97 protein-coding genes, 1 tRNA gene and 3 riboswitches (1 of these 101 running past the window's edge) are annotated in these 115,343 nt (G+C 68.2%); of the genes, 58 read left to right on the forward strand and 40 right to left on the reverse strand.

Annotated elements, in window-relative coordinates; translation table 11 throughout:
* Positions 1–354: 354 nt before the first annotated feature.
* From WS95_RS27130 to WS95_RS27140, 3 genes are all read left to right on the forward strand, one after another.
* Positions 355–2,616 carry a primosomal protein N' gene (locus tag WS95_RS27130; RefSeq protein ID WP_059827110.1) on the forward strand — a complete coding sequence of 754 codons (2,262 nt, stop codon included), beginning with the start codon at positions 355–357 and terminating at the stop codon, positions 2,614–2,616.
* A gap of 384 nt (positions 2,617–3,000) precedes the next feature.
* Entirely contained in the window at positions 3,001–6,933 is a 3,933-nt protein-coding gene (gene putA / locus WS95_RS27135) for a trifunctional transcriptional regulator/proline dehydrogenase/L-glutamate gamma-semialdehyde dehydrogenase (RefSeq protein ID WP_059827112.1), read from the forward strand.
* Positions 6,934–7,017: 84 nt separating this feature from the next.
* Positions 7,018–8,157, forward strand: coding sequence for a branched-chain amino acid ABC transporter substrate-binding protein (locus tag WS95_RS27140; protein ID WP_050015844.1), 1,140 nt, complete (start codon positions 7,018–7,020; stop codon positions 8,155–8,157).
* A gap of 125 nt (positions 8,158–8,282) precedes the next feature.
* On the opposite strand, the gene WS95_RS27145 is transcribed toward WS95_RS27140, so the two are convergent.
* Positions 8,283–9,791: a class I adenylate-forming enzyme family protein gene (locus WS95_RS27145; protein ID WP_059827114.1), complete on the reverse strand. Its 1,509-nt coding sequence runs from the start codon at positions 9,789–9,791 to the stop codon at positions 8,283–8,285.
* A 51-nt stretch (positions 9,792–9,842) separates the two neighbouring features.
* Positions 9,843–11,495, reverse strand: coding sequence for an acyl-CoA dehydrogenase family protein (locus WS95_RS27150; RefSeq protein WP_059827116.1), 1,653 nt, complete (start codon positions 11,493–11,495; stop codon positions 9,843–9,845).
* A 120-nt stretch (positions 11,496–11,615) separates the two neighbouring features.
* Between WS95_RS27150 and WS95_RS27155 the strand changes: the two genes are divergently transcribed.
* The 4 genes from WS95_RS27155 to WS95_RS27170 all read left to right on the forward strand — a co-directional run bounded on the left by WS95_RS27155 (position 11,616) and on the right by WS95_RS27170 (position 15,929).
* The gene (locus tag WS95_RS27155) at positions 11,616–12,284 is read left to right on the forward strand and encodes a TetR/AcrR family transcriptional regulator (RefSeq protein ID WP_034209636.1); all 669 of its coding nucleotides are present in this window, start codon (positions 11,616–11,618) and stop codon (positions 12,282–12,284) included.
* Between the two features lie 208 nt (positions 12,285–12,492).
* Positions 12,493–13,647 carry a pyridoxal phosphate-dependent aminotransferase gene (locus WS95_RS27160; protein WP_059827118.1) on the forward strand — a complete coding sequence of 385 codons (1,155 nt, stop codon included), beginning with the start codon at positions 12,493–12,495 and terminating at the stop codon, positions 13,645–13,647.
* A 46-nt stretch (positions 13,648–13,693) separates the two neighbouring features.
* Positions 13,694–14,482 carry an ABC transporter substrate-binding protein gene (locus WS95_RS27165; RefSeq protein WP_034209634.1) on the forward strand — a complete coding sequence of 263 codons (789 nt, stop codon included), beginning with the start codon at positions 13,694–13,696 and terminating at the stop codon, positions 14,480–14,482.
* A gap of 16 nt (positions 14,483–14,498) precedes the next feature.
* Complete coding sequence (locus WS95_RS27170; protein ID WP_059827120.1) at positions 14,499–15,929, forward strand: FAD-binding oxidoreductase; 1,431 nt, start codon at positions 14,499–14,501, stop codon at positions 15,927–15,929.
* Between the two features lie 45 nt (positions 15,930–15,974).
* Here WS95_RS27170 and WS95_RS27175 read toward each other — a convergent pair whose 3' ends face one another.
* From WS95_RS27175 to WS95_RS35920, 3 genes are all read right to left on the reverse strand, one after another.
* Positions 15,975–16,547: a PadR family transcriptional regulator gene (locus WS95_RS27175; RefSeq protein ID WP_034209632.1), complete on the reverse strand. Its 573-nt coding sequence runs from the start codon at positions 16,545–16,547 to the stop codon at positions 15,975–15,977.
* Positions 16,548–16,615: 68 nt separating this feature from the next.
* On the reverse strand, positions 16,616–17,047 hold the full coding sequence (gene cadR / locus WS95_RS27180) for a Cd(II)/Pb(II)-responsive transcriptional regulator (protein ID WP_059780409.1): 432 nt from the start codon (positions 17,045–17,047) through the stop codon (positions 16,616–16,618).
* Between the two features lie 51 nt (positions 17,048–17,098).
* Positions 17,099–17,359: a hypothetical protein gene (locus tag WS95_RS35920; protein ID WP_257139954.1), complete on the reverse strand. Its 261-nt coding sequence runs from the start codon at positions 17,357–17,359 to the stop codon at positions 17,099–17,101.
* Here WS95_RS35920 and WS95_RS27185 point away from each other — a divergent pair, their 5' ends adjacent.
* Both WS95_RS27185 and WS95_RS34250 read left to right on the forward strand, forming a co-directional pair.
* Entirely contained in the window at positions 17,360–19,648 is a 2,289-nt protein-coding gene (locus tag WS95_RS27185; protein ID WP_257139955.1) for a heavy metal translocating P-type ATPase, read from the forward strand.
* A gap of 10 nt (positions 19,649–19,658) precedes the next feature.
* Entirely contained in the window at positions 19,659–20,048 is a 390-nt protein-coding gene (locus WS95_RS34250) for a zinc ribbon domain-containing protein (protein ID WP_082747017.1), read from the forward strand.
* Between the two features lie 81 nt (positions 20,049–20,129).
* Here WS95_RS34250 and WS95_RS27195 read toward each other — a convergent pair whose 3' ends face one another.
* Positions 20,130–21,011: an AraC family transcriptional regulator gene (locus tag WS95_RS27195; RefSeq protein ID WP_059827126.1), complete on the reverse strand. Its 882-nt coding sequence runs from the start codon at positions 21,009–21,011 to the stop codon at positions 20,130–20,132.
* Positions 21,012–21,287: 276 nt separating this feature from the next.
* On the opposite strand from WS95_RS27195, the gene WS95_RS27200 reads away from it, so the two are divergent.
* From WS95_RS27200 to eutC, 4 genes are all read left to right on the forward strand, one after another.
* Positions 21,288–22,751: a mechanosensitive ion channel gene (locus tag WS95_RS27200; RefSeq protein WP_034209627.1), complete on the forward strand. Its 1,464-nt coding sequence runs from the start codon at positions 21,288–21,290 to the stop codon at positions 22,749–22,751.
* Positions 22,752–22,938: 187 nt separating this feature from the next.
* Complete coding sequence (gene eat, locus WS95_RS27205; RefSeq protein ID WP_059827128.1) at positions 22,939–24,351, forward strand: ethanolamine permease; 1,413 nt, start codon at positions 22,939–22,941, stop codon at positions 24,349–24,351.
* A 110-nt stretch (positions 24,352–24,461) separates the two neighbouring features.
* On the forward strand, positions 24,462–25,859 hold the full coding sequence (locus WS95_RS27210) for an ethanolamine ammonia-lyase subunit EutB (RefSeq protein ID WP_034209625.1): 1,398 nt from the start codon (positions 24,462–24,464) through the stop codon (positions 25,857–25,859).
* The gene (gene eutC / locus WS95_RS27215; RefSeq protein ID WP_059780406.1) at positions 25,856–26,653 is read left to right on the forward strand and encodes an ethanolamine ammonia-lyase subunit EutC; all 798 of its coding nucleotides are present in this window, start codon (positions 25,856–25,858) and stop codon (positions 26,651–26,653) included. The genes WS95_RS27210 and eutC overlap by 4 nt, the downstream gene beginning before the upstream one ends.
* On the opposite strand, the gene WS95_RS27220 is transcribed toward eutC, so the two are convergent.
* The gene (locus tag WS95_RS27220; protein ID WP_059827130.1) at positions 26,646–27,530 is read right to left on the reverse strand and encodes a LysR family transcriptional regulator; all 885 of its coding nucleotides are present in this window, start codon (positions 27,528–27,530) and stop codon (positions 26,646–26,648) included. The two genes, eutC and WS95_RS27220, sit on opposite strands and share 8 nt — an antisense overlap.
* 164 nt (positions 27,531–27,694) lie before the next feature.
* On the opposite strand from WS95_RS27220, the gene WS95_RS27225 reads away from it, so the two are divergent.
* Complete coding sequence (locus WS95_RS27225; RefSeq protein WP_059827132.1) at positions 27,695–29,329, forward strand: MFS transporter; 1,635 nt, start codon at positions 27,695–27,697, stop codon at positions 29,327–29,329.
* Positions 29,330–29,507: 178 nt separating this feature from the next.
* Here the strand turns inward: WS95_RS27225 and WS95_RS27230 are convergent, their stop codons facing one another.
* A complete protein-coding gene (locus tag WS95_RS27230; RefSeq protein ID WP_034209621.1) occupies positions 29,508–29,936 on the reverse strand; it encodes a pyridoxamine 5'-phosphate oxidase family protein in 429 nt (142 codons plus the stop codon).
* A 319-nt stretch (positions 29,937–30,255) separates the two neighbouring features.
* On the opposite strand from WS95_RS27230, the gene exaC reads away from it, so the two are divergent.
* The 3 genes from exaC to WS95_RS27245 all read left to right on the forward strand — a co-directional run bounded on the left by exaC (position 30,256) and on the right by WS95_RS27245 (position 33,767).
* The gene (gene exaC / locus WS95_RS27235) at positions 30,256–31,782 is read left to right on the forward strand and encodes an acetaldehyde dehydrogenase ExaC (RefSeq protein WP_034209620.1); all 1,527 of its coding nucleotides are present in this window, start codon (positions 30,256–30,258) and stop codon (positions 31,780–31,782) included.
* A 174-nt stretch (positions 31,783–31,956) separates the two neighbouring features.
* Positions 31,957–32,505, forward strand: a complete 549-nt coding sequence (locus WS95_RS27240) for a hypothetical protein (protein WP_059780402.1) — start codon at positions 31,957–31,959, stop codon at positions 32,503–32,505.
* A 245-nt stretch (positions 32,506–32,750) separates the two neighbouring features.
* The gene (locus WS95_RS27245) at positions 32,751–33,767 is read left to right on the forward strand and encodes a helix-turn-helix domain-containing protein (protein WP_027783194.1); all 1,017 of its coding nucleotides are present in this window, start codon (positions 32,751–32,753) and stop codon (positions 33,765–33,767) included.
* 111 nt (positions 33,768–33,878) lie between these two features.
* Here the strand turns inward: WS95_RS27245 and WS95_RS27250 are convergent, their stop codons facing one another.
* The gene (locus WS95_RS27250; protein ID WP_059780401.1) at positions 33,879–34,973 is read right to left on the reverse strand and encodes a hypothetical protein; all 1,095 of its coding nucleotides are present in this window, start codon (positions 34,971–34,973) and stop codon (positions 33,879–33,881) included.
* Positions 34,970–36,673: a thiamine pyrophosphate-binding protein gene (locus WS95_RS27255; RefSeq protein WP_034209616.1), complete on the reverse strand. Its 1,704-nt coding sequence runs from the start codon at positions 36,671–36,673 to the stop codon at positions 34,970–34,972. The genes WS95_RS27250 and WS95_RS27255 overlap by 4 nt, the downstream gene beginning before the upstream one ends.
* A gap of 341 nt (positions 36,674–37,014) precedes the next feature.
* Between WS95_RS27255 and vapB the strand changes: the two genes are divergently transcribed.
* Together vapB and WS95_RS27265 are read left to right on the forward strand one after the other, a co-directional pair.
* A complete protein-coding gene (gene vapB, locus WS95_RS27260; RefSeq protein ID WP_059827199.1) occupies positions 37,015–37,251 on the forward strand; it encodes a type II toxin-antitoxin system VapB family antitoxin in 237 nt (78 codons plus the stop codon).
* A complete protein-coding gene (locus tag WS95_RS27265) occupies positions 37,251–37,652 on the forward strand; it encodes a type II toxin-antitoxin system VapC family toxin (protein WP_034209615.1) in 402 nt (133 codons plus the stop codon). Before vapB ends, WS95_RS27265 begins: the two co-directional genes overlap by 1 nt.
* Positions 37,653–37,718: 66 nt before the next feature.
* On the opposite strand, the gene WS95_RS27270 is transcribed toward WS95_RS27265, so the two are convergent.
* From WS95_RS27270 to WS95_RS27300, 7 genes are all read right to left on the reverse strand, one after another.
* Complete coding sequence (locus tag WS95_RS27270; protein ID WP_059827134.1) at positions 37,719–39,107, reverse strand: L-serine ammonia-lyase; 1,389 nt, start codon at positions 39,105–39,107, stop codon at positions 37,719–37,721.
* A 30-nt stretch (positions 39,108–39,137) separates the two neighbouring features.
* The gene (locus WS95_RS27275; RefSeq protein WP_059827201.1) at positions 39,138–40,280 is read right to left on the reverse strand and encodes an alginate lyase family protein; all 1,143 of its coding nucleotides are present in this window, start codon (positions 40,278–40,280) and stop codon (positions 39,138–39,140) included.
* A 150-nt stretch (positions 40,281–40,430) separates the two neighbouring features.
* A complete protein-coding gene (gene gcvP, locus WS95_RS27280; protein ID WP_059827135.1) occupies positions 40,431–43,358 on the reverse strand; it encodes an aminomethyl-transferring glycine dehydrogenase in 2,928 nt (975 codons plus the stop codon).
* 61 nt (positions 43,359–43,419) lie between these two features.
* Entirely contained in the window at positions 43,420–43,800 is a 381-nt protein-coding gene (gene gcvH, locus WS95_RS27285) for a glycine cleavage system protein GcvH (protein ID WP_059780398.1), read from the reverse strand.
* A 124-nt stretch (positions 43,801–43,924) separates the two neighbouring features.
* Positions 43,925–45,043: a glycine cleavage system aminomethyltransferase GcvT gene (gcvT, locus tag WS95_RS27290; RefSeq protein ID WP_034209610.1), complete on the reverse strand. Its 1,119-nt coding sequence runs from the start codon at positions 45,041–45,043 to the stop codon at positions 43,925–43,927.
* Positions 45,044–45,126: 83 nt separating this feature from the next.
* A riboswitch (glycine riboswitch) is annotated at positions 45,127–45,259 on the reverse strand.
* A 34-nt stretch (positions 45,260–45,293) separates the two neighbouring features.
* Positions 45,294–45,395, reverse strand: a riboswitch (glycine riboswitch).
* A 113-nt stretch (positions 45,396–45,508) separates the two neighbouring features.
* Positions 45,509–45,871, reverse strand: coding sequence for a hypothetical protein (locus tag WS95_RS27295; protein WP_034209609.1), 363 nt, complete (start codon positions 45,869–45,871; stop codon positions 45,509–45,511).
* Between the two features lie 466 nt (positions 45,872–46,337).
* Positions 46,338–47,390, reverse strand: coding sequence for an oxidoreductase (locus tag WS95_RS27300; protein ID WP_034209607.1), 1,053 nt, complete (start codon positions 47,388–47,390; stop codon positions 46,338–46,340).
* A gap of 645 nt (positions 47,391–48,035) precedes the next feature.
* On the opposite strand from WS95_RS27300, the gene WS95_RS27305 reads away from it, so the two are divergent.
* Positions 48,036–50,123, forward strand: coding sequence for a UvrD-helicase domain-containing protein (locus WS95_RS27305; protein WP_059827137.1), 2,088 nt, complete (start codon positions 48,036–48,038; stop codon positions 50,121–50,123).
* Positions 50,124–50,235: 112 nt separating this feature from the next.
* On the opposite strand, the gene WS95_RS27310 is transcribed toward WS95_RS27305, so the two are convergent.
* Positions 50,236–51,123 (reverse strand): c-type cytochrome, encoded by an 888-nt coding sequence (locus WS95_RS27310; protein ID WP_034209605.1) that lies wholly within the window; start codon positions 51,121–51,123, stop codon positions 50,236–50,238.
* Between the two features lie 251 nt (positions 51,124–51,374).
* On the opposite strand from WS95_RS27310, the gene WS95_RS27315 reads away from it, so the two are divergent.
* The 4 genes from WS95_RS27315 to WS95_RS27330 all read left to right on the forward strand — a co-directional run bounded on the left by WS95_RS27315 (position 51,375) and on the right by WS95_RS27330 (position 56,460).
* A tRNA-Arg gene (locus WS95_RS27315) sits at positions 51,375–51,450 on the forward strand.
* Positions 51,451–51,649: 199 nt separating this feature from the next.
* Complete coding sequence (locus tag WS95_RS27320) at positions 51,650–53,248, forward strand: TIGR04222 domain-containing membrane protein (RefSeq protein WP_059827139.1); 1,599 nt, start codon at positions 51,650–51,652, stop codon at positions 53,246–53,248.
* 265 nt (positions 53,249–53,513) lie between these two features.
* Positions 53,514–54,254 carry an acetyltransferase gene (locus WS95_RS27325; RefSeq protein WP_059827141.1) on the forward strand — a complete coding sequence of 247 codons (741 nt, stop codon included), beginning with the start codon at positions 53,514–53,516 and terminating at the stop codon, positions 54,252–54,254.
* A 262-nt stretch (positions 54,255–54,516) separates the two neighbouring features.
* A complete protein-coding gene (locus WS95_RS27330; protein ID WP_059827203.1) occupies positions 54,517–56,460 on the forward strand; it encodes a tetratricopeptide repeat protein in 1,944 nt (647 codons plus the stop codon).
* Between the two features lie 210 nt (positions 56,461–56,670).
* On the opposite strand, the gene WS95_RS27335 is transcribed toward WS95_RS27330, so the two are convergent.
* From WS95_RS27335 to WS95_RS27390, 11 genes are all read right to left on the reverse strand, one after another.
* Entirely contained in the window at positions 56,671–57,072 is a 402-nt protein-coding gene (locus WS95_RS27335) for a hypothetical protein (RefSeq protein ID WP_034209601.1), read from the reverse strand.
* Between the two features lie 1,065 nt (positions 57,073–58,137).
* Entirely contained in the window at positions 58,138–58,842 is a 705-nt protein-coding gene (locus WS95_RS27345) for a phytanoyl-CoA dioxygenase family protein (protein ID WP_034209600.1), read from the reverse strand.
* A complete protein-coding gene (locus tag WS95_RS27350; protein ID WP_059827145.1) occupies positions 58,833–59,810 on the reverse strand; it encodes a hypothetical protein in 978 nt (325 codons plus the stop codon). Before WS95_RS27350 ends, WS95_RS27345 begins: the two co-directional genes overlap by 10 nt.
* An 8-nt stretch (positions 59,811–59,818) precedes the next feature.
* Positions 59,819–60,478, reverse strand: a complete 660-nt coding sequence (locus tag WS95_RS27355; protein WP_059827147.1) for an acetyltransferase — start codon at positions 60,476–60,478, stop codon at positions 59,819–59,821.
* Complete coding sequence (locus WS95_RS27360) at positions 60,478–61,113, reverse strand: class I SAM-dependent methyltransferase (RefSeq protein ID WP_034209597.1); 636 nt, start codon at positions 61,111–61,113, stop codon at positions 60,478–60,480. The genes WS95_RS27355 and WS95_RS27360 overlap by 1 nt, the downstream gene beginning before the upstream one ends.
* Positions 61,110–61,820, reverse strand: a complete 711-nt coding sequence (locus tag WS95_RS27365; protein ID WP_059827149.1) for a WbqC family protein — start codon at positions 61,818–61,820, stop codon at positions 61,110–61,112. The genes WS95_RS27360 and WS95_RS27365 overlap by 4 nt, the downstream gene beginning before the upstream one ends.
* Positions 61,810–62,940: a DegT/DnrJ/EryC1/StrS family aminotransferase gene (locus tag WS95_RS27370; protein WP_059827151.1), complete on the reverse strand. Its 1,131-nt coding sequence runs from the start codon at positions 62,938–62,940 to the stop codon at positions 61,810–61,812. The genes WS95_RS27365 and WS95_RS27370 overlap by 11 nt, the downstream gene beginning before the upstream one ends.
* Positions 62,941–63,121: 181 nt before the next feature.
* Positions 63,122–65,476 carry an O-linked N-acetylglucosamine transferase family protein gene (locus WS95_RS27375; protein ID WP_059827153.1) on the reverse strand — a complete coding sequence of 785 codons (2,355 nt, stop codon included), beginning with the start codon at positions 65,474–65,476 and terminating at the stop codon, positions 63,122–63,124.
* A 255-nt stretch (positions 65,477–65,731) separates the two neighbouring features.
* The gene (locus WS95_RS27380) at positions 65,732–66,031 is read right to left on the reverse strand and encodes a flagellar protein FliT (protein WP_034209594.1); all 300 of its coding nucleotides are present in this window, start codon (positions 66,029–66,031) and stop codon (positions 65,732–65,734) included.
* Positions 66,032–66,056: 25 nt separating this feature from the next.
* Positions 66,057–67,565, reverse strand: coding sequence for a flagellar filament capping protein FliD (fliD, locus tag WS95_RS27385; RefSeq protein ID WP_059827155.1), 1,509 nt, complete (start codon positions 67,563–67,565; stop codon positions 66,057–66,059).
* Positions 67,566–67,697: 132 nt separating this feature from the next.
* The gene (locus WS95_RS27390; RefSeq protein ID WP_034209592.1) at positions 67,698–68,852 is read right to left on the reverse strand and encodes a flagellin; all 1,155 of its coding nucleotides are present in this window, start codon (positions 68,850–68,852) and stop codon (positions 67,698–67,700) included.
* Between the two features lie 519 nt (positions 68,853–69,371).
* Between WS95_RS27390 and rpsU the strand changes: the two genes are divergently transcribed.
* Positions 69,372–69,584 (forward strand): 30S ribosomal protein S21, encoded by a 213-nt coding sequence (rpsU, locus tag WS95_RS27395; protein WP_006401410.1) that lies wholly within the window; start codon positions 69,372–69,374, stop codon positions 69,582–69,584.
* 166 nt (positions 69,585–69,750) lie between these two features.
* On the opposite strand, the gene WS95_RS27400 is transcribed toward rpsU, so the two are convergent.
* Entirely contained in the window at positions 69,751–71,874 is a 2,124-nt protein-coding gene (locus WS95_RS27400; protein ID WP_059827157.1) for a TonB-dependent siderophore receptor, read from the reverse strand.
* A 229-nt stretch (positions 71,875–72,103) separates the two neighbouring features.
* On the opposite strand from WS95_RS27400, the gene WS95_RS27405 reads away from it, so the two are divergent.
* A complete protein-coding gene (locus tag WS95_RS27405) occupies positions 72,104–73,348 on the forward strand; it encodes a PepSY-associated TM helix domain-containing protein (protein WP_059827205.1) in 1,245 nt (414 codons plus the stop codon).
* 105 nt (positions 73,349–73,453) lie between these two features.
* Here the strand turns inward: WS95_RS27405 and WS95_RS27410 are convergent, their stop codons facing one another.
* Entirely contained in the window at positions 73,454–74,056 is a 603-nt protein-coding gene (locus WS95_RS27410) for a DNA-3-methyladenine glycosylase I (protein WP_059827159.1), read from the reverse strand.
* Between the two features lie 142 nt (positions 74,057–74,198).
* Here WS95_RS27410 and WS95_RS27415 point away from each other — a divergent pair, with 142 nt between their 5' ends.
* Positions 74,199–75,080, forward strand: a complete 882-nt coding sequence (locus WS95_RS27415) for a BadF/BadG/BcrA/BcrD ATPase family protein (RefSeq protein WP_059827161.1) — start codon at positions 74,199–74,201, stop codon at positions 75,078–75,080.
* Between the two features lie 210 nt (positions 75,081–75,290).
* A complete protein-coding gene (locus WS95_RS27420; protein ID WP_034209588.1) occupies positions 75,291–76,115 on the forward strand; it encodes a Cof-type HAD-IIB family hydrolase in 825 nt (274 codons plus the stop codon).
* Positions 76,116–76,246: 131 nt separating this feature from the next.
* Here WS95_RS27420 and aqpZ read toward each other — a convergent pair whose 3' ends face one another.
* Positions 76,247–76,987, reverse strand: a complete 741-nt coding sequence (gene aqpZ, locus WS95_RS27425; RefSeq protein ID WP_059827163.1) for an aquaporin Z — start codon at positions 76,985–76,987, stop codon at positions 76,247–76,249.
* A 299-nt stretch (positions 76,988–77,286) separates the two neighbouring features.
* On the opposite strand from aqpZ, the gene WS95_RS27430 reads away from it, so the two are divergent.
* Positions 77,287–77,583 carry an H-NS histone family protein gene (locus tag WS95_RS27430; protein ID WP_034183894.1) on the forward strand — a complete coding sequence of 99 codons (297 nt, stop codon included), beginning with the start codon at positions 77,287–77,289 and terminating at the stop codon, positions 77,581–77,583.
* A gap of 104 nt (positions 77,584–77,687) precedes the next feature.
* Here WS95_RS27430 and WS95_RS27435 read toward each other — a convergent pair whose 3' ends face one another.
* Together WS95_RS27435 and WS95_RS35415 are read right to left on the reverse strand one after the other, a co-directional pair.
* The gene (locus WS95_RS27435; RefSeq protein ID WP_059780386.1) at positions 77,688–78,749 is read right to left on the reverse strand and encodes a glycosyltransferase family 4 protein; all 1,062 of its coding nucleotides are present in this window, start codon (positions 78,747–78,749) and stop codon (positions 77,688–77,690) included.
* A gap of 227 nt (positions 78,750–78,976) precedes the next feature.
* Positions 78,977–79,414: a hypothetical protein gene (locus tag WS95_RS35415; RefSeq protein WP_179950234.1), complete on the reverse strand. Its 438-nt coding sequence runs from the start codon at positions 79,412–79,414 to the stop codon at positions 78,977–78,979.
* Here WS95_RS35415 and flhD point away from each other — a divergent pair.
* The 24 genes from flhD to metF all read left to right on the forward strand — a co-directional run bounded on the left by flhD (position 79,413) and on the right by metF (position 104,486).
* Complete coding sequence (gene flhD / locus WS95_RS27440; protein WP_034209585.1) at positions 79,413–79,733, forward strand: flagellar transcriptional regulator FlhD; 321 nt, start codon at positions 79,413–79,415, stop codon at positions 79,731–79,733. The two genes, WS95_RS35415 and flhD, sit on opposite strands and share 2 nt — an antisense overlap.
* Before the next feature lie 93 nt (positions 79,734–79,826).
* A complete protein-coding gene (gene flhC / locus WS95_RS27445; protein ID WP_034209584.1) occupies positions 79,827–80,381 on the forward strand; it encodes a flagellar transcriptional regulator FlhC in 555 nt (184 codons plus the stop codon).
* Positions 80,382–80,574: 193 nt separating this feature from the next.
* Positions 80,575–81,435 carry a flagellar motor stator protein MotA gene (gene motA / locus WS95_RS27450; protein ID WP_034209583.1) on the forward strand — a complete coding sequence of 287 codons (861 nt, stop codon included), beginning with the start codon at positions 80,575–80,577 and terminating at the stop codon, positions 81,433–81,435.
* A 13-nt stretch (positions 81,436–81,448) separates the two neighbouring features.
* Positions 81,449–82,468, forward strand: a complete 1,020-nt coding sequence (motB, locus tag WS95_RS27455; protein WP_059503271.1) for a flagellar motor protein MotB — start codon at positions 81,449–81,451, stop codon at positions 82,466–82,468.
* A 16-nt stretch (positions 82,469–82,484) separates the two neighbouring features.
* Entirely contained in the window at positions 82,485–82,862 is a 378-nt protein-coding gene (locus tag WS95_RS27460) for a response regulator (RefSeq protein ID WP_034209581.1), read from the forward strand.
* A 33-nt stretch (positions 82,863–82,895) separates the two neighbouring features.
* Positions 82,896–85,154 (forward strand): chemotaxis protein CheA, encoded by a 2,259-nt coding sequence (gene cheA / locus WS95_RS27465; protein ID WP_059827165.1) that lies wholly within the window; start codon positions 82,896–82,898, stop codon positions 85,152–85,154.
* 47 nt (positions 85,155–85,201) lie between these two features.
* Positions 85,202–85,717 (forward strand): chemotaxis protein CheW, encoded by a 516-nt coding sequence (cheW, locus tag WS95_RS27470; protein ID WP_034209579.1) that lies wholly within the window; start codon positions 85,202–85,204, stop codon positions 85,715–85,717.
* 37 nt (positions 85,718–85,754) lie between these two features.
* On the forward strand, positions 85,755–87,713 hold the full coding sequence (locus tag WS95_RS27475) for a methyl-accepting chemotaxis protein (protein ID WP_059827167.1): 1,959 nt from the start codon (positions 85,755–85,757) through the stop codon (positions 87,711–87,713).
* Positions 87,714–87,716: 3 nt separating this feature from the next.
* Complete coding sequence (locus tag WS95_RS27480; protein ID WP_059827169.1) at positions 87,717–88,703, forward strand: CheR family methyltransferase; 987 nt, start codon at positions 87,717–87,719, stop codon at positions 88,701–88,703.
* Positions 88,700–89,473 carry a chemoreceptor glutamine deamidase CheD gene (cheD, locus tag WS95_RS27485; RefSeq protein ID WP_059827171.1) on the forward strand — a complete coding sequence of 258 codons (774 nt, stop codon included), beginning with the start codon at positions 88,700–88,702 and terminating at the stop codon, positions 89,471–89,473. Before WS95_RS27480 ends, cheD begins: the two co-directional genes overlap by 4 nt.
* Positions 89,470–90,561 carry a protein-glutamate methylesterase/protein-glutamine glutaminase gene (locus WS95_RS27490; RefSeq protein ID WP_034209575.1) on the forward strand — a complete coding sequence of 364 codons (1,092 nt, stop codon included), beginning with the start codon at positions 89,470–89,472 and terminating at the stop codon, positions 90,559–90,561. Before cheD ends, WS95_RS27490 begins: the two co-directional genes overlap by 4 nt.
* Before the next feature lie 67 nt (positions 90,562–90,628).
* Positions 90,629–91,024: a chemotaxis response regulator CheY gene (cheY, locus tag WS95_RS27495; protein WP_006754880.1), complete on the forward strand. Its 396-nt coding sequence runs from the start codon at positions 90,629–90,631 to the stop codon at positions 91,022–91,024.
* A gap of 1 nt (position 91,025) precedes the next feature.
* Positions 91,026–91,757: a protein phosphatase CheZ gene (cheZ, locus tag WS95_RS27500; RefSeq protein ID WP_059780380.1), complete on the forward strand. Its 732-nt coding sequence runs from the start codon at positions 91,026–91,028 to the stop codon at positions 91,755–91,757.
* A gap of 258 nt (positions 91,758–92,015) precedes the next feature.
* Positions 92,016–92,519, forward strand: a complete 504-nt coding sequence (locus WS95_RS27505) for a DUF2844 domain-containing protein (RefSeq protein ID WP_034209573.1) — start codon at positions 92,016–92,018, stop codon at positions 92,517–92,519.
* 16 nt (positions 92,520–92,535) lie between these two features.
* The gene (locus WS95_RS27510; protein WP_059827173.1) at positions 92,536–93,771 is read left to right on the forward strand and encodes a DUF3443 family protein; all 1,236 of its coding nucleotides are present in this window, start codon (positions 92,536–92,538) and stop codon (positions 93,769–93,771) included.
* Between the two features lie 150 nt (positions 93,772–93,921).
* On the forward strand, positions 93,922–94,428 hold the full coding sequence (locus WS95_RS27515) for a VOC family protein (protein ID WP_059827174.1): 507 nt from the start codon (positions 93,922–93,924) through the stop codon (positions 94,426–94,428).
* A 518-nt stretch (positions 94,429–94,946) separates the two neighbouring features.
* Complete coding sequence (flhB, locus tag WS95_RS27520; protein ID WP_059827176.1) at positions 94,947–96,146, forward strand: flagellar biosynthesis protein FlhB; 1,200 nt, start codon at positions 94,947–94,949, stop codon at positions 96,144–96,146.
* A complete protein-coding gene (flhA, locus tag WS95_RS27525; protein ID WP_059827178.1) occupies positions 96,143–98,245 on the forward strand; it encodes a flagellar biosynthesis protein FlhA in 2,103 nt (700 codons plus the stop codon). Before flhB ends, flhA begins: the two co-directional genes overlap by 4 nt.
* A complete protein-coding gene (gene flhF, locus WS95_RS27530; RefSeq protein ID WP_059827179.1) occupies positions 98,242–99,942 on the forward strand; it encodes a flagellar biosynthesis protein FlhF in 1,701 nt (566 codons plus the stop codon). Before flhA ends, flhF begins: the two co-directional genes overlap by 4 nt.
* On the forward strand, positions 99,935–100,753 hold the full coding sequence (locus WS95_RS27535) for a MinD/ParA family ATP-binding protein (protein WP_059827181.1): 819 nt from the start codon (positions 99,935–99,937) through the stop codon (positions 100,751–100,753). The genes flhF and WS95_RS27535 overlap by 8 nt, the downstream gene beginning before the upstream one ends.
* Positions 100,754–100,775: 22 nt before the next feature.
* Entirely contained in the window at positions 100,776–101,510 is a 735-nt protein-coding gene (locus tag WS95_RS27540; RefSeq protein WP_059503301.1) for an RNA polymerase sigma factor FliA, read from the forward strand.
* Positions 101,511–101,607: 97 nt separating this feature from the next.
* Positions 101,608–101,726: riboswitch (S-adenosyl-L-homocysteine riboswitch) on the forward strand.
* 32 nt (positions 101,727–101,758) lie between these two features.
* Entirely contained in the window at positions 101,759–103,177 is a 1,419-nt protein-coding gene (ahcY, locus tag WS95_RS27545) for an adenosylhomocysteinase (RefSeq protein ID WP_034209567.1), read from the forward strand.
* A gap of 93 nt (positions 103,178–103,270) precedes the next feature.
* Positions 103,271–103,624: a phage holin family protein gene (locus WS95_RS27550; RefSeq protein ID WP_006477367.1), complete on the forward strand. Its 354-nt coding sequence runs from the start codon at positions 103,271–103,273 to the stop codon at positions 103,622–103,624.
* A gap of 31 nt (positions 103,625–103,655) precedes the next feature.
* Positions 103,656–104,486, forward strand: coding sequence for a methylenetetrahydrofolate reductase [NAD(P)H] (metF, locus tag WS95_RS27555; protein ID WP_034209566.1), 831 nt, complete (start codon positions 103,656–103,658; stop codon positions 104,484–104,486).
* A 91-nt stretch (positions 104,487–104,577) separates the two neighbouring features.
* Here the strand turns inward: metF and WS95_RS27560 are convergent, their stop codons facing one another.
* Positions 104,578–106,056, reverse strand: a complete 1,479-nt coding sequence (locus tag WS95_RS27560; RefSeq protein WP_059827182.1) for an amidase — start codon at positions 106,054–106,056, stop codon at positions 104,578–104,580.
* Positions 106,057–106,136: 80 nt separating this feature from the next.
* Positions 106,137–106,829, reverse strand: coding sequence for a dienelactone hydrolase family protein (locus WS95_RS27565; protein ID WP_059827184.1), 693 nt, complete (start codon positions 106,827–106,829; stop codon positions 106,137–106,139).
* A gap of 224 nt (positions 106,830–107,053) precedes the next feature.
* On the opposite strand from WS95_RS27565, the gene WS95_RS27570 reads away from it, so the two are divergent.
* Together WS95_RS27570 and WS95_RS27575 are read left to right on the forward strand one after the other, a co-directional pair.
* Positions 107,054–108,136, forward strand: coding sequence for an NAD(P)H-dependent flavin oxidoreductase (locus WS95_RS27570; protein WP_059827207.1), 1,083 nt, complete (start codon positions 107,054–107,056; stop codon positions 108,134–108,136).
* A gap of 438 nt (positions 108,137–108,574) precedes the next feature.
* A complete protein-coding gene (locus WS95_RS27575; protein WP_034209563.1) occupies positions 108,575–109,717 on the forward strand; it encodes a branched-chain amino acid ABC transporter substrate-binding protein in 1,143 nt (380 codons plus the stop codon).
* 89 nt (positions 109,718–109,806) lie between these two features.
* On the opposite strand, the gene WS95_RS27580 is transcribed toward WS95_RS27575, so the two are convergent.
* On the reverse strand, positions 109,807–111,024 hold the full coding sequence (locus WS95_RS27580; protein ID WP_059780473.1) for an MFS transporter: 1,218 nt from the start codon (positions 111,022–111,024) through the stop codon (positions 109,807–109,809).
* 252 nt (positions 111,025–111,276) lie between these two features.
* On the opposite strand from WS95_RS27580, the gene WS95_RS27585 reads away from it, so the two are divergent.
* The 3 genes from WS95_RS27585 (at position 111,277) to WS95_RS27595 (ending at position 113,993) form a co-directional block, all read left to right on the forward strand.
* A complete protein-coding gene (locus WS95_RS27585; RefSeq protein WP_059827186.1) occupies positions 111,277–111,936 on the forward strand; it encodes a HugZ family pyridoxamine 5'-phosphate oxidase in 660 nt (219 codons plus the stop codon).
* 360 nt (positions 111,937–112,296) lie between these two features.
* Positions 112,297–112,590, forward strand: a complete 294-nt coding sequence (locus tag WS95_RS27590) for an H-NS histone family protein (RefSeq protein ID WP_034209561.1) — start codon at positions 112,297–112,299, stop codon at positions 112,588–112,590.
* A 245-nt stretch (positions 112,591–112,835) separates the two neighbouring features.
* Complete coding sequence (locus WS95_RS27595; protein WP_034209560.1) at positions 112,836–113,993, forward strand: cation diffusion facilitator family transporter; 1,158 nt, start codon at positions 112,836–112,838, stop codon at positions 113,991–113,993.
* 52 nt (positions 113,994–114,045) lie between these two features.
* On the opposite strand, the gene WS95_RS27600 is transcribed toward WS95_RS27595, so the two are convergent.
* The 3 genes from WS95_RS27600 to WS95_RS27610 form a co-directional block, all read right to left on the reverse strand.
* Complete coding sequence (locus WS95_RS27600) at positions 114,046–114,516, reverse strand: Lrp/AsnC family transcriptional regulator (protein WP_006477376.1); 471 nt, start codon at positions 114,514–114,516, stop codon at positions 114,046–114,048.
* Positions 114,517–114,595: 79 nt separating this feature from the next.
* A complete protein-coding gene (locus tag WS95_RS27605) occupies positions 114,596–115,255 on the reverse strand; it encodes an exonuclease (RefSeq protein WP_034209559.1) in 660 nt (219 codons plus the stop codon).
* Positions 115,252–115,343: the end of an MBL fold metallo-hydrolase gene (locus tag WS95_RS27610; protein ID WP_059827188.1), read on the reverse strand. The gene runs 553 nt beyond the window's last position; the window shows 92 of its 645 coding nt (coding positions 554–645); its start codon lies beyond the right edge, outside the window; the stop codon is at positions 115,252–115,254. The genes WS95_RS27605 and WS95_RS27610 overlap by 4 nt, the downstream gene beginning before the upstream one ends.

Consider the following 115,343-nt stretch of genomic DNA (forward strand, 5'->3'; position numbering starts at 1 on the left):
CAAGACTTGACTTATACACATTTTCCACGTTGCAGCGCGGTAGAGCCCCGTATCCGTCAATTTGTCTCGCTATTGTTCGGTCATTTGAATAGCAGCCTTATGGAATAAGGCTTCGCGGGGGCCGGCGACAAACGGTGAAAAACAGCGGAAAGCACGGCCCCGCGCGCGTTGCGGCCGTTGAGCGGCGAGTTCTCAACAAAGTTATCCACAGGCTGGGCAGGGTATACGGCGATTCCTAATGCGAATCCAAAACTTAGCGCCGAATCTGAAGTTTTACTTTAAGTTCGCCGTCGCCATGCGGGCGCGGGTGCAAGCCGTCCGTGCGCTGCGTGCCGCCGCTGCCGGAGCGTGTCGATGAGCGGCGTCTACCTGCGCGTGGCGCTCGACCATCCGCTCGCGACCCTGTTCGACTACCGCTGCGACGTGCAGCCGCCGCCCGTGCCCGGCACGCTCGTGCAGGTGCCGTTCGGCAAGCGGCAGGCGGTCGGGCTCGTCTGCGAAGTCACCACTCACACCGATGTGCCGCCGTCGCGGCTGCGCGCGGTCGAGGCGATCTGTACCGACCTGCCGCCGTTGTCGGCGGACTGGCTCGCGCTCGTGTCGTTCGCCGCCGACTACTATCAGCGCGGGCGCGGCGAAGTCGCGTTGCCGGCGCTGCCGCAGGCGCTGCGCGACGCGGGGCGCTGGGGGCGGCTGCTCGCGCCGGAGGTGCGCTACCGACCGACCGAAGCCGGCCGCGCGGCGCTGCCCGACGCGTTGCCGGCGCGCGGCGCCGCGCTGCGCCGGCTCGCGCAGGCGTTGGTCGATACCGGCTCGCTGACGCTGCCCGATGCGCGCGTGCTGCATCCGAAGGCGGTCGCGACGCTCGACGACTGGGCGGCGCGCGGCTGGGTGGCCGTCGAGGAGATCGGTTGGGCCGATGCGCCTGTGATCAACCCTGTGGATAACCTGTCGACAAGCGGTGGACGCGCTGTGCCGCCGGCGTTGACGGACCAGCAGGCGGAGGCGTTCGACACGATCCGCGCCGCGCAGGGCTTCGCGCCGTTCCTGCTGCACGGCGTGACGGGCAGCGGCAAGACCGAGGTCTATCTGCACGCGCTCGCGTCGCTGCTCGATGCGCGCCCGGACGCACAGGCGCTCGTCCTCGTGCCCGAAATCAACCTGACGCCGCAGTTCGAGGCCGCGTTTCGCGCGCGCTTCGCGGGCGCGCTCGCCGACGACGCGATCGTCACGCTGCACAGCGGGCTCGCCGAAGGCGAGCGGGCGCGCAACTGGCTCGCCGCCCACACGGGCCGCGCGCGGATCGTGCTCGGCACGCGCCTCGCGGTGCTCGCGTCGATGCCGACGCTCGCGCTGATCGTCGTCGACGAGGAGCACGAGCCCGCATACAAGCAGCAGGAAGGGCTGCGCTATTCGGCGCGCGATCTGGCCGTGTGGCGCGCGAAACAGCTCGGCATCACGGTCGTGCTCGGCTCGGCCACGCCGTCGCTCGAAAGCTGGTGGCTGGCCGAGCAGGGGCGCTACACGCGGCTCACGCTGTCGCGTCGCGCGGTGGCCGACGCGACGCTGCCGACCGTGCGGCTGATCGATCTCGAAGAAGAGCGGCGGCGCGGGCGCGCGTCGATGGGCGGGCTGTCGGGGCCGCTCGTCGCGGCGCTGAAGGCGCGGCTCGAACGCGGCGAACAGAGCCTCGTGTTCCTGAACCGGCGCGGTTACGCGCCGCAGCTCGCGTGCGACGCATGCGGCTGGGTGGCCGGCTGCCCGCGCTGCAGCGCGTACGTCGTGCTGCACAAGCCCGAGCACGCGCTGCGCTGCCATCACTGCGGCTGGGAAGCGCGGATTCCGCGGTCGTGCCCCGAGTGCGGGAACGTCGACATCGCGCCGCTCGGTCGCGGCACGCAGCGCATCGAGGAGGCGCTTGCCGAGGCCGTGCCGGGCGCGCGGATTCTGCGCATCGACGCGGACAGCACACGCCGCAAGGGCAGCGCGCAGGCGCTTTTTTCCGACGTGCACGCGGGCGAGGTCGATATCCTGGTCGGCACGCAGATGATCGCGAAGGGGCACGATTTCCGGCGCGTGTCGCTCGTCGGCGTGCTCAATGCCGATACCGCGCTGTTTTCGCACGACTTCCGCGCGAGCGAGCGGCTGTTCGCGCAGCTGATGCAGGTGAGCGGCCGCGCGGGGCGCGCCGGGCTGCCGGGCGAGGTGCTGGTGCAGACGCGCTATCCGCGTCACGCGCTGTACCACGCGCTCGGGCGGCAGGACTACGTGGGCTTCGCGAATTCGACGCTGGGCGAGCGTCGCGACGCGCACCTGCCGCCGTTCGTCTACCAGGCGCTGCTGCGCGCCGAAGGGCGCACGCTCGACGCGGCGCTCGCGTTCCTGCTGCAGGCCGCGGCTGCGTTGCCGGGGTTGCCGGGCGCCGATCGCGTGACCGTGTACGACGCGGTGCCGATGACGATCGTGAAGGTCGCGAACGTCCACCGCGCGCAGTTGCTGCTCGAAAGCGCGTCGCGGGCGGCGCTGCAGCATGCGCTGCGCGCGTGGCAGCCGGAACTGCGCGCGCTGAAGGGCGTGCTGCGGTGGAGCGTCGAGGTCGATCCGCTCGATATCTGAGCGGCCTCCGCGCGGCCGTCGCGCGGGCCGCCGCCGAATGCCGGTAACCCGTGCCGCCGGGCGCCCCGAATCGTCGTTTCCCGTCGCTTGCCCCGATGCCGGGTCGGCACCGCATCCTGTCACCCCAGTGCAACCCGTTTTCGGCCGCGCTCGCGCAGGCCGACGGTTGCACACGCTCGCCGAACCGGCCCGATCAGGGAAAATACCGATCCCGGGACCACGGGCAACCCCTAGGTTGCAACCGCATAAGTGTCTGATTATATTGACTAACTTGCGGGTGCAACCTATCTCTCAATTTGGTTGCACCTTTTTATTGCGTGCCGTAGGATTTCGCGCATCCTCTTACACCACACAGCCGGCCTCGCACCGGCGCACGAACCCACCATGGCAAGCACGACTCTCGGCGTCAAAGTCGACGATCTTCTCCGCTCGCGCCTGAAGGACGCCGCCGCGCGTCTCGAGCGCACTCCCCACTGGCTGATCAAGCAGGCGATCTTCGCGTATCTCGAGCGGATCGAGCACGGCCAGTTGCCGCCCGAGCTGTCGGGCCACAGCGGCGTGACGGAGCTCGCCGACGGGCAGGCCGCGGACGGCGACGACGACAACTCGCCGCATCCGTTCCTCGAGTTCGCGCAGAACGTGCAGCCGCAATCGGTGCTGCGCGCGGCGATCACGGCCGCGTACCGCCGTCCGGAACCGGAATGCGTGCCGTTCCTGCTCGGCCAGGCGCGTCTGCCCGCGAACCTGCAGGCGGACGTGCAGGCGCTCGCGACGAAGCTGGTCGAGGCGCTGCGCGAGAAGAGCTCGGGCGGCGGCGTCGAAGGGCTGATCCACGAGTTCTCGCTGTCGAGCCAGGAAGGCGTCGCGCTGATGTGCCTCGCCGAAGCGCTGCTGCGCATTCCCGATCGCGCGACGCGCGATGCGCTGATCCGCGACAAGATCAGCAAGGGCGACTGGCGTTCGCACGTCGGCCACGCGCCGTCGCTGTTCGTGAACGCGGCGACCTGGGGGCTGATGATCACCGGCAAGCTCGTGACGACCAACAGCGAAGCGGGCCTGTCGTCGGCGCTCACGCGCCTGATCGGCCGCGGCGGCGAGCCGCTGATCCGCAAGGGCGTCGACATGGCGATGCGTCTGATGGGCGAGCAGTTCGTCACCGGCGAAACGATTTCCGAGGCGCTCGCGAACAGCCGCAAGTACGAAGCGCGCGGCTTCCGCTATTCGTACGACATGCTCGGCGAAGCGGCGACGACCGAAGAGGATGCGCAGCGCTACTACGCGTCGTACGAACAGGCGATCCACGCGATCGGCAAGGCGGCCGGCGGGCGCGGCATCTACGAAGGCCCGGGCATCTCGATCAAGCTGTCGGCGCTGCACGCGCGCTACTCGCGCTCGCAGCAGGACCGCACGATGAGCGAGCTGCTGCCGCGCGTGCGCGCGCTCGCGCTGCTCGCGCGCCGCTACGACATCGGCCTGAACATCGACGCGGAAGAGGCCGACCGCCTCGAACTGTCGCTCGACCTGCTCGAGGCGCTGTGCTTCGATCCGGACCTCGCGGGCTGGAACGGCATCGGCTTCGTCGTGCAGGGCTACCAGAAGCGCTGCCCGTTCGTGATCGACTACCTGATCGATCTCGCGCGCCGCAGCCGTCACCGCCTGATGATCCGCCTCGTGAAGGGTGCGTACTGGGATACCGAAATCAAGCGGGCGCAGGTCGACGGCCTCGAAGGCTATCCGGTCTACACGCGCAAGATCTACACCGACGTGTCGTACCTCGCGTGCGCGAAGAAGCTGCTCGCGGCGCCCGACGCCGTGTACCCGCAGTTCGCGACGCACAACGCGTACACGCTCGCCGCGATCTATCACCTCGCCGGCCACAACTACTACCCGGGCCAGTACGAGTTCCAGTGCCTGCACGGGATGGGCGAGCCGCTGTACGAGGAAGTCACGGGCCGCGACAAGCTGAACCGTCCGTGCCGCGTGTATGCGCCGGTCGGCACGCACGAGACGCTGCTCGCGTATCTCGTGCGCCGTCTGCTGGAAAACGGCGCGAACACGTCGTTCGTGAACCGCATCGCCGACAAGACGGTATCGGTGAAGGAACTGGTCGCCGATCCGGTCGACGAGGCATCGAAGGTCGTGCCGCTCGGCGCGCCGCACGCGAAGATCCCGCTGCCGCGCAACCTGTATGGCGACGAGCGTCCCAACTCGATGGGCCTCGACCTGTCGAACGAACACCGTCTCGCGTCGCTGTCGTCCGCGCTGCTCGCGAGCGCGCACCATCCGTGGCGCGCGGCGCCGATGCTCGCCGACGACGCGCTCGCCGACGCACCGGCGCGCGACGTGCGCAACCCGGCCGACCTGCGCGACGTGGTCGGCACGGTCAGCGAAGCGACGGCCGAACACGTGAGCGCGGCGCTCGCGCACGCGGTGACCGCCGCGCCGATCTGGCAGGCGACGCCGGTCGACGCGCGCGCCGATTGCCTGGTGCGCGCGGCCGATCTGCTCGAAGCGCAGATGCACACGCTGATGGGCCTGATCGTGCGCGAAGCCGGCAAGTCGCTGCCGAACGCGATCGCCGAGATCCGCGAAGCGGTCGACTTCCTGCGCTACTACGCGGCGCAGATCCGCGGCGAATTCTCGAACGACACGCACCGTCCGCTCGGCCCCGTGGTCTGCATCAGCCCGTGGAACTTCCCGCTGGCGATCTTCATGGGCCAGGTGGCCGCGGCGCTCGCCGCCGGCAATACGGTGCTCGCGAAGCCGGCCGAGCAGACGCCGCTGATCGCCGCGCAAGCCGTGCGGCTGCTGCGCGAGGCCGGCGTGCCGGCCGGCGCGGTGCAACTGCTGCCGGGCACGGGCGAAACCGTCGGCGCGGCGCTGGTCGCCGACCCGCGCACGCGTGCGGTGATGTTCACGGGTTCGACCGAAGTCGCGCGCCTGATCAACAAGACGCTCGCCGCGCGCCTCGATCCGGACGGCAAGCCGATCCCGCTGATCGCGGAAACGGGCGGCCAGAACGCGATGATCGTCGATTCGTCGGCGCTCGCGGAGCAGGTCGTCGCGGACGTGATGCAGTCGTCGTTCGACTCGGCCGGTCAACGGTGTTCGGCGCTGCGCGTTCTGTGTCTGCAGGACGACGTCGCGGACCGCACGCTGACGATGCTCAAGGGCGCGATGCACGAGCTGGCGCTCGGCAACCCCGACCGGCTGTCGACCGACGTCGGCCCGGTGATCGACGCCGAAGCGAAGCAGACGATCGACGCACACGTCGCGGCGATGAAGGACAAGGGGCACGCGGTCACGCAACTGCCGATGCCCGATGCCTGCGCGCACGGCACGTTCGTGCCGCCGACGCTGATCGAGATCGGCAGCATCGACGAGTTGAAGCGTGAAGTGTTCGGCCCCGTGCTGCACGTGGTGCGCTACCGCCGCAACCAGCTCGACAAGCTGCTCGAGCAGATCCGCGCGACCGGCTACGGGCTCACGCTCGGTATCCACACGCGGATCGACGAGACGATCGCGCACGTGATCTCGAATGCGCACGTGGGCAACATCTACGTGAACCGCAACGTGATCGGCGCGGTGGTCGGCGTGCAGCCGTTCGGCGGCGAGGGGCTGTCGGGCACGGGCCCGAAGGCCGGCGGCGCGCTGTACCTGCAGCGCTTGCTCGCGACGCGTCCGTCGGGCCTGCCGCGCGCGCTCGCGCAGTCGCTGGTGGCGGACGGCGCGACCGAAAGCGATGCGCGCGGCAATCCGGCGGCGGCGCTCACGACGCTGCGCGACTGGCTGATCGAGCAGCGCGAGCCGGCGCTGGCCGCGCGTTGCGACGGCTATCTCGCGCAGGTGCCGGCCGGCGCGACCGCCGTGCTGACCGGCCCGACGGGCGAGCGAAACACGTATACACTCGGCCCGCGCGGCACGGTGCTGTGTGTCGCGGCCACGCCGGGCGGCGCGCGTGCGCAGTTCGCGGCGGTGCTGGCGACGGGCAACCGTGCGCTGTTCGCCGGCGCGGCGGGCGAGGCGCTGGTCGCCGCGCTGCCGGCGTCGCTGAAGGCGCACGCGGCCGTGCGCAAGCAGGCCGACGCGCCGTTCGACGCGGTGCTGTTCGAAGGCGACAGCGACGAGCTGCAGACGCTCGTGAAGGACGTCGCGCAGCGGCCGGGCCCGATCGTGTCGGTGCAGGGCGTGTCGGTGGGCGCGTTCGAGAACGGCGACGCGGAGGACTACGCGCTCGAACGGCTCCTGACGGAGCGTTCGGTGAGCGTGAACACGGCCGCGGCGGGCGGCAATGCGAATTTGATGACGATCGGCTGATCATCCTTGCCGTTCGGATCAAACAAAGGAAGCGGCAAGGCGATCCCGAAGCCGCTCCATTTACCCTGGTACCAAGGAGATGCTATGCAACACACGATGAAAAAGGTGGCAGGCGCGACGTTCGTCGCGGTCATGTCGCTGGCGGGGACGGCCCATGCGGATGACGTGAAGATCGGTTACGCAGGGCCGATGACGGGCGCGCAGGCGCACTACGGCAAGGATATGCAGAACGGGATCGTGCTCGCGCTGGAAGACTTCAACGCGACGAACCCGAAGATCGGCGGCAAGGCCGTGAAGTTCGTGCTCGACACGCAGGACGACCAGGCCGACCCGCGTACGGGTACGACGGTCGCCCAGAAGCTGGTCGACGACGGCATCAAGGGCATGCTCGGCCACTTCAACTCGGGCACGACGATTCCCGCGTCGCGCATCTACGCGAACGCGGGCATTCCGGAAATCGCGATGGCGACGGCGCCGGAATACACGCAGCAGGGCTACAAGACGACCTTCCGCATGATGACGTCCGACACGCAGCAGGGCTCGGTGGCCGGCACGTTCGCGTCGAAGGATCTCGGCATGAAGAAGATCGCGATCGTCGACGACCGCACGGCCTACGGCCAGGGTCTCGCCGACCAGTTCGAGAAGGCCGCGAAGGCCGGCGGCGCGACGATCGTCGACCGTGAATTCACGAACGACAAGGCAGTCGACTTCAAGGCGATTCTGACGAAGCTGAAGGCGGCGAAGCCGGACCTCGTCTACTACGGCGGCGCGGATTCGCAGGCGGCGCCGATGGTCAAGCAGATGAAGGCGCTCGGCATCACCGCACCGCTGATGAGCGGCGAAATGGTGAAGACGCCGACGTTCCTGAAGATCGCGGGCAACGCGGCCGAAGGCACGATCGCGTCGCTGGCCGGCCTGCCGCTGGAAGAAATGCCGGGCGGCAAGGCTTACGCCGACAAGTACAAGAAGCGCTTCGGCGAAGACGTGCAGACGTACTCGCCGTACGCGTACGACGGCGCGATGGCGATGCTGAACGCGATGAAGAAGGCCGATTCGACCGATCCGGCGAAGTACCTGCCGGTGCTCGCGAAGACCGACATGGCCGGCGTCACGTCGACGCACGTCGCGTATGACGCGAAGGGCGACCTGAAGAACGGCGGCATCACGATGTACAAGGTCGAGAAGGGCGACTGGAAGCCGCTGAAGAGCATCGGCGGGAAGTAAGCAGCCTGTCGCGATGTTCCGACGTGCGGGCGGCGGCGAAGGTCGCTGCCCGGCCGCTCGGGCATGTGAATAAGCCGCCGGGTCGTTGCGCGATCCGGCGGCTTTTTTTATCGGCGCGAGCGCGGCTACTCGCCGCGCACGCGGAGCAGGAACTTCTGCAGCTTGCCGGTCGGCGTGCGCGGCAGCGCCTGCACGAACGTGAACTCGCGCGGGACCTTGTACGCGGCGAGCCGCTCGCCGCAGAACGTGCGCAGCGCATCCGCATCGGGCGCCGCGTTCGCCCGCATCACGACGTGCGCGACGACCGTCTCGCCCCAGTCCGGATGCGGGACACCGACGACGGCCGCCTCGGCGATGTCCGGGTGCGCGCCGAGCACGTCCTCCACTTCCTTCGAATAGACGTTCTCGCCGCCGGTGACGATCATGTCCTTCAGCCGGTCGACGATGAACAGATAGCCATCCTGATCGATCCGTGCGATGTCGCCGGTGCGATACCAGCCGTCCGGCGTGAACGCGGCGCGCGTCGCGGCCGCGTCGTCGAGATAGCCGAGCATCGTGCTGGCGGCCTTGAGCCAGATCTCGCCGGTTTCGCCCGGCCGCGCATCGACGCCGTCCATCCGCACGACCCGCAGGTCGACGCCCGGGCCGCCCTCGCGGCCGATCGAGCCGGCCTTCGCGATCTGCTCGTCCGGATACAGCGTCGTGCCGGCCGGCCCGGTTTCCGTCATCCCGTACACGTGGAAGAACGCGTGGCTGCGGTACGCATGGGCGAGCCGTTCGGCCTGCGCGGCGCCGATCGGGCCGCCGCCGTACAGCCACGCGCGCACGCTCGACAGGTCGAATGCCGCGAAGCCGTCGATCGTGTCGAGCGGCAGCGTATACGACACCGGCGCGCCGAAATACAGCGTCACGCGCTCGCGCTCGACGGTCTGCAGGAAGCGCAGCGGATGGTATTCGCGCAGCAGCACGACGGTGCCGCCCGCGTACAGCGTGCCGCCGAACCAGTTGTTCAGCGGCGACGAATGCCAGATCGGCATCGCCATCAGCGTGCGCTCGTGACGGCCGATGCCGGTCGCGAGCGCCGCCTGCATCGCCGCCAGCGTCACCGTGCGATGACTGTGCACGCACCCCTTCGGGCGGCCGGTCGTGCCGGACGTGTAGAGGATCTGCGCGATGTCGTCGTCGGCCGGCTCGATGCCCGCGAGGCCGTCCATCGTCGCGCACATCGTGTCGAAGTTCGGCACGCCGTCGAGTTCGCCCTCGGTCACGAGGCGCCGCGCCGGATGCACGATGCGCTCGACCACCGGCGCGAGCGCCACGTCGAACAGCAGGGCCTTGCTGCCGCTGTGTTCGAGCACGTAGTCGACTTCCGGCGCCTGCAGCTTGTGGTTGATCGGCACGAATGCCGCGCCGAGGCGCCATGCGCCGAACATCAGGTCGACGAAGGCCGGCGTGTTGAAGCACATCGCGGCGACGCGATCGCCGGCCGCGACGCCGAGCGCGCTCAGCACGGCCGCCGCGCGGTGCGAACGCTCGCGTGCGGCCGCATACGTGATCGTCGCGGATTCGTTGACGAGGAAGGGCTTGTCGGGCGTCGCGCGGGCGGCGCGGTCGAGGGCGGCGACGAGGTTCATCGAGGCTCCGGGGCGGACGAACGACTGCGGATTCGGGGGAGCGGGCCGGCGTCAGGCCGGGTACGCGCGTTGCAGCAGCGCGGCGACGTCGATCGCGTGCGGGTCGAAGCCGCCGGCGATGCGGCCCCAGTCGGGGGCGGCGAGCCGCGTCGCGACGAACGCGTCGGCGACGGCCGCCGGCGCATCGCGGCGCAGCAGGCACGCCTGCGCGACGGTCGCGAGCCGCTGCGCGAACACGCGGCCCGACGCTTCGAGCGTGTCGGCCGGGGCGGCGAGCATCGCGCGCAACGCGTCGAGCGCCGCGCGAATGCGCGGTTCGCCCGCGCCGAGGCCGGCGAGTTCGTCGAACAGCGCGGCGGCCGCGTCGGGCTCGCGCGACACCGCGCGCAGCACGTCGAGGCACATCACGTTGCCCGAGCCTTCCCAGATCGAGTTGACGGGCGCCTCGCGGAAGAGGCGCGCGATCGGGCCGTCGTCGACGTAGCCGTTGCCGCCGAACACTTCCATCACCTCGCCGGTCAGCTCGACCGCGCGCTTGCAGACCCAGAATTTCGCGGCGGGCGTGACGATCCGCTTCCACGCGTGTTCGCGCGGCGAGTCGTCGCGTTCGAACGCGTCGGCGAGGCGCATCGCGAGCGACAGCGCCGCTTCGCTCTCCAGCGCGAGATCGGCGAGCACGGTACGCATCAGCGGCTGCTCGGCGAGCGCGCGGCCGAATGCATGGCGCTGGCGCGTGTACGCAATCGCCTGCACGACGCCCTGGCGCAGCATCGCCGCGCTGCCGAGCACGCAGTTCAGCCGCGTGTAGGTGGCCATCTCGATGATGGTCGGAATGCCGCGGCCTTCGTCGCCGAGCATGATTCCCCACGCGTCGTTCAGCTCGATCTCGCTGCTCGAGTTGCTGCGGTTGCCGACCTTGTTCTTCAGCCGCTGGATCTCGACCGCGTTCTTCGTGCCGTCCGGCCGCCAGCGCGGCACGTAGAAGCACGACGGGCCGCCGGCTTCGGTGCGCGCGACGACGAGGTGCGCGTCGCACATCGGCGCGGAGAAGAACCACTTGTGGCCGCGCAGCCGGTATTCGCCGCCGCGCCCGCCCGCGCCGATCGGCGTGGCGAGCGTCGTGTTCGCGCGCACGTCGGAGCCGCCCTGTTTCTCGGTCATGCCCATGCCGAACCAGATCGCGCGCTTGTCGGCGACCGGCACGTCGCGCGGATCGTAGTCGTCGCTGTAGAGCTTGTCGCGCAGCAGGTCCCACAGCGCCGGCTCCTTCTGCAGCACGGGGATCGCGGCCTGCGTCATCGTCGCGGGGCACAGCGTGCCGGCCTCGATCTGGCCGTGCAGGTAGAAGCCCGCGGCGGTCGCGGCCCAGCGGCCGCGGCGCGCGTCGCGGAATGCGAGCGACACGAAGCCTTCGCGACGATACCGGCCGAGCAGCGCGTGCCATGCGGGATGGAAATCGACGCGGTCGATGCGCCGGCCGCGCCGGTCGAACGCGTTCAGTTCCGGTGCATGGCGGTTCGCTTCGTCGGCGAGCCGCGCGGTGTCGGCGCTGCCGAGCCACGCGCCGTACGCGTCGAGCTGCGGCACGGCCCAGTCGGCGCCCGCCCGGGCGAGCGCGTCGCGCAGCGCGAGATCCGTCGCGAAGAGGTTATAGTCGACGAGTTCGTCGAACTGGTTCGTGACGGCGTGAGTCGAGTCGGTCATCGCGATGGTCTCCGGTCTCATGCTTCGCGGTCGGCCGGCGTCGCGCCGCACGGAGGGCGCGTCGGCGCGGGTTCCGGCTTCCGGTGAAACGTCTTCCCTGCTGAATTCAGAGTAGCAAATATGCCGCCGCGACATGTTCAGGTTCCGGCGCCGCCCGGCTCGCCGGCGGCGCAACCCGCGCCCGCGTTGCGCCGCCGGCCGCGCCAGTCGCGCGCGCAGGCGAGCTCCGACGCGCTGCAACAGGCGTTCGTTCAGCTTTTGCTCGAACGCGGCTACGCGAAGGCGACGATCCGCGAGATCGCGGCCGTCGCGGGCGTCAGCATCGGCACCTTCTACGAGTATTTCGGCGACAAGCAGAGCCTCGCGGCGCTCTGCATCCACCGCCGCGTGCTGGCGCTGGCCGACCGGCTGCGCGACACGGTGCAGCGGTTGCGCGGCGCGCCGCGGGCCGAGCTCGCCGCCGCGCTCGTCGACCTTCAGGTCGATACGATCGCCGCCGACGCGGCGCTGTGGAGCGCGCTGTTCGTGCTGGAGCGGCAGGTGTCGCCGCTGGCCGCCTATCGCCGGCATTACGACGCCTATGTCGCGCTGTGGCGCGACGCGCTCGCCCACGCGGCCGACCCGCCGCCGGCCGAACGGCTCGACGGGCTCGCGCGGATGGCCCATACGATCTGCTACGGCGGGCTGTCGCAGGCGTTGCTGACGCTCGGGCCGGCGCTCGATTTCGCCGCGCAACGCCGCGAACTGCGGGCCGTGCTGCTCGCTTACCTCGCGGCGGCGCACGCGTAGCGTTTCCTAGGGGAAATGCCCGATTCGCATATCGGGCGTCCGGGCGGGCCTTGCCGCCGAGGGCTTATCGCCGCGGGCCATGAGAAAAACGCATGGCCGCCATGACGAACTTTCGATTGTCCATCGATATTGGCTGGGGCTAAATCATGCGGCGGATGTCGGGCCGCACATGGCGCGGCCCGCCCGAAGGACATCAGGAGGAGGAGTCATGCGAAGCGCGACCGCGCCCCGTTCGAAACTGCCCGACGTCGGGACGACGATCTTCACGGTGATCGGCCAACTGGCTGCTCGACACGACGCGTTGAACCTGTCGCAGGGCGCCCCCAATTTCGCGCCCGATCCGGCGCTCGTCGAAGGCGTCGCGCTCGCGATGCGCGACGGGCACAACCAGTACGCGCCGATGGCCGGCGTGATCGCGCTGCGCGAGCGGCTCGCCGAGAAGACCGAGGCGCTGTACGGCGCGCGCTACGACCCGGCCACCGAGATCACGGTGATCGCGAGCGCGAGCGAAGGGCTTTATGCGGCGATCAGCGCGCTCGTGCATCCCGGCGACGAGGTCATTTATTTCGAGCCGTCGTTCGACAGCTATGCGCCCATTGTGCGGTTGCAGGGGGCGACGCCGGTCGCGATCAAGCTGTCGCCCGCGCATTTTCGCGTGAACTGGGACGAGGTGGCCGCGGCCGTCACGCCGCGCACGCGGATGATCATCGTCAACACGCCGCACAACCCGACCGCGACGGTGTTCTCCGCCGACGATCTCGAGCGGCTCGCGCAGATCACGCGCGACACGGGCATCGTGGTGCTGTCCGACGAAGTCTACGAGCACGTCGTGTTCGACGGCGCGCGGCACCAGAGCGTCGCGCGGCACCGCGAGCTGGCCGAGCGCAGCGTGATCGTGTCGTCGTTCGGCAAGTCGTTCCACGTGACCGGCTGGCGCGTCGGCCATTGCCTCGCGCCGGCCGAGCTGATGGACGAGATCCGCAAGGTGCACCAGTTCATGGTGTTCTCGGCCGACACGCCGATGCAGGTCGCGTTCGCGGAGATCCTCGCGCGGCCGGACAGCTATCTCGGCCTGTCGGCGTTCTACCAGGCCAAGCGCGACCTGCTCGCGCGCGAGCTGGCCGATTCGCGTTTCGAGCTGCTGCCGAGCGAAGGCTCGTTCTTCATGCTCGCGCGCTTTCGCCACTTCTCGGATGAAAGCGACAGCGATTTCGTGCTGCGCCTGATCCGCGACGCGCGTGTCGCGACGATTCCGCTGTCGGCGTTCTATACCGACGGCACCGACGCCGGCGTGATCCGGCTCAGTTTTTCGAAGGACGACGCGACGCTGGTCGAAGGCGCGCGGCGGCTGCGTTCGCTGTAAAGAGTGGCGACGGGCACCTCGCCTCGACCAGACACAGGAGATCACGATGAAGCACACGACCACCCTGAAACTCGCATTCGCACTCGCGTGCGCAATCGGCTCCGGCGCGGCGCTCGCCGATGCGCCGACGTTGCGTTTCGGCCTCGAAGCGCAATACCCGCCGTTCGAATCGAAGGCGCCGAACGGCGACCTGCAGGGCTTCGACATCGACGTCGGCAATGCCGTCTGCCAGACGGCGAAGCTGTCGTGCAAATGGGTCGAGACCTCGTTCGACGGGCTGATCCCGGCGCTGAAGGGCCGCAAGTTCGACGCGATCAACTCGGCGATGAACGCCACCGAGCAACGGCGCCAGGCGATCGACTTCACGACGATCATCTATCGCGTGCCGACCCAGCTGATCGCGCGCACCGGCAGCGGCCTGCTGCCGACGCCGGAGTCGCTGAAGGGCAAGCGCGTGGGCGTGCTGCAGGCGTCGATCCAGGAAACCTTCGCGAAGGCGCACTGGGAGCCGGCCGGCGTCGCGGTCGTCGCGTACCAGGACCAGAACCAGGCGTATGCGGATCTGGTCGCGGGCCGCCTCGACGCGACGCTCGTGCTCGCGCCGTCCGGCCAGCGCGGCTTCCTGTCGCGCCCGGACGGCAAGGGCTTCTCGTTCGTCGGGCAGCCGGTGCACGACGACAAGATTCTCGGCAGCGGCATCGCGTTCGGCCTGCGCAAGGGCGACGATGCGCTGAAGGCGAAGCTCGACGCGGCGATCGACAAGCTGAAGGCGGACGGCACGGTGAAGTCGCTGGGCCTGAAGTATTTCGGCGATATCGACATTTCGACGAAGTAATCGGGGGCCGCGCACGATGCCGACCCCGAACCCGAGCGCCGCGGGCCGCGAACCGGACGGCATGCCGCGGCCGGACGATGCCGTCGATGCCGTGCTCGCCGCCGAACTGGGCGACGCGCTCGTCACGCGCGCAGCCGATATCGATCCGCGTTACTTCACCGCGTACAACGAGCCGCCCGGCGTGCGGCCGCGTGCGCTGGTGCGCCCGCGCAGCGTCGACGACGTGTCGCGCACGCTCGCGGCGTGCACGCGGCTCGGCCAGCCGGTCGTGCCGCAAGGCGGGCTGACGGGGCTCGCGCGCGGCGCGGTCCCGCTGGGCGGCGAGGTCGTGCTGTCGATGGAGCGCTTCGCCGGCATCGAAGCGCTCGACGCGGCGGCCGGCACGATCACCGTGCGCGCGGGCACGCCGCTGCAGACGGTGCAGGACGCCGCGCAAGCGGCGGGCTTCACGTTCGGCGTCGATCTCGGCGCGCGCGGCTCGTGCCAGATCGGCGGCATGCTCGCGACCAATGCGGGCGGCACGCGCGCGATCCGCTACGGGACGATGCGCGAGCAGGTGCTCGGGCTCGAGGTCGTGCTCGCGGACGGCACGGTCGTGTCGTCGATGAACCGGATGCTGAAGAACAACGCGGGCTACGACCTGAAGCAGCTGTTCGTCGGCAGCGAAGGGACGCTCGGCGTCGTCACGCGCGCGGTGCTGCGGCTGCACCCGTTGCTCGCGGCGCCGGCCACGGCGCTCTGCCGTGTGCGCGACTACGATGCGGTGGTCGGGCTGTGGAACCGCGTGCGCGCGCTGCCGGAGGTCGTCAGTTTCGAGGCGATGTGGCCGTCGTTCTACGACTACGTCGCGCGTCATACGCCGGGCGTGTCGGCGCCGTTCGTCGGCGACGGCGGATTCGCAGTGCTGATCGAATGCGCGACGAGCGCGCCGGGCGGCGATGCGCGCCATGCGCTCGAAACGGCGCTGGCCGAGGGGTTCGATGCCGCGCTCGTCGACGATGCGGTACTTGCGAGCTCCGAGCGGCAGGCGCGCGATCTGTGGACGCTGCGCGAAGGCCTGGCGATCGATGCGCTGCCCCATCTCGTCAACTTCGACGTGAGTCTGCCGACCGGCGAACTCGGCGCGTTCGCCGAACGCTGCGAGGCGGCGTTGCGGGCGCGCTGGCCCGCGCTCACGTGCCTGTTCTTCGGTCATGTCGGCGACGGCAACGTGCATATCGGCGTGTCGCCGGCCGGGATGACCGACGCGCACGCCGATGCGATCGACGACTGCGTGTATGCGGTGGTGCGCGACATGGGCGGCTCGGTGTCGGCCGAGCACGGGATCGGCGTGCTCAAGCGGCCTTATCTCGCGCACACGCGCAGCGACGCGGAAATCGGGCTGATGCGGCGCCTGAAGGCCGCGCTGGACCCGCGCGGGATCCTGAATCCCGGCAAGGTGCTTTGACGGGGGCGATTCCCGTTGCCGACGGGAAGCGGCCGGCGCGACGCGTCAGCCGTCCACCCAGCGCAGCGCGCCGATCTTCAGGTGTTCGACCACGCTGCGCGCCCAGTCGAGCTCCGCATTGAGCAGCACGAGCGCATGCTCGTTTTGCAGCAGGAACAGGCGCGGCACCTGGTCGGCCTGCGCGGTGGCGCGCAGCGCTTCCAGCCGCTCGCGCTCGGCGTCGAGCCGTGCAATTCGCAGTTCGAGCTGATGGCGCGCATCTTCCGCGTCGAGCAGCGGCAGGAACGCGAGGCCGGCGCCGAACGCCGGGAATTCACGCGCGGGCTCCGCGAGCAGCGCATGCAACCACGCCTGCCCGGCCGTGTGCCCGGCTTCGGTCAGCGCATACAGCGTGCGCTCCGGAAACGCGCCGTCGCGCTCGGTGTCGTGCACGGCGATCAGCCCGTCGCGCAGCAGCCGGTCGATCGTCTGGTACAGGCTCGTACGCTGCCGCACGTTGACGACTTCGTCGTATCCGCGGGCCTTCAGTTGCTGCAGCATCCCGTACGGATGCATCGGCGTTTCGGTGAGCGTCGCAAGGATGGCCAGCGCGAGCGGGGACGGGCGACTCGTAGACATGAATAGTCAAAATATATCTAGTAAGAATATAACTATTCTCGACTGGACTATCTTGTTTGGCAAGGGTTTCAGCCGAGGTGCGAGCGCTTCGCGGCGGGCGCGACGGTTTCCATCGTCGCGAGGCCGTGCACGATTCCGCAATCCTCGACCGAATGCTCGCCGACGCAACGGCGGCGCAATTCGGTGAGCTGCTCGCGCAGATGCGTCAATTCCGCGAGGCGCGCATCGACGTGCCCGATGTGATCGTCGAGCAGCGAATTGATCGAATCGCAGCGATCGGCCGGCGTGTCGGTGAGTTGCAGCAGTGCACGGATTTCGTCGTGCGCCATGTCGAGCGCGCGACAGTTGCGGATGAAGCGCAGCCGTTCGACGTGCACGTCGGTGTAGTTGCGGTAGTTCGAATCGGTGCGCTCCGCGTCCGGCATCAGCCCCTCTTTCTCGTAGAAACGGATCGTCTCGGGGGTGCAGCGGGCCGCTTTGGCCAGTTCGCCAATCTTCATGCCTTTCTCCCGTGTAAGGGTTGACCTTGTAGTGGCTTCAGGGTGTTAACTCTACACCGTCAAGCCACGAAGGAGGTTGTCATGACCGACGCCCAGCGTCCCCACGACCCACGACACCGTCAGGCCGACGGCGCCGATGCCTGCTGCGCAGAATCGTGCGACACGCAGACGGCGACCGTTGCCGACCCGGCGCCGGCGGCCGGCGAGCGCGCGCACGGCCATGACCACGATCGCGTCCACGGGCACGCTCACGTGGCACATGGCGAGGCGGGTGACGACCATGGTCCCGGCCACGCCGGCGACGACGAGCACGTGCACGGCGCCACGTGCTCGCACGGCCACGCCGCGCACGACCACGACCACGACCACGACCACGACCACGACCACGCGGCCGGCGCATGCTGCGCGCCGGCCGCGCTGACGCTCGCGCCGCTGCCGGTCGCGCAGGCGACTGCGTCGGGCCACGTGCGCTCAGCATTCCGGATCATGCAGATGGACTGCCCGACCGAGGAAACGCTGATCCGCAAGAAGCTCGGCGGGATGCCCGAAGTGTCGGCGCTCGAATTCAACCTGATGCAGCGGATGCTGACCGTCGAGCACGTGCCCGGCGCGCAGCCGGCGATCGAAAGCGCGATCCGCACGCTCGGCATGACGCCGGAGGCCGCCACGGCCGGCGCGCCGGCGGCGCGCGCCGCCGCCGCGCCCGCGAAGCCGTGGTGGCCGCTGGCGCTCGCCGGCGTCGCCGCGCTCGCGTCCGAAGGCGCGACCTGGGCCGGGCTGCCGGTGTGGCTGTCGGCGGCGCTCGCGCTCGCCGCGGTGCTCGCGTGCGGGCTCACCACGTACAAGAAGGGCTGGATCGCGATCCGCAACGGCAACCTGAACATCAACGCGCTGATGAGCATCGCGGTGACGGGCGCGATGGCGATCGGCCAGTGGCCGGAAGCCGCGATGGTGATGGTGCTGTTCACGATCGCCGAGCTGATCGAGGCGAAGTCGCTCGACCGTGCGCGCAATGCGATCCAGGGCTTGATGCGGCTCGCGCCGGATACCGCGACCGTGCGGCAGGCCGACGGCGCGTGGCGCACGGTCGAGGCCGCGCAGGTCGCGCTCGGCGCGGTCGTGCGCGTGAAGCCGGGCGAGCGGATCGGACTGGACGGCGAAGTCGTCGCGGGCCGCTCGACCGTCAACCAGGCGCCGATCACCGGCGAGAGCCTGCCCGTCGAAAAGACGACCGGCGACGCGGTGTACGCGGGCACGATCAACGAATCGGGTTCGTTCGAATACCGCGTGACGGCCGTCGCGGCCAACTCGACGCTCGCGCGGATCATCCATGCGGTCGAGGAAGCGCAGGGCGCGAAGGCGCCGACGCAGCGCTTCGTCGACCAGTTCGCACGCGTCTACACGCCGATCGTGTTCGCGGTCGCGCTGCTGGTCGCGGTGGTGCCGCCGCTCGCGATGGGCGGCGCGTGGCACGACTGGGTCTACCGCGCGCTCGTGCTGCTCGTGATCGCGTGCCCGTGCGCGCTGGTGATCTCGACGCCGGTGACGATCGTGTCGGGCCTCGCGGCGGCCGCGCGGCGCGGGATTCTCGTGAAGGGCGGCGTCTATCTGGAAGAAGGGCGCAAGCTCGCGTGGCTCGCGCTCGACAAGACCGGTACGATCACGCACGGCAAGCCGGTGCAGACCGACTTCGACGTGCATGCGGACGGCGCCGATGCGGCGCGCGTGCGGCACCTCGGCGCGAGCCTCGCCGCGCGCTCCGATCACCCGGTGTCGCAGGCGCTCGCCGCCGCGGCCCGCGACGCCGGCACGACGGCATTCGCCGACGTGCAGGACTTCGAAGCGATCGTCGGGCGCGGCGTGCGCGGCACGATCGACGGCACGCGCTACTGGCTCGGCAATCACCGGCTCGTCGAGGAGCTCGGGCGCTGCTCGGCGGCGCTGGAGGCGAAGCTCGACGCGCTGGAGCGGCAGGGCAAGAGCGTCGTCGTGCTGGTCGACGACACGCGCGTGCTCGGCATCTTCGCGGTGGCCGACACGATCAAGGACACGAGCCGCGACGCGATCGCCGATCTGCATGCGCTCGGCATCCGCACCGCGATGCTGACGGGCGACAACCCGCATACCGCGCAGGCGATCGCGCGGCAGGCCGGCATCGACGACGCGCGCGGCAACCAGTTGCCGGAAGACAAGCTCGCGGCGGTCGAGGAACTGTCGGCGGGCGGCGCGGGCGCGGTCGGGATGGTCGGCGACGGGATCAACGATGCGCCGGCGCTCGCACGCGCCGACATCGGCTTCGCGATGGGCGCGATGGGCACCGACACGGCGATCGAGACGGCCGACGTCGCGCTGATGGACGACGACCTGCGCAAGATTCCCGCGTTCGTGCGGCTGTCGCGCGCGACGCACCGCGTGCTGGTGCAGAACATCGGCTTCGCGCTCGGCGTGAAGGTCGTGTTCCTCGGCCTGACGGTCGCGGGGCTCGGCACGATGTGGATGGCGGTCTTCGCCGACGCGGGCGCGAGCCTGCTCGTCGTGGCCAACGGCTTGCGGCTGCTGTCGTCCTCCGGGGCGTTCGGCGGCGCCCGGGCCGAACGTTGAGGAGCGGGCGATGGGCTTTCTGAAACGGATTCTCGGTGGGCACGGCAGCGGCGGAAACCGGGGTGAGCGCAGCCCCGGCGGCCCCGGAAGCGGGCATCACGGCGGATATCACGGCGGGACACGTCAGGGCGGCCATGGCGGCCACGATGCGCGCGGCCGCGATCGCCACGGCTGGGGCTGGCAGGCGCCGGCCGATGCCAGTGGAGGGCGAGGCGGCCAGGGTGGCAACGTGCCGCTGAGCCAGCTCGCGTGCGCGGGCTGCGGCGCACTCAACGCAGCCGATGCACGCTTCTGCGCACAGTGCGGCGCGGCGCAACGCAGCAAGGCCTGCAGCCGCTGCCATGCGGCGTTGGCGACCGACGCGCGGTTCTGTCCCGGTTGCGGGACGCAGGCGGCTTGAGCCTCTCCGCGAGTTCGCGCCTGCCAGGCATACGCACCGGCCGGCGCGCTTCGTTCGACTGCCGCCGCACCGGCCCGTCGCTCAGCGCAGCGGCAGGTGAATTTCGGTGAGCAGGTCGGCCGGCTCCGTGTCCATCGGCGTATTGAGGTACAGCTCGAACGGCGGCACATCGGCGGCTTCGCGGCCCGAGTGGCGCAGCCAGTCGCCGTAGAGCCACTGGTAGGCCGTCTTCAGGTCCGCATACGGCCCGGTATGCAGCAGCACCGCGTATTCGCCGCCGGCGATCGTCACGCGCTCGACCGGCGGCGCGGGCGCCACGTCCGGCGCGCCGTCGGCCGGCATCCAGCACGCTTTCGCGCGCAACTGCGCTTCGGGCGTCGTGTCCGGATCGTCGTAGAAAATCCCGATCACCTTCGCGCCCGGGCCGATCAGCCCGTGCTGCCCGGCCCACGCGCCGATCTGCCCGAACGCGTCGCCTACCTTCATGTACGCGCCGGTGTGCGTCACCGCGTAGCCGCGCAGTGCCGGCAGGCGCCGGATCTCGACCTCGTGCTTGAACATGTCTTCCTCTCCTCGCTGTAACGGATAAATCGGCCGGTGGCGGCCGGTGCGCCGGTGCTGCGCGGGCAGCACGCCGTACGCGTCGCGAAACGCCCGCGCGAACGCGTGCGTCGAACCGTAGCCTGCGCGCCGCGCGATCTCGTCGAGCGGCCGCGCGGTGCAGACCAGATCCTCGGACGCCCGCACGATCCGCATCCGCCGCACCGTCGACACGATCGACTCGCCGTACAGCGCGCGATAGACGCGCTGCCAGTGATACGGCGACAGGCAAGCGATTTCCGCAAGCCTGTTCAGGTCGAGCGGGCCGTCGAGATGCGCGCCGATGTACGCGTGAACGCGCGCCACGCTCGCTGCGTAGCGGACCCACGCGGGCGGCTCGATCTTCGTTTCGGATGCAGGCATCGGCGTGTCCGGGGCAAGAATCGACGCCACGGTAGCACGGCCCGAATGGACAAATCTTGCGGAAATGCGTAGTGGTCCGAAATCTGCCCCTTTTTATTTCATCGAAATGGGGTCTTGCCCCGCCGCAATCTAGAACTAAAGTTAAAGACGGTGAAATCGGGTGATTGCGTCATTTTTCTCGGGTAAGTTGCTCGGACGGGGCAGCACGCTTTTTCGAAGTACGCAGGTCGTTCGTCGATGTTCAATCGCACCACCACGTTTTCGGGAGAAGAAGAAATGGATGCTTCCAGCTTCATCACGTCGCTGCAGACCACGCTGGGCGGATACCTGCCCAAGATCGCCGGCGCGATCGGCATCCTGGTGATCGGCTGGCTGATCGCCGTGGCGGTGCGGGCCGGCGCACTGCGCCTGCTCAACGCACTGAAGGTCGATCAGCGGATCAACGAAAGTACCGGCCAGGGCGCGTGCGTCGAACGCATCATCGCCGGCGGCCTGTTCTGGCTCGTGCTGCTCGTCACCGCGGTGGGCATTTTCAACGTGCTCAACCTGTACGCGGTCTCCAATCCGTTCTCGCTGCTCGTCACGCACATCGTCAACTACCTGCCGAACCTGATCGGCGGCGCGGCGCTGACGCTGATCGCGTGGCTGATCGCGTCGCTGCTGCGCAGCCTCGCGAACCGCGCGCTGAAGGCGAGCAAGATCGACGACAAGCTGTCCGAAGGCGCCGGCATGCAGCCGATGAGCGGCTATCTCGGCGACGTGCTGTTCTGGCTCGTGATCCTGATGTTCCTGCCGGCGATCCTCGCGTCGTTCGCGCTGTCGGGCCTGCTCTCGCCGGTGCAGGGGATGGTCGACAAGCTGCTCGCGATCGTGCCGAACATTTTCGCGGCCGCGGTGATCGGCTTCGTCGGCTGGGTCGTCGCGCGCGTGCTGCGCGGCCTCGTGACGAACCTGCTGGTCGCCGCCGGCGCCGACCGCCTCACGCAAGGAATCGACAGCCCGACGCCCGTGCGCGTGTCGAGCCTGATCGGCACGATCGTCTATGTGTTCGTGTTCGTGCCGACGCTGATCTCCGCGCTCGACGCGCTGAAGATCGACGCGATCTCGATCCCCGCGACCAACATGCTGAACCAGTTCCTCGGCGCGGTGCCGGACATCGTCGCGGCGATCGTGATCGTGCTCGTCACGTTCTACTTCGCGCGCTTCGTCGCGTCGCTCGCGCAGAAGCTGCTGGAAGCCGCCGGCGCGGATGGGCTGCCGGCCGTGCTCGGCGTCGAGCGCGTGTTCTCGGGCATTTTGCAGCCGTCGGTGCTGGTCGCGCGGCTGATCGTGTTCTTCGCGATGCTGTTCGCGGCGGTCGAGGCCGCGAACCGGCTCGGCTTCTCGCAGGTGCGCGACGTCGTCACGCTGTTCATCGAGTTCGGCGGCCACGTGCTGATGGGCGGCGTGATCCTCGTGATCGGCGTGTGGCTCGCGGGCCTCGCGCGCCGCGTGATCGAGCAGGCCGACCGCGAGCACAGCGTGCTGTTCGCGCGCATCGCGCAATTCGCGATCCTCGGCCTCGTGTTCGCGATGGGGCTGCGCGCGATGGGCATCGCGAACGAAATCGTCCAGCTCGCGTTCGGGCTCGTGCTCGGCGCGATCGCGGTGGCCGTCGCGCTGTCGTTCGGCCTCGGCGGCCGCGAGGCGGCCGGCAAGCTGCTCGACCGCTGGTTCAACCAGCGCGGCGGCGGCCAGTAAGCACGGCCGATCCGGCCCGCGCTGCGCGGCCGGATCGGCGCGGCCACATGCGCGGCCGGCGTTTTCGCAAGCGAAACGTCAGCCGCGATCTTTGCCGAATTTCGATAACACGTCGTTTAATGACTCTCTAGCATCGATTCTCAGTCGCGCGGGCGTGCAGGCCCGGCGCCTTTGAGGAGAGAGTCCGATGAAAGCAGAGTCGAATGGCCGGCCCGCCGCCGGCGCCAGGTCGCCCGGCCAGCCCGCGCTGCAGCAGACGCTCGGGACCTGGCAACTGTGGGGCATCGCGGTCGGCCTCGTGATTTCCGGCGAATACTTCGGCTGGAGCTACGGCTGGGCGAGCGCCGGCACGCTGGGTTTCGTGATCACCGCGCTGTTCGTCGCGGCGATGTACACCACCTTCATCTTCAGTTTCACCGAGCTGACGACGTCGATCCCGCACGCGGGCGGCCCGTTCGCGTATGCGCGCCGCGCGTTCGGCCCGACCGGCGGCTATCTGGCAGGAGCTGCGACGCTGGTCGAGTTCGTGTTCGCGCCGCCCGCGATCGCGCTCGCGATCGGTGCGTACCTGCACGTCCAGTTTCCGGGGCTCGAACCGAAACACGCGGCGATGGGCGCGTATCTCGTGTTCATGGCGCTGAACATCGTCGGCGTGCAGATCGCCGCGACCTTCGAGCTCGTCGTCACGCTGCTCGCGATCTTCGAGCTGCTGGTGTTCATGGGCGTCGTGTCGCCGGGCTTCGCGTGGAGCAATTTCACGAAGGGCGGCTGGTCGGGCGCCGATCACTTCAGCGTGGGCGCGTTCCACGGGATGTTCGCGGCGATTCCGTTCGCGATCTGGTTCTTCCTCGCGATCGAAGGCGTCGCGATGGCCGCCGAGGAAGCGAAGAACCCGAAGCGCTCGATTCCGATCGCGTACGTGGCCGGGATCCTGACCCTCGTGGCGCTCGCGATCGGCGTGATGGTGTTCGCCGGCGGCGCGGGCGACTGGACCAAGCTCGCGAACATCAACGACCCGCTGCCGCAGGCGATGAAGTACATCGTCGGCGCGAACAGCGGCTGGATGCACATGCTCGTGTGGCTCGGGCTGTTCGGGCTCGTCGCGTCGTTCCACGGGATCATCCTCGGCTATTCGCGCCAGATCTTCGCGCTGGCGCGCGAAGGCTATCTGCCGGAGTGGCTCGGGAAGGTGCATCCGCGCTTCAAGACCCCGCATCGCGCGATCCTCGCGGGCGGCGTGGTCGGCATCGCCGCGATCTACAGCGACGAGCTGATCCAGTTCGGCGGGCAGACGCTCACCGCGAACATCGTGACGATGTCGGTATTCGGTGCGATCGTGATGTATATCGTCAGCATGGCGGCGCTGTTCAAGCTGCGCCGCTCGCAGCCGAACCTGGAGCGGCCGTTCCGCGCGCCGCTGTATCCGATCTTCCCGGCATTCGCGATCCTCGCGGCGCTGGTCTGCCTCGGTACGATGGTGTATTTCAACGGGCTGGTCGCGCTGGTGTTCGTCGGCTTCCTCGCGGTCGGTTACGCGTACTTCCTCGCGACCCGCGCGCAGCGCGCGAGCGCGCCCGGCGACGCGCTGCTGGAGGAGTGAGCGATGCCGACGGTGCAGGCGAAGGTGAAAGTGAAAGGCCGTTCCTGACGGCATCCGGCGCGCCCCGTCGAACGGGCGCGCCGTCGGCTTTTGGCAAGGAGATTCGAACGATGTCCTATACGGAGACGATCGGTCCGCGCACGTACCGCTTCGCGGACCTGAAGACGCTGCTCGCGAAGGCGAGCCCGCTGCGTTCCGGCGATCAGCTCGCCGGCGTCGCGGCGGCGAGCGAGGAGGAGCGCGTCGCCGCGAAGATCGCGCTCGCGGGCGTGCCGCTGAAGGCGTTCCTGAACGAAGCCGTGATCCCGTATGAACACGACGAGGTCACGCGCCTCATCGTCGACGATCACGACGCGCAGGCGTTCGCGGACATCTCGCATCTCACCGTCGGCGATTTCCGCAACTGGCTGCTGTCGCCCGCCGCCGACGGCGCCGCGCTCGAACGGATCGCGCCGGGCCTCACGCCCGAGATGGTCGCGGCCGTGTCGAAGCTGATGCGCAACCAGGACCTGATCGCGGCCGCGCGCAAGCGCCGCGTGGTCACGCGCTTTCGCAACACGGTCGGGCTGGCCGGCCGGATGTCGGTGCGGCTGCAGCCGAACCACCCGACCGACGACGTGAAGGGCATCGCCGCATCGATGCTCGACGGGCTGATGTACGGCTGCGGCGACGCGATGATCGGCATCAACCCGGCCACCGACAGCCTCGCGGCGATCGTGAAGCTGCTCGCGATGATCGACGGTTTCCGCGAACGCTACGGCGTGCCGACCCAGTCGTGCGTACTCACGCACGTGACCAACACGATCGCGGCGATCGAGAAGGGCGCGCCGGTCGATCTCGTGTTCCAGTCGATCGCGGGCACCGAGAAGGCGAACGCGAGCTTCGGGATCTCGCTCGCGCTGCTCGGCGAGGCGCGCGAAGCCGCGCTGTCGCTCAAGCGCGGCACGGTCGGCAACAATCTCATGTACTTCGAGACCGGCCAGGGCAGCGCGCTGTCGGCGAACGCGCACCACGGCGTCGACCAGCAGACCTGCGAGGTGCGGGCGTATGCGGTCGCGCGCAAGTTCGAGCCGTTCCTCGTGAACACGGTGGTCGGCTTCATCGGGCCCGAATACCTGTACGACGGCAAGCAGATCATCCGCGCGGGGCTCGAGGATCACTTCTGCGGCAAGCTGCTCGGCGTGCCGATGGGCTGCGACATCTGCTACACGAACCACGCGGAAGCCGACCAGGACGACATGGACACGCTGCTGACGCTGCTGGGCGCGGCCGGCATCAACTTCATCATGGGGATTCCGGGCGCGGACGACGTGATGCTGAACTACCAGAGCACGTCGTTCCACGACCAGCTCTACGTGCGCGAGGTGCTCGGCCTGCGCCGCGCGCCCGAGTTCGAGGAATGGCTGGAGACGATGGAGATCGCCGACGCGCACGGCGCGCTGCGCGCGGCGACGGCACGCGTGCCGCTGCTCGCGGGCGCGAACGACTGGATGGGGGTGTCCGCATGAGCGACGCCGTCGAGAAGAACCCGTGGGCGCAGCTGAAGTCGTTCACGAACGCGCGGATCGCGCTCGGTCGCGCGGGCAACAGCCTGCCGACCGCGCCGCTGCTGGCCTTCAACCTGTCGCATGCGCAGGCGCGCGACGCGGTGCACCAGCCGCTCGACGCGGACGCGCTGCGGCGCGAGATCGAGGCGGCCGGCCTGCTGCCGACGCTCGGCGTGCAGAGCGCCGCGCCGGACCGCGATCATTACCTGCGCCGGCCCGATCTCGGCCGCAAGCTGTCCGACGACAGCCGCGGGCTGCTGGCCGGCTACGGGGCGGCGCTCGACGAGGCGCCCGATGTCGTGTTCGTGGTCGGCGACGGGCTGTCGGCGTTCGCGGCCGCGAAGCAGGCGCTGCCGCTGTTGCAGGCCGTGCGGCCGCGGCTCGATGCGGACGGCTGGCGGATCGGCCCGGTGGTGGTCGCGACGCAGGCGCGCGTCGCGCTCGGCGACGAGATCGGCGAGCTGCTGCGCGCGAAGGTGGTCGCGATGCTGATCGGCGAGCGGCCCGGGCTCAGCTCGCCGGACAGCCTCGGCGTGTATCTGACGTGGGCGCCGAAGGTCGGCTGTCACGACGCGCTGCGCAACTGCATTTCGAACGTGCGGCCCGAAGGGCTGCCGCACGCGGCCGCCGCGCACAAGCTGCATTACCTGATGACGCATGCGCGCCGCCTCGGGCTGACGGGCGTCGGGCTGAAGGACGACAGCGACGCGCTGCCGCCGCCGGTCGAAGCGGAGCGGATCGGCGCGACTACCTGAACAGCCGCTCGCACAGGAAATCGACGAACACGCGCAGCTTCGGCGACAACTGCCGGCTCGACGGCCACACGATCGAGAACTGCCCCGGCGCGATCCGGTAGTCGTCGAGCACGGTGACGAGCGCGCCGTGCTCGAGCGCGTCGCGCGCGAGGAAGTCGGGCATGTAGCCGATGCCGAGCCCTGCGAGCACGGCGCCGCGCAGCGCCTCCATGTTGTTGCAGGTCATCGCGGTGCGCAGCGCGAGCGGCGTGCCGTCGTCGGCCGCGAGCGCCCAGTCCTGCAGCTTGCCGGTGGTCGGGAAGCAATAGCGCACGCAGTCGTGCGCGTCGAGGTCGCGTGGCGTGCGCGGCGTGCCGGCCTGCGCGAGATACGCGGGCGTCGCGCACAGCACGAACGCGAACGGACCGAGCCGCCGCGACATCAGGCTCGAATCGGACAGCGGGCCGCTGCGGATTACCGCGTCGAAGCCGCCTTCGACCACGTCGACCATCCGGTCGTTGAAATCGAGATCGAGTTCGACGTCCGGATAGCGCTGCCGGAATTCGGGCAGCACCGGCAGCAGGAAGCGGTAGCCGATCACCGGCAGGCTCACGCGCAGCTTGCCGCGCGGGCGCTGCGCGGACGCCGTCACGGTCGCCTCCGCGTCGCGGAAATCCTCGAGAATGCGCTGGCAGCGCTCGTAGAAATGCCGCCCCTCTTCGGTGAGCGTCACGCGCCGCGTCGTGCGGTTGAACAGCCGTACGCCGAGCGACTGCTCCATTTTCGCGATGGTCTTGCCGACCGCCGACGCCGAGATGCCGAGCGCGCGGCCGGCCGCGACGAAGCTCAGCGCTTCGGCGGTGCGGACGAACGCGACGATGCCGGTGAGGTTTTCCATCTTTCCATTGAATCGAAGGGACGTGCGGCGACGCACGCTGGCAGAGGTATTGCGGAATTTTAGTCCGTTATATGCGGACCTTCGCGTGGTTTTTCGCGGATTGAATCCGATTTATCGTCTGTCGCTCCAATGGCGCATCCGCGCCGGCTTTTCGAGGAGCGATGATGGATCACCCTGTTTCGGCCAATTCGGCGCTGGCGGCGCGCCGGCGCGCGTGGGTGCTGGCCGCCGTCTGCATGGCCGCCGTCGCGTTGCCGCTGTCGTTTTCGGGCGGCGCGGTCGCGACGCCGGCGATCGGCCGCGACCTGCACGGCAGCCCGGTCGCGATGAACTGGATCACCAACGCGTTCATGCTCGCGTTCGGCAGCTTCCTGATGGCGTCGGGCGCGCTCGCCGACCAGTTCGGCCGCAAGCGCCTGTTTGCCATCGGGGTCGGCGGCTTCACGCTGATGTCGGTCGCGCTTGCGTTCGCGCCGTCGATGCTCGCGGTCGATCTGCTGCGCGCCGCCCAAGGGCTCGCGGCGGCCGCGGCGCTGGCCGGCGGCACGGCCGCGCTCGCGCAGGAGTTCGACGGCGCGGCGCGCACGCGCGCATTCAGCCTGCTCGGCACGACGTTCGGGGTCGGGCTCGCGTTCGGGCCCGTGCTCGCCGGCGGCCTGATCGGGCATTACGGCTGGCGCGCGATCTTCGTGACGAGCGCGGTGGCCGGCGTGCTGTCGCTCGCGTTCGGGCTGCCGCGCATGCACGAGTCGCGCGATCCGCACGCGACGGGGCTCGATTGGCCCGGCACGGCCGCGTTCACGGCCGCGCTGACGCTGTTCACGTTCGGCGTGATCGAGGCGCCCGCGCGCGGCTGGTCGAGTCCGCTCGTGATCGCGCTGCTGGCCGGCGCGGCGCTCGGCGCGTGCGCGTTCGTGACGATCGAGACGCGCGTCGCGCGGCCGATGCTCGACCTGTCGCTGTTCCGCATCGCGCGCTTCGTCGGCGTGCAGGTGCTGCCGGTGTCGACCTGCTGCTGCTACATCGTGCTGCTCGTCGTGCTGCCGCTGCGCTTCATCGGTATCGACGGCTTCAGCGAGATCGACGCGGGCTGGCTGATGCTCGCGATCTCCGCGCCGATGCTGGTGGTGCCGCTCGGCGCGGCGACGCTCACGCGCTGGCTGTCGGCCGGCGTGATTTCCGGGCTCGGGCTGCTGATCGCGGCGGCCGGGCTCGTCTGGCTCGGCATCGCGCTGCGCGGCGGCGCGGGGCCGGCGGCGATCGCGCCGATGCTCGCGATCGGCGTCGGCGCCGGCATGCCGTGGGGGCTGATGGACGGGCTGTCGGTGAGCGTCGTGCCGAAAGCGCGCGCGGGGATGGCGACGGGCATTTTCAGCACGACGCGCGTGGCCGGCGAGGGGATCGCGCTGGCGATCGTCGGCGCGGTGCTGGCCGCGCTCGCGCAAGCGGGGCTGGCGCACGCGGCAGGGGCGGCCGGCACGCCGGACGCGACGCTGCGGGCCGCCGCGCGGCTTGCGACCGGCGATCTCGCGGGCGCGGCTGCCGCGTTGCCGGCCGTCGGTCGCGCGGCGTTGATCGCGAGCTACACGCACGCGTTCGATCGGCTGCTGGCCGGGCTGGCCGTCGTCACGGTGCTGTGCGCGGCGGTGGTGTTCGGGTTTCTCGGCGGGCGGGCGGCCGCCGACGGAGACGAGGCGGGCGATGAAACGGACGACGAGGCGGGAGGCCGCGCGTTCACCGATGCGTCGGCGCGCAGCAGCCGGATCGAACCGGCCTGTGCGGAGACGCACGGGCGGTGAGCGTTGCATCGTGGCGCTTCGGCACTTCGGCACTTCGGTGCATCGTGCATCGGTGCTTCGGGCCATCGGCGCGTCGGCACGTCGGCACGTCGGCGCTTCGATGCCTCGGGTCATCGGCGCTTCGGCACCTCGACAATCCAGTAGGCGCAGCCGCCCGCATGGTCCGTCGGTCAGCGCGTCACGCCAGCACGAGCGGCGGCAGGGCCGCATCCGCGCGCGCCTGCGCGCACGCCACATCGATCACCAGATAGCGCAACGCATCCGGCCACAGGCGCGCGTGCCGTTGCGCATCCTCGTCAAGCGTCGCGCGGCCCTGCACGAGCCAGGTCGTCCGACGCACGAAATCGACGAACAGCAGCGCGATGGCCGGATTCACGAGCAGGTTGCCGATCGTGTTGAGCAGGTTGTTGCCTGCGAAGTCGGGCAGCACCAGCGTGCGGCGGTCCGGGATATCGACGAGCGGCGCGAACGAACCGTCGGCGCGCGGCTGGCGGCCGCGGTAAGAACAGTCGGCGTTGCCGGCCGCGTCGGCGGTCGCGACGATCAGGAAAGCCTGCTCGCGGATGAAGGCGATGGCATCGTCGGTCAGGGGGCCGCGATCGGTCATGGTGTCGGTCGGCGTGTGCGCCGTGCGTGAGGATCCGCGATTCCCACGCAAGCGACATGCCACGCGGCGCGGCGCGCATTCGCGGCAACGCACCGCCGCCCACTGTGGAAATTCCGAACACCGGCCACCTCGCTGCGCAACCGCGGTGTTCAGAATCGGTACACCTGCCGTGTTGCGTGCGTGAACACCGCACGGAGCGAACGCGCGCCGGCCGCGATCGACGTGCGCCCGTTCCGTTTGGCACGCATGTTGCGTAAACGGGACCAGCGCATTCCAACCGGCGCTGTACTCACACAAGCACGATGAACAGGAGACATGTATGAACCCGTTTGACCTGAAGCAACTGGGCCTCGACGTCGAATACCCGTACCGCCAGCAATACGACAACTACATCGGCGGCAAGTGGGTGGCGCCCGTGAAGGGCGAGTATTTCGAGAACGTGTCGCCGATCAACGGCCAGCCGTTCTGCCGCGTGCCGCGCTCCGGCGCCGACGACATCGAGCTGGCGCTCGACGCCGCGCATGCGGCGCGCCGCAAGTGGGGCAAGACGTCGGTCGCCGAGCGCGCGAACCTGTTGCTCGCCGCCGCCGACCGGATGGAAAAGAACCTGAAGCTGCTGGCCGTGGCCGAGACGATCGACAACGGCAAGCCGCTGCGCGAGACGATGGCGGCCGACCTGCCGCTCGCGATCGACCACTTCCGCTACTTCGCGGGCTGCATTCGCGCGCAGGAAGGCGGCATCTCCGAAATCGACGACAACACCGTCGCGTACCACTTCCACGAGCCGCTCGGCGTGGTCGGCCAGATCATCCCGTGGAACTTCCCGCTGCTGATGGCCGCGTGGAAGCTCGCGCCGGCGCTCGCGGCCGGCTGCTGCGTCGTGATGAAGCCGGCCGAGCAGACGCCCGCGTCGGTGCTCGTGCTGATGGAACTGATCGGCGACCTGTTCCCGGCCGGCGCGATCAACATCGTGAACGGCTTCGGCAAGGAAGCGGGCGAAGCGCTCGCGACCAGCAAGCGGATCGCGAAGATCGCGTTCACCGGCTCGACGCCGGTCGGCAAGCACATCCTGCGCGCGGCGGCCGACAGCCTGATTCCGTCGACGGTCGAACTGGGCGGCAAGAGCCCGAACATCTTCTTCGCCGACGTGCTCGACCAGGACGACGCGTTCCTCGACAAGGCGCTCGAAGGGCTCGCGATGTTCGCGCTGAACCAGGGCGAAGTGTGCACGTGCCCGTCGCGGATCCTGATCCAGGAATCGATCTACGAACGCTTCATCGAGAAGGCCGTCGCACGCGTCGAGCGCATCAAGTCCGGCCACCCGCTCGACCTGCAGACGATGATCGGCGCGCAGGCGTCGCAGCAGCAGCTCGACAAGATCCTGTCGTACATCGACATCGGCCGCGGCGAGGGCGCGCAATGCCTGACCGGCGGCGAGCGCACGGCGCCGGCCGCCGAACTCGGCACCGGCTACTACGTGAAACCGACGATGCTGCTCGGCAACAACAAGATGCGCGTGTTCCAGGAAGAAATCTTCGGGCCGGTCGCGTCGGTGATGACGTTCAAGGACGAGCAGGAAGCGATCGAACTCGCGAACGACACGTTCTACGGGCTCGGCGCCGGCGTATGGACGCGCAACGGCACGCGTGCGTACCGGATGGGCCGCGAGGTCGAGGCCGGCCGCGTGTGGACCAACTGCTACCACCTGTACCCCGCGCATGCGGCGTTCGGCGGCTACAAGCAGTCGGGCATCGGTCGCGAGACGCACAAGATGGCGCTGTCGAACTATCAGCAGACGAAGTGCCTGCTGGTCAGCTACCAGGCCGAGGCGCTCGGGTTCTTCTGATCGCCGCTGCCGCGGCAGCGTGCCGGAGCCGGTCGGCCCGGCACGCCGCCCGGTTCGATTTCCCTGTTCGACGGCCGGCGCCGGTCGCGTTTCCGGCGGCCGGCGCCGGCCACGCTGCCGGCCGTCGCGCATGCGCGACGGCACGGTGCACCGATGCATGTGACGACTCCCGGCATGGCAGAACCGCCCCGATCCTTTCCGCGTCACCCGGTATTCCATCCGGGCGAACTCGACGCGCAACACCGCTTCGGCGTCGCCGACGAAGCCGAGCGAATGAGCGACGCCGTGACCACGCGGCTGAGCATCGGCGTACGGCAGTTCGTCGAATCGCAACCGTTCATGTTCGTCGGCACGGCGTCCGGCGCCGGTGCGTCGATGACCTGCGACATCGTGCAGAGCCGGCGCAGCGAGCACGGCGATCTGCTGCCGGTGGTGCGCGTGATCGATACGAAGACGCTGCGGTTCGCGTTGCCCGCCGCGCATGACGGCGACGGCGGCTGGATCGACGCGGCCGCCTGCGACGGCAGCGGGGTCGGGTTGCTGTTCGTCGATTTCGTGCGCGGCCTGCGCTACCGGATCAACGGCCGCGCCACGCTGCGCGCCGATTTGCCGGAAGCGGACGCGGCGCCGTGGGCGGCGGGCAGCGCGATCGTCGAACTGGCGATCGCGCAGGCATACGGCAATTGCGGCACACGGGTCGTGCGGCTGAAGCCGGCCCGGTAGCCGGCGTCCGGGCGTCGGCATCCGGGCGCGGGCATCCGGGCGCCGGCATCCGGCGCGCGCGGCGGCACGCATGCGCGGTCGCCGCGCGGATCGCACCGGCGGCGTGCGCGACGTGCCGCCTTCGGGTGCGCCCGCATGGCGCGCATTGGCCGGACAGCGTGGAATGGCGGGGGCGCGCCGGGCCGTGCGGTTCGGCACGGGACTTGCGTGATACGCAGGGTTCCGCGCAGGTGAGGGAGGACACGATGGATCAACACGTGGCGTGTACGGAAGAACCGACCGCCGAAGACACGCGGCGCAGCGCGCAGGGCGACGACGCGTTCGCCGGGCAGGCCGTCGTCAGCGTCGCGCACGATGCGGACGAGCAGGCGCGCAACCTGATCGGCTGGCGGCAGACCTACGACCAGCTCGCGGCCGGCCGCTTCGTCGGCACGCTGACCGAGCTGCCGCTCGACACGATGAAGCTGTTTCGCGAATCGACCAGCCACCTGCTGCGCCAGGCGTGCGAAGTGCGCGGCGACGCGTACTGGTTCGGCATCCCGCTCGTGTGCGACGGCTCGGCGCGCGTCGATGCGTGCCGCATCGGCCCCGGCGCACTCGCATTCCGGCCCGGCAACGTCGAATTCGAACTCGTGACGCCCGCGCAGTTCTCGATCTACGGCGTCGTCGTGCGCGGCGACGTGCTGCGTCGCTATGCGGAGGAAGTGGAGCGTCGCGCGCTCGACGAGCGGCTGTTCACGCAGCGCGTGATGCAGGTCGGCGACGCGCGGCTCGCGCGCCTGTGCGCGCTGCTCGGCCGCCGGCTCGACGGTGCGGTGGCGATGGCCGGCCCGCTGCCCGATGCGCAGCGCGACGACCTGCAGGCCGAAGTGCTGGCCGCGCTGTTCGACGCGTGCGCGCAGCCGGCCGACGACGGCAGCGGCAGTGCGCCGTCGACGCGCCGCTGGCTCGTCGACCAGGCGCGCGACTACGTGCTCGCGCACCGCACGCGCCCGGTCGGCGTGCCCGAGCTGTGCGAGCAGTTGCACGTGAGCCGGCGCACGCTGCAGTACTGCTTCCAGGACGTACTCGGGATGGCGCCCGCGACCTACCTGCGCACGCTGCGGCTGAACGGCGCGCGGCGCGACCTGTGCGGGCGCGCGGCCGGCTCGGTGCAGGACGTCGCGGAGGCATGGGGCTTCTGGCATCTCAGCCAGTTCGCGACCGATTACCGGCGCCTGTTCGGCAAGCGGCCGTCGGAGACGCTGCGCGATCGCGCGTGAGACGCTCGGCACGGGGTGCCGGGCGGCCGGGGCGGCGGGCGCAGCGGGCGCTGGCGCCGGGCGCGCGCTGCCGATTCGATCGTGTTCCGCTCGCCGCCGCGCCGGCTTCGCTCAGATGGCCGTCGCCGCCGCGCCGCGCGGCGCGGGCCACGCCAGCGCGTCCCAGTCGACTGCGCGGTAAGCGGCTTCGACCGCCGCCAGATCGTCCGGCCGCTCGCTGCGGTGCAGCCCGTGCAATTCGGCCGGCACGTCGAGCGTGACCGGCACGCAGTGCGGATAGTCGCGCACGCGCCATGCCGGCCCGATCGTCGTGAAGCACGCGAGCGTCGGCACGTCGAAACCGTCGGCGAGATGCACGGCCGCCGTGTCCGGCGCGAACAGCAGGCTCGCGCCCTTGATCCAGGCGATGAAGCGCGCGGTGTCGGTCGCGTCGCGGCTCACGTCCACGTAGGCGGGATGCGCGAGCGGGCCGAAGCCGACCACCGGCAGCCCGTAACGCTGCGCGAGCCGCTCCACGAACCCGATGCACAGCGCGGGCGGCACGCTGCGCACCGCGGTGCTCGCATTCGGGCAGAACAGCACGTACGGCCGCTGCCACGCGGCCGGCAGCGCGGGCAGCGGCAGCCGCGCGAGCCAGCGGTTGCGCTTCGCGGCGGCGGGCACCGCGGCCGGATCGACGCCGAGCGCGTCGAGGAAGAAATCGATCATGGGCAGCCGCGCGAATGCGGGCCAGTACAGGTGATTGCCGACGTCGATGCAATGCGCGTCGGCGGGCAGCGCGTCGGCCGCGCACGGCAGCGTGCGTGACGGCGCGACGACGTCGGCCGCGAGCGCGTACAGCGCATCGACATAGCGCGGCGCGCGCGCCGGCCGGTACAGCGTGAAGCGCAGGCCCGCATGGGCCGCGCGCAGCGCGGCGAGGGCCGTCAGCCCGATTACCGAATCGCCGAGCGTGACGCCCATCCCGTTGATCACGTGCACGTGCCGCGCGTCGCCGTAATCGACGCGGAACGGCCGGTGAGCGGCGTGCAGCAGGCCGAGCGCCGGCGCGGCCGGCACGTGGCCTTCGGCGCGCGTGTCGCCATGCTCGAGGTCGTACGGCGCGACGAGCATGCCGTCGGGCGCGAGCAGCGTGCCGGGGCAGGTCAGCGCGTCGTCGGGCGACAGCGCGGCGACGGGCGGCGCGGTGCGCATGTCCATCGTCATGCGCTACGCGCGCGGCGGCCCTGCTCGCGGATCTGCTCGAGCGTCGCGGCGGGCGTGCTGGCGTCCTGCGGGATGCGGATCTCGATCACCGCGGGCAACCCGCAGGTCAGCGCGCGCTCGAGCGCGGGCGCGAAATCGGCGGTGCGCTCGACCGTCTCGCCATGCGCGCCGAACGCACGTGCATACGCGGCGAAATCCGGGTTCGTGAGTCCCGTGCCGTGCACGCGCCCCGGGTAGTTGCGCTCCTGATGCATGCGGATCGTGCCGAAATGGCCGTTGTTGACGACGATCGCCACGATGTTCAGCCCGTATTGCATCGCGGTCGCGAGCTCGTTGCCGGCCATCATGAAGCAGCCGTCGCCGGCGAGCGCGACGACGGCGCGCTGCGGATACAGCGACTTCGCGGCGAGCGCGGCCGGCAGTCCGTAGCCCATCGCGCCGCTCGTCGGCGCGAGCTGCGAACGGAAGTGCCGGTACGCGAAGTGGCGATGCAGCCAGATCGCATAGTTGCCCGCGCCGTTGGTCAGGATCGCGTCGTGCGGCAGGCGCTCGCGCAACTGCACCATCACGTCGCCGAGTTGCACGTCGCCAGGCATCGGCAGCGGCGCATGCCATTCGCGGTACGCGCGGTGCGCGTCGGCGGCCGCGCCGGCCCACGCGGGCCGCTCGGGCGGCTCGAGCGCGGCCAGCGGCGCGGCGATCTCGGGCATGCCGGAGACGATCGGCAGGTCGGCGGCGTACACGCGGCCGAGTTCGTCCGCGCCCTGATGCACGTGGATCAGCGTCTGGCGCGTCTTCGGGATGTCGAGCAGCGTGTAGCCGCCGGTCGTCGCTTCGCCGAGGCGCGGCCCGATCACGAGCAGCAAGTCGGCATCGCGGATGCGTTTCGCGAGCGCGGGGTTGATCCCGAGCCCGACGTCGCCCGCGTAGTTCGGGTGTGCGTTGTCGATCGTGTCCTGGTAGCGGAACGCGCACGCGACCGGCAATTGCCAGCGTTCGACGAAGGTGCGCAGGTTCGCGCAGGCGTCGGGCGTCCAGCCGCTGCCGCCGACGATCGCGAACGGCCGTTCCGCGCGCGCGAGCCGTTCGCGCAGCTCGTCGATCTGCGCGGCCGACGGCGCCGCCGCGATGCGTTTCGCGGCCGGCACGACGGGCTGCGGTGCGCACGCGTCGGACAGCACGTCCTCCGGCAACGCGAGCACGACCGGGCCGGGCCGGCCGGACGTCGCGACGTGGAACGCGTGGCTCAGGTATTCGGGGATGCGGCGCGGATCGTCGATCTGCGCGACCCATTTCGCCATCTGGCCGAACATCCGGCGGTAGTCGATTTCCTGGAAGGCTTCGCGGTCGAGGTGCTCGCGTGCGCACTGACCGACGAACAGGATCATCGGCGTCGAATCCTGGAACGCGGTGTGCACGCCGATCGACGCATGCGTCGCGCCCGGCCCGCGCGTGACGAACGCGATGCCGGGGCGGCCGGTCAGCTTGCCGACCGCTTCGGCCATGTTCGCGGCGGCCGCCTCGTGGCGGCAGACGACCGTCTGGATGCGGGCGGTGTCGTCCGCCAGCGCATCGAGCACGGCGAGGAAGCTCTCGCCCGGCACGCAGAACACGCGTTCGACGTGATTGGCGAGCAACGCATCGACGAGCAGCCGCGCACCGGTGGTGGCGCGCGGCTCGAGATCCTTGGAATGCGACATGGGCAGCCGTCTCCCTTGGGTAGCGGGACGTACAGCTTACGCCGGTTGGCCGAGCGCCGGTACGCCGGCCGTTGAAAAGTGTCGGAACGCTGGGCGGGGCGGCCCGTGCGCGCCGGCTTCGATTGGCCTTCCGGCCAGCTTGTGCGCGTTCGTGCGACGGCGGAAAGTGAGTGCCATGGATGTTGAGCCCGACGCCGAATCGGCATGTCGGCGTTCAGCGGGGGCGTTGACGCTCACGTATCGAGCGGAACGCCATCGGGAGGCTTATGTACACACATGGATTTACATCTTCGCCCGCATCGGATAATGTACATACAATGTACATCCGAGCGGAGATCGACATGCATACCACGAGGGTATTCAGGAACGGCAACTCGCAGGCCGTGCGAATTCCGGCGGGCCTCGCCTATGAACGCAGCGACATCGAACTGGAAATCGAGCGCGTCGGTGACGAAATCCGGATTCGGCCGATGCGGCGGCCGCTGACGCAGGTACTGCAGAAATTCGCGAAATTCGGGCCGGACTTCATGGCCGAAGGGCGCGGCGATCAGGAGCAGGCCGAACGCGAGGGATTGTGATGCCGCGCTTCATGCTCGACACCAACATGTGCATCTATCTGATGAAGCATCAGCCGGAGCAGGTCGCGAAACGATTCGCGCAGTGCTACACGGGCGACGTCGTCATGTCGGCGATCACCTATGCGGAGCTCGAGTACGGCGTGACCGCATGTGCGAGTCCGGCCCGGGAGCGCCGCCATCTCGCCGCATTGATCGAGGATATTCCCGTCGCGCCGTTCGACGCCGCGGCCGCGCAAGCGTATGGCCCGATCCGCGACGCCACCCGCGAGCGGAAGAAGGATCACCTCGACAAACTGATCGCCGCGCATGCGGTGTCGCTCGATGTCGTCCTCGTGACCAACAACGAGCGGGATTTCGTCAGCTATCCGGGGCTGCGACTGGAGAACTGGCTGAACGACTAGCGCCGGGCGCCGTGCCGGCGGCAATGCGGGATATCGGTCCATCCCGCGTCGTCGCCGGGTCCGGCATCAGCATTCGACGATATTCACCGCGAGCCCGCCGCGCGACGTTTCCTTGTACTTCGTCTTCATGTCGGCGCCCGTCTCGCGCATCGTCTTGATCACCGAGTCGAGCGACACGTAATGCGAGCCGTCGCCGCGCAGCGCCATGCGCGCCGCGTTGACGGCCTTCACCGACGCCATCGCGTTGCGCTCGATGCACGGAATCTGCACCATCCCGCCCACCGGGTCGCAGGTCAGGCCCAGGTTGTGTTCCATCCCGATCTCGGCCGCGTTCTCGACCTGCTGCGGCGTGCCGCCGAGCACGGCCGCGAGCGCGCCGGCGGCCATCGAGCACGCGACACCCACTTCACCCTGGCACCCGACTTCCGCGCCCGAGATCGACGCGTTGAGCTTGTAGAGGATGCCGATCGCGGCGGCCGTCAGCAGGAAGTCGATCACGCCCTGTTCGTTCGCGCCGGGCGTGAAACGCGTGTAGTAATGCAGCACGGCCGGGATGATGCCGGCCGCGCCGTTGGTCGGCGCGGTGACGACGCGGCCGCCGGCCGCGTTCTCCTCGTTGACCGCGATCGCGTACAGGTTGATCCAGTCGATCATCGACAGCGGGTCCTGCAGCGCGCGCTCCGGGCTGCCGGTCAGCGTGCGGTACAGCTGCGGCGCGCGGCGCTTGACCTGGAACGGGCCGGGCAGGTTGCCGTCGGCATCGGGATGGCCGATCCCGCAGCCGCGCGACACGCACGACTGCATCACGGCCCAGATCTTCAGCAGCCCGTCGCGCGTTTCTTCCTCGGTGTGCCATGCGCGCTCGTTTTCCCACATCAGTTGCGCGATCGACTTGCCGGTCGATGCGGTCAGCGCGAGCAGCTCCGCGCCGGTGCGAAACGGGTGCGTCATCTGCTCGGCCGCGCTCAGTACCTTGGTGTTCGGCGCGCCGGCCGTCACGACGAAGCCGCCGCCGACCGACAGGTAAGTGCGCTCGACCAGCACCGCGCCGTTCGCGTCGCTCGCGCGCAGCTTCATCCCGTTCGGATGTTCGGGCAGCGCCTGGCGGTAGAACGCGATGTTGTCCTTCAGCACGAACGGCACCGGATGCGTGCCGAGCAGCGCGAGCCGCTTCGTTTTGCGGACGTCTTCCAGCCGCGCGTCGATCGTGTCGGGATCCACGGTGTCGGGCGCGTCGCCGAGCAGGCCGAGCATCACGCCGCGGTCGGTGCCGTGGCCCTTGCCGGTGGCGCCGAGCGAGCCGTACAACTCGACCTTCACGTGGGCCGTCGCGTCGAGCAGCCCGTCGCGCTCGAGGCCCTGGACGAACATCAGCGCCGCGCGCATCGGTCCGACCGTGTGCGAACTGGACGGACCGATGCCGATCTTGAAGAGGTCAAACACGCTGACTGCCATTTCGATACCTGCCTTGCGATAAGAATGAAGCTAGCGCGCCTGCAATGGCAGGCACGCGGCGAGCCATGCGGGCGGCGTTGGGGAAAGCTGCTGCGCGACGCGGGCATAGCGCCCGTCGAGCCGCGCGGCCAGATGAAAGAGTTCGGTGGCGTTTTTCGGGTCCCACTGCCCCGTGTAACCCGGCAGGCCGGCCTCGCGGCGCTTCGCGTCGAACGGCACCGGCGAATTCACGAATTCCTCGTGCGTTTTCTCGCCGAGCGCATACGGCACGAGCCAGTCGAGCGCGGCCGCGAGCGTCGCGCCGTTCGCGCCGCGCTCGCGCAGCCAGTTGCGGTTGAAGCGGCGCGCGGCGAGCGCGGCCGTCACCAGCGGCTGCAAATCGTAGACCGCGTAATGCAGCGCATCGCGTTCCTCGAAATCCCAGGTCTTGCCATCCGGGCCGATGTTGTCGGCGAGATGTTCGACGAACAGCCGCTGCGCGGCGTTCATCATCTTGCGGTCGCCGAGCGTGAACGCGGACAGCGCGATCAGCTTGATCCGGTGGCTCTGCCAGTTGTTGCGCCAGGTGCCGGTGAGCGGGCGCTTCTGCGCGTCGACCTGCGCGACATAGCCGGCGCCGAGCTTGGCGATGAACGCGGCCGCCGCGTTGCGCGTCTTCACCGGCAGCGCGCTCGCGGTCATGTCGTACGCGACGATCAGGCTCTCGAAGCGCGTCTCGTCGATCGGGTTGAAGCTCGGCTGATAGGTCGAGACCCACGCGGACAGGAAGCGGTCGACGAGTTGCAGGTAGCGCGGCGCGTTCGTCACGCGCCACGCGAGCGCCGCATCGCGCATCAGGTCCATGTCCTTGAGCGCGGCGGCGCTCTGGTCGTAGATGCCTTCGTGCGGCAGCGTGCCTTCGGTGTGCACGCGCGCCATCGCCTTCGGCTGCTCGCCGATGCGTGCGTCGACGCTGCGGATCAGCGCCTGCACGCCTGGCTCGGCCTGCGTCGTCTCGCTCGCCTGCAGCGCCGGCGCCGCGCAGAAATTCATCGCCGCGTGCGCACGGCCGGACATGCCGAGGCCGGCGGCGGCCAGCGACAGCGACGCGACGAGCATCGGCACGGAACGGCCTACGCGCGTGCGCGGCCGCCGCTCTGTTGCACCATGGCCCGGAAACATCGGACGCACCATGCGGAACTCCTTCATTGGCTGGATCGCGTGTGATGTTAGCCGGATTGGCGGATGAACGTGAACCGGTCGGCCCGACGAACGCAAAAACCGCACGCAACCGGGGTTGCGTGCGGTGCGGTCACCGTCGGTCGGCTCCGGGCGTGACGCGCGTTATGCGTAGTCCGACACCGGCACGCACGAGCAGAACAGGTTGCGGTCGCCGTACGCGTTGTCCGCGCGGCCGACCGGCGGCCAGTACTTGTTCGTGCCGAGCGATGCGACCGGGTACGCGGCCTGCTCGCGCGAATACGCATGCGGCCATTCGTTCGCGGTGACGACGGCGGCCGTGTGCGGCGCGTGACGCAGCGGGTTGTCCTCGCGATCGGCGCGGCCTTCCTCGACCGCGCGGATTTCCTCGCGGATCGCGATCATCGCGGCGATGAAGCGGTCGAGTTCTTCCTGCGATTCCGATTCGGTCGGCTCGACCATCAGCGTGCCCGGCACCGGGAAGCTCATCGTCGGCGCGTGGAAGCCGTAGTCCATCAGGCGCTTCGCGACGTCGTCGACGCTGATGCCGCTCGTTTCCTTGATCGGCCGCAGGTCGAGAATGCACTCGTGCGCGACCAGCCCGCCCGGGCCCGAATACAGCACCGGGTAGTGCGGCGCGAGGCGCTTCGCGATGTAGTTCGCGTTGAGGATTGCGGTTTCGGTCGCGGCGGTCAGGTTCTTCGCGCCCATCATCGCGATGTACATCCACGAGATCGGCAGGATCGACGCCGAGCCGTACGGCGCGGCCGACACCGCACCGATGCCTTCCTCGCCGCGTGCGTAGCCTGTCGAGCGCTGGTTCGGCAGGAACTTCGCGAGGTGCGCGCCGACCGCGACCGGGCCGACGCCCGGGCCGCCGCCGCCGTGCGGGATGCAGAAGGTCTTGTGCAGGTTCAGGTGCGACACGTCGCCGCCGAACTGGCCCGGCGCGGTCAGGCCGACCATCGCGTTCATGTTCGCGCCGTCGACGTACACCTGGCCGCCGTGCGCGTGGACGATCTCGCAGATCTCGCGGACGTTCTGCTCGAACACGCCGTGCGTCGACGGATACGTGATCATGATCGCCGCGAGGTTCTTCGAGTGCTGCTCGGCCTTCGCCTTCAGGTCGGCGATGTCGACGTTGCCCTGCGCGTCGCACGCGACGACCACGACCTTCATGCCGGCCATGTGCGCGGACGCCGGGTTCGTGCCGTGCGCGGACGCCGGGATCAGGCACACGTCGCGATGGCCTTCGCCGCGCGATGCGTGGTACGCGTGGATGATCAGCAGGCCCGCGTACTCGCCCTGCGAGCCCGCATTCGGTTGCAGCGACACGGCCGCGTAGCCGGTGGCCGCGACGAGCATCTGTTCGAGCTGGTCGATCATCTCGCGGTAGCCGACGGTCTGCTCGGCCGGCGCGAACGGGTGGATGCGGCCGAACTCGGGCCACGTGACGGGCAGCATTTCCGACGTTGCGTTCAGCTTCATCGTGCACGAGCCGAGCGGGATCATCGAGCGGTCGAGCGCGAGATCCTTGTCCGACAGGCTGCGCAGGTAGCGCAGCATTTCGGTTTCGGAATGGTGGCGGTTGAACACATGGTGCGTCAGGTACGCGCTCGTGCGCTCGAGGCCGGCCGGCAGCGCGGCGACGCCGTCGAGACCCGCGTCCAGCGCATCGACGGCCGGCGCGGTGCCGCCCGCGGCCTGCGCGAACACGTCGAGGAGATCGGCGAGGTCGTCGCGCGTCGTCGTTTCGTCGACCGACACGCCGACTTGCGTGTCGCTCACGCGGCGCAGGTTGATGCGCTTGGCCTTCGCGAGTTCGTGGACCTGCGCGGTGCGCGCGCCGGTATCGATCGTCAGCGTGTCGAAGAACGTGTCGTTGACGGTCGCGAAGCCGAGCTGTTTCACGCCGGCGGCCAGCAGCGCCGCGATGCGGTTCACGCGCAGCGCGATCGTCTTCAGGCCGTGCGGGCCGTGGTAGACCGCGTACATGCTCGCCATGATCGCGAGCAGCGCCTGCGCGGTACACACGTTCGACGTGGCCTTCTCGCGGCGGATGTGCTGTTCGCGCGTCTGCAGCGCGAGGCGCAGCGCGGGCTTGCCCTGCGCGTCGACGGTCACGCCGACGAGGCGGCCCGGCATCTGGCGCTTGAATTCGTCGCGCACCGCGAGATACGCGGCGTGCGGGCCGCCGAAGCCCATCGGCACGCCGAAGCGCTGCGTGTTGCCGACCGCGACGTCCGCACCCCATTCGCCGGGCGGCGTCAGCACGGTGAGCGCGAGCAGGTCGGCCGCGACGACCACGTGGCCGCCGGCCGCGTGGATCGCTTCGGTGAGCGCGCGGTAGTCGCGCACGTCGCCGTTCACGCCCGGGTACTGCAGCAGCACGCCGAACGCGTTTGCCTGCGCCGCGTCGGCGGCCGGGCCCGTCTTGACCTCGATGCCGACCGGCAGCGCGCGCGTGCGGATCACTTCAAGGGTTTGCGGCAGCACGTCGTCGGCGACGTAGAACACGTTCGACTTCGGCTTGCCGGTGCGCTGCAGCAGCGTCATCGCTTCGGCCGCGGCGGTGGCTTCATCCAGCAGCGAGGCATTCGAAATTGCGAGACCCGTGAGGTCGGCCACCATCTGCTGGAAGTTCAGGAGCGCTTCGAGGCGGCCCTGGGAAATTTCGGGCTGGTACGGCGTGTAGGCCGTGTACCACGCCGGATTTTCGAGCACGTTGCGCAGGATCACGGCCGGCGTGTGCGTGTCGTGGTAGCCCTGGCCGATATACGAGCGGAACACCTGGTTCTTGTCCGCGAGCGCACGCAGCGCGGCGAGGGCTTCGGCCTCGCTCTTCGGCTGCGCGAAGGGCCCGAGCGGCAGCGTTTCGGCGCGGCGGATCGACGCCGGGATCACGGCGTCGATCAGGGCGGCGCGCGACGCGAAGCCGAGCGTGTCGAGCATGGCCTGCTGGCTGGCGGCGTCGGGGCCGATGTGGCGTTCGGCGAACGCGTCGTGCGTTTCGAGCGCGGCGAGCGAGAGGGGCGTGCGGTTCATCAGGCGGTCCGGGTGTTCGAGCTTCATGGCGTGACTCTGGTCCCGCGCGGGCCGGCTGCGCGGCCGCGCGCGGTTCGGGTAAGGAAAATTAGTCGATCAGCTTGCTGTACGCGTCGGCGTCGATCAGCTTGTCGGTCGATGCGCCGTCCGCGAGCTTGATCTTGAAGAGCCAGCTTGCGTACGCGTCGCTGTTGACCTGATCCGGCGCGTCGACGATCGCGCCATTGACTTCGACGATTTCGCCGGACACCGGCGAGTAGATGTCGGATGCCGCCTTCACCGATTCGACGACGCCGACGGCGTCGCCCGCCGTCACCGACTTGCCGACTTCGGGCAGCTCGAGGAAGACGATGTCGCCGAGCGTGCTCTGCGCGTGATCGGTGATGCCGACCGTCAGCGTGCCGTCGGCTTCGGTGCGGATCCACTCGTGTTCGTCGGTGTACTTCAGATCGGCCGGGACGTTGCTCATCGGATGCTCCTGGATAAAAAGGTGTGTTCGTTCTGCTGGCGCGCCGCCATGGTGCGCCGGATGGGGTTGCGCCGGGCGCCATCTCCCGGCTTGCCGGGAGGCGGCCCCGGCCGCTTCTCGGTCGTTACGCAGCGAGGACCTTGCCGTTGCGCACGAACGGCAGTTTTACCACGCGCGCGGGAAGATTCTTGTCTCGAATTTGCACCTGGACGGTGTCGCCGATCTGGACGGCCGTCGGCACGCGCGCGAACGCGATCGATTCCTGCATCGACGGCGAGAACGTGCCGCTCGTGATCTCGCCTTCGCCGTGCGGCGTGACGACCTTCTGGTGCGCGCGCAGCACGCCGCCCGCCTTGCCGTTTTCCTTCTGCAGGATCAGGCCGACGAACGCGGCGCGCGTGCCGTTGGCTTCCAGTGCGGCGCGGCCGACGAAGTCGCGCGGCGCGCTGAGGTCGACCGTCCAGGCGAGGCCCGCGTCGAGCGGGGAGACGGTGTCGTCCATGTCCTGGCCGTACAGGTTCATGCCGGCCTCGAGGCGCAGCGTGTCGCGCGCACCGAGCCCGCACGGGCGCACGCCGTTTTGCTGCAGCGCATTCCACAGCGCTACGACGTGCACGGCCGGGACGATCACTTCGAAGCCGTCTTCGCCGGTGTAGCCGGTGCGCGCGACGGTGAGATCGCCGAACGGCGTGCCGGCGACCTGCGCGGCGTTGAACGGCTTGAGCTCGCCGGTGGCCGCGCGTGCGGACGGCACCGTCGCCCAGACCTTTTCGCGGGCGTTCGGGCCCTGAACGGCGACGATCGCGAAATCGCGGCGCGGCGCGATGGTCAGGCCGTAACCGCCTTGCTCGTTGAGCTGGTTGAACCACGCGATGTCCTTCTCGGCCGTGCCGGCGTTGACCACCACGCGGAAGAATTCTTCGGTGAAGTAATAGACGATCAGATCGTCGATGACGCCGCCCTGCGGGTTGAGCAGGCACGAGTAGAGCGCCTTGCCGGGCGTCTTGAGCTTGCCGACGTGGTTCGCGATCGCATGCTCGAAGAACGCGCGCACGCGGCTGCCGGTGAAATCGACGACGCACATGTGCGACACGTCGAACATGCCGGCGTCGGTGCGCACGGCAGCGTGCTCTTCGATCTGCGAGCCGTAGTTGACGGGCATGTCCCAGCCGCCGAAGTCGACCATGCGGGCATTGAGCGCGCGGTGCGCGGCGTTGAGCGGGGTGTGATTCAGTGCAGTCATCGAGGCCTCAGGCAAGGCGCTTGCGCGCGGATCAGAACGGCCATGTGCCGACCGCCGCGGCCGATGGCCTCGAGCAATCCGGTACATGCCCCTCTGTCCTCGATACCTGAGAGATTGCGCTCGGGCCAAGCCCGGCGAGCGCGCGCCCCTTCGGTGGGCAGCTTGCCCGCGCAGCCAATGCGCTGCGGGCTACTGCCGCTCTCCAGAGTGCGGGGAACGTATTGCGCGCGCAGTGCGCGGACGCGGTTCCCCGACGCGGTCGGTCCTTTTGCCTGAGAGTTTGCGGGTGTGCCCCTTCGGCGGCGCAACCGGTGTCGGAACACCCGGTCGCACGCTCTCCCGACGCGTGCGGGCGACTGTACGCGAGCGGGTGGGCATTGTCAATTTGGGCAAAAGAATGTCGCTTCGCGACAAGCGGCGGCCCTGGGCGCCGCCGCGTCATCCGCTCCGGCAGGCGCCGGCGCGTTACTCGCCGATCGCGCGGGCGGCCGTGTCGAGTTCCTGATTCAGCACCCGCTGCTCGTCGCCGGACAGGCCGCCGTTGTGCTGGGCCGCCATGTCGCTCGCTTCCTGGCGGATCACGTCGAGGCGGTGGTGCAACTGCGCGCCATACGGCGGCGGGTAGTAGCCGCCGTTCACGCGCGCGTCGATCCGGCGGTGCAGGTTGTCGATCCGGCCCTGGACCTCCTGCATGCGGTCGTTCGCGACGACCTGCGGATTCGGTCGGGGCGGGGGCGCCTGCCGGGCCGGCCGCTGCGGCTGCACGATGCAGGCCGCGAGCGAGGAAACCAGGACGCAGCATGCCGCTGCGCGAATCAACCGTTGCATCAAATTCTCCTGACGGATGGGTGTCGGTTCGATTTTCGAGAAACGCGTCAGACCGGGCGACCGCTGACTTTCGTTCCCGCACCATTTGTAACGGAATGTTGAGGCGCCATGCCGCCGTGCCGCCGTGCCGCCGTGCCGCCGTGCCGCCGAGCCACGGAGCCACGGAGTCACCGAGCCGACCTAGCCGACCTAGCCGACCTAGCCGACCGAGCTGACCGAGCTGACCGAGCTGACCGAGCTGACCGAGCTGACCGAGCCGACCGAGCCGACCGAGCTGACCGAGCTGACCGAGCTGACCGAGCCGACCGAGCCGACCGAGCCGACCGAGCCGACCGAGCCGACGGGGCCGACGGGGCCGACGGGGCCGCGGGCGGCAAACGCTACGGTGCGCGTGGCGCGTGGCGCGTGGCGCGTGGCGCGTGGCGTGGGATGCCGGCCGCGGCGGCGCCGCCCCGGCCGGCAACGATTAGACGATACGACGCACGAACGGCAGCCGGCGGCCGTCGTGCTCGCTCTGCGCGGCGAGCTCGATGATCGTCATCACGTCGACCGCGTCCTGCGCGGTGACGGGGAACGGCGCGCCGTCGCGGATCGATGCGGCGAGCGCGCGGTAGAACTCCGCGTACTGGCCGTCGAGCGTCGGCACCGGACGTTCGACCTCGACGTCGCCGTCGAGCACGCGCAGCAGGCCGGGCGGATTGCCGCCGCCGAATTCGACGTCGTCGGCGGTGAGGCCGGCCTTGAGCTGGTCTTCCTGCGTGTCGAGCCCGAACTTCTGGTAGCTGCCGCGCGTGCCGTGCAGCGTGAAGCGCGCGGGCTCGATCGCCGACAGCGCGCTCGCATGCAGCGCGACGTCCTTGTCCGGATAGCCGAGCAGCAGGTGCACGAAATCGGGCGCCGTGCCGTTGTCGCGGCGCGTCTTGACGGTGGCGCTCACGGTGTCCGGCGTGCCGAACAGCACGAGCGCCTGATCGATCAGGTGCGGGCCGAGGTCGAGCAGCAGGCCGCCGCCGCGGGCCGGCTCCTCGCGCCAGCGCGTGCGCGGCGTCGGCCGGAAGCGGTCGAAGTGCGACGCGAAGCAGGTGACGCGGCCGAGCTCGCCCGAGTCGACGATCCGGCGCACGGTGAGGAAATCGCCGTCCCAGCGGCGGTTGTGGAACGGCGCGAACAACCGGCTGCGTGCGTTCGCGAGCCGCGCGAGCGCGAGCGCCTCGTCGGCGGTGAGCGTGACCGGCTTGTCGACGACCACGTGGCGGCCGGCTTCGAGCACCTGGCGCGCGAGCGTGAAGTGCGTGTCGTTCGGCGTGGCGATCACCACGCATTCGATGTCGTCGAGGCCGAGCAGCGCGTCGAGGTCGGGGACGATGCGCGCCCCCGGATAGGCGGCGTGCGCGCGATCGGACTGACCCGTCGCGATCGCGGCGACTTCAGTGCGGCCGCTCGTGGCGATCACGGGCGCGTGGAACGTCGCGCCGGCGAAACCGAAACCCATCAAACCAATCCTGAGCAATGACGACATGGCAATTCCTGGCTGCGAAGGAAATTAAAGGATGGCGCGCCGAAGCGGCACGGAGACGACCGGCTATTTTGGCATGGCGCCGCCGCTTGCACAGACGCGTCGGGCGAAACGCGCGAAGCGATGCGGCGTTTGCACGAGGCATGCCGGCATTTTGCGCGGGATGGGCGCCGTACGGCGTGACCAACTGACGCGCGGCGAGCCGTGGCGGCCAGCCTGCCTGGGAGCTGGCCGTCGCCGGCCACGCCGTCGCGCGGGCCGGCCGCCTCGGGCTGCCGCGGCGCGACGCGGCGCCGGCGCATGTAACGCCCCCGCACGGACGGCAGGGGCCGACGGCGGCGGCGGCGAGCAGGTATTCCATGAGATCGATCCGGTGACGGCTCAGGAGAATTTGAAGCGGGCCGGCGGGTGGCGCCGGGGGAGTGCGTATTGTGTCCGATCGCAGCGCGGACGGGGCCGGATTGGCCGAACGGACAGGGGGCGCCCGCCCGGCAAGCCTGCGCGCCCCTGCCCTGCGGCGCGTCCGAAATGCACGCCGCCGACGTGTTAACATGCGCGTCCTGCCTGCGTGTGCGCCTGCTTTGCCGGTTTGCCGCGCACGGCATCCTCCCGGCGTTCCGCCGTCAATCAGCAACACCATCCGCCATCATGTCCGCAGGCCTCAATCCCGCTCAGAATGAAGCGGTGCGCTACCTCGACGGTCCCTGCCTCGTGCTCGCCGGCGCGGGCAGCGGCAAGACCCGCGTGATCACGCAGAAGATCGCGCACCTGATCGAAGCGAAAGGCTTCGAGCCGCGCCATATCGCCGCCGTCACGTTCACGAACAAGGCCGCCGCCGAAATGCGCGAGCGTGTGTCCAAGCTGCTGGAAGGCAAGACGCTCACCACGCCCGGCAAGGAAGGCCGCAAGGTGCCCGTCAATCAACTCACCGTCTGCACGTTCCACTCGCTCGGCGTGCAGATCCTGCGCCAGGAGGCCGAGCACGTCGGCCTGAAGCCGCAATTCTCGATCATGGATTCGGACGACTGCTTCGGGATGATCCAGGAGCAGCTCGGCACGACCGACAAGGGCCTGATCCGCAAGATCCAGAGCATCATCTCGCTGTGGAAGAACGGCCTGATCATGCCTGACGAGGCGATGGCGATCGCGGCCAACGAGGACGAGCACCAGGCCGCGCTGGTCTACCGCAACTACGTGGCGACGCTGCACGCGTACCAGGCGGTCGATTTCGACGACCTGATCCGCCTGCCGGCCGAGCTGTTCGCGAAGAACGAGCAGGTGCGCGACCGCTGGCAGAACAAGCTGCGCTACCTGCTGATCGACGAGTACCAGGACACCAATGCGTGCCAGTACGAGCTGCTCAAGCAGCTCGCGGGCCCGCGCGCCGCGTTCACGGCGGTCGGCGACGACGACCAGGCGATCTACGGCTGGCGCGGCGCGACGCTGGAGAACCTCGCGCAGCTCGGCAAGGATTTCCCGAAGCTGCACGTGATCAAGCTCGAGCAGAACTACCGGTCGACGGTGCGGATCCTGACCGCCGCGAACAACGTGATCGCGAACAACCCGAAGCTGTTCGAGAAGAAGCTGTGGTCCGAGCACGGGATGGGCGATTCGATCACCGTCACGGCATGCAACGACGAGGAACACGAGGCCGAATCGGTCGTGTTCCGGCTGTCCGCGCACAAGTTCGAGCGGCGCGCGCAGTTCCGCGACTACGCGATCCTGTACCGCGGCAACTTCCAGGCGCGGATTTTCGAGCAGGTGCTGCGGCGCGAGCGGATTCCGTACGTGCTGTCGGGCGGCCAGTCGTTCTTCGACAAGGCCGAGATCAAGGACCTGTGCGCGTACCTGCGGCTGATCGCGAACGCCGACGACGATCCCGCGTTCATCCGCGCGGTCACGACGCCGCGCCGCGGGATCGGCAACACGACGCTCGAGGCGCTCGGGTCGTTCGCGGGGCAGGCGAAGGTGTCGCTGTTCGAGGCCGTGTACATGGGCGGGATCGAGGCACGGCTGTCGGCGCGCCAGGTCGAGCCGCTGCGGATGTTCTGCGACTTCATCCAGCGCCTGACCGAGCGCGCGGACAAGGAGCCCGCGACCGTCGTGCTCGACGACATGATGGAGGCGATCCACTACGAGGCGTACCTGTACGACGCGTTCGACGAGCGGCAGGCGCAGTCGAAGTGGCAGAACGTGCTCGAATTTCTCGAATGGCTGAAGCGCAAGGGCACGAAGCCCGAGACGGACGCCGTCGACGGCGACGCCGACGGTTTCCACAACGCGGACGGGCTCGCCGATACGGGCAAGAACCTGCTCGGCCTGATTCAGACCGTCGCGCTGATGTCGATGCTCGAAGGCAAGGACGAGGATCCGGACGCCGTGCGGCTGTCGACCGTCCACGCGTCGAAGGGCCTCGAGTATCCGCACGTGTTCCTGGTCGGCGTCGAGGAAGGCATCATGCCGCACCGCGGCGGCAGCGAGGACGACGGCCCGATCGACAACGAACGGATCGAGGAGGAGCGCCGGCTGATGTACGTCGCGATCACCCGCGCGCAGCGCAGCCTGCACCTGAACTGGTGCAAGAAGCGCAAGCGGGCGCGCGAGACGGTCGTGTGCGAACCGTCGCGGTTCATTCCCGAGATGGGACTCGACGAAGCGCCGCCGCCGACGCCGGAAGAGGCGCCGATGTCGCCGAAGGACCGGCTCGCGAGCCTGAAGGCGTTGCTGCAGAAGTGACGCGGCGCCGCCGCCGCGCGTACGTCGGCGCGACGAACCGGCCGCACGAAAACGAAACCCCCGCGATGCGCGTGCGTCGCGGGGGTTTTTTACGGATGGCCGAGCGGGACCGTTACTTCGCCGCGTTGACCATGTAGTCGACGGCCGCCTTCACGTCGGCATCCGACGCGTTCGATCCGCCCTTCGGCGGCATCGCGCCCTTGCCGTGCAGCGCGTAGTTGTAGACCGTGTCCATCGAATCCTTCAGGCGCGGCGCCCAGTCTTCCTTGCTGCCGAACTTCGGCGCGCCGAGCACGCCGGCCGCGTGGCAGGCCTGGCAGGTCGACGTGTACAGCGCCTTGCCGGCCGTTGCCGCATCGGCGGCGGCCGGGGCGGCCGCGGGTTTTTCGCCGGCCTTCGGGATCGCGGCGATCGCAGCCATGGCGGCGGCGGCCTGCGCGTTCGACGCGTCGGCGCCCGACGCGGGTGCGCCGCTGGCGGCCTGTGCCGCGTTGGCGGCCGGCGCGGCCGGTTCGGGGAAGTTCGCGCCGTCGTTGTTCGCCATGTAGACGATCGCGCGCGCGATTTCATAGTCGCTGACGTCGTCGGGGCTCGTGCCGCCGCGCGCCGGCATCGCGCCCTTGCCCGCGAGGGCCGTCTTCAGCAGCGTGTCGAAGCCTTGCGAGATGCGCGGCGCCCAGTCGTCCTTGTTGCCGAACTTCGGCGCGCCGGCGGCGCCGGTGCCGTGGCAGGTCACGCAGACGGCCTTGTAGACTTCCTCGCCCGTCTTGTACGTGCGGGGCGCGTTGGCGTCCTTCACGTCGACCTTCGCGATCGGGGCGATACGTGCGGCGACCTGCTCGTCGGACAGCGCGTCCGTGCCGGCACCGGAACGGAACGCATGGTTCGCGTAATTGGCGAACAGGACGATCAGGACGATCGGAATCGCGAACGACGCGATGATGACGGCAATCAGCTGCCCGGGGGTTTTGACGGGAGATTCGTGGGGTGCTTCGCTCATGCTTGCCTCGTCTCCGTGAATAGGAATTGTGAGCGCGGTGCAACGGCAAAATGGCAGTCCAATGAAGCACGGACGATTATAGACGGAACGTTTACATCACGGCGAGCGGTGCGATGGCGCGTGTTTACCCGCACGCAGGCTCACCCGACGGCGATTCGGCGGGCGAGGTGGACGCGTCATGGGAAACCGGGTATCCTTGCCGTCTTGCCAATCGTGGGCGGCCTGTATATGGGGTCGCTTCACTGTCTCACGCGCCCGTAGCTCAATGGATAGAGTACTGCCCTCCGAAGGCAGGGGTTGCTGGTTCGATCCCAGCCGGGCGCGCCAAATAGCCTGATTCCAAGTGTCGAATTTCCCGATCCGTTGTTCCGAAGTCGCTCGAGCGTAGCCTCACCGCACGTCCGTCTCGCCATCGCGTCGTCATTTCCCGCGCTATTGCGCCGCCTTTCCGTTGTGCGAGAATCGCCCGCAACGACAACTCCAAGCGTCGATCGCGGCGGCCGTCCGCGCATCGCGCCGACTCCCGATGGCTGCCATCCCGTCTACCTCGACCGCAGTCGCCGCGTGCGCGCCGACCGAGGCACAGCAGGCGCTGCTTGCGCGTCTGCACGCGTATTCCCCCGATGATCCTCACGCGCCGCTGCCGTACAGCCGGCGCCTCGCCGAAGCCGAAGGCTGGTCGCACGACCACGCGCTGGCCGTGATCGACGAATACAAGCGCTTCGCGTTCCTCGCACAGGCGGCCGGGCATCCGGTCACGCCGTCGGTCGCGGTCGATGCCGCGTGGCATTTCCATCTGCAATACACGCTCGAATACTGGGACGTGTTCTGCGCCGGCGTGTTGCGCGCGCCGCTGCACCACCTGCCCGGCACCGGCGCGCAGGACGAGGCCGCCGTGTACGCGCAGCGCTATCGCGACACGCTCGACAGCTATCGCCGGCTGTTCGGCTGCGAGCCGCCGGCATCGATCTGGCCGCGTCCCGTCGACCGGCCGGCCGATGCGAAGGCGGACGCGCAGCAGCCTGACGGCACGGCCTCCGCGCCGCCGCGCCGCACATGGCGCAACCGTCTGCCGAAACTCGCGTGGTCGGCGGCGGCCGCGAGCGTCGCCGCTACCTGCGCATCGGCGCAGGACTTCAACGTGCTGAATTACACGGGGCCGCAGTTTCTCGCGTTCTACGTGCCGGCCTGTGTCGTTGCGCTGCTGCTGATCGTCGCGCTCCAGGCTCTCGAATTTCGCGTCCGTCGCTGGGGTCGGCGTACGCGCAAGGCTTCGTCCGGATTGAGCGCCGACGAAGTCGCCTATCTCACCGGCGGCGAAGCGCGGGTCGCGCAAGTCGTGACGATGTGGCTCGCGCATGCGGGCGCGGTCGTTCTGTGGACCCTTCCCCGGCACGGCGGTTACGTGAAGATCGCGGATCCGGAACGCGCGGGCCGGTACGACGATCACTGCGTGTGGCTCAAGGAGCAACCGTCCGGCACCGTGCGCTACGGTGTGTTTCGCGAGCGGCTTGCCGGGTATGCGCAGGAGGTGGTCGACGGGATGCGGGCGCAGGGCTGGTTCTGGGCAGCCGGCGAGCTGCGCGCATCGCGCCTGGCCGCGCGCGCGATCGTGCTGCTCGTGCTCGGCACCGGCGCAGCGAAGCTCGCGGTCGGGATGAGTCGCGGGCGGCCCGTGCTGCTGCTCGGCATCTGCATGGCGGTGTTCGCGATCGCGTACCGGATCGTCGCGCGGCGGCTGACCGGCTTCGGGCGTGGCGGCGCCACGGCGGCCGGGCGCGCCGCGCTGCTCGAGCGCCGGGCGGCGCACGATCCGCGGGCTGCGCGCGAGGCGTCGCATGCGCGCAACGCGCAGGAAACGCGCGAGACACGCGACGCCGAACGCGACGATCCGGACCCGTTGTTGTGGACCGCCGCGCTGTTCGGCGCAGGCGCGCTGGCCGGTACCGCGTGGTCGGCGTATTCGGGCACGGTGCTGGCCGCCTCGCCGGTGCCGCCGGTTGCCGCGGCGAAAGCGGGCGGCGGCACGTCGTACGATTCGTCCGACAGCAGTTGCTCGTCGTCGAGCTGCAGTTCGTCGAGTTCGTGCAGTTCGAGCAGTTGCGGCGGGTGTTCGTCGAGCTGAGCGAGAGCGGTGCGTCAAAGTAGCAACGACAACGTTCCGCCGTGCCTGTTTCCGCGCCTGCGATGCCGCGTCGCCGGCTCGCGACCACGCCGACTCGATCGACGGAACAGAAGTCAGAACGCCACTCTTATTCGTCGTCAATCGATTCCGCATGCTTTCTATACTGCATCGTCCATGATCGCGGCCGATGTGCCGCGCGGCTACCCCATCCTGTTCCCGGCGGCCCCGGCATCGAGCCGCTGCGCCGGCAAACCTGCGACCGCGTATGAACGTTACGACCTCCGACGATTGCATTGGTGTACTGTCCGACCATCCGTGGGCGAAGCATTTCATCGTACTGGGCTACCGCGATGGTGCCTTTTCGACCATTCCGAACAATTTCTTCCGCGACTGGCTTGATGAAGAGGCCCAGGTCGGCACCTTTCAAATCGGCCGGTGCTCAGGACTCGGTGTGGGGTCGATCGCTAAGTATGACCAAGGGCATCAGAAACTTGTGATCGGCAAGAACGTTGCCGGCGGAATGCGTCTGCGATTCCTGTTGAATGGCCAGCACGAAATGCGAACCATCTCCACGAGTCTGTTCAGCATCTACGGTAATGGCCTTGAAAATGTGCCGATGCCGCAATACCAGGACACGGTGATCCAAAACGACGTCTGGATTGGCGACGAAGCGTTGTTTCTTGGTGGCAGTCGAATCGAAAGCGGCTGCGTGATCGGTGCACGAGCCGTGATTCCGCCCAATTTCCGTACCGAGGCATATGGAATCTACGCGGGATCGCCCGCGCGCCTGATTCGCTTCCGTTTCTCGGAGAAAGTGCGCGAACAACTGCTGCAACTCGCGTGGTGGGATATGCCACTCGGCTGGATCAAAGAGAACAACGATGCGTTTCTTATCGACCTGACTGCCGACGAAGGGCGGGCGCTCGACACGCTCGCAGCGCTACAGGAGGCGAAGGATCGTGCAATGAGTGCGTCCCGCGACCCGAGCGCTACGACGCCCGCCTGAGCATCGGATCATCCGGACTCACGGCGCGCCTCGCGTGTCCGGCAGCGGCGCCGCAATGCGATGGCCGGTGTTGCACGACGTGGTCAATCGGTTGAACAACCGCCTGCAACGAGCTCAAATCGCGGCACCGTAGCCGCATCTGCTTCGGTAGCCTGTGATGCGAAGCCGTCCGTGCCAAAACGGCGAACCGCGCGTCGCACTCCCGCGCACGGCGTACCGCCGCGATGCCGCCGGACGCGACGAACCGCCCCAGCCTCCGCTCATGACGAAGCCAGCCCCCGACGAATCTGCGCTCGCCCAGCAAGCCGCGACCTTGTGCCAGAACGGACGGTTCGCCGACGCGCTGTCGCGCGTCGCGCCGCTGCTCGATGCGCCCGCGCCGGCCATTGCGGCGCTGCACGTCGCGGCCGTGTGCGCGCTTGGCCTGAACCGGATGGCCGACGCGGAAGCCTGGTGGCGACGCGCGATCGATGCCATGCCGGCGTTCGATCCGCCGTACGAAGGACTTGGCGCGCTATTGATGTCGCAGGGGCGGCTACCCGAGGCGGAGGTGATCGCCCGCCGGCAATTGGCGTCGGTCACGCCGTTGCGCGCGTCGCACCATCACCGGCTCGGCAAGGTACTCGAAGCGCTCGGTCGGCTCGACGAGGCCGAACAGGCATTCGGGCAGGCACTGTCGATCGAGCCGCGGTCGCCCGACGTGCTGACCGATCTCGGCAACCTGCTTCGCGTCCTGGCCCGGCCGGCGGAGGCGGAGCTCGCGTACCGGCTCGCGATCGCCGTTCGCGCCGACCACGTACTCGCGCACGCGAATCTCGGCGCGATCCTCGTCGACATGCAGCGGCTGCCGGAAGCGGAGGCGGCCAGCCGGCAGACCATAGCGCTGTGTCCGGATCATCCGGAAGCGCATTACAACCTCGGTATCGCGCTGCAGAACCTCGATCGTTTGCCCGAAGCGGAAGCGGCCTATCGCGACGCCATCCGCTGCCGACCCGACCTGCCGCAGGCGCACAACAATCTCGGCTGCGTCCTGCGTGCGCAGGGCCGCCACGACGAAGCGGCCATCGCGTTCGCCGACGCGCTGGCGCTCGCGCCACAGATGGCCGAGGCGCACTACAACCTCGGCACGACGTTCGCGCATGCGGGCCGCCTCGACGAAGCCGAACGCGCATACCGTCGCGCGCTCGCGCTGCGCGCCGACTACGACGACGCGCGCTTCGGGCTGGCGACGCTGCTGCTCAGCCGCGGACGGTTCGAGGAAGGGTGGCGCCGCTACGAATCCCGTTACGAGCAGTCGACGTTCGTGCATCGCCGGACCCGTGAGGTGCTGCGGTGCGCGCAATGGCACGGCGAGCCGCTGGCCGGCAAGACGTTGCTGGTCTGGCAGGAGGACGGCCTCGGCGACATGCTGCAGTTCAGCCGTTATTTCGCGGAGTTTCGCGCACGGCAGGCGGTGCGTGTGGTGTTCGCGTGCCAGCCGGCGCTGCATCGGCTGATGGCGACGGTCGACGGCGTCGACGCGGTGCTCGATCACGAAACGGCTACCGCGCAGGCCGCGCAATTCGATTACTGGACGAGCCTGTTGAGCGCGCCGATGCACGCCGGCACGACGCTCGACACGATCCCGCCGCCGATGCGGTTCGTCCCCGAGCCGGCGCGCGTCGCGCACTGGGGGGCGCGCCTCGACGCGCTGCCGGTCGGCCCGCGTGTCGGCCTCGTGTGGAAAGGCAATCCGAAGCATCACAACGACGCGCACCGCTCGCTGCCGTCGCTGGCATTGCTGACGCCGCTGTGGAGCGTGCCGGGCGTGAATTTCGTGAGCCTGCAGAAGGGGCAGGGCGAGGACGAGGCGCGGCATCCGCCGGGCGGCTTGCCGTTGCTGCACCTGGGCTCGCAGATCGACGATTTCGCCGATACGGCCGCGATCGTCGCGCAACTCGATCTCGTGGTGTGCGTCGACACGTCGACCGTGCATCTGGCCGCATCGCTCGGCAAGCCTTGCTGGGTGCTGCTGCCGAATCAGGACGTGGACTGGCGGTGGATGCACGACCGTGAGGATTCGCCGTGGTATCCGGGCACGGTGCGGCTGTTCCGGCGCGGGCGTGGCGACAGCTGGATTCAGATGGCTGAGCGCTTGCGGGAGACGTTTGCCGCATATATCGCGGCCGGGCGCGTGATCGCGGATGCGACACTGCGTACCACTTGACCTGATGACCGAAATGGTCGCGCGCTTGTCCGACTATCGTCACGTACAAGCCACCCACGTGCCCTTCGATGCACGACGCCCGACGTGATGAGCCGAGCGCAATGGTGATCGACAACGGTGCGAATCATGCACGGCTCGACGGGTCGGGTCATCTCGTATCGCGGTGATGCCAGGCAGGCTGCCCGGCCGCCGGAGCCGTGCGAGGGTTGCTTAGTTTGCGGGTTGAATCAGCAACGTTGCCTGTCCCGAGTTGTCGCCGCAGTAATCGTCACTCACATAAACGTAGACGTTCGAGAGGCTCGAGGGCATCTCGATGACGGTGGGGCGTGCCGTGGCCGTACCGCCCCACCGAATGTTGCCGAAGCCACCTTGCATGAACGCCGTGTCGATGTTGCAGCCGTTCGCCAGCGCGCCGCCGCTGCAACTCATCGAGTTCGACGTGAGCGAAACTGCATACCGGCCGCCAGCGAGCGTGAGTTTGACCGGTGTGCCGCCAGATACGGTCCCGACGTAGCTGGAAAGGCAATTGGCCTTCGCGTCAATCACGACGCTCGTCGCTGCGTCGCACATCAGGGGAACCATGGCCGCAAGTGTGATCAGTTTGTTACGCATGAATTGAGTTCTCTCAGTGTTTGTTGATTGATATTTGCCCGGTACGTGGGAGACGCACCGGGGCGCCGGTTTCGCCCGCGTCGGGCACGCTGTAATGAACCCTTGACGGGGCAAGGCGGACACCCGGCATGCGTTCCGGTGGCCGTGCGGGTACGGCATGAAACCGTTTCATGCCAAGCGTTGCCCCCCGTTCCACCGTGCAGGATCCGGCGTATGCGCAAGCGGTCGTAATTGACGAATGCCTGTCTCTTGCATGACGTCTTCCTTGCTTTAGCTATAACGGCAGGTCTGACACCGAATTTAGGCCGGGCACGCATCTTGACGATGTCTGAACACGCCGGCATTGGGTGCGCAGCGATGGTCTCGGTCTGCGAGTTCACGGCCCGTCGGTACGATCCGCCGCGATCCGAACGCATGGCTCGAATCCGCGGCATGTCGTAACCCAGCAGCGATCGTTGCACGCCGCGGGTCGTGCTCGCCGTCCCGCACTGGCTGGCTCTTCGCGCGAACGACGCGAATTGCCCCGGGTTTGCTGAATCGATTCAACGCTTCGAATCGATCGCGCATCGCTAGAATCAACGCGTTCTCGGGGGAGGTCCGATCGGGAGCAGCGGACACGCGTTCCCGCCATGCATGAAATCGAACAAGGCCGTCATGAATGGCTGGAAGTTTGTCGCTGTTGAAAGTCTCGTGAGCGAGGAAGCGTTGACTCGCGCGCAAGCGTTCGGTTTCGATCGGCACGTCATCGAGACGACGGTGCGCGAACTCATGTTGCGCTGGCTCGCGCCGAGCAAGCGATTGCTCGGATGGCGGCGGGGTTCGAGTACGTCACGATCGACGTCGACGGGCATGAGGTCCCGCTCATCGATGATGCGACGCAGGGCCTGGGTGCGTGCAGGCAACTGCGGATCGAGATCGAGGACGCGAAGATGGATCTGCTTACGCGCCGTCTCGGCGAGTTCGGTCTGACCATCGCGAGCAAGCACCCGGTGCAGAACTACGCGGGATTATGGAACTGTATCTTCGTACGCCGATCGCCACGGCCCGCGGCACCGCGTGCCGTGCTCAGAACCCCGACAGATAGGCTTGCCGGTCGACAGCGGTGCGGTAAGCGCTCACGAACCCGCGGTGACTCCATTGATCGCACGCGAAATCGTCGAAGCGGCACGACAGCGACAGTTTCCAGTCGACCGCGTCGCTGGTGAGTGTCCGATGCACGAGATAGGGCGACATGAAGAGCACGTGGCCAGCGTCGATCTCCAGGTCGCAGGCGCCATCGATCTCCTGATCGTGGAGTACATAGCCGCGGTCGGTCTGTTCTCCCGCCCACAGTCCGCGCCGATGGCTGCCCGGGACGATGCGTAGTCCGGGCGCTCCGGGGCGGATGTCCGTGAGCGACGTCCACGCGATCACGCCGCGAGAGGATGTCCCCATGCTCGGCCAGTCCTGGTGATACGGCAGCCCGTAGTTGTTGCCGATGCGATCGTTCGCCGTGTAGTGCGTGACGATCGGGCCCGTCTGCACCGGCATGACGATGCCGACGTGACGGTCGAGCGCGGCAGCCAGCTCCGGCGAGCAGAAGAAGCGCTTCACATCGATATCTTCAGCGAGCAGCTTGATGATGTTGCGGTTGCGCGTCGTGTCGTCGCCGAATCTCGGGATGAAGTGCTGCTCGAATTTCGTCCGCACGGCGCTCATCGCCGACTGCAGCGTGCTGTGTGCAACGACCGCATAACCTAGTTCGCGAAAGTTACCTGCGATCACGTCCATGTTGTCTCGCCCTGAATTCCGCTACCGATCCGCGCTTGCGCGTAACCGAACCCGCTCGCACCGAAACCGTCGCCGTTGTAGAACATGTACAGGCGCTCGCCGACCTGCACGACTTCGGGATAGGCGACCATGAACGCATCCCACCCGCTCGGTGATACGTCGAGTCCCGCCTCCTCGTCGCGACGATGCCAGGTGATACCGTCCGTGGATTCGGCATAGCCGATCCGGTAGCTGACCGACGAACGCTCGCGGTACCCGTCGTGGCTGCGCTTGCAGAACCACATCCGGTAACGGGTGCCGTCGAAATGAACCGACGCGCGAGCCAAGCCGCCTTCGTGATCGTCCAGGTAGTCGATCGCGACGCGGCCGCCGCGCGACCAGTGAATGCCGTCACGGGATTCCGCGTATTTCAGGTGATAGCGCGCTTCGGGCTTGCCGTCGACCAGGGTCCAGCCGGTGCACGACAGGTACCAGTTGCGCCAGATGCCGTTTTCGATCCGGACGCAGGTGGTGCCACAGAAGTGCGGTTCGTCGGCCGTGCGATCCATCACCGGCCCCTCGAACAGTCTCCGATAATGATGACCGCCGTCCTCACTGATCGCGAGGCCCACCGCGTTGTGGTACGGAATCGTATTGCGCACGTTCCAGCCGATGTAATACAGATAGCGGACGCCTTCGTGCTCCACGACCGACGACGGCATCGTGCCGCAGTCGTCGAACGCGCCGAGCGCACCCGGCGGCAGTACCGGATCGGGGCCGATCGACACGATCTCGGCGGGTGCGTTTGTACGCACGGCCATGCTGGCGATCGCGCTGCGATTGTCCGCGTCGCGACTGCTGAACAGCAGTTGCAGCGTATCGCCGTCGCCCCCTGCTACCGTCGGAATTTGTGCGTGCGATTTCGCCCAGGGCAGCCGTGCATCGGGCTTATAGATCAGCCCCTGCTTTTCCCATCGTATGCCTGCCATGGGTTTTCCTAGAGCTTCAGATCAGTGCTGGCCATTGCCAGTTTGACCGCGGGATTGCCTTTGTACACTGACCAGGGTTCCGTTGACTTCGTGATCGCGGCAGCCATCGCGATGAATGTGCCTTCACCGATCGTCACGCCGTCGCGCAGCGTGGCGTTCACGCCCACGAAGCTGTACGCACCGATATCGCAATGGCCGGACATGACGACATGCGAGGTCATCGTCACGTGATCGGCGATGCACCCGTGATGGCCGATATGGTTGCCACTCCACAGCACGACGTTGTTGCCGATGGTCGTGAACGGCTGCAGGGTATTGTCTTCGAGGATGAAGCAGTTCTCGCCGATCGTATTGTGGCAGACAGTGGCGCGCGAACTCACGTAGCTGATCAGCGGATAGCCGCGTGTCTTGATGTCGTTGAAGATCTTCTCGCGTTCGCGGTTCATCCGCTTCGGCGACATCGGCGCGAAGAAACTGAAGTCGCCCGGAGGATGGGAATCGACGACGTCCTCGAATGCGATCACGGGGAGGCCCCTGAACATTCGGCTTTCGGGCAGATATTGCCGGTTGACGCAGAACGCGGCCACCGTATGCGGAGAATCGTGCTCGAGGTAGTAGTGTGCGAGTTCTGCATAGTCCTGCAGACCGAACAGAATGACGTTTGTCATCAGTTGTGCTCCCTGTACACGTACGTCGTGTACTCGTAAAGCCCGTAGTCGTGGCGCAGCACGTAGTGACGCGACAGCTCGCGCGACAGGAAGTGCGTCAACTGCGTAACCGGCACGTGGAACAGGTCGTCGCGCTCCCAGTCGACCTCCTTCGACATCACGTTGAACGCGATGCCTTTGCGCGCCTTCGGGAACACGACGCGCAACACGCGCGTGAAATACTCGAACATCTCGTCGTAGCCGAGCTCGCGTTTCTCGGTGAAGACGCCGTTCATCACGATGTAGTCGTATTCGCCTAGCCGGTCGGGTTCTGCGAGCACATCGACGCATTGGTAGTCGTTGTGCGGATACTTGCGCCGGGACAGGTCGCAGAATGCCGGAGACGCATCGAGCCCGGCATAGCTCAGCCCGTCGATGCCGTGGTCCAGCATGTACTGGTACAGATGCGACGCCCCGCATCCGAAATCGAGCAGTGCGGCTGGCGTCGAACCGGGCCGCACCAGCTCGAGCATCACGCGATAGCGTGTGTCGGCATCCTCGGCGTTGGGCCAGTCCACGCCGCGATGCGTATCGCCGTGGCGTTCGAGACACGACTCGTAGTGACGGATGAGGGTGGTGTGGAGATCGTCTTTCATGACAAGGTGGCGCCCGTCAGCAATTGGTCGATCGCTGAATCGTCGTTGCACATCAACACGTCGATGATCGACAGAGCGGGAATGAACGGGCCGCGGACGGAGGTGTATGGCGCGAGGTCAGGTGTCAGGAACTTCAGTTGCAGGCCGGCGGCGGCGAACGCATCCGGGTCGTACAGATCCTGCCCGCCGACCGGATTCACGTAGACAGCCGCGCGCTCCTGCCGACCGATGTCGATGATGCGCGCCTGTGCCTTCAACGATGCGTTCTCGTAGCGTCGCGACGTCGCGACGATGTGTGTGTCGAGCCGCAGGTGGTCGCGCAGCGCGATGAGGCCATGCACGAGGAAATCGGCCAGGTTGCGTGCGTCGTGCATCAGAATGCGCTCGATGATCGGGAACACCCGCGAGAAATGCGGCGAGCGTGCATAGCTTTGATGGATCGTGCGCAGGATCCGGGGCCGCCAGTTTGCGTCGTCTGCCACGTCGATATCGCAGATAAGCCGGTTCTGGCTGGCCTGCCGCAACGGCATGGTGATCATGTGTGCCGCACCGTTGACGTTGATGCGATTGCGATTGATCCAGCCGCGATTGATGAAGCTCACGTCGTCGAACACGACGAACGTGTCGACACTGGCCATCAATTGGAAATAGCCGATGTACGGGAAGAAGTACGGCTGCATGACGGCCAGCCGGCGTTCAGCTTGCATGTTGCGTCAGACCTGCCTCGGCCAGCACGATGTTGATGATGCGATCCTGATCGCGCGCGGTGAGCGCCGGATAGATCGGCAGGCACAGCACTTGGTGCGAGAGGTCGCTGGCGACGGGCAGATTCGAGCGCACCGCCGACGGCAGGCCGCGATAGGTCGGGAATTCGCTGATCAGTGGATAGAAATACCGGCGCGCCGCGACGTTGTTCGCGCGCAGCGCATCGTAGAGCGCATTGCGCGTCACCGGGAAGTCGCGGGTGATGCGCACCGGAAAGTACGAGTGGTTGCGCGTGCAGTGCTCTGGAATCGGTGGCAATAGAAGGCCCGGCACGTTTTTAAATGCAGTCCGATAGCGCTCGTCTACGCGCGCGCGACCGTCCGCGATTCGGTCCATGTGTTCGAGTTGCAGCAGGCCGAAGGCCGCCTGTACCTCGTTCATCTTGCCGTTGATGCCGGGGCCGATCACCGTTACTTCGTCGACGAAGCCGAAGTTCTTCAGATGATCGATGCGTCGCTTCGTCTTCGCATCGCGGCAGATGAGTGCGCCGCCCTCGAACGTATTGAAGATCTTGGTGCCGTGAAAACTGAGTACGGACATGTCGCCGAATTCGAGTACCGAGCGGCCGTGGCGCCGCACGCCGAACGCATGAGCGGCATCGTAGAGCACGCGCAAGCCGTAGGTGTCGGCGATCCGCTCGATTGCCTCGACGTCGCACGGATAGCCGTAGACATGTACGGGCAGGATCGCGGTGGTCTGCGGCGTGATCGCCGCTTCGATGCGCCCGGGATCGAGGTTCATTGACACCGGATCGATGTCGGCGAACACGGGGCGAATGCCGTTCCAGTGCAGCGCATGCGTCGTGGCGACGAAGCTGAACGGCGTCGTGATGACTTCGCCGGTGATTTTCATCGCCTGGAGCGCCGTGATCAGCGCGAGCGTCGCGTTGGAAAACAGCGAAATGTGCTCGACACCGAGGAATTCGCACAGCGCTCGCTCGAGCTCCGCATGGAAGCGCCCGCCATTGGTGACGATCTTGCTCTCCCAGATCTGGTTCAGATACGGGAGAAACTCGTCCAGTGGGGGCATGTAGGGCTGTGTAACGGGTATGAGCTTGTCCATGATGCGTTCCCGAAGTCGTACGTCTCGAGCGCAAATTCGCACACCGTTGATCGTGAGTGCACTCTAGCGCGCGTGTTGCCCGGGCGATCGACCGAGCAGGGGGCGGTTTGCGAGCCAATTCACGGGAATGCCATGGTCCGCCCCGGGCCGGCCGGTCGAGCATCGTGGGCTGTCAGGCCGTTCAGCCGGTCGCTTGTTCGATGTGCGCCGATAGTGGCTGGTCGGGCAGGACGGCATCGAACGAGACCGGTGCTTCGCCCGCGCACCATCGCCGCCACATCATTCGCAACGCGACCGACAGCCCCTGCGCGACGACGTCCGGATGAAACGGCGCCGATGCAAGGCAGCGATCGCGGAGGCTGCTGCGCAGCGCCTGCAGCGTGTCGAGGTCGCCGGCCAGCGCGACGGCCTTGCGGACGAATTCGTCTTTGTCGTATGCGACGAAGGCATCGAGATCGACCCGCTTGAGCCAGCTCGATGAGCCTCGGGTCGGGATCGATCGTCCGGCGATCGTCACGGTCGGTACCCCCATCCACAGCGCGTTGAGCGTCGTCGTCGAGCCGGCATACGGGAACGTGTCAAGGCAGATGTCGACATGGTGATGCTGCTGCAGATAGACGGCGATGGTCGCGCGCGACTGGAAGGTCAGGCGTGCCGGATCGATGCCTTCGGCTGCGAACCAACCGGCGATCATCTCGCGATCGAGATCCTGCTCGATCGCGCCGATCACCATCCGCGCGTCAGGCTTCGCGCGCAGCACTGCGGCCCACAGTGCAACCACGTCTTGGCGCAACTTGTTGAGCCGGTTGAAGCTGCCGAAGGTGACGTAGCCATTGTGGAGCGCTGGCAAGCCGTTGACGGGCGGGCAGTTCGCGGGTGGCGCGTATGGCGCCAGTGCGGGCATGCGCACGATCTTCTCGACGAACTGTTCGTCCAGTTCGCCGGCCGGCGTGACGACGCCGTCGCTCAGGTAGTAGTCGATCGTGCGCATGCCCGTCGTGCCCGGGTAGCCGATCCACGATGCCTGCAACGGTGCGGGTTTGCGCGCAAGCGCAACCAGGCGGTTGCGACCAGTGTGACCGGAGAGATCGATTACGATATCGATACGATCGTCGCGGATCTGTTCCGCGAGCGCGGCATCGCTCAGCGCTGTTACGGTTCGCCACGTGGTGGAGTACGCGCGCAGTTTCGCCGTGACGTGATCGTCGATCACGAAGTTGTAGTAGAAGTGCAGCGACAGGTGCGGGTCGCGGCTCAGGTGTTCGACGACGGGCAGCAGATAATGCGCGACCGCATGGTTCAGCAAGTCGCCGGACACGAAGCCGATCCGCAACGGGCGTTCGGGGTCGCGGGAATTGGCGTATTTTTTCGGCAACGCATGTCTTTCATGCTGCTTGCCGAACGCGCGATGCGCGTCGAGCAGCATTTCGGGCGTGTTGGCGTCGTCGTGAATCAGGCTGAACAGCAGCGAACTGTGCGACACGCTGTCGTTCGGATCGATTTCGATGGTGCGTCGCAGCCAGGGGACCGCCTCCCGCGCAGCGCCCTGATCGAGCAGCACGAAGCCGAGTGCGCCGTTTGGTGGTGCCATGTGCGGCGCCAGTTCCACGGCGCGTCGACATGCCGCGACGGCTTCCTGCTGGCGTCGCAGCCCGTGCAGCGCGATGCCGAGAATGCGGTGCGCCTCCATGTGCGTCGGCTGCGCCGCAATGATCGCGCGGCACTGGACTTCCGCTTCCTGGTGCCGCGTCATGAGGCGCAGCGTGTCGGCGAGCAGCGTGCGTAACAGGAGGTCGCCAGGCAGGGTTTCGAGTGCGCGATAGGCGACGTCCGCCATCTCCACGTATTGCCGTTCCTTGTACAGCGAGACCGCCAGCGTGCGCCAGCACGCGCCGTCATCGGGATAGTCCGCGACGAGCCGCCGTGCAAGCGCGAGCGCCTCCGCCGAGCGCCGCTTGTCGAAGAGGGCGGCGTGCTTGCGCAGGCTGGACAGCGGTGCCTTGCGCACGTGCTCGGCGGGCACGTCCTCCTTCTTGCTTTCGTCGAGTTGCCGCATTGACGAAATGGTCAGCGTGATGCTGGCCGGAGCGGCCGGACCTGCGGCGGCTGCCGTCGGGAACGTCACGGTGGGCGTGGCCATTTGCGAGATCAGGCCGTCCAGGGCGGGGCCGTGCACGCCGCGCTGCTGTGCCATTTCGACGGCGACCCATGCCGCCGGCGTCTGGTTTGCCCGGAACAACGCGTTGATGTAGCTGACCCAGCATTGGCCGTTGCCCGGGTTCGCTCCCAGTGCGATTTCGAAGTGCGGAATCGCGTCGGCGGGCCGATCGGTGTCGACCAGCAGTACTGCGAGGTTGTGGTTCGCGTCTGCATGTTCCGGCATGGCGTCGAGGATCGCGCCATACAAGGCTTCCGCATCGCTCAATGCGCCGTCGTGATGGTGCTTGATGGCGTTCTGCATGACGAGCGCGATATCTTGCTCGAACTGCTGCTCCGGGCTGAGTGTGGCGCGGTCGGATGAGTCGAGTGGGAGCATGGCAAGGGGCGCGGTTGTTCGGTGTTTGCCATTATCTGTAACGAGTGGCCGCACCGAACCGGCGAGATGGTGTCAAAAGCGCGGCCAATTCCGCCGATTGGGTCGCGTAGACGCAGGCGTGACGGCCTGACGGCACCCCAAAAAAAACGCCCGCACGAGGCGGGCGGGGAGGCGAACGAGCACGCCCTCACATCAGCGCGTAGTTCTTGTTGTCGGGTGGGCGGCGCGCATGTCGAGCACGCCGCGCGGCGCGTCTTAACGGCTCGCGATGCTCTGGTACTGGCCGACGGCCTGCACGCGGCTCATCGCCGCCTGGTATTCGTCGGTCAGCTCCTGCTGCGCGCGTTGCGCGTCGGCGAAGATGCGGTCGTTGCTGACCTGCATGCGGCGGATCGCGGCGATGCCGACGGGCGGCTGATCGGTCGAGAGCAGCGCGACGAGCTGCCAGCGCGCATCGGCGAGGCGCACGGCCTCGGCCCAGTCGGCCATCGTGGCCGCGTGTTCGATCGAGTCGGTCAGCGCGTCGATCCGGGCGATCAGTTCGGTCTGTTCCATCGGGGCTCCCCTGTCCGGCTAGCGGTCAGCTCTTGTTGGTCGCCAGCGCGCCGCCGCTGTTCGCGCCGCCGAACAGCTGGGTCAGGTATTGCGAGTTGGTGTTCATCGTCGCCATCAGCGTGTTGAGCGCGGTGAACTGCGCCTGGTACTGGGTGGTCAGCTGTGCCGCGTAGTTCGTCAGCGTCGTCTGCTGCTGGGCGACGTTCTTCAGATCGTTGCTGAGTGCGGTCGTGCGCGCGGCGATCAACCCGTTCGTCTTCGTGTAGTTCGTGATGTTGGTCGTCAACTGCTCGCCGATCCCGTTCGTCGAGTTGAACAGCGACGCGACGCCCGTCGGATTGTTCTGCAGCGCGCCGTTGAGCGCGGTGCTGTCGACCTTCAGCGTGCCGTCGGCCTGCAGCGTGACGCCGATCGACGCGAGGTTGACCGTCGAGCCGTTGCCGCTCACGCCGCTCGCGACGATCGACGCGAGCGCGTTCTTGATCGTGTTGAGCGTCGAGTCGCCGAGCAGCGGGCCTTGCGACGACGCGCCGGACGTGAAGCTCGACAGCGAGCCCATCGTCGTGACGAGCGTGTTGTAGAGCGTCGCGAAGTTGTTGATCGCGGCGGCTTGGGATTTCGTGTCGGTCGCGACCGTCAACGTTTGCGGCTGCGTGGCGCTGACGGCGGCGCTGGTCAGGTTCAGCGTGACGCCGGTGATCGCGCTCGTCACGGTGTTGGTCGCGCTCGTGCCGGCGATCCCGTTGATCGTGAACGCGGCGTCCTGCGCGGCCGTGCTCTGCTTCCACGCGGCGCTGCCGTTCGCGGACGTGATCGTCGACTGGCCGCCCGTCGTGCTGGCCGTCGACGTGACGCCGAGGCTGGACAGGCCGTTGTCGCCCGCGACGTTGCTGAGGGCGACGCCGATCGTGCTCGCCGCGCCGGTCGGCGTCGAGCTGAGCACGAGGTGCGCGCCGTCGCTGCCGTTGACGACCGACGCGACGATGCCCGGGTTGCCGGTCGCGGAGTTGATCGCGGCGGCGATGCCGGACAGCGTGTTGTTGGTGCCGTTGACGTCGACGGTGAACGACTGGCTGCCGAGCGACAGCGTCATCGTGCCGGTGCCGAGCGCGGTCGACGCGCCGAACGCGGCCGACGACAGCGACTGCGACGTCGCGATCTGCGTGACGCCGACCGAGTAGCTGCCGGCCACCGCGCCGGCGCCCGCGGTCGCGGTGAGGCCGGTGCCGCTCGCGGTCGCGGTGAAGGTGTTCTGCAGCGAGCCGTTCGACAGCGTCGTGAGGCTGGCCTGCAGGGCGCTCAGCGCGGCCGACAGCGCGCCGTACGCGGAAATCTGGGTGTTGTCGCTGCTTTGCTGCGCGTTGAGCGCGGCGGCCTGACCCGCGGTCTTCGCATTGACGAGTGCCGTCACGAGCGAGTTGACGTCCATCGACGAGTTGCCGGTCGAACCGCTGATGATCGATTGGGCGGCTTGCTGCAGCGCGCTGTTGGCCGAGTTGTTGGCGGCGGTGACGGCGGGATTGATCGTCGACATCGTGTTGCTCCGTGCGGCGGGTGATCCGGGAAGTTCTGGATGAAGACCTGGCGGCGGAGCAACGCCCCGCGCGCCAAGTGACTGCGGCCGGGCCGCGCGTTACGCGGGGCCCGGCCGTCGGTTGCTACGCGATTACTGCAGGAGCTTCAGGACCTGCTGCGGCAGCGAGTTCGCCTGTGCGAGCACCGAGATGCCTGCTTGCTGCAGCACCTGGTTCTTCGACATGTTCGCGGTTTCCTGCGCGAAGTTCGCGTCGGTGATCTGCGACTGTGCCGACGACAGGTCGGTCGATTCAGCCTGCTGCGCCGTGGCGATTGCCGTGAAACGGTTTTGTGCCGCGCCCAGTGCCGCCTGCACGTTGTTCACCGTCTGCAGCGCGTTGTCGATCGACACCATCGCGACGTTCGCACCGCTGACCGTGCTGATGTCGAGGTTCGACACGGTCTTCGGCGTGTTGACGGCGTTGATCTGGGCGATGGCGTTGTTGATTGCCGTCAGTTGTGCAGCCGTGGTGCCCGCACCCGTTGCGCCCGATTGCAGCGACAGTGCGCCGACTGCCGTGCCCGTGCCGGCCGTTGCGTTCGAACCGAAGACGGCCGTTGCGGCGCCCGACGTGATGCCTTGGCCGTTCTGGTCCGTAAACGAGTAGCCGCCCTGGCCGTCCGAAATCACGTTGATCGCGGTAATCGTCGCGCCCGAAGCGGTGTATGCGCCGGCGCTCGTGAGCGACAGGCCCGTCACCGTACCCACCGTCTGGCCCTTCTGCACCAGGCCGCCGCCGATCTTCGCAGCCGACATGCTTTGGCTCAGATCGAGCGAAATCGTCTGGCCGACGTTCGCGCCGACCTGGAACGACACGATGCCTGCCGAGCCGTCGAGAATGTTCGTGCCGTTGTACGTCGTTTGCGACGCGATACGGTTCACTTCCTGGATCTGCTGCGCAACTTCCTGCTGCAGTGCTGCCTGGTCGGTCGTGGACATCGTGCCCGTCGACGCCTGGACGGCCAGCTGGCGGATACGCTGCAGGCTGTTCGTCAGCGACGACAGTGCGCTCGATGCCGTCTGGATCATCGACACGCCGTCATTGGCGTTCGACACACCCTGGTTCAGACCGTTGATCTGGGTCTGCATCCGGGTCGAGATCGCGAGGCCTGCCGCGTCGTCCGCTGCGCTGTTGATGCGCTTGCCCGACGACAGGCGCGTGATGGCCTGGGACAGGGCGTTTTGCGAGCCGTTGAGGTTCTGCTGTGCAACCAGCGAGTTGATGTTGCTGTTAATTCCGAGCATGGAAAAATCTCCTGTGTAAGCCGAAAGCCCTGGAAAGCCGTTTTGGCGTCGGCGGAAGCACTCGTTCATTGCTGGCCGCCTCAGAGCAGGATTTCGGCGCACCAAAACAAAACTTGAGGGGCGCTTGCAGATTCGGCCCGATTTTTTATCCTTCTTTGTCAATTCGGACCGGCGCAGCGTGGCGCCGGGTTAAACGGGGCAGAAACCGGCGCAGAGACGCAGTCGCGATGCTGTGCGCACACGACCGACAAAAGGGTGGTTTTGTCTGTGATTCCCTGCTATCATGGCGGGCTGAATTGAGATTTTCTGTCACGCCTTTGCCGGTTTCGGCATGTCTGCTGGCAGTCAAACGCGGCGCTGCACGCGGTTGTGAAGCGTACTCGCGGTGCTTTCCGCCTCTCTTTTCCGGCCTCCGAGGCCGTATTTCCGCTCGTTTCGCCTGTTGTGGGGACGCTCGGATGGCCGGTGCGTGGCGCTTGGCCGCTACGTTTTTGACCGTTTAAGCAATTTAGGAACGACATGACGACGATTCTTCTGAAAGAAAACGAGCCGTTCGAAGTGGCGATTCGCCGCTTTCGTCGCGCTATCGAAAAAAATGGCCTGATCGCTGAACTGCGTGAGCGCCAGTCTTACGAAAAGCCGACCGCAGTCCGCAAGCGCAAGAAGGCAGCAGCCGTCAAGCGCCTGCACAAGCGTCTGCGCAGCCAGATGCTGCCGAAGAAGCTCCACTAAGAGCGTCTGCCGGTTCGCCGCAAAACGGCGGAGTGTGCCTCGAAAGAGGCCGCTCCGCCGTTTTGCTTTTGCGGGCCGGGAAAATCCCGGGGCCATTGCGGCGCGGGTGTTCCCGCCGGCTGGCGAGACCCTGCGGCCAGCGGGTTGCGGCCGCCGGCCGCGGCGTTCAGAAATCGATCTTCGCGCTCAGGCTCACCGTGCGCGGGTCGCCCGGCTTCACGTAGTCCGCGTACTGGTATTCCCAGTAACGGCGGTTCAACACGTTGTCGATCGATGCGCGCAGCGTCACGTCGTGCCGTCCGACCCGCGTCAGGTAACGGGCGCCCGCGTTGACGACGAGAAAGCCCGGTGCGTCGAGGCCGCCGGCCGCGCGCAGCGGCGTCGCGCCGGTGAATTTCGCGTCGACGCCGAGCGTCAGCCCCGGCACGCCCGGCACCGCATAGCCGAGGTCGCCGGCGAGCACGAAGCGCGGCGCGCCGGCCACGCGGTTGCCATTGTTGCCGATCCCGTTCGCGTACCACGCGTCGAGCAGCATCGCGTCGACGCCCGCGTTCCAGTGCGCGCCGAATTTCGCGCGCGCGCCGACCTCGATCCCCTGAATGATTGATTCGCCGTCCTGCACGTAGACGTTCGCGGCGTTCGCGTATTCGGCGCTGCGCTCGATGCGGAACAGCGCGGCCGTCGCGCTCCAGCGCGCGTGCTCGCTCTTGATCCCCAGCTCGTACTGCTTGCTGCGCAACGGCTTGAGCACCTGGCCCGCGTTCGCGTAGACGTCGTTCACGCGGCTGCCGGGCTCGAGCGACTCGGCGTAGCTCGCGTACGCGGTGGTCGTCGGCGCGAGCTTGAACATCACCGCGAAGGTCGGCGTCACTACGCCGTTCTGGCGATAGCCGGGGTCCTCGACGCCGCTCGCCTGGAACGCGCGCTGCGTGTAGTTCATGTAGCGCACGCCGGCCAGCACCGACCAGCGCTCGGTCAACTGCACGGTGTCGCTCGCGAACAGCGATTTCTGCACGATCTCGCTCGTGCGGTACTGGATGAAACCGTGCGGACTCTCGTAGCGGTACGGATTCGGCGCATAGAGGTTGCCGGCGCCGAGCGGCACGAACACGCTGTTCGCCGAATAGTCGTTCGCCTGCTTCTGCCACGATGCGCCGAGCACGATCTGGTGGCTGAACGGGCCCGTGCGTACCTTGCCCTCGACCATCGCGCGCCACTGGCTGAAGCGGTGATCCTCCATGCCGACGTAGCGGCTGTCGGTGTAGTAGCCGGCCGCGTCCTGCAGGTAGAGCGTGCTTTCGTTACGCCGGCGCGTCGCCTTGCTGTAGCTGTACGTGACGTCGAGCTGCCAGTCGGGCGCGAGCTGGTATTGCAGCCCGGTCGTATAGAGCTGCAGGTTCGTGTTCAGGTACTGGTCCTTGCCGCCCAGGTTCGTCGATCCGCCGCTGATCGTCGCGGGCAGCGCGCCGCCCGGATAGCTGCCGGTGAAGATCGACGGCGTCTGGCCCGTCGTGCGGCGGTCCTGGTACAGCGCGCCGAACGACACGGACAGGTCGCGCGTCAGGTTCGCCTGCAGCGCGAGCGACACGCTGTCGCGGCGGATGTTGCCGTCGTTGTAGGTCTTGCCTTCCTCGTGGGTCGCATTCAGCCGCGCGCCGAACATGTGGTCGGGCCCGAAGCGCTGGCCGAGATCGACATGCTCGGTCCACACGTTGGTGCTCCGGTAACCGATGTCGACACTGCGCACCGGTTCGGCGCCCGGCTGCTTCGTCACGTAGTTGACGACGCCGCCCGGCGTCACGAAGCCATACAGGAAGCCGCCGAGCCCCTTCAGCAGTTCGACGCGATCGAGCTGCTCGTACGGCATCGTGATGCCGTACGTGACGAACGGCAGTCCGTCGATCTTGTAGCCGTTCTGCCAGTCGAGCTGCATGCCGCGCACCGTCATGTAGCTGGCCCAGGCGCTGTAGGCGCCGCTGTTGTCCGACACCGACGCGTCGTTCGCGAACACGTCGCCGAGCTTGTACGGCTGGCGGGCCTCGAGCTCTTCCGACGTGACGATGGTCGTCGAGAACGGCGTGTCGAGCTGGCGGCGGGTGCCGAGCGCACCCGTCGAGATCGTGTCGGTCAAGTGTTGCGGCGAATCATGCGCGGCCGTGATGTTGAGGGCGGGCAGTACCGCGGCGTCGCCGGGCGAATCGTCCGCGTGCGCGAGCGACGCGGCAAGGCAGGCGAGAGCGGCGGCCACGCGGCGTGGACGGACAGGCGGGCGGGCGAGGCAGACGGTCATGGCGAGCGAGTAAAAATGCGAGTAAGAATCATTCGCATTGCGTTAAAATGTCGCGCATCGTATCAAAACCCGCCAACCGCGCAACAATTCCATGCCGCGTACAAGGGCATCCGGCCTCGCCCGACCCGGCCGGACGATCGTTGCGCGGCGCCCGACATCAAATGAACTGCATTTCGTGGAATCGGGGCCGCCGCTCGTGCCGGCCCGCTTTTCTTTCGCCGCGCACGCGATGAACGCGTTCCTGCGACCGTTTCTTGTGCGCCTGCACCGCTGGTTCGGGCTCGCCATCGCGCTGTTCCTGTTCGTCGCGGGGCTCACCGGCGCGCTGATCGCGTGGGACCACGAACTCGACGCGGCGCTGAACCCGGATTTCTATATCGCGCGCAGCGGCGCGGCGCCGCTTGCGCCGCTTGCGCCGCTCGAGCTCGCGGCGCGCATCGAGGCCGCCGATCCGCGCGTGCAGGTGACCTATCTGCCGCTCGCGATCGAACCGGGGCACACGCTGCAGGCGGGCGTGATGCCGCGTACCGATCCGGCAACCGGCCAGCCGTACGCACTCGGTTTCAGCCAGATCGCCGTCGATCCCGCGACCGGCACGGTGCAGGGCCGCCGCGAATGGGGCGCGCCGTCGCTCGCGCGGCTCGACCTGATGCCGTTCATCTACCGGCTGCACTACTCGCTGTTCCTGCCCGTGTACGGCGGGATCAATTTCGGGTTCTGGGTGATGGGCGTCGTCGGCATCGTGTGGGCGATCGACAGCCTGATCGCGCTCGTGCTCGCGTTTCCGAACCTGAAAAGCTGGCGCAAGTCGTTCGCGTTCCGCGTGCGGCGCGGCGGCTATCCGCTCGTGTTCGACCTGCACCGCTCGGGTGGCGTGTGGGTGTGGGGGCTGCTGCTCATCGTCGCGGTCACGTCGATTTCGATGAACCTTGCCGTGCCCGTCGTGCGCCCGCTGGTCTCGCTGGTGTCGCCGCTCGCCGAAACGCCGTACACGAATCCCGAACATTTCCCGCCGGCCCCGCCGGGCAGCCCGGTATTGCCGCGCGAGCGAATCGTCGAGATCGCGCGCTCGGCCGGCCGCGACGCGGGAATCGCCGCGCCGCCGGGTGCGCTGCTGTTCGCCCCGGCGATGAATGCCTATGCGGTCGGGTTCTTCATGCCCGGCAACGACCATGGCGACGTCGGGCTCGGCAACGCGTGGCTGTACTGGAATGCGGTGACCGGCAAGCCCGTCGCCGCGCAGGTGCCGGGCCGCGGTTCGGCCGGCGACCTGTTCATGCAGGCGCAGTTTCCGCTGCACTCGGGGCGGATCGCCGGTGTCGCCGGACGTGTCGCCGTGAGCGTGCTCGGCATCGTGATCGCGATGCTGAGCGTGACGGGCATCTGCATCTGGGTGAAGAAGCGCAGCGCACGCGTGCGAGCTGCGCGGAGCGCGCGGGCGGTCGTATCGGCGTCGTCGCGCGCGGCGCGGTAAAGGCCGAACGGCAAATAACAAGCGTCAAGTAACAAGCGGCAAGCGGACGGTGCCACCGCCGCAGGGCAGCGGCGCGGCGTCCGTAGCGAGTTTGCCCCTGCGCCGTCAGCCCGCCTTGCGCCGGCGTGCCGGCTGCTTGCCGCCGAGCGCCGCGCATCGTGCGTGGCAAGGACAGCCGGCTTCGTGATCGTTGACCATGCCGGTCGCCTGCATCAGCGCATAGCAGATCGTCGAGCCCACGAACTTGCAGCCGTACGCCTTCAGCGCCTTGCTGAGCGCGTCGGACTGCTCGGTGGACGCGGGCGCGTCGCGGTACGACTGCCACGCATTCTGAACCGGCGTGTCGCCGACGAACGACCACAGGAACGCGGCGAGCGACCCGTGCTCTTCCCGGATGCGCTGCACCGCGCGCGCGTTGGTCACCGCCGCTTCGACCTTCGCGCGGTTGCGCACGATGCCCGGGTTCTCCAGCAACTTCTCGATGCGCTTGGGCGTGAAGCGCGCGACGGCGTCGACGTCGAAATCGGCGAATGCTTCGCGATAGCCCGCGCGCTTGTTCAGGATCGTCGACCACGACAGCCCGGCCTGCGCGCCTTCCAGGATCAGCATTTCGAACAGGTGGCGGTCGTCGTGCGACGGCACGCCCCACTCGGTATCGTGATAGTGAGCGTCCGCTTCCGTCTTCACCCAGTTGCACCGCTGCGACATCGTCTGCCTCGTTTTCAGTGTCGATTCGATCGCGCCAGCATAGCGGAAGCCCTTTTGGCGGGATAGCCGGCCGAACGGCAGATGGGCGCGCGGCGCCGATCCGGTTAAGCTTGGCGCCTGTTCGAATCAGCGGGATGAAGGCATGGCGGCATTACTTTTTGCGATCGGCATCGACGGCGGCGGCACGGGCACGCGCGCGGTGCTGGCGGACCGGCACGGGCGCGAGCTGGCGCAGGGGCGCGGCGGTCCGTCGGGGCTCGGCCTCGGTATCGAGCGCGCCTGGGCGTCGATCGGCGCGGCCTGCGCGGACGCGTTCTCGCAGGCCGGTCTCGTGTTCGAGTGGTCGCAGTGCGCGCTCGGCTGCGGGCTCGCCGGCGTCAACAACGCGGCGTGGCTCGCCGCGTTCCGCGCCAAGGCGCCGCTCGGCGCGCTCGCGATCGAGAGCGATGCGTACACGACCGTCGTCGGCGCGCACGGCGGCGCGCCGGGGCTCATCGTCGCGCTCGGCACCGGCAGCATCGCGGCGGCGCTCGATGCGGCCGGCGCGTGCCGGATCGCGGGCGGCTTCGGCTTTCCGTCCGGGGACGAAGCGAGTGGCGCGTGGCTCGGCGTGCGCGCGCTCGCCTATGCGCAACAGGCGCTCGACGGCCGCGTGCCGCGCGACGTGTTCGCCACGGCTCTCCTTGCGGAAACGGGCGCGCAGAACCGCGACGCGCTCGTCGAGTGGTCGTGCGACGCGAACCAGACGGCCTACGCGCGTCTTGCGCCGATCGTGTTCGCGCACCGCGCGCATCCGGTCGCGAGCGCGCTGATCGCGCAAGCCGGCGACGAGATCGGCAAGATGATCGACGCGCTCGATCCGCAGCAGGCGCTGCCGGTCGCGCTGTGCGGTGGGCTGGCGGACGCGCTCGCGCCGGCCGTGCCGGCGCGGCACGCCGCACGGCTGCGCGCGCCGTTCGACGATTCGGCGCATGGTGCGCTGCGGCTCGCGCTGCAGGCGTTGCGGGCGGCGGAGGGCGGCTAGTTCGGCCAGATCGGCCAGATCGGCCAAGTCGGCCAAGTCGGCCAAGTCGGCCAGGGCCGCGGCGGGCGGTTAAGGCGAGCGGCGCGTGCAGCAGATGCCGCGCCGCAGCAGCGCGTCAGGCGGCGCGGTGCCGGCAACCGCCCGGCGCGCTGTCGGGCACGACGTTAAAATGACGCTTCCTCCGTGCCGCGAGCGCCACTCTCCCGTCCCATGTACAAAGTCATCGCCACCGATCTCGACGGTACGCTGCTGAACAGCGACCACCAGCTCGACCCGTACACGATCGACACCGTTCGTCGGCTCGACCGCGACGGCGTGCAGTTCGTGATCGCCACGGGGCGCCATTATGCGGACGTCGCCGGCATTCGCGATGTCCTCGGCATTCGGCCGTACCTGATCACGTCGAACGGCGCGCGCGTGCATGCGCCGGACGACACGACGATCCACGCGCAGGACATCGACGCAGCGGTCGTGCGCAGCCTGGTGCAGCCGGAAGTCGTCGGCGCGCATGGCCGCGTGATCGTCAACCTGTTCACCAACGACGGCTGGCTGATCGACCGCGAAGCGCCGCACCTGCTCGAATTCCACCAGGATTCGGGCTTCCGGTACGAAGTGATCGACATGGCCGCGCACGACGGCGCGGCGATCGCGAAGGTGCTGTATATCGGCGAACCGGCCGATCTGGCGGTCGTCGCCGAGCAGATGCGCGTGCAGTTCGGCGATACGCTGTACGTCACGTACTCGCTGCCCGACTGCCTCGAAGTGATGACCGCGAACGTGTCGAAGGGGCGCGCGCTGCGCACGGTGCTCGCGCGGCTCGGCATCGACGCCGGCCACTGCATCGCGTTCGGCGACAACATGAACGACATCGACCTGCTCGAAACCGCCGGTCACGCATTCATGATGAACAACGCGAACCCCGACCTGGTGGCGCGGCTGCCGCACATCCCGCGGATCGGCAACAACTTCGACGCGGGCGTCGCCCGCCACCTGCGCACGCTGTTCTCGCTCGAGGACGACGTCGTCGCGTCCTGAGCTCCCGCGCCGGCGGCGTTTTCCGTGCAGCAATGAAAAACGGGCGCCAGGGGCGCCCGTCGAAATTGCCTGCCTCGATGTTCTTCGACAGCGTGAGGCTCGCTGCTCTGCTCGCTTGACCCCGTAACGTTTTATTCGCTTGTGCGAGCTGATGCGGGCAGCAGGTCGATGGCGTCGTCACGCCCGGCGACCAGCGGGTAGATGATCCCTGCGAGTACCGCGCCGATCAGCGGCGCGACCCAGAACAGCCAGAGCTGGCCGATCGCGTCGCCGCCCACGAACAGCGCCGGGCCGGTCGAGCGCGCCGGGTTCACCGACGTATTGGTGACCGGGATCGAGATCAGGTGAATCAGCGTCAGGCACAGCCCGATCGCGATCGGCGCGAAGCCTGCCGGCGCGCGCTTGTCGGTCGCGCCGAGGATCACGAACAGGAAGAAGCCCGTCATCACGACTTCGCAGATGAACGATGCGGCGAGCGAGTAATGGCCGGGCGAGCGATCGCCGAAGCCGTTCGTCGCAAAGCCGCTGCCGACGACGTCGAAACCCGGCTTGCCGGTTGCGATCAGGTACAGCACGAACGCGCCGAGCGTGGCGCCGACGACTTGCGCGACGATGTACGGCACGAGATCGCGCGCCGGGAAGCGGCCGGCGACCGTCAGGCCGACGCTTACCGCCGGGTTCAGGTGGCAGCCCGAGATGTGGCCGATTGCGAATGCCATCGTCAGTACGGTCAGGCCGAAGGCGAGTGCGACGCCGGCAAAGCCGATGCCGAGGCCCGGAAAGGCGGCGGCCAGCACGGCGCTTCCGCACCCGCCGAGCACCAGCCAGAACGTGCCGAATACCTCTGCAGCGAGACGCTGAGAAAGATTCATCTAAGGACCTCGTTCAAGTGGGTTGAAGACCCCGAACGACGCAACGAATTTATTCCGTCGTCCGGAATTGGTCTGGATTATAGGAAATGAATCGGGCGCAGGAGGGTAAACGATTGTTAAATTTGAATGGCTGACGAATGCCTTTTATTAGAATAAGTCCGCATTCTCGATATAGGCGATTCGGTTAAAGATGGCAGCATTAATTTCGAAGGGCAGGGCGGCAGTGCGGACGACGTAACGGATGTTGGTGTCCCGGCCGGATTCGCCGGGGCCGCATCATCGAAAAGGGGAGTCGAAAAATGTCTCAATACGCGAAACTCAAGGCGCAGATCGCCGATCTGCAGGCCCAGGCGGACGACGTGCGCCGCCAGGAAGTGGCAGCGGTGATTGCCGATGTCCAGCGAATGATTGCCGAGTATGGCCTGACGGCCCAGGACCTGGGCTTCGCGGAGCGGGCGCGGCGCGGGCGTCCGCCGAAGAAGGCGCCGCTGCCGCCGAAATACCGCGATCCGAAGTCGGGTGCAACCTGGAGCGGGCGCGGCAAGCCGCCGAATTGGATCGCCGGCAAAAACCGCGATCGTTTCCTGATCGAGTGAGCGCAAGCCGAATAGAAAGAGCCGCATCGACGATGCGGCTCTTTTGTTTTGCGCGCCGATTTCGGCGCGGATTTACCGGAATATTTTCCGTGCGGATTTCCGTGTCAGGCGCCCGCGACCCGGCGCAATGCCGGTTGCTTGGTTGCCGCGCAAAGCGATTCGTAAGTTTCGACGTAACGCTGCGCCATGGCCTTCGCGCTGAAACGCGTGTCGAAACGCGCGCGGATCGCGCTGCGCGACAGGCTGTCGATCCGGTGCAGCGCGCCGACCGCGCCCTGCACGTCTTCGACGATGAAGCCGGTCACGCCGTCCTCGATCACTTCCGGCACCGAGCCGCGGTTGAACGCGACGACCGGCGTGCCGCAGGCCATCGCCTCGATCATCACCAGGCCGAACGGCTCCGGCCAGTCGATCGGGAACAGCAGCGCCTTCGCGCCGGACAGGAACGCCGGCTTTTGCGCTTCGTTGATCTCGCCGATGAATTCGACATGCGCCTGGTCGAGCAGCGGCTCGATCACTTCCTTGAAGTAGTCCGCGTCGGCCTTGTCGACCTTCGCGGCAATCTTCAGCGGCAGCCCGCTTTGCGCGGCGATCCGGATCGCGGTGTCGACACGCTTTTCGGGGCAGATCCGGCCGAGGAACGCGAGATATTCGGGCTTCACGTCCTGCGGGGTGAGCAGCGTGTCGGGCAGCCCGTGGTACACGGTGCCGGCCCACGCGGCCTGCGGCAGCGGCTTGCGCTGGTTGTTCGAGATCGACACGACCGGCGAATCCGGGAACGCGTCGAACACCGGCTGCAGCTCCGGCAGGTCGAGGCGGCCGTGCAGCGTCGTCACGTACGGCGTGTCGAGGCGCGACATCAGCGGGAACGGCAGGTAGTCGAGGTGGAAGTGCAGCACGTCGAATTCGTGCGCGACCCGGGCGACCTGCTCGAGGAGCCGCATATGGGGCGCCATCGAATCGCGGACCGACGGGTCGAGCCGCAGCGCGCGCGGCCACGCCGCCTCGAGGCGGGCCGACGTGACGGAGTCGCCGCTGGCGAACAGCGTCACGTCGTGGCCGAGTTCGACGAGCGCCTCGGTGAGGTAGGACACGACGCGCTCGGTGCCGCCGTAGAGTTTCGGCGGGACGGCTTCGTAAAGCGGCGCGATCTGGGCAATTCGCATGGGTGTTCTCCTGTGTCGATCCGACGGCGCGACGGCGCCGATGCGGATCCGTACAAGGTGGCGGAACTTGCCGACGCACGCGGTTCGCGGTACGTGGCCGGGCCGTGGGCGGGGTGCGCGGGGCGCCGGTCGGCAAGCTGCGGGGCGGGCCGGCACGGCTCGCGCCGCCGCCCATTGGAGTTCATTATCGATATCGCCCTGCGGGGTTCGAGTGTTTTTTCAAACACTTAAGGCTTGTTACACGATGAAATACGCGAAAACCCCGAGAAAAAGGGCATGGAATCGGGAATCGCGACAGCCATAACTATTGTTGCGCTATCGTGAAAAAGCACTATAATTTTTACCGATCCGTTTGTCGGCAGCCTCGCCGGCAAGCCTTGCGCCACGCGCGCCGCGGCCATCCACCCCGTGCAACCGAATTCGCGTTGCAACCCGCTTTTCCGCCCTTCCCTTTCAATTCGCCTTGTCGGAAAAATTCCTACACGGTTTACAGACAAATCCTGCATGGCATACGCCACTTCGCTGATACCGACATAAATCCCGTTTGGCCAAAATTCGCCCTGTAAGACTATAAACGAGCCGATTGAGCGCCCGCTGCGCATCGATCGAGCAAACGTTTTCATAACATGAATGGCCAAAGCAAAGCTTTTTAACGGGGGAATCATGAGCGCTACCAGCGAAATGCTCAGTGAGATCAAAGAGGTCAACCTGTCGTACCTCCTCCTCGCGCAGCGCCTGCTGCGGGAAGACAAGGCGATGGGCATGTTCCGCATGGGCATTTCCCAGGAACTCGCCGACGTGCTCGCCAACCTCACGCTCGCCCAGACCGTGAAGCTGGCCGCGTCGAACCAGATGCTGTGCCGCTTCCGCTTCGATGATCACGCGCTGCTGTCGTCGCTCGCCGACAAGGGCCGCAGCGACGTCGTCACGCACGCCCACTCGGCCATCCTGATGGCCGGGCAGCAGGTCGAAGGCGTCCGCTGATCCATCCCGCCCTTGCGTCTGTCCCGGCGTGCCGCGCCGGCCGGCAGCGTATCGGCCATTCATTCGAACAACGTCAAGCGGACGGTTATCACCATGGCAAGCAAAAGCGTCGTGATCGAGGTGAAGGAAATCACCCTCGCCATCGAACTGATCGAACTGGGCGCCCGGCTGCAGCTGCTGGAGGCGGAGACGAGCCTGTCGCGGGACCGTCTGATCAAGCTGTACAAGGAACTGAAGGGCGTGTCGCCGCCGAAGGGGATGCTGCCGTTTTCGACCGACTGGTTCATGACGTGGCAGCCGAACATCCACTCGTCGCTGTTCTACAACATCTACCGGTTCATGCAGGACCACGGCCGCTGCGAGCCGATCCAGTCGATCGTGAAGGCGTACCGGCTCTATCTGGAGCACGTGAACCTGTCCGGCGACGAGGCCGCGCTGAGCCTCACGCGGGCATGGACGTTGGTGCGCTTCTTCGATTCGGGGATGCTTCAGATGACCCCGTGCACGCGCTGCGGCGGCCACTTCGTCGCGCATGCGCATGATCCGCATCAAGGTTTCGTGTGCGGCCTGTGCCAGCCGCCGTCGCGCGCCGGCAAGACCCGCAAGGCCGCCGCCGCGCGCGCCGAACTGGCCGCCGCCGCGGCCTGAGCGCCGGGCCGGGCAAGGCGGGACGGGGCGCGAGCGGCGCACGGGCGACGCCCGCGGGCCGCGCGAATCGTCCGCGCATTGCTCTGGTAAACACCGTCGGGCCGCCGCCGGGCGGCCGCGAAAGTTTTCCTGCCGACTGCCGTAAACCTGTTTAACGGCGGTCTCCCCGCCGGTCTTTCGTGAGGGACAGGCAGTGCTGATTATCGTGGGAACACTCGTGACGCTGTTGTCCGTCTTCGGCGGTTATGCGCTGGCAGGCGGGCATCTGGGCGCCTTGATCCAGCCGGTCGAGATCCTGATGATCGTGGGCGCCGGCGTCGGTGCGTTCATCCTCGGCAACGGCGGCAAGACCATCAAGGCCACGCTGCGCGTGCTGCCGACGCTCTTCAAGGGCTCGAAATACACGAAGGACGTCTATATGGAGCTGATGGCGCTTCTTTACGTGCTGCTCGCGAAGGCACGCAAGGAAGGCACGCTGACGCTCGAGGCCGACATCGACGATCCGCAAAAGAGCCCGATCTTCACGCAATACCCGAAGATCCTCGCCGATCACCACATCGTCGAATTCCTGACCGACTACCTGCGCCTGATGGTGGGCGGCAACATGAACGCGTTCGAGATCGAAAGCCTGATGGACGAGGAGATCGAGACGCACCACGCGGAAGGCGAAGGCCCGGCGCACGCGCTGATGCGCGTCGGCGACGCGATGCCGGCGTTCGGCATCGTCGCGGCCGTGATGGGCGTCGTGCACACGATGGCGTCGGCCGACAAGCCGCCCGCGGTGCTGGGCGCGATGATCGCGCAGGCGCTGGTCGGCACGTTCCTCGGGATCCTGCTGTCGTACGGGCTGATCGGGCCGCTCGCGAGCCTCGCGGAGCAGCGCGTCGCCGAGTCGACCAAGATGTTCCAGTGCATCAAGGTGACGATCCTCGCGACGCTGAACGGCTATGCGCCGGCGATCGCGGTCGAGTTCGGCCGCAAGGTGCTGTTCTCCACCGAGCGCCCGTCGTTCTCCGAGCTCGAAGAACATGTGCGCCGCGTGAAGGCGAAGTGACGCGGAGCGACCGATGAGCAAGAGCAAGGATCGCGCGATCGTCGTCAAGCGGGTGGCCCCGGCGAAGAAGGGCCACCACGGCGGCGCATGGAAGCTCGCGTACGCGGACTTCATGACCGCGATGATGGCGTTCTTCCTGCTGATGTGGCTGCTGAGTTCGGTCACGCCGGTGCAGCTGAAGGGGATCGCCGAATACTTCAACATGCCGCTGAAGGCCGCGATTCTCGGCAGCGGCGACCGCAGCTCGCAGGACGCGAGCATCATCAACGGCGGCGGCCGCGACCTGTCGAGCGTCGACGCCGGCACGCTGCGCCGCACCGACGGCACGACGTCGCTCGCCGAGCGCGTCGCGAAGCCGGTCGACGAGCATGCGCAAGCACAGGCGCAGGGCGCGCTCGAACGGCTCGAGCAGGCGCGCCTGCACGACCTGCAGATCAAGCTGATGGCCGCGATCGAGGCCAATCCGACGCTGCGCCAGTTCAAGCAGCAGATTCGCATCGATTCGACGCTGATGGGGCTGCGCATCGAGATCGTCGATACGCAGAAGCGGCCGATGTTCGCGATGTCGAGCGACCACGTCGAGCCGTACATGCGCGACATCCTGCGCGAGATCGGCAAGACGCTGAACGACGTGCCGAACCGGATCATCGTCCAGGGCCATACCGACGCCGTGCCGTACGCGGGCGGCGAGGGCGGCTACAGCAACTGGGAGCTGTCGGCCGATCGCGCGAACGCGTCGCGCCGCGAGCTGATCTCCGGCGGCATGGACGAGGCGAAAGTGCTGCGCGTGCTGGGTCTCGCATCGACGCAGAACCTGAACAAGGCCGATCCGCTCGATCCGGAAAACCGCCGGATCAGCGTGATCGTGCTGAATCGCAAATCCGAAGAAGCGCTGATGCGCGACGACGCGACGACGACGACGCTGTCCGCCGACGCGGCCGGCTCGAAGCTGCTCGCGCAGCAGCTCGGCGGCCCGGCGCCGGCGGTGCGTCCGGTCGTGGCGAGCGCCGTCGCCGTGGCGCCGAAACCCTGACGTTTCCGAGACAGACATGATCCGAACCATTCTCGCCATCGACGACTCCGCGACCATGCGTGCGCTGCTGCAGGCCACGCTTGCGCAGGCCGGCTACGACGTGACGGTGGCGCCGGACGGCGAAGCCGGCTTCGACATGGCGGCGACGGCGCCGTACGACCTGGTCCTGACCGACCAGAACATGCCGCGCAAGAGCGGGCTCGAGGTGATCGCCGCGCTGCGCAAGCTGAGCGCGTACGCGGACACGCCGATCCTCGTGCTGACGACCGAGGGCAGCGACGCGTTCAAGGACGCCGCACGCGACGCGGGCGCGACCGGCTGGATCGAAAAGCCGATCGACCCGGGCGTGCTGGTCGACCTGGTCGCCACGCTGTCCGAGCCGGCTGCCTCCTGACATGAACGCGACGAATTCAACCGGTGACCGGGCATGACTCTCGACATCACTCAGTTCTACCAGACCTTTTTCGACGAAGCGGACGAGCTGCTCGCGCAGATGGAGCAGCTGCTGCTGAATCTCGACGTCGATTCGCCCGATCCCGAGGATCTGGCGGCGATCTTCCGCGCCGCGCATTCGATCAAGGGCGGCGCGGCGACGTTCGGCTTTTCCGCGCTGACCGATACGACGCACATCCTCGAATCGCTGCTCGACCGCGCACGCAACCATGAGCTGACGCTGACCAAGGACATGGTCGACGCGTTCCTCGAGACCAAGGACGTGCTGTCCGACCAGCTCGTCGACTACCGCGCGAGCGCCGAACCGGACGCGGCGGCCGCCGCGGCGATCTGCGCGAAGCTCGAGCGGCTGCAGGCCGAAAGCGGGGCGGGTGCGCCCGCTGCCGCAGCCGAGCCCGCGCCGGTCGCCCCGGTTGCCGCAGCCGTGGCTCCGGCGGCCGCACCCGCCGCAGCGCCGGCCGCCGGCGGCGACCGCGCGCCCGACCATGTGGTCGAGCAGGCCGTCGCGGCCGCGCATCCGGCGGCCGACGCCGGCGCCGGCGGCCCGCACCTGAAGATCACGCTGGTCGGCGTCGACGCGAAGGACCAGGCGCTGCTCACCGAAGAACTCGGCAACCTCGGCCGGATCGTCGGTCGCGAGGAAGCGGGCGCCGACCTGTCGCTGTGGGTCGAATCGGACGTGCCGTCCGACGATATCGTCGCGGTGTGCTGTTTCGTGATCGACGAAAGCCAGATCCGCGTCGCGCACGGCACGGCGCCGGCCGCGCAGCCGGCACCGGCCGTCGCGCAGAACGCCGCCGAAGCGGTCGAAGCGGCTCCCGCCGCGCAGCCCGCGCGCGTCGAGGTATTCGCGCCGCAGGCTGCCGCACCGCAGCCGGCCGCGCCGGCGCCGGCCGAGCCGCCCGCGGTCGCAGCGCAGCCGCAGCCGCAACAGCACGCTCAACCGCAACCGGCCGACCACGCGGCGCCGGCCGCCGCGCACCACGACGACAAGCGCGCCCGCCCGGCCGCCGCGGCCGCGGCCGGCGCCGAAGGCAGCTCGATTCGCGTCGGCGTCGAGAAGGTCGATCAACTGATCAACCTCGTCGGCGAACTGGTGATCACGCAGGCGATGCTGGCCGAGACGGCGAGCGCGTTCGATCCGGCGCTGCACGACCGCCTGTTCAACGGGATGGCGCAGCTCGAGCGCAACGCGCGCGACCTGCAGGAAGCGGTGATGTCGATCCGCATGATGCCGATGGACTACGTGTTCAGTCGCTTCCCGCGGCTCGTGCGCGACCTCGCCGGCAAGCTCGGCAAGCAGGTCGAACTGGTCACGTTCGGCCAGGCGACCGAGCTCGACAAGAGCCTGATCGAACGGATCATCGACCCGCTCACGCACCTGGTGCGCAACAGCCTCGACCACGGCATCGAAACCGTCGACAGGCGCGTCGCCGCCGGCAAGGACGCGGTCGGCCAGCTCGTGCTGTCGGCCGCGCATCACGGCGGCAACATCGTGATCGAGGTGAGCGACGACGGCGCGGGCCTGAACCGCGAGCGGATCCTCGCGAAGGCCGCGAAGCAGGGCATGCAGATCTCCGAGAACATCAGCGACGACGAAGTGTGGCAACTGATCTTCGCGCCGGGCTTCTCGACCGCCGAGACGGTGACCGACGTGTCGGGCCGCGGCGTCGGGATGGACGTGGTGAAGCGCAACATCCAGTCGATGGGCGGCCACGTCGAGATCTCGTCGCAGGCCGGCCGCGGCACGACCACGCGGATCGTGCTGCCGCTCACGCTCGCGATCCTCGACGGGATGTCGGTGAAGGTCGGCAGCGAGATCTTCATCCTGCCGCTGAACTTCGTGATGGAGTCGCTGCAGCCGTCGAACGACGACATCTACACGGTCGGCAACGGCGAGCGCGTGGTGCGCGTGCGCGGCGAATACCTGCCGCTGGTCGCGCTGCACGAGGTGTTCTCGGTCGACGACGCGCGCACCGACCCGACGCAGGGGATCGTCACGATCATGGAAACCGAGGGGCGTCGCTTCGCGATGCTGATCGACGAGCTGGTCGGCCAGCAGCAGGTGGTCGTGAAGAACCTCGAAACCAACTACCGCAAGGTGCACGGCATCTCGGCGGCGACCATCCTCGGCGACGGCAGCGTCGCACTGATCGTCGACGTCGCGGCGCTGAACCGCGAAACCCGTGCGACGCACGGCGCCCGTGCCGGCGCCGAGCTCGCGATGTTCTGATTCTCGCCATCAACCGATTGGGGGCAAACGTGTCTGCTGAAGTCCAAATGATCAATCCGGCCGCGGCGAACGCGGCAACCAATCGCCGCGACGCGGAACACGGCGACGCGACGGGCCAGGAATTCCTCGTGTTCACGCTCGGTGACGAGGAATACGGGATCGACATCCTGAAAGTGCAGGAAATCCGCGGCTACGACAGCGTCACGCGCATCGCGAACGCGCCCGAGTTCATCAAGGGCGTGATCAACCTGCGCGGGATCATCGTGCCGATCGTCGACATGCGGATCAAGTTCCACCTGGGCCGCGTCGAGTACGACCACCAGACCGTCGTGATCATCCTGAACGTGTCGAACCGCGTGGTCGGGATGGTCGTCGACGGCGTGTCGGACGTGCTGACGCTGCAGACCGACCAGATCATGCCGGCGCCGGAGTTCGGCGCGACGCTGACGACCGAGTACCTGACGGGCCTCGGCACGGTCGACGGCCGGATGCTGATCCTGATGGACATCGAGAAGCTGATGTCGAGCCGGGAAATGGCGTTGATCGAGACGCTCGGCGGGTAAGCGCGCCGCGCGCGCAGCAATTTCGGGAGAATCTGCAATGTTGCATAACTGGTCGATCCGCACGACGCTCACGGCGGTCGGACTCATCCTCGTGTGCCTGACCGCCGCGGTCGGCGGGCTCGGCCTCTACGCGCTGAATCACGCGAGCCGCTCGCTCGACGAGATCGCGCACGTCGACCTGCCGGCGATCCACACGCTCGACGACACGGCCGCGCACCTGCTGCGCTCGCGCGTGGCGCTCGACCGCTTCCGTACGCTGACCGAAGCCGGCAATGCGGCCGAGGCCGCGAAGGTGCTCGAGCGCGCGCAGGCGCTGTATGCGAAGTCGAACCAGAACTGGCAGGCATTCCAGTCGACGCCGAAGCCCGGTATCGAGCAGGCGCTCGTCGACGAGCTCACCGCACGGTATACGACGATCGTGAAGGAAGGCGTCGAGCCCGAATTCGCCGCGGCGCGCGCGGGCGACATGGCGGCGTATCACGCGATCGCCGACACGAAGATCAGCCCGATGTTCGTCGCGTTCGACCAGACGGCGGCGGCCGTGATCGCGGCGCTGCAGAAGCGCGCGGAAGAACGTCAGGCCGAGACGCAGTCGCAGATCTCGATGATGATCGCGCTGATCGCGGCCGGCATCGCGATCGCGTTCGTCGTCGTGATCGCGATCCGCTTCGCGCTGCGCGGGCTGATCGTCAAGCCGCTGGAAGACGCGATCGCGCACTTCGAGCGCATCGCCGGCGGCGATCTCACGCAGCCGGTGAGCGTGTTCAGCACCAACGAGATCGGCCGCCTGTTCGGCGGCATCAAGCGGATGCAGGACGCCGTCACGACGATGGTGCAGGCCGTGCATCGCGGCACCGAGTCGATCGACGTCGGCGCGCGCGAGATCGCGACCGGCAACATCGACCTGTCGCAGCGCACCGAGGAGCAGGCCGCATCGCTGCAGGAAACCGCGTCGAGCATGGAGCAACTGACGGGCACCGTGCGACAGAACGCGGAAAACGCGCGGCAGGCGAGCCAGCTCGCGGTGAATGCGTCGGACATCGCGATGCAGGGCGGCGAGGTGGTCGGCCAGGTCGTGTCGACGATGCAGGACATCGCGGCGAGCTCGGGCAAGGTCGTCGACATCATCGGCACGATCGAAGGCATCGCGTTCCAGACCAACATCCTCGCGCTGAACGCGGCCGTCGAAGCGGCGCGCGCGGGCGAACAGGGCCGCGGCTTCGCGGTGGTCGCGGGCGAGGTGCGCTCGCTCGCGCAGCGCAGCGCGAGCGCCGCGAAGGAAATCAAGCAGTTGATCGGCGATTCGGCCGAGAAGGTCGACAGCGGCTCGGCGCTCGTCGCGCGCGCCGGTTCGACGATGGACGAGATCGTGCAGGCCGTGCGCCGCGTGACCGACATCATGGGCGAGATCAGCGCCGCGTCCGACGAGCAGTCGACCGGCATCGAGCAGGTCAATCGCGCGGTCGGCCAGATGGATGCGGTCACGCAGCAGAACGCGGCGCTCGTCGAGCAGGCGGCCGCCGCGGCCGCGTCGCTCGAGGAGCAGACGCGCCAGATGAAGGCGATCGTGTCGGGCTGGCGCGTCGCGGGCGGCATCGCGCTCGCGCCGGCGCGCGGCGTCGCGCGGCCGGTCGCGCACGAACCGGCCGCGCTGCCGTCGGAATCGCGCGGCCACGCACCGGTCGCCGCGCTGCCGGCGCCGCAGGCGGCGACCCAGCCGGCGGCGCGCCGCGCCGCGCCGGCGTCGCGTGCGGCTGCCGCAGTCGCCGCCCCCGAACCGAAGCGCGAGGCCGATGCCGCCGCGCGTACGCAGAAGGACGCAGCGGCTTCCCGCGGCGCCGCCGCGGCGGGCGGTTACGGCCCGCGTCTCGCGAAGACGGCTGCACCGGCGGACAAGCCGGCCGCGAAACCCGCGCTCGTGCGCCCGGCGCTGAACGGCGAGAAGCCGGCGCTGGCGGCCGCCGGCGCGTCCGACGACGACTGGGAGACCTTCTAAACCATGTCGCACGCGCGCGCGCCGTTTCGACCCGATGCACCGGATGCCTCGCCTCGCGCGGGCGAGCCGGGGCGCGACTTCGCGTTCACCGGCGCGGATTTCGCCCGCATCCGCGCGCTGATCCACCAACGCGCGGGCATCTCGCTGTCCGAGCACAAGCGCGACATGGCCTACAGCCGTCTCGCGCGACGGCTGCGGGCGCGCGGCCTCGACACGTTTCGCGACTACCTCGACCTGCTCGAGCAGGAAGACGATCCGCTCGAGTGGGAAGCGTTCACCAACGCGCTGACGACCAACCTGACCGCGTTTTTCCGCGAGGCGCACCATTTCCCGATCCTGTCCGAGTTCGTGAAAGCGCGGCCGGCGCCGGTATCGGTCTGGTGCTCGGCGGCGTCGACCGGCGAGGAGCCGTACTCGATCGCGATCACGCTGATCGAGGCGCTCGGCGAAACGGCTGCGCGCAGCGCGTCGATCCTCGCGACCGATCTCGACACGCAGGTGCTCGCGAAGGCCGAAGCCGGCATCTACACGTACGACCAGGTCAAGCACCTGTCGCCGGAGCGGCTGAAGCGCTTCTTCCTGAAGGGCACGGGCGCGCAGGCCGGCCGCGTGAAGGTGCGCCCCGAGCTGCGCGCGATGATCCGCTTCGAACAGTTGAACCTGACCGATGCGGACTACGGGATCGCGAAGCCGTTCGACGCGATCTTCTGCCGCAACGTGATGATCTATTTCGACAAGCCGACGCAGGGGCAGGTGCTGTCGCGCTTCGAGCCGCTCGTGAAGCCCGGCGGGTTGCTGTTCGCCGGCCATTCGGAGAACTTCACGTACGTGACGCAGGCGTTCCGGCTGCGCGGGCAGACGGTGTACGAACTGACGCGCGACGCCGCGCAGGGCGCACGGCCGCGCGGCGCGCCGGCGAGCGCGGCGAGCGCGATGCCGTCGCGCGCGCGGGCCGCGGGCGGTGCGCTCGCCTATGGAGAGCGCGGATGAGCGCACTGCCGATCGCGACCAATCGCTACTTCGACAACCACTTCGAGCGCCCCGGCGTGAAGCTGTTGCCGAACGAGTTCTACACGACGGCCGAGGACATGGTGCTGATGACCGTGCTCGGCTCGTGCGTCGCCGCGTGCCTGCACGACCCGTACGCGGGTATCGGCGGGATGAACCACTTCATGCTGCCGGACGACGGCGCCGATCCGGGCGCGGCCGCGTCGGAATCGATGCGCTACGGCGCGTATGCGATGGAAGTGCTGATCAACGAGCTGATCAAGGCCGGCGGGCGCCGTGAGCGCATCGAGGCGAAGGTGTTCGGCGGCGCGGCCGTACTGGCCGGGATGACGACGATCAACATCGGCGATCGCAACGCGGATTTCGTGCGCCGCTACCTCGCGCTCGAGCGCATCCGCATCACCGCGGAAGACCTGCAGGGCGTGCATCCGCGCAAGGTCGCGTTCATGCCGCACAGCGGGCGCGCGATGGTGAAGAAGCTGCGGCTGCAGGTGCCGGGCGTGACCGAGCGCGAAGCCGCGCTCGCGCGCGAGGCCGATCGCGCCCGCGCCGCGCGCACGCGTGCGCACGTCGAGCTGTTCGCCGCGAAGCGGCCTGCGCCGCCGCAACCGGCGCGCCCGCGCATCGAGCTGTTCGGCGCGCGCGGCGCCGCACCGGCCGGCAGCGGCGGCGGCGCGCGGACGGCGAACCCGCATGCCGGGAGCCCGGGCGCCCAGTACGCGGCGACCCAATCAAGAAAGCAGGAGGCATGACCGCAGTGCAGAAGATCAAAGTGTTGTGCGTCGACGATTCGGCGCTGATCCGCAGCCTGATGACCGAGATCATCAATAGCCAGCCCGACATGACGGTGTGCGCGACCGCGCCCGATCCGCTCGTCGCGCGCGAGCTCATCAAGCAGCACAACCCGGATGTGCTCACGCTCGACGTCGAAATGCCGCGCATGGACGGGCTCGACTTCCTCGAGAAGCTGATGCGCCTGCGGCCGATGCCGGTCGTGATGGTGTCGTCGCTGACCGAGCGCGGCTCGGAAATCACGCTGCGCGCGCTCGAACTCGGCGCGGTGGATTTCGTCACGAAGCCGCGCGTCGGGATTCGCGACGGGATGCTCGACTACGCGGAAAAGCTCGCCGACAAGATCCGCGCGGCGTCGCGCGCGCGCGTGCGCCAGGCGCCGCAGCCGCAGGCCGCCGCCCGCACGGCGGACAGCGCCGCGGCCGCGCCGATGATCAACAACCCGCTCGTCAGTACCGAGAAGCTGATCATCATCGGCGCGTCGACGGGCGGCACCGAGGCGATCCGCGAAGTGCTGACGCCGCTGCCGCCCGACGCACCGGCCGTGCTGATCGCGCAGCACATGCCGCCGGGCTTCACGAAGTCGTTCGCGCAGCGGCTGAACGGCCTGTGCCGGATCGCGGTGAAGGAAGCCGAGCACGGCGAGCGCGTGCTGCCGGGCCATGCGTACATCGCGCCGGGCCACGCGCACCTGTTGCTCGCGAGAAGCGGCGCGAACTATATTGCGCAGCTGTCGGACGAGCCGCCGGTGAACCGGCACCGCCCGTCGGTCGACGTGCTGTTCCGCTCGGCGGCGACGCACGCGGGCAAGAACGCGATCGGCGTGATCCTCACCGGGATGGGCCGCGACGGCGCGGCCGGCCTGCTGGAAATGAAACGCGCGGGCGCTCACACGTTCGCGCAGGACGAAGCGAGCTGCATCGTGTTCGGGATGCCGCGCGAGGCGATCGCGCTCGGCGGCGCGGACGAGGTCGCGCCGCTCGCCGACATGAGCCGCCGCGTGATGGCGCGCCTGGCGACGATGGGCGACCGCGTGCAGCGCGTGTGAAGGGAATGCCACGGGGCGCGTGCCACGATACGCGTCCCGACGGAAACGAATCTGGAAAGGAACGACGATGGACAAGAGCATGAAAATCCTGGTGGTGGACGATTTCCCGACGATGCGCCGGATCGTCCGCAACCTGCTCAAGGAACTGGGCTACACGAACGTCGACGAAGCCGAGGACGGCGCGGCCGGCCTCGCGCGGCTGCGCGGCGGCGGCTTCGACTTCGTGATCTCCGACTGGAACATGCCGAACCTCGACGGCCTCGCGATGCTGAAGGAAATCCGCGCGGACGCGACGCTCACGCACCTGCCGGTGCTGATGGTCACGGCCGAGTCGAAGAAGGAGAACATCATCGCGGCCGCGCAGGCCGGCGCGAGCGGCTACGTCGTGAAACCGTTCACGGCCGCGACGCTCGACGAGAAGCTGAACAAGATCATCGACAAGATGGCGAAAGCCGGGAGCTGACGTGAACGAGCCGATCCATGCGGCGCTCGCCGGCGCGGGGTTCAGCGCCGACAGCCATCCAGAAGGCGCCGACTTCCCGAGCGACCGCATTCTCGCGCGCATCGGCCAGGTCACGCGCACGCTGCGCGATTCGATGCGCGAGCTCGGGCTCGACAAGCACGTCGAGCGCGCGGCGGAAGCCGTGCCCGACGCGCGCGATCGGCTGCGCTACGTCGCGACGATGACCGAGCAGGCCGCGGTGCGCGTGCTGAATGCGATCGAGATCGCGAAGCCGATGCAGGAGCGCGTGCAGAACGAGGCCGAGGCGCTTGACGCACGCTGGGCGCAGTGGTACGCCGCGCCGATCGAGCACGCGGAAGTGCGCGAGCTGATGGACGATACGCGCGCGTTCCTGCGCGCGTTGCCCGAGTCGACGTCGGCGACCCGCGCGCAACTGCTCGAGATCATGCTCGCGCAGGATTTCCAGGATCTGACCGGGCAGGTGATCAAGAAGATCATGGACATGGTCTACCTGATCGAGCAGCAGCTCCTCACCGTGCTCGTCGAGAACATCGCGCCGGAGCGGCGCGAGCAGTTCGCGGCCACCGCGGCCGCGCTCGCGGCCGAGCAGATGAGCGCGACCGGCAGCCCCGAATCGCTGCTGAACGGCCCGCAGATCGCGCCGGAAGGCAAATCCGACGTCGTCCAGGACCAGGGGCAGGTCGACGACCTGCTCGCGAGCCTCGGCTTCTGATCCTGCCGCGGCGCATCCGCGCGCCCCGTTCCGCGGGCCGCCCGATGCGTGCATTCCCCGTCCCCGCCTCGTTTTTCCGTGCGCGCCGCCCCTGCGCGGCGCGGCGTGATCCTGCGTCGAATTGACACTTGGCCACACTCCGCAGGCATACTACGCGTCAGTAGCAACGTAGCGTCATCCGTAAGATTCATAAGTTGGCAGGCGGCGTGGGCCGATGGCGGCGCCGTCGGCAACGAAGCCAGTCCCGTGGGGGGGAACGTGAAGCTGAAACGCTTGGGCTGGACCGTCGCGCATGCGACGGCTGCAATGGGTGTGCTGTGGGCCGTCCACGCACACGCGGAACTGGGCGGCGCGCCGATGTCGCCGCCGGCGGACGATCAGGCCGCCACCGTGCGTGCGCTGCAGCGCGCGATGCGCTCGGCGGACGGCGTGCAGACGAGCACGGCCGCTTATACCGTCCGTGAGATCACGCTCGGATCGGGCACCGTCATTCACGAATACACGTCGGCCGCCGGCAGCGTGTTCGGCCTCGCGTGGCGCGGGCCGACGATGCCGGATCTCGCGTCGCTGCTCGGCAGCTATTTCCCGCAGTACACCGCCGGCGTCGAGGCCGCGCATCGGGCGCGCGGCTGGCGCGCGCCGGTGGCCGTCGAGACGAGCGGCCTCGTGATCCGGACGGGCGGCCACATGGGCGCCTTCTCCGGCCAGGCATGGCTGCCGTCGGCGCTGCCGGCCGGCGTGGCCGGCACCGATATCCAGTGACAGCGGGAGAGCGATCTTGAGCATTCCTCGTACATTCAAGCGCTGGCTCGGCATGCTGGGCCTCCTCGCCGCAACGGCCGCGCTCGTGACGGCATGCGGCGGCGGCGATGGCGGCGGCGGTTCGGCCAACAACGGCAACACCGGCGGCAATGGCTCGGGCGGGTCCGACGGCAACAGCGGCAACACGGCCGTCATCACGGTCGGCGCGGGCGCCGCGAACGTGATCAACATCCCGACCATCAGCGTGAAGGTCTGCGTGCCGGGCACGTCGAACTGCCAGATCGTCAACAACGTGCTCGTCGATACCGCGTCCTACGGGCTGCGGCTCGTCGGCAGCGCGGTGGCGGGCGTGCACGACAGCCTGCCGCAGGTGACGAGCGGCGGCGCGCCGGTCGCCGAATGCGGCAAGTTCGTGTCGAGCTACACGTGGGGGTCGGTGCGCACCGTCGACCTGTCGATCGGCGCCGAGCAGGCGAGCGCGCTGCCCGTGCAGATCATCGGCGACCTCGGCACGACGAACGTGCCGAGCTCGTGCACGAACGGCGGCGCGTCGGCCAACTCGACCGGCGCGCTCGGCGCGAACGGGATCCTCGGCATCGGGCCGGCGCCGTACGACTGCGGCACGACCTGCGCGACGTCGACGTCGACGAGCAACAACTACTACGCGTGCCCGAACGGCGACAACGCGAGCTGCACGGTCGCGCTCGTGCCGCTCGCGCAGCAGGTGGCCAACCCGGTGCATCGGTTCGCGAACAACGACGGCGTGAGCGTGCAGATGCCCGACATCTCGTCCAGCGGGCAGGCGAGCGCAACCGGCACGCTGACGTTCGGCCTGCCGAACCTGAGCGGCAAGACGGTGATGACGTCGACCACGACCGGCGACGTCAGCGCGACGTTCCAGGGGCGCAACGTGACCGCGTTCTTCGATACGGGCTCGAACGCGTATTTCTTCAACGATTCGGCGCAAACGGTCTGTTCGAGGAATACGGAGTTCTACTGCCCCTCGGCCACGACCGCCTATTCGGCCACGCTGAGCGGCCAGAACGGCGCGTCGGGCACCGTGTCGATGACGGTCGCGAACGCGGATTCGCTGTTCTCGAACCCGTCGACGTTCGCGTTCAACGACATCGCAGGCCCGTTCGGCTCGTCCAACTGGCTCGACATCGGCATGCCGCACTTCTACGGCAAGACGATCTACTTCGGGATGGACAAGACCGCGAGCGGCGGCGCGCAGCCGTTCGTCGCGTTCTGACGCGGCACGGCCGGACGCAGGAACGAGGGGGCGAGCGATCGCCCCCTTTTTATTCCGGCGTGCCGGGCGGGCGCTACGAACCGGATCGCTGCCAGGCGCCGGCATAGCGCCTACGATGTAAGACCGGCACGACATCGAGGAGACAACGCCATGAACCCGCGTATCCAGCGCATCACGCCGTTCCTGTGGTTCGACCGCGACGCCGAGGCGGCGGCCGCTTTCTACGTATCGGTGTTCGACAACGCGCGCATCGTGCACGTCGCGCGCTACGGCAAGGCCGGCGCGCACGCGTCCGGCAACGCCGAGGGCGCGGTGATGACCGTTGCGTTCGAGCTCGACGGGCAGGCGTTCGTCGCGCTGAACGGCGGCCCCGCGTTCCAGATGACGCCGGCCGTGTCGTTCGTCGTCAACTGCCGCGACCAGGACGAGATCGACCATTACTGGACGCGCCTGTCCGAAGGCGGCGACGAGCGCGCGCAGCAATGCGGCTGGCTGCGCGACCGCTTCGGCGTGTCGTGGCAGGTCGTGCCCGTGCAGATGGCCGAACTGATGACGGGCGACCCGGCCCGCGCCGAGCGCGTGATGGCGCAGGTGATGACGATGAAGAAGCTCGATCTCGACGCGCTGCAGCGCGCGGCGGCAGGCGAATCCGCTTAGGCCGCCCAGGTCTTGCAGGTCGTTCGGGCCGGCGGCCGCCGGCCTGTCTCGACGCGCGAGGCCCGAAGCCCCGAAGCCCCGAAGCCCGAAGCCCGAAGCCCGAAGCCCGAAGCCCGAAGCCCGAAGCCCGAAGCCCGAAGCCCGAAGCCCGAAGCCCGAAGCCCGAAGCCCGAGACCCGAGACCCGAGACCCGAGACCCGAGACCGCCCCCGACTCCCGGCCCCATTGCGTCCGGCCCCGTTTCCCCCGTCTTTCCCGCCCGTCGTTTCACCGTTCCCCCTCGCATTACGCCGCGGCCGCTCCGCTTGCGACCACCGCGTCGCCATACGCCGACCGGACCGTTTTCCGCCGCGCGTCGCATCGTTGCGCCCCCGATCCGACAGCGTTTGCGGCGGCTCGCCCGATTCCCCGAAATACCCCCCTTTCCCGGCTTTGCTCGACCGATCGGCGTTTGACGCCTCCATGAATAATCGGTGTCACTGGAAAGCGGCATTCCGCCGTACCCGACCGGAGGTCCCGTGGCAGACGAGAGCGATCTCGACAAGACCGAAGCCGCCACTCCCAGGCGCCGCGAGAAGGCGCGCGAGGAGGGGCAGGTCGCGCGTTCGCGCGAACTGGCTTCGTTCGCGCTGCTCGCGGCGGGGTTCTACGGCGCATGGCTGCTCGCAGGCCCGTCGGGCGGCCATCTGCAGGCGATGCTGCGCGGCGCGTTCACGTTCGATCGCGCGACCGCGTTCGACACCAACCGGATGCTGTCGGCGGCCGGCAGCGCGAGCCTCGAAGGCTTCGCCGCGCTGCTGCCGCTGCTCGCGCTCACCGGCGTCGCCGCGCTGCTCGCGCCGATGGCGCTCGGCGGCTGGCTGATTTCGCAAAAGACGTTCGAGCTGAAGTTCGACCGCCTGAACCCAATCTCGGGCCTCGGCCGGATCTTCTCGATCCAGGGGCCGATCCAGCTCGGGATGTCGATCGCGAAGACGCTGGTCGTCGGCGGGATCGGCGGCATCGCGATCTGGCGCAGCAAGGACGAACTGCTCGGTCTCGCGACGCAGCCGCTCGGCGCCGCGCTGCCCGATGCGCTGCATCTGGTCGCCGTGTGCTGCGGCACGACGGTCGCCGGGATGCTGGTGGTCGCCGGGCTCGACGTGCCTTACCAACTCTGGCAGTACAACAAGAAGTTGCGCATGACGAAGGAAGAAGTGAAGCGCGAGCATCGCGAGAACGAAGGCGATCCGCACGTGAAGGGGCGGATCCGCCAGCAGCAGCGCGCGATCGCGCGCCGCCGGATGATGGCGGCCGTGCCGAAGGCCGACGTGGTCGTCACGAACCCGACGCACTTCGCGGTCGCGCTGCAATACACGGACGGCGAGATGCGCGCGCCGAAGGTCGTCGCGAAGGGCGTGAACCTCGTCGCCGCGCGCATCCGCGAGCTCGCGGCCGAACACAACGTGCCGCTGCTCGAAGCGCCGCCGCTCGCGCGTGCGCTGTATCACAACGTCGAACTCGAGCGCGAGATCCCCGGCTCGCTGTACTCGGCGGTCGCCGAAGTGCTCGCGTGGGTGTACCAGCTCAAGCGCTTCCGTTCGGAAGGCGGCGCGTTCCCGGCGGTGCCGGTCGATCTCGACGTGCCGGCCGAACTCGACAAGGGCGCGTCAGTGTCCGCCGACGACGAGCGCGAAGAAGCCGAAGACACGCTCGGCAAGCAAGGGAAAGCAGCATGAGCACTCCGACCACCGGCCTGTTCGCGAAGCGCCCGAACCCGTTCGCGGGCACGAACCTGCGCGCGCTCGCGGGCCCGATCCTCATCTGCATGATCCTGGGGATGATGATCCTGCCGCTGCCGCCGCTGCTGCTGGATCTGCTGTTCACGTTCAACATCGCGCTGTCGGTGATGGTGCTGCTCGTCAGCATGTACACGATGAAGCCGCTCGACTTCGCGGCGTTCCCGAGCGTGCTGCTGTTCTCGACGCTCCTGCGCCTGTCGCTGAACGTCGCGTCGACGCGCGTCGTGCTGCTCGAAGGGCACACCGGGCCGGACGCGGCCGGCCAGGTGATCGAGGCGTTCGGCCACTTCCTCGTCGGCGGCAACTTCGCGGTCGGCATCGTGGTGTTCGTGATCCTGATGATCATCAACTTCATGGTGATCACGAAGGGCGCGGGGCGGATCGCCGAAGTGTCCGCGCGCTTCACGCTCGACGCGATGCCCGGCAAGCAGATGGCGATCGACGCCGACCTGAACGCGGGTCTCATCAACGAGGAACAGGCGCGCAAGCGGCGCCTCGCGGTATCGCAGGAAGCCGAGTTCTACGGGTCGATGGACGGCGCGTCGAAGTTCGTGCGCGGCGACGCGATCGCCGGCCTGATCATCATGGCGATCAACGTGATCGGCGGGCTGATCGTCGGGATGGTCCAGCACGACATGTCGTTCGCCGCGGCCGGCACCAACTACACGCTGCTGACGATCGGCGACGGCCTCGTCGCGCAGATCCCGTCGCTCGTGATCTCGACCGCGGCCGGCGTGATCGTGTCGCGCGTCGCGACCGACGAGGACATCGGCACGCAGATCACCGGCCAGTTGTTCACGAACCCGCGCGTGCTGAACATCACCGGCGCGATCATCGCGCTGATGGGGCTGATCCCCGGGATGCCGCACTTCGCGTTCCTCGCGCTCGGCGGCGGCGCGATCTGGCTGGCGCGCACGCAGACCCGGCGCGCGGCGGCCCGCAAGGCGGCCGGCGACGTGACCGACATCGCGCCGCCCGCCGTGCTGCCGGCCGACAGCCACGAAGCGACGTGGGACGACGTGCAGCTGATCGACCCGCTCGGCCTCGAAGTCGGCTACCGGCTGATTCCGCTCGTCGACAAGAACAGCGACGGCGAGCTGCTCAAGCGCATCAAGAGCATCCGCAAGAAATTCGCGCAGGAAATCGGCTTCCTGCCGCCGGTGATCCATATCCGCGACAACCTCGAACTGCGGCCGAACGCGTACCGGATCGCGCTGAAGGGCGTCGAGATCGGCGTCGGCGAAGTGTTCCCGGGCCAGTGGCTCGCGATCAACCCGGGCCAGGTGACGGCCGCGCTGCCGGGCGCCGTCACGCAGGATCCCGCGTTCGGGCTGCCGGCCGTATGGATCGACGTCGCGCTGCGCGAGCAGGCGCAGGTGTACGGCTACACGGTGGTCGACGCGAGCACGGTCGTCGCGACGCATCTGAACCATCTCGTCGTCCAGCACGCGGCCGAGCTGCTCGGCCGCCAGGAAGTGCAGGCGCTCGTCGAGCGCACCGGCAAGGACGCGCCGTCGCTCGTCGAGGATCTCGTGCCGAAGACGATCTCGCTCACCACGCTGCAGAAGGTGCTGCAGAACCTGCTCGAGGAGGGCGTGCCGATCCGCGACATGCGCACGATCCTCGAGGCCGTGTCCGAGCATGCGGGCCGCGGCGACGCGTACGAGATCACGGCCGCGGTGCGGCTCTCGCTCGGCCGCGCAATCACGCAGCAGTGGTATCCGGGCAACGGCGAAATGCAGGTGATGGGCCTCGACGCGAATCTGGAGCGCGTGCTGTCGCAGGCGCTCGCCACCGGCGCGAACCCGGGCCTCGAACCCGGCCTCGCGCACAACCTTCTGACCGGCACGCAGCAGGCGATGCTGCGTCAACAGAATCTCGGGCTGCCGCCCGTGCTGCTCGTGCAGCACGCGCTGCGCGCGATGCTCGCGCGTTTCCTGCGCCGCAGCCTGCCGCAATTGAAAGTGCTGTCGTATGCCGAAGTGCCGGACACGCGCACGATCAAAGTCGTTAACGTCATCGGGGGTTCCGCTTGAACATTCGCAAATTCACCGGCGCAACGAGCCGCGACGCACTTCGTCTCGTGCGCGAGGCGCTCGGCGCCGACGCGGTCGTGCTGTCGAACCGCACGCTCGATGACGGCAGTGTCGAAATCGTTGCACTCGCCGATTCGGATCTCGCCGCGGTGGCGCCGCCGGCCGCGCGTCCGCGTCTCGCGACGTCGCGCCAGCCGGAATCCGTGCCGGCCGCCGCCGTGCCGGGCATCGTGTCGCGCCCGGGCATCGCGCCGCGCCCGGCCGTCAATCCGTATGCGGCGGGCGCAGGCGGGCTGCCGGACGTGTTCTCGTCCGTGTTCGGCGCGAGCGCCGACGCGCAAGAGGCTGACGGGCACGCTTCGTCGATCGATGCGGACGAGCCGGCGGCGGCGTCTTCGATCGCGGCGGCCGCCGGAGTGCCCGCCGCCGGTACGCCGGCCGCCGGCGCCCCGGCCGCTCCTTCCGAACCCGCGCCGTGGCTGGTCGAGCACGCGAAGCGCCTGACGCAGCAGCGCGACGCGCTGATGGCTCGCGCGCAGGCGCCGGCCGAGCCGCGGGCGAGCGCGCCCGCGCCGCAAGCCGCGGCCGCCACGAAGCGCGCCCCCGACACGGGCGTTGCGTACGCCGGCAAGGCGACGGAGCGCGCGCGCCTGTCCGCGGACACGGCCGCCGCGGTGGCCGACGCGGTGAAGTCGCGCATCGAGCGGATCGTCAACGACACCGTGATGCACGAGCTCGGCGAGCTGCGCGGGATGATGGCGGAGCAGTTCGACAGCCTGATGTGGCACGACCGCCAGCGTCGCAGCGCCGTTCACGGCGCGCTGACGAAGCACCTGTTCGCGGCCGGCTTCTCCGCGCAGCTCGTGCGGATGCTGGTCGACAACCTGCCGTCCGGCGACGGCGCGCAGACTTTCGAGCAGGCCGCCGAATGGGCGCAGTCGGTGCTCGCGTCGAACCTGCCGGTGCTCGACAGCGAGGACGCGCTGATGGAGCGCGGCGGCGTGTTCGCGCTGATGGGGCCGACGGGCGTCGGCAAGACGACCACCACCGCGAAGCTGGCGGCGCGCTGCGTGATGCGCTTCGGCGCGAGCAAGGTCGCGCTGCTGACCACCGACAGCTACCGGATCGGCGGCCACGAGCAACTGCGCATCTTCGGCAAGATTCTCGGCGTGCCGGTTCACGCGGTGAAGGATGCGGGCGACCTCGCGCTCGCGCTGTCCGAGTTGCGCAACAAGCACATCGTGCTGATCGACACGATCGGCATGAGCCAGCGCGACCGCGCGGTGTCCGACCAGATCGCGATGCTGCACGGCGCGAACGCGCCGGTGCAGCGCCTGCTGCTGCTGAACGCGACGAGCCACGGCGACACGCTGAACGAAGTCGTGCAGGCGTACCGCAGCGCGGGCGACCATCCGAACCTGGCCGGTTGCATCCTCACGAAGCTCGACGAGGCGACCCACCTCGGCGGCGTGCTCGACACGGTGATCCGCTACAAGCTGCCGGTCCACTACGTGTCGACCGGCCAGAAGGTGCCGGAGAACCTGTACGTCGCATCGACCCGATTCCTGCTGAAGAGCGCGTTCTGTGTGCCGCGCGACGGCTCGCCCTTCGTGCCGCAAGACGAGGACATGCCGACGCTGCTTTCCGCACTGACCGCACGTTCCACCGCCGAGCTGCACGAGGTGCGATTTGGATAAACGGATCATCGACCAGGCAGAAGGGCTGCGGCGCCTGCTGGCCGGGCGCGCGTCGCGCATCGTCGCGGTGACGGGCGGCCCGGCGGGCGTCGGTTGCACGTCCACCGTGGTGAATCTCGCGGCGGCACTCGCGTCGCTCGGCAAGGACGTGCTCGTCGTCGACGAGCGCGCCGACGTGCATTCGGCCGGCGCGACGCTCGCCGGCGCGTGGCTGCGCGACGGCGAACGCACGCGGGTGGCGGCCGGCTTCGGCCTGTGCGGCGCCGCGCGGCTCGCGCGCGCCGGCTACAGCGACGCGCAACTGAGCGACTTCATCGACGGCCCGGCCGACATCGTGCTCGTCGACGCGCAGCTCGGCGCCGACGGGTCGTTCTCGGCGCTCGCGCGCGAAGCCCACGACGTGCTGGTCGTCACGCGGGTCGCCGCGCAGGCGATCACCGAGGCGTACGCGTGCATGAAGCGGCTGCATTTCGCGCACGCGTTCGCGCAGTTCCGCGTGCTGACCAACCAGGTCGGCAGCCACGCGGACGCGAAGACGGCCTTCAACAATCTCGCGGGCGTCGCGAGCCGCTACCTGACCGTATCGATCGCCGACGCGGGCTGCGTGAGCGCCGATCCGCTCGTCGAGCACGCCCGCGAACTGATGCATGCGGTGGTCGACGCGTTCCCGTCGTCGGCTGCCGCGCGCGACTACCGGCAGATTGCCGCCGACCTGTTGTACTGGCCGATGCGCCCGCGTTCGGGCGCGGGCCGCGCGGTCCACGCCGGCGGCAAGCCGTCGTACGAGGCGGGCGCGGCACACGCCGCGTGAGCGCCACCCGAAGGAGGGAGCCATGATGTACAACGCTCAAGGAAAGATGTCCCAGGCCGACGTGCTCGCGCAATACGCGCCGCTCGTGCGCCGCCTCGGGCTGCAGCTCGTCGCGAAGATGCCGGCGAGCGTCGATCTCGACGATCTGATCCAGGCCGGCATGATCGGCCTGATGGACGCGGCCGGCCGCTACAAGGAAGACCAGGGCGCGCAGTTCGAGACCTACGCGACGCAGCGCATCCGCGGCGCGATGCTCGACGAGCTGCGCAGCAACGACTGGCTGCCGCGCAGCCTGCGCAAGACGTCGCGCGAGGTCGAGCACGCGGTGCACCAGGTTGAGCAGCACCTCGGCCGCTCGGCGAGCGAGACCGAGATCGCGCAGCACCTGAACATGCCGCTCGACGAATACCAGGGGATGCTGCAGGACCTGCACGGCAGCCAGCTCATCTACTACGAGGATTTCGACCGCGCGGCCGACGACGAGCCGTTTCTCGACCGCTATCGCGTCGATCACGCCGATCCGCTGTCGGCGCTGCTCGACGAGCACCTGCGCGAGGCGCTCGTCGACGCGATCGAGCGGCTCCCGGAGCGCGAGAAGCTGCTGATGTCGCTGTACTACGAACGGGGTCTGAATCTGCGCGAGATCGGCGCGGTGCTCGAGGTGAGCGAATCGCGCGTGTGCCAGTTGCACAGCCAGGCCGTCGCGCGCCTGCGTGCGCGGCTGCGCGAACAGGCGTGGGTCGGCGCGGAGTCCTGACCCTTTGGAACGGCCGCGCGCGCCGACGCCGCGCGCCCGTGCCGCGGTTGCTCGGCGCTTGCGCATTTCGCGCGCCGATTTGCTACAATCCCCTCCGTTTTCCGAGGAGCGTTGCGACGGACCATCCAGCGTCCGCCAGGCTCGGAAGGCTTCACCAAGCAGCCGTGCAGCGATTGTTCCGCGCCGGCCCCGCTTCCTGAACGGCGCTCACGTCACCAATCTAGAAACTTTTTAGAAAGGAGGGCGTGATGAACGCCATTATCGATTCCAAGGCTTCCCACGATTACGTCGTCGCCGACATGGCGCTGGCCGGCTGGGGCCGCAAGGAACTGAATATCGCCGAGACCGAAATGCCGGGCCTCGTGCAGATCCGCGACGAATACAAGGCGCAGCAGCCGCTGAAGGGCGCGCGCATTGCCGGTTCGCTGCACATGACGATCCAGACGGGCGTGCTGATCGAGACGCTGAAGGCGCTCGGCGCGGACGTGCGCTGGGCGTCGTGCAACATCTTCTCGACCCAGGATCACGCGGCGGCCGCGATCGTCGAAGCCGGCACGCCGGTGTTCGCGTTCAAGGGCGAATCGCTCGACGAATACTGGGAGTTCTCGCACCGCATCTTCGAATGGCCGAACGGCGAATTCGCGAACATGATCCTGGACGACGGCGGCGATGCCACGCTGCTGCTGATCCTCGGTTCGAAGGCCGAGAAGGACCGTTCGGTGATCGCGAAGCCGACCAACGAGGAAGAAGTCGCGCTGTACAAGTCGATCGCGGCGCACCTCGACGTCGACGCGAACTGGTACTCGAAGCGCCTCGCGCACATCAAGGGCGTGACCGAAGAAACGACGACCGGCGTGCATCGCCTGTACCAGATGGAAAAGGACGGCCGCCTGCCGTTCCCGGCGTTCAACGTGAACGATTCGGTCACGAAGTCGAAGTTCGACAACCTGTACGGCTGCCGCGAGTCGCTCGTCGACGGCATCAAGCGCGCGACCGACGTGATGATCGCGGGCAAGGTCGCGGTCGTCGCGGGCTACGGCGACGTGGGCAAGGGTTGCGCGCAATCGCTGCGCGGCCTGGGCGCGACCGTGTGGGTCACCGAAATCGATCCGATCTGCGCGCTGCAGGCGGCGATGGAAGGCTACCGCGTCGTGACGATGGAATACGCGGCGGACAAGGCCGACATCTTCGTGACGGCGACCGGCAACTACCACGTGATCAACCACGATCACATGAAGGCGATGCGTCACAACGCGATCGTCTGCAACATCGGCCACTTCGACTCGGAAATCGACGTCGCGTCGACGCGCCAGTACCAGTGGGAAAACATCAAGCCGCAGGTCGACCACATCATCTTCCCGGACGGCAAGCGCGTGATCCTGCTGGCCGAAGGCCGCCTCGTGAACCTCGGCTGCGCGACCGGCCACCCGTCGTTCGTGATGTCGAACTCGTTCGCGAACCAGACGCTCGCGCAGATCGAACTGTTCACGCGCGGCGAGCAGTACGAGAACAAGGTGTACGTGCTGCCGAAGCATCTCGATGAAAAGGTCGCGCGCCTGCACCTGGCGCGCATCGGCGCGAACCTGTCGGTGCTGTCGGACGAGCAGGCCGCGTACATCGGCGTGCAGAAGGACGGCCCGTTCAAGCCGAACCACTACCGCTATTGATGCGCTGCCGCCGCGCCGTGCGCGCCCGTTGCGGGCGCACGGCGCGGCGGCGCTCACCGATCGTACCGATCGACAACCGAACCGGAGCCCTCCATGAGCGTCATCCTCACCTGGGTCATCAACGCGCTCGCGTTGCTGATCATCACGTACCTCGTGCCGTCGATCCACATCAAGAGCTTCGGCACCGCGCTGATCATCGCGGTCGTGCTCGGGCTGATCAACACGGTGATCCGGCCGGTGCTGATCCTGCTGACGCTACCCGTCACGATCGTCACGCTCGGGGTGTTCATCCTCGTCGTGAACGCGCTGTGCTTCTGGTTCGCGTCGTCGCTGCTGAAGGGCTTCGAGGTGTCGGGGTTCTGGTCCGCGTTCTTCGGTTCGATCCTGTACAGCATCGTGTCGTGGCTGCTGTCCGCCCTGATCTTCGGCCAGCGCGACATCGGCTGAGGGCGGGCGGCAGGCCCAACCCCATCGAATCATGAAACCGATCGAACTCTCGTTTGAATTCTTCCCGCCGAAGACGGCGGACGGCGTCGACAAGCTGCGCGCCACGCGCGCGCAGCTGCTGCCGCTGAAGCCGAAATTCGTCTCCGTGACGTTCGGCGCCGGCGGATCGACGCAGCAGGGCACGCTCGATACCGTGCTCGACATGCAGAAGGACGGCCTCGAGGCCGCGCCGCACCTGTCGTGCATCGGCTCGTCGCGCGACAGCCTGCGCGCGATTCTCGACCAGTACCGCTCGCACGGCATCCGGCACATCGTCGCGCTGCGCGGCGACCTGCCGTCGGGGATGGGCGCGGTCGGCGAGCTGCGCTATGCGTCCGAGCTCGTCAGCTTCATCCGCGCCGAGCATGGCGACTGGTTCCACATCGAGGTCGCGGGCTACCCGGAGTACCACCCGCAATCGCGTTCGCCCGCAGCCGATCTCGAGAACTTCGCGCGCAAGGTGAAAGCCGGCGCGAATTCCGCGATCACGCAGTATTTCTTCAACGCGGATGCGTATTTCCGCTTCGTCGACGATGCGCGCAAGCTGGGCGTGGACGTGCCGATCGTGCCGGGCATCATGCCGATCACGAACTTCTCGCAGCTGATGCGCTTCTCCGAGATGTGCGGCGCCGAAGTGCCGCGCTGGGTCGCGCGCCGGCTCGAGAGCTTCGGCGACGATCGCGAGTCGATCCGTGCGTTCGGCGCGGACGTCGTCACGAGCCTGTGCCAGCGCCTGATCGACGCGGGCGTGCCGGGGCTGCACTTCTACACGCTGAACGCAGCGGCCGCGACGCGGACGATCTGCGAACGGCTCGCGGTGTAAGCACCGTCACGCGGTTGCATGCGCAACGGCCCCGCCGGTTCGTGCCGGCGGGGCTTTTTTTATCGTGGCGCGTGGCGCAAACGTGCGCGCGTCAGCGCTGCGCCTGCATCAGCGGCGGGCGGCGGTCGAACCACGGCCGCGCCTGTTCGAGCTGCCGCGCGAGCCGGAGCAGCAACGCGTCGTCGGCATGGCGCGCGGCGAACTGCACGCCGATCGGCAGCCCGCGCGCATTCCAGTACAGCGGCACCGACATCGCCGGCTGGCCGGTCAGGTTGAACAGCTCGGTGCAGCCGGCCCACGCGAACGCCTTCTCCGACGACTTCGCGAGCATTTCCTTCAGCAGCGGTTTCACCGGCAGCGCGGCGAGCAGCTTCATCTGCGCGGATTCGAACGGCGTCGGCTGCAATTCGCCGATCTTCACCGGCGGCCCGGCGAGCGACGCGCACAGGATCGCGTCGTAGCGCGACACGAGGCCGGCGACCTGCACGGTGAGCTGGCGCTGCCATTCGAGCACGTCGGGCAGCCGCGTGCGCGCGAGGCGGCGACCGACCACGGCCATCGCCCAGGTCGCGGCCTCGAACTCGCCGCGCCGCGGCGTGCGACCGGTCAGTTCGCGCGCGCCGAGCACCATGTCCTCGGCGATCGTCGCCCACAGCGTCAGGAAGGTTTCGGCCGCGCGCGCGTAGTCGATTGGCAGCGTCGCCGGCTCGACGTGATGGCCGAGCGATTCGAGCAGCGCGACCGCATCGTCGAGCGCCGCGCGCGTGTCGTCGGCGAGCGCCGGCGCGAGCATCGGATCGACGACGAGGCCGATCCGCAGCGGGCCGGGCGGCGTATCGAGCGCGCCGAGGAAGGTGCCGGGCGCGCCGGGCGGCAGTGTCTGGCCGGTCGTCACGTCGAGCAGCAGCGCACTGTCGCGCACGCTGCGCGACACCGCGTGCTGGACGACGAGTTCGCCGTTCGACGGCAGGTCGACGAGCACCGGGTTGCGGCTCGGCTTCAGGCCGAACAGCCCGCAGCACGACGCCGGAATGCGGATCGAGCCGCCGCCGTCGGACGCATGCGCGATCGGCACGATGCCGGCCGCGACGGCCGCCGCCGCGCCGCCGCTCGAACCGCCGGGTGTGTGATCGAGGTTCCACGGGTTGCGGCACGCACCGAACAGTTCCGGTTCCGTGTACGGCATCTGGCCGATCTCGGACGTGTTGGTTTTGCCGAATACGTTGAGGCCCGCCGCGCGGCTGCGGGCGATCACCGGCGAATCGTCGGCCGGCACGAAGTAACGGTAGTGCCGGCTGCCCATCGACAGCGGCAGCCCGGCGACCGCCGCGCCGAGATCCTTGACGAGATACGGGACGCCCGCGAACGGCGCGTCGGCGCCCGGCTCGGGCGCGGCCGCCGCCCGCTGGCGCGCGGCTTCGTAGTCCTGCAGCACGATCGCGTTGATCGCGCCGTTGACCGCTTCGGCCTGGCCGATCGCGGCGTCGAGCAGCTCGCGCGGGCTGGCGCGGCGTTCGCGCACGAGCGCGGCGAGGCCGACTGCATCATGCGCGAGATAGTCCGAGTGCATCGCGGCCCCCCGTTGTCACGCGTGGAGATGGTGCGAGCATAACGCGGGCCCGGCGTGGCGGGCCCGCGGCCGTGTCTTTTTTAGAGGTGCTCGGCGAGGAAGGTCAGCGTGCGGCCGTGCGCGAGCGCCGCCGCGCGCTGGTTGTACGATGCGCGGTCCGTGCAGTTGAAGCCGTGCTCGGCGCCCGGGTACACGTGGAACGACGCATCGCCGTGGCCGGCAAACGCGGCCTTCACCTGGTCGACGGCGGTGAGCGGAATGGCGTGGTCGTTTTCCGCGTAGTGGAACAGGATCGGCTGTTTGATCTGGCCGGCGAGATCGAGCGCGTTGTGGATGCCGCCGCCGTAATAGGACACCGCCGCGTCGAGCTTGCCGGTCGCCGCCGCGCGGTACGCGAGCTGGCCGCCGAAGCAGTAGCCGATCGCGGCGAGCTTGCCGCCCACTTCGGGGCGCGCGCGCAACGCGTCGGCCGCCGCGCCGATGTCGGCGACCGCGAGACCCACGTCGGTCTTCTTCATCAGCTCGATGCCCTTGTCGCGATCCGCGCCGTCGTAGGTCAGCTCGACGCGCGGCTGCGTGCGCCAGAACACGTCCGGCGCGAGCGCGACGAAGCCGTCGGCCGCATACTGGTCGGCGACCGCGCGGATATGCGCGTTCACGCCGAAGATTTCCTGGATGATGATGACGGCAGGGCCCCTGCCGCGCTTGGGCAGTGCAAGATAGCCGCCGAAGCTGTCGTTACCGGTCGGGATGTCGATCCATTGGGCAGTCACGTTTTGAACTCCTGGCGTACGGGGTGCGCGAGGCGCCCCGGGGAATGAATAGAGGGCGGCCTAGTGTGCCACCGATCGTCCGGTGCTGCAGCGCGCGCGGCCGCTTCTCGCGCAGCGATCGTTTCGATCTCGATTATTCATTTTTCGGCGCCGGCCCGCTTCGATACAGTCGATGTGTCGACCTTTACAAAGCGCTTTCGCGCATCGTCTTCGAAGGATTCGCCATGTCTGCCCGCTCGTTTTCCACGCCCTTTTCCGAACGCTTCGGCCTGCGCCTGCCGCTCGTGCAGGCGCCGATGGTCGGCGCGACCACGACCGCGATGGTCGCGGCCGCGTCGAACGCCGGTGCGCTCGGCAGCCTCGGCGCCGGCGCGCTCGCGCCCGAACGTATCGAAGCCGAAGTCGCCGCGATCCGCGCGGCGACCGATCGCCCGTTCGCGATCAACCTGTTCGTGCTGCCCGATGAAGCCGCGCCCGACGCGGCGACCGTCGCGCGCGCGCTGGCCGCAATCGATCCGCTGAACGCCACGCTCGGCTTGCCGCCGGGCACGGCGCCCGCGCGCTACGCGCCCGATTTCCGCGCGCAGCTCGATGCGCTCGTTGCGCTGCGCGTGCCGGTCGCGAGCTTCACGTTCGGCGTGCTCGACGCGGCCGACGTCGCACGCCTGAAAGCCGCCGGCACGTATGTGATCGGCACCGCGACGCACGTGGCCGAAGGGCTCGCGTGGCAGGCGGCCGGCGCCGACGCGATCTCCGCGCAGGGCGCCGAGGCGGGCGGCCATCGCGGCACCTTCATCGGTTCCGCCGCCGATGCGTTGATCGGCACGCTCGCGCTCGTGCCGCAGCTCGTCGACGCGACGGGCCTGCCCGTGCTCGCCGCGGGCGGGATCATGGACGGCCGCGGCATCGCGGCCGTGCTCGCGCTCGGCGCGCAGGGCGCGCAACTCGGCACCGCGTTCCTCACGTGCGCGGAAAGCGCGATCGCGGCGGACTGGAAGGCGCGGCTGCTCGCGAGCGCCGATACGTCGACGCAGGTCACGCGCGCGATCACCGGCCGTCATGCACGTGGGCTGCGCAACGCGTTGATGGCGCGGCTCGGCGAGCACGTCGCGGACGTCGCACCGTATCCGATACAGAACGCGCTGACCCAGCCGCTGCGCCAGGCCGCCGCGCGTGCGAACGACGGCGACTACCTGTCGCTGTGGGCCGGACAGGGCGCGCCGCTCGCGCGGCGGCGCGGCGATGCGCTGACGACGTCGCAACTGGTCGCCGCGCTCGACGCGGAATGGCGTGCAGCGGCCGCCTGACCGCTGCTTCATCCGCCAGAACGATCGATACCGGACGACGAAACGCGCGTGGTGTCACGCGCGTTTCATTCAACGATCCAGGGCACAAAATACCGAATCGAAATGCCCTCGCGAATAGGTTGAAACGACCTTTCGAAAGTCTCTTCCGACTTAGCGGAAACCCTTATCCGTCGGGGCTCGCAGCGCTATTCGAATCATCCTTCCAAAGCGTGCATATCGGTAGTGTTACCACTACCCCAAAAAAGTCCCACAAATTAATTTGATCACCTACACTTGCGCGCAAGTACGGGCGGGCGGCCGCTAAAAGCGGCGGTTTTCACGTGCTTGAGGCCAAGTGCATGAACGATGCAACCGGCGAATCGTCCAGTGATGGCAAACACGGGGATGGCAGCGGGGCACCGGGCGATGGCGTTTTTTGGGACCGAACTGGAGACTTACATGAATATCAAGATGCAAAAGCTGTTGCCGATCACCGCAGCGGCGATGCTGTGCGCTGCAGCTGCAAGCAACGCGTCCGCCGATCAAGTCGTCAAGATCGGCCACGTCGCGCCGTTGACGGGCGGCATTGCACACCTGGGCAAGGACAACGAAAACGGCGCGCGTCTCGCCGTCGAGGAAATCAACGCGAAGGGTCTCACGATCGGCGGCCAGAAGATCACGCTGCAACTCGATCCGCAGGATGACGCCGCCGACCCGCGGCAGGCGACGCAGGTTGCGCAGAAGCTCGTCGACGACAAGGTCGTCGCGGTGGTCGGCCACCTGAACTCGGGCACGTCGATCCCGGCCTCGAAGATCTACAGCGATGCGGGCATCGTGCAGATCTCGCCGTCGGCGACCAACCCGGCGTACACGCAGCAAGGCTTCAAGACCACCTACCGCGTGGTCGCGACCGATGCGCAGCAGGGCCCGGCACTGGCGAACTACGCGCACTCGAAGGGGATCAAGAGCGTGGCGGTGGTCGACGATTCGACCGCGTATGGCCAGGGTCTCGCGAACGAGTTCGAGAAGAAGGCGAAGGCGCTCGGCCTGAAGGTGATGTCGCACGACGCGACGAACGACAAGGCGGTCGACTTCCGCGCGATTCTGACCAAGATCAAGGGCGAGAACCCGGACGCGATCATGTACGGCGGCATGGACGCCACCGGCGGCCCGTTCGCGAAACAGGCGAAGCAGCTCGGCCTGCGCGCGAAGATCTTCGCGGGCGACGGCGTGTGCACGGAGAAGCTGGCCGACCTGGCCGGCGACGCGACCGACAACGTCGTGTGCTCGGAGGCCGGTGCATCGCTCGAGAAGATGCCGGGCGGTGCCGCGTTCAAGGCGAAGTACGAGAAGCGCTTCGGCCAGCCGATCCAGATCTACGCACCGTTCACGTATGACGCCGTGTACATCATCGCCGACGCGATGAAGCGCGCGGACTCGACGGACCCGGCGAAGATCCTCGCGGCGATGCCGGCGACGAAGTACACGGGCGTGATCGGCACGACGACCTTCGACTCGAAGGGCGACCTGCAGCACGGCGTGATCTCGCTGTACAACTACAAGAGCGGCAAGAAGTCGCTGCTCGACGAAGTGAAGATGTAACGCGACCAGCGGTCAACAGCAGGGGTGAAAGCGCGCATGCGGCCACGCAGGCGCGCTTTCTTTTTGGGCCGGCGTGCGCTGCCGCGCCGTCAGATTTTCAGGTGCGCGAGCACCCTTGGCGCGACGAGCGCGACGAGCGCCGCGCACAGCGCGACGACCGACAGGCCGATCGTCAGGTTCGCGGCCTGCGCGACCGCGCCGATCACGACCGGACCGAACAGCAGCCCGAAATACGCGAGCCCGGCCACGTGCGCGAGCCCTTCGGCCGCATGGATGCCTTTCACGCGCGCGGCGGCCGCGAACAGCACGGGCATCATGTTGGCCAGCCCGAGGCCCATCAGCGTGAAACCCGTCAGCACCGCGACCGGATTCGGCAGCAGCAGCGCGCCGATCATCCCCGCGCACGCGAGCGACGCACTCGCGAACACGAGCTGCGGCGCGCCGAAGCGGGCGCGCACGGCGTCGCCCGCGAAGCGCGCGACGGCCATCCCGCCGGAGAACGCCGCGTACGCGGCGCTCGCGAGCGCCGGGCTCGCCGCGACCACGTCGCGCATGTAGACCGTCGCCCAGTCGTACATCGCGCCTTCGGCGACCAGCGCGATCAGCGCGATGCCGCCGAGCATCCACAGAGCGGGCGAGCGCCAGCGGTTGCCGCCGCCGTGCGCCTGTTCGTGATGCGGCACGTGCGGCAGCACGGCCGGGCTCGCGGCCACGAGCACCGCGGCGCTCACCGCCGCCGCGAGCGCGAGATGCGCGACCGGCGCCATGCCGGCCGACAGCAGCGCGCCGCCGGCCGCCGCGCCGGCCATCCCGCCGATGCTGAACATCCCGTGCAGCGACGACATGATCGGCTTGCCGAGCGCGATTTCGACCGCGCTGGCCTCGGCGTTCATCGCGACGTCGAGCGTCGCCATCGAGAAGCCGAACAGCGCGAGCACCGGAAGCAGCATCCAGTAGTCGGGCACGACGAGGATCAGCGCCGCGCACGCGGACATCACGAGCCCGCCGGCGAGGCACGCGGTGCGCGAGCCGACGCGCGCGATCCAGCGCGCGATGGTCAGCATCGCGGCGATCGATCCGCCGGCGACCGCGAACAGCGCGATCGACAGCAGCCCGGGGCTCAGCGCGAACTTGTCGCGCACGGTCGGCACGTGCACGCCCCACGACGCGTACATCATGCCGGCGACGAAGAACAGCGCCATCGACGCCGTGCGCGCACGCTGGCGGGCGGGCAGCGGCAGCACGCGATGCGCGTCGGGCGGCGCGGCGAACGGGGACGACGATTCGGGAGAGGAGGATTCGGACACGGGAAGGCTCGCCAGGAAAATGCGCGGGCGCACACGGCGCCCGTCGGATCTGTCCGATTCTATCGAACCGCTTACGTTCTTGCCGGGCGATGGCCGTTCGGTCGATGCTCGGGCGATCGGGCCATCCTGCGGCGGCGGCCCGGTGTCGCATCGGCCGTTCTTTGGCCGTTCGGCCGATGCGCAGCGTACGGCGAGCGCGGGTAACATCGATGCGATGCCCGCCGCGCCGCCTTTCGACCGCAGGAGTTCCCCTTGAACATCGATCCCGCCTTCGCCTTGCATCTGCTGCACCGCTGCGCGCTCGGCACGCTCGCCACCCATGCGCGCGAACCGCAGGGCTTCCCGTACCCGACGGTCGTGCCGTTTGCACCCGATGCAAGCCATCGGCCTGTGATCCTGGTGAGCGGCCTGGCCGAGCACACGCGCAATCTCGCCGCCGATCCGCGTGCGGGTTTCCTCGTCGTCGATGCGAGCGGCGGCGAGGTCCTGAATGCCGAGCGCGCGACGCTGCTGGGCCGGTTCGTGCCGCTCGGCGACGATCCGCACGTCACCGCGCGTTACCTGCGCTACGAACCGGACGCCGCGCGCTATCTCGCGCTCGGCGATTTCGCGTTCTGGGCGCTCGAGATCGAGCGGCTGCGCTATATCGGCGGGTTCGGGCGGATGGGCTGGGTCGACGGCACGCATCTCGATGCGCTGCCGCCGCTCGCTTTCGACGACGAACAGGCGCTGTGGCGTGCCTACGAGGCGAGCGACGCATACCGCGACGGGCTCGACCTGCTCGGCGTCGATCGTCATGGCGCAGACTGGCGATGCGACGGGCGCCGCGTGCGCACGCCGTTCGAGTCGCCTTCGGTCGATACCGGTGCGCTGCACGAGCGGCTGATCGCCTGCGCAAAGGATGTGACGTGACGTCACGGGTCAGGGATTTGTCCGTTTAGCAAACTGCGTCATGTGGTTTTTGCAAAACTGTCGTCCGATGAAAGCTTTGATTTTCTCGAATGCAGGGTAATTGCGTATGTTGATAGACCGAATAGTCGATCGCTAATGTCCTAATCTCTATGCAGGAGCGTAAAAATTTGAGAAAAGGCCGCGGCCGGTCAAAATGACATGCGCGAATTCCAATTGGCCTCGGGATTTTCATGAATCTCGCTTCTATCAAATCTTTTTTGTGCTAATCTCTGCCTTCGAAAATCCGAGGCACATATATTTCATGAATGGTGAGCTGGCTGCAGACCGGCGCCATTGGTCAGATAGATAGAAAGGGAAACTATGTCTTCTTACAAGGACCTGCTGGCCCAGCGGGAGAAGCTGGAGAAGCAAATCGAAGAAGCGAAGTCGCGTGAATACGCTGAAGTGCTGAATGACGTGAAGCAGAAAATTGCCGACTACGGCTTTTCGCTCGCCGAACTCGGTCTCAGCCGCGCGAAGGCCGGCAAGGTCGGTCGTCCGCGCGCAGGCGTGGCCGCCAAATACCGCGATCCGGAAACGGGCGCGACGTGGTCGGGGCGTGGCAAGCCGCCGCGCTGGATCGCCGGCAAGAACCGCGATCAGTTTGCGATTTAAACGTTCGTTTAAGTTGCTCGCTCTTCAAGAGAGCCGCGTGTCCGTCGAGGAGCGCGGCTTTTTTGTTTCCGGACACCGGCAGCGCCCGGCTGCGCCGTCATGAAAACGTAAGCATGTGTCGCGTGAATGAAAATGCGACACGTTCGTATAAGCGGTTGATTTAAATGAGAAATTTGTGGGTATTGGCTGGGCTCGCGGGGCGCCTTTGATAGAATTACGACTCGCACACCGATATCTCATATTTCATGTCCACGTTTTCCGGCGACGCGCAGAGCGCGGATAAGCACGCAGTCGCGCGCAAGAGCACGCTCGTCAGTATTGTCCTGAATGTCGTGCTTGCGACATTTCAGATCGTCGTCGGCGTGATTGCGCATTCGCAGGCATTGATTGCCGACGGTGTGCATTCGATTTCCGATTTGATCTCGGATTTTGTCGTGCTGGTTGCGAATCGGCATAGCGGCGCATCGCCGGATGCCGACCACAATTACGGCCATAGCCGCTACGAGACGGTCGCGTCGCTGTTTCTCGGCGCGATCCTGATTGCGGTCGGTATCGGCATGCTCTGGCGCGCCGGCGACCGCCTCGTTAATCTCGAAAACATTCCGGCCGTGCATTTTTCCGCGCTGATCGTTGCGCTGACGGTGCTCGTGTCGAAGGAAGCGTTGTTCCGCTACATGCTGCGCGAAGCGCGGCGCGTGCGCTCGGCGATGCTCGTCGCCAACGCGTGGCATGCGCGTTCGGATGCCGCGTCGTCGCTCGTCGTCGCGATCGGCATCGTCGGCAGTCTGGCCGGGGTGCGGCTGCTCGACCCGATCGCGGCGGCGATTGTCGGCTTCATGGTCGCGCGCATGGGCTGGACGTTCGGCTATGACGCGTTGCAGGACCTCTCCGACCGCGCGCTCGATACGGCCGACACGGCCGAAATCCGCGCGCTGCTCGCCGCGACGCCCGGCGTGCGCGACGTGCACGACCTGCGCACGCGCAAGATGGGCGATGCCGCGCTCGTCGATGCGCACATCCTCGTCGATCCGAAGATCTCCGTCTCCGAAGGGCATTACATCGCCGAGACCGCGCGGGCGCGCGTGCTGTCCGACCCGCGCGTGCTGGATGCGCTGATCCATGTCGACCCCGAGAACGACGCGGCGCGCCGTCCGGCGCTCGCGCTGCCGCCGCGCGGCGAGCTCGCGGCCCGGCTCGAGGCCGCGCTCGCGCAGCGCGGGTTGCACGCGGCGGCGATCAACCTGCATTACCTGAGTACGGGGCTCGAGGTCGACGTGACGCTCGACAGCGACCCGCGCGACGCCGATGCGGCGCTGGCCGGGCGGCTCGACGTCGAGACGCTGAAGCGCGAGTTCGGTGCGCGCCGGATCGGCTTCACGCGCACGTTGCCCGTGCAGACCTGACCGGGCAGCCGGCAGCCGCGAACGCGGCCGGCCGCAGACGCGGGCCCGCGCGTTACAGCGGCAGTTGCGTGTCGAACTTGATTTCGCGCAGCACGACGCTCGTGCGCACCTGCGACACGGCCGGAATCTTGAAGATGCGTTCGTGCAGGAACACGTCGTAGGCCTTGATGTCCGGTGCGACGATCTTGAGGATGTAATCGGCTTCGCCGGTCGTGCTGTAGCACTCGGTGACTTCCGGGCAGGTCGCGATCTCGCGCTCGAACTGCTCGACGCCGCCTTCGTTGTGGCGCGTCAGGTGCACGTGCGCGAGCGCGCAGACGTGCAGGCCGAGCTTCTCGCGATCGAGCAGCGCCGTGTAGCGCTGGATCACGCCCGACTGTTCCATGTCCTTGATGCGGCGCCAGCACGGTGTGCTCGACAGACCGACCTGATCGGAGATTTCCTGAACGGAACGGCGCGCGTCGAGCTGCAACAGGCGAAGGATTTTTTGCGAAAAGGAATCGAGCGTCACCTGCGCCTCCATGCGGCAGCTACAACACGCTGAATGTTAGAGGGCCGGGGAAGGAAAGGCAATCTGGCGACGCGCCGTTGAGCGAGATTCGCTAATTTGCTCGCGGATCCGTGGGATTTTGTCCCGCCCCCGCGCGATCCGACCGATCGGTATCCGACACGGCCAGGCCCGCGAGCGCGGCCTGCTGACGGCGCAGGTCGGCGAGCATGTTGCAGAAGAGTGCGCCTTGCTCGATCGCGTCGTCGAGCGCGACGTGCGTGTGCGGATGGTCGTCGAACCAGTGCTTCGGAAAGCGCGGCTTGATCGCCTTGCGGTACGGCAGGCCCGTCATCGCGAACGCGAGCGTCTTGATGTCGAGCGCCGACCACGAGAACGGGCAGCGCCCCGCGAAACGCATCATGTACCAGAACATGAACGTGAAATCGAAGCCGGCCGGCATCGCGACGAACACCGGCTTGCCGGGCAGCGCTTCGACCCATTCGACGTAGGCGACCAGCGCCGTCTCGGGCGTCTGCAGGTCGCGCCGGCACGCGGCCCACGCTTCGGGTTCGGTTTTCCACCAGGCCTCCTGCACCGGGTGCGCGTGCGCGCCGGGCAGGGTCTCGAGGTTTGCCGAGAACGTCGCGATCAGCTGCTTGTCCTCGGTATAGGCGGCCGACGCGAAGCTCAGCATCGAGTGCGGACCGGGAATCGGGCCGTCGGCTTCGACGTCGGTGCTGACGTAAATTTCCGGGATGGCGGTCTGGTTCATCCGAATACCTTGTCCGACACGAACGGGTTCGTGCGGCGCTCGTCGCCGAACGTCGACACCGGGCCGTGACCGGGCACGAACGTGACGT

The sequence above is a fragment of the Burkholderia sp. MSMB1826 genome (genome assembly GCF_001526325.1).
GTDB lineage: Bacteria > Pseudomonadota > Gammaproteobacteria > Burkholderiales > Burkholderiaceae > Burkholderia.

Bases quoted from the DNA above. Each gene is read 5' to 3' on its own strand.
- WS95_RS27360 (WP_034209597.1), bottom strand. From the start codon at position 61,113: ATGAAAGACGATCTCCACACCACCCTCATCCGTCACTACGAGTCGTGT.
- vapB (WP_059827199.1), top strand. From the start codon at position 37,015: ATGCATACCACGAGGGTATTCAGGAACGGCAACTCGCAGGCCGTGCGA.
- WS95_RS27175 (WP_034209632.1), bottom strand. From the start codon at position 16,547: ATGTCTACGAGTCGCCCGTCCCCGCTCGCGCTGGCCATCCTTGCGACG.
- flhC (WP_034209584.1), top strand. From the start codon at position 79,827: ATGGCAAGCAAAAGCGTCGTGATCGAGGTGAAGGAAATCACCCTCGCC.
- WS95_RS27230 (WP_034209621.1), bottom strand. From the start codon at position 29,936: ATGACCGATCGCGGCCCCCTGACCGACGATGCCATCGCCTTCATCCGC.
- exaC (WP_034209620.1), top strand. From the start codon at position 30,256: ATGAACCCGTTTGACCTGAAGCAACTGGGCCTCGACGTCGAATACCCG.
- WS95_RS27310 (WP_034209605.1), bottom strand. From the start codon at position 51,123: ATGAGCGAAGCACCCCACGAATCTCCCGTCAAAACCCCCGGGCAGCTG.
- WS95_RS27575 (WP_034209563.1), top strand. From the start codon at position 108,575: ATGAATATCAAGATGCAAAAGCTGTTGCCGATCACCGCAGCGGCGATG.
- WS95_RS27140 (WP_050015844.1), top strand. From the start codon at position 7,018: ATGCAACACACGATGAAAAAGGTGGCAGGCGCGACGTTCGTCGCGGTC.
- WS95_RS27165 (WP_034209634.1), top strand. From the start codon at position 13,694: ATGAAGCACACGACCACCCTGAAACTCGCATTCGCACTCGCGTGCGCA.
- WS95_RS27220 (WP_059827130.1), bottom strand. From the start codon at position 27,530: ATGGAAAACCTCACCGGCATCGTCGCGTTCGTCCGCACCGCCGAAGCG.
- cheW (WP_034209579.1), top strand. From the start codon at position 85,202: ATGATCAATCCGGCCGCGGCGAACGCGGCAACCAATCGCCGCGACGCG.
- WS95_RS27380 (WP_034209594.1), bottom strand. From the start codon at position 66,031: ATGGAACAGACCGAACTGATCGCCCGGATCGACGCGCTGACCGACTCG.
- WS95_RS27475 (WP_059827167.1), top strand. From the start codon at position 85,755: ATGTTGCATAACTGGTCGATCCGCACGACGCTCACGGCGGTCGGACTC.
- WS95_RS27540 (WP_059503301.1), top strand. From the start codon at position 100,776: ATGATGTACAACGCTCAAGGAAAGATGTCCCAGGCCGACGTGCTCGCG.
- WS95_RS27275 (WP_059827201.1), bottom strand. From the start codon at position 40,280: ATGGTGCGTCCGATGTTTCCGGGCCATGGTGCAACAGAGCGGCGGCCG.
- WS95_RS27320 (WP_059827139.1), top strand. From the start codon at position 51,650: ATGGCTGCCATCCCGTCTACCTCGACCGCAGTCGCCGCGTGCGCGCCG.
- WS95_RS27300 (WP_034209607.1), bottom strand. From the start codon at position 47,390: ATGTCGTCATTGCTCAGGATTGGTTTGATGGGTTTCGGTTTCGCCGGC.
- WS95_RS27250 (WP_059780401.1), bottom strand. From the start codon at position 34,973: ATGACGATGGACATGCGCACCGCGCCGCCCGTCGCCGCGCTGTCGCCC.
- WS95_RS27435 (WP_059780386.1), bottom strand. From the start codon at position 78,749: ATGCGAATTGCCCAGATCGCGCCGCTTTACGAAGCCGTCCCGCCGAAA.
- cadR (WP_059780409.1), bottom strand. From the start codon at position 17,047: ATGAAGATTGGCGAACTGGCCAAAGCGGCCCGCTGCACCCCCGAGACG.
- WS95_RS27330 (WP_059827203.1), top strand. From the start codon at position 54,517: ATGACGAAGCCAGCCCCCGACGAATCTGCGCTCGCCCAGCAAGCCGCG.
- putA (WP_059827112.1), top strand. From the start codon at position 3,001: ATGGCAAGCACGACTCTCGGCGTCAAAGTCGACGATCTTCTCCGCTCG.
- WS95_RS27155 (WP_034209636.1), top strand. From the start codon at position 11,616: ATGCCGCCGCGACATGTTCAGGTTCCGGCGCCGCCCGGCTCGCCGGCG.
- eat (WP_059827128.1), top strand. From the start codon at position 22,939: ATGAAAGCAGAGTCGAATGGCCGGCCCGCCGCCGGCGCCAGGTCGCCC.
- WS95_RS27390 (WP_034209592.1), bottom strand. From the start codon at position 68,852: ATGCTCGGAATTAACAGCAACATCAACTCGCTGGTTGCACAGCAGAAC.
- WS95_RS27365 (WP_059827149.1), bottom strand. From the start codon at position 61,820: ATGCAAGCTGAACGCCGGCTGGCCGTCATGCAGCCGTACTTCTTCCCG.
- WS95_RS27370 (WP_059827151.1), bottom strand. From the start codon at position 62,940: ATGGACAAGCTCATACCCGTTACACAGCCCTACATGCCCCCACTGGAC.
- motB (WP_059503271.1), top strand. From the start codon at position 81,449: ATGAGCAAGAGCAAGGATCGCGCGATCGTCGTCAAGCGGGTGGCCCCG.
- WS95_RS27240 (WP_059780402.1), top strand. From the start codon at position 31,957: ATGGCAGAACCGCCCCGATCCTTTCCGCGTCACCCGGTATTCCATCCG.
- WS95_RS27130 (WP_059827110.1), top strand. From the start codon at position 355: ATGAGCGGCGTCTACCTGCGCGTGGCGCTCGACCATCCGCTCGCGACC.
- cheD (WP_059827171.1), top strand. From the start codon at position 88,700: ATGAGCGCACTGCCGATCGCGACCAATCGCTACTTCGACAACCACTTC.
- WS95_RS27490 (WP_034209575.1), top strand. From the start codon at position 89,470: ATGACCGCAGTGCAGAAGATCAAAGTGTTGTGCGTCGACGATTCGGCG.
- WS95_RS27460 (WP_034209581.1), top strand. From the start codon at position 82,485: ATGATCCGAACCATTCTCGCCATCGACGACTCCGCGACCATGCGTGCG.
- WS95_RS27200 (WP_034209627.1), top strand. From the start codon at position 21,288: ATGGATGCTTCCAGCTTCATCACGTCGCTGCAGACCACGCTGGGCGGA.
- flhA (WP_059827178.1), top strand. From the start codon at position 96,143: ATGAGCACTCCGACCACCGGCCTGTTCGCGAAGCGCCCGAACCCGTTC.
- cheA (WP_059827165.1), top strand. From the start codon at position 82,896: ATGACTCTCGACATCACTCAGTTCTACCAGACCTTTTTCGACGAAGCG.
- WS95_RS27350 (WP_059827145.1), bottom strand. From the start codon at position 59,810: ATGGCAGGCATACGATGGGAAAAGCAGGGGCTGATCTATAAGCCCGAT.
- WS95_RS27605 (WP_034209559.1), bottom strand. From the start codon at position 115,255: ATGAACCAGACCGCCATCCCGGAAATTTACGTCAGCACCGACGTCGAA.
- WS95_RS34250 (WP_082747017.1), top strand. From the start codon at position 19,659: ATGGGCTTTCTGAAACGGATTCTCGGTGGGCACGGCAGCGGCGGAAAC.
- WS95_RS27265 (WP_034209615.1), top strand. From the start codon at position 37,251: ATGCCGCGCTTCATGCTCGACACCAACATGTGCATCTATCTGATGAAG.
- WS95_RS27335 (WP_034209601.1), bottom strand. From the start codon at position 57,072: ATGCGTAACAAACTGATCACACTTGCGGCCATGGTTCCCCTGATGTGC.
- WS95_RS27480 (WP_059827169.1), top strand. From the start codon at position 87,717: ATGTCGCACGCGCGCGCGCCGTTTCGACCCGATGCACCGGATGCCTCG.
- WS95_RS27375 (WP_059827153.1), bottom strand. From the start codon at position 65,476: ATGCTCCCACTCGACTCATCCGACCGCGCCACACTCAGCCCGGAGCAG.
- aqpZ (WP_059827163.1), bottom strand. From the start codon at position 76,987: ATGAATCTTTCTCAGCGTCTCGCTGCAGAGGTATTCGGCACGTTCTGG.
- rpsU (WP_006401410.1), top strand. From the start codon at position 69,372: ATGACGACGATTCTTCTGAAAGAAAACGAGCCGTTCGAAGTGGCGATT.
- WS95_RS27420 (WP_034209588.1), top strand. From the start codon at position 75,291: ATGTACAAAGTCATCGCCACCGATCTCGACGGTACGCTGCTGAACAGC.
- WS95_RS27410 (WP_059827159.1), bottom strand. From the start codon at position 74,056: ATGTCGCAGCGGTGCAACTGGGTGAAGACGGAAGCGGACGCTCACTAT.
- WS95_RS27600 (WP_006477376.1), bottom strand. From the start codon at position 114,516: ATGGAGGCGCAGGTGACGCTCGATTCCTTTTCGCAAAAAATCCTTCGC.
- WS95_RS27145 (WP_059827114.1), bottom strand. From the start codon at position 9,791: ATGAACCTCGTCGCCGCCCTCGACCGCGCCGCCCGCGCGACGCCCGAC.
- WS95_RS27270 (WP_059827134.1), bottom strand. From the start codon at position 39,107: ATGGCAGTCAGCGTGTTTGACCTCTTCAAGATCGGCATCGGTCCGTCC.
- WS95_RS27170 (WP_059827120.1), top strand. From the start codon at position 14,499: ATGCCGACCCCGAACCCGAGCGCCGCGGGCCGCGAACCGGACGGCATG.
- WS95_RS27560 (WP_059827182.1), bottom strand. From the start codon at position 106,056: ATGCACTCGGACTATCTCGCGCATGATGCAGTCGGCCTCGCCGCGCTC.
- WS95_RS27195 (WP_059827126.1), bottom strand. From the start codon at position 21,011: ATGCCTGCATCCGAAACGAAGATCGAGCCGCCCGCGTGGGTCCGCTAC.
- WS95_RS35415 (WP_179950234.1), bottom strand. From the start codon at position 79,414: ATGATTCCCCCGTTAAAAAGCTTTGCTTTGGCCATTCATGTTATGAAA.
- WS95_RS27160 (WP_059827118.1), top strand. From the start codon at position 12,493: ATGCGAAGCGCGACCGCGCCCCGTTCGAAACTGCCCGACGTCGGGACG.
- WS95_RS27325 (WP_059827141.1), top strand. From the start codon at position 53,514: ATGAACGTTACGACCTCCGACGATTGCATTGGTGTACTGTCCGACCAT.
- WS95_RS27550 (WP_006477367.1), top strand. From the start codon at position 103,271: ATGAGCGTCATCCTCACCTGGGTCATCAACGCGCTCGCGTTGCTGATC.
- WS95_RS27305 (WP_059827137.1), top strand. From the start codon at position 48,036: ATGTCCGCAGGCCTCAATCCCGCTCAGAATGAAGCGGTGCGCTACCTC.
- WS95_RS27295 (WP_034209609.1), bottom strand. From the start codon at position 45,871: ATGCAACGGTTGATTCGCGCAGCGGCATGCTGCGTCCTGGTTTCCTCG.
- metF (WP_034209566.1), top strand. From the start codon at position 103,656: ATGAAACCGATCGAACTCTCGTTTGAATTCTTCCCGCCGAAGACGGCG.
- WS95_RS27515 (WP_059827174.1), top strand. From the start codon at position 93,922: ATGAACCCGCGTATCCAGCGCATCACGCCGTTCCTGTGGTTCGACCGC.
- flhD (WP_034209585.1), top strand. From the start codon at position 79,413: ATGAGCGCTACCAGCGAAATGCTCAGTGAGATCAAAGAGGTCAACCTG.
- WS95_RS27150 (WP_059827116.1), bottom strand. From the start codon at position 11,495: ATGACCGACTCGACTCACGCCGTCACGAACCAGTTCGACGAACTCGTC.
- WS95_RS27225 (WP_059827132.1), top strand. From the start codon at position 27,695: ATGGATCACCCTGTTTCGGCCAATTCGGCGCTGGCGGCGCGCCGGCGC.
- WS95_RS27595 (WP_034209560.1), top strand. From the start codon at position 112,836: ATGTCCACGTTTTCCGGCGACGCGCAGAGCGCGGATAAGCACGCAGTC.
- WS95_RS27590 (WP_034209561.1), top strand. From the start codon at position 112,297: ATGTCTTCTTACAAGGACCTGCTGGCCCAGCGGGAGAAGCTGGAGAAG.
- WS95_RS27255 (WP_034209616.1), bottom strand. From the start codon at position 36,673: ATGTCGCATTCCAAGGATCTCGAGCCGCGCGCCACCACCGGTGCGCGG.
- WS95_RS27400 (WP_059827157.1), bottom strand. From the start codon at position 71,874: ATGACCGTCTGCCTCGCCCGCCCGCCTGTCCGTCCACGCCGCGTGGCC.
- cheY (WP_006754880.1), top strand. From the start codon at position 90,629: ATGGACAAGAGCATGAAAATCCTGGTGGTGGACGATTTCCCGACGATG.
- eutC (WP_059780406.1), top strand. From the start codon at position 25,856: ATGAGCGACGCCGTCGAGAAGAACCCGTGGGCGCAGCTGAAGTCGTTC.
- gcvT (WP_034209610.1), bottom strand. From the start codon at position 45,043: ATGACTGCACTGAATCACACCCCGCTCAACGCCGCGCACCGCGCGCTC.
- WS95_RS27355 (WP_059827147.1), bottom strand. From the start codon at position 60,478: ATGACAAACGTCATTCTGTTCGGTCTGCAGGACTATGCAGAACTCGCA.
- gcvP (WP_059827135.1), bottom strand. From the start codon at position 43,358: ATGAAGCTCGAACACCCGGACCGCCTGATGAACCGCACGCCCCTCTCG.
- WS95_RS27430 (WP_034183894.1), top strand. From the start codon at position 77,287: ATGTCTCAATACGCGAAACTCAAGGCGCAGATCGCCGATCTGCAGGCC.
- WS95_RS27210 (WP_034209625.1), top strand. From the start codon at position 24,462: ATGTCCTATACGGAGACGATCGGTCCGCGCACGTACCGCTTCGCGGAC.
- gcvH (WP_059780398.1), bottom strand. From the start codon at position 43,800: ATGAGCAACGTCCCGGCCGATCTGAAGTACACCGACGAACACGAGTGG.
- ahcY (WP_034209567.1), top strand. From the start codon at position 101,759: ATGAACGCCATTATCGATTCCAAGGCTTCCCACGATTACGTCGTCGCC.
- WS95_RS27345 (WP_034209600.1), bottom strand. From the start codon at position 58,842: ATGGACGTGATCGCAGGTAACTTTCGCGAACTAGGTTATGCGGTCGTT.
- fliD (WP_059827155.1), bottom strand. From the start codon at position 67,565: ATGTCGACGATCAATCCCGCCGTCACCGCCGCCAACAACTCGGCCAAC.
- WS95_RS27245 (WP_027783194.1), top strand. From the start codon at position 32,751: ATGGATCAACACGTGGCGTGTACGGAAGAACCGACCGCCGAAGACACG.
- WS95_RS27415 (WP_059827161.1), top strand. From the start codon at position 74,199: ATGGCGGCATTACTTTTTGCGATCGGCATCGACGGCGGCGGCACGGGC.
- WS95_RS27570 (WP_059827207.1), top strand. From the start codon at position 107,054: ATGTCTGCCCGCTCGTTTTCCACGCCCTTTTCCGAACGCTTCGGCCTG.
- WS95_RS27405 (WP_059827205.1), top strand. From the start codon at position 72,104: ATGAACGCGTTCCTGCGACCGTTTCTTGTGCGCCTGCACCGCTGGTTC.